95 protein-coding genes (2 of these 95 only partly in view) are annotated in these 114,634 nt (G+C 65.8%); 41 read left to right on the top strand and 54 right to left on the bottom strand.

What is annotated here, in order from left to right:
* From IB255_RS19675 to tssB, 10 genes are all read right to left on the bottom strand, one after another.
* Nucleotides 1–2,197, bottom strand: partial view of an SH3 domain-containing protein gene (locus IB255_RS19675; RefSeq protein ID WP_192210721.1) — the 5' portion only. It extends 1,112 nt beyond the left edge of the window; 2,197 of the gene's 3,309 nt are visible here — the first part of the coding sequence; the start codon lies at nt 2,195–2,197; its stop codon lies beyond the left edge, outside the window.
* Between the two features lie 39 nt (nt 2,198–2,236).
* The gene (locus tag IB255_RS19680) at nt 2,237–2,710 is read right to left on the bottom strand and encodes a hypothetical protein (protein WP_139791570.1); all 474 of its coding nucleotides are present in this window, start codon (nt 2,708–2,710) and stop codon (nt 2,237–2,239) included.
* Nucleotides 2,711–2,728: 18 nt separating this feature from the next.
* Nucleotides 2,729–5,089 carry a type VI secretion system Vgr family protein gene (locus tag IB255_RS19685; RefSeq protein WP_192210722.1) on the bottom strand — a complete coding sequence of 787 codons (2,361 nt, stop codon included), beginning with the start codon at nt 5,087–5,089 and terminating at the stop codon, nt 2,729–2,731.
* Complete coding sequence (tssH, locus tag IB255_RS19690; protein WP_192210723.1) at nt 5,079–7,733, bottom strand: type VI secretion system ATPase TssH; 2,655 nt, start codon at nt 7,731–7,733, stop codon at nt 5,079–5,081. The genes IB255_RS19685 and tssH overlap by 11 nt, the downstream gene beginning before the upstream one ends.
* 149 nt (nt 7,734–7,882) lie before the next feature.
* A complete protein-coding gene (locus tag IB255_RS19695) occupies nt 7,883–8,374 on the bottom strand; it encodes an Hcp family type VI secretion system effector (RefSeq protein WP_017519252.1) in 492 nt (163 codons plus the stop codon).
* A gap of 12 nt (nt 8,375–8,386) precedes the next feature.
* The gene (locus tag IB255_RS19700) at nt 8,387–10,147 is read right to left on the bottom strand and encodes an OmpA family protein (RefSeq protein ID WP_318652766.1); all 1,761 of its coding nucleotides are present in this window, start codon (nt 10,145–10,147) and stop codon (nt 8,387–8,389) included.
* A 2-nt stretch (nt 10,148–10,149) separates the two neighbouring features.
* The gene (gene tssL, locus IB255_RS19705) at nt 10,150–10,821 is read right to left on the bottom strand and encodes a type VI secretion system protein TssL, short form (RefSeq protein WP_192210724.1); all 672 of its coding nucleotides are present in this window, start codon (nt 10,819–10,821) and stop codon (nt 10,150–10,152) included.
* Nucleotides 10,818–12,170 carry a type VI secretion system baseplate subunit TssK gene (tssK, locus tag IB255_RS19710; protein WP_192210725.1) on the bottom strand — a complete coding sequence of 451 codons (1,353 nt, stop codon included), beginning with the start codon at nt 12,168–12,170 and terminating at the stop codon, nt 10,818–10,820. Before tssK ends, tssL begins: the two co-directional genes overlap by 4 nt.
* A 21-nt stretch (nt 12,171–12,191) precedes the next feature.
* Nucleotides 12,192–13,730: a type VI secretion system contractile sheath large subunit gene (gene tssC, locus IB255_RS19715; protein ID WP_081518211.1), complete on the bottom strand. Its 1,539-nt coding sequence runs from the start codon at nt 13,728–13,730 to the stop codon at nt 12,192–12,194.
* A 10-nt stretch (nt 13,731–13,740) separates the two neighbouring features.
* Nucleotides 13,741–14,250 (bottom strand): type VI secretion system contractile sheath small subunit, encoded by a 510-nt coding sequence (tssB, locus tag IB255_RS19720; protein WP_081518212.1) that lies wholly within the window; start codon nt 14,248–14,250, stop codon nt 13,741–13,743.
* A gap of 527 nt (nt 14,251–14,777) precedes the next feature.
* On the opposite strand from tssB, the gene IB255_RS19725 reads away from it, so the two are divergent.
* The 7 genes from IB255_RS19725 (at nt 14,778) to IB255_RS19755 (ending at nt 22,930) form a co-directional block, all read left to right on the top strand.
* On the top strand, nt 14,778–15,284 hold the full coding sequence (locus IB255_RS19725) for a sigma-70 family RNA polymerase sigma factor (protein ID WP_192210726.1): 507 nt from the start codon (nt 14,778–14,780) through the stop codon (nt 15,282–15,284).
* On the top strand, nt 15,281–16,219 hold the full coding sequence (locus IB255_RS19730) for a FecR domain-containing protein (RefSeq protein ID WP_192210727.1): 939 nt from the start codon (nt 15,281–15,283) through the stop codon (nt 16,217–16,219). The genes IB255_RS19725 and IB255_RS19730 overlap by 4 nt, the downstream gene beginning before the upstream one ends.
* Nucleotides 16,220–16,343: 124 nt before the next feature.
* Nucleotides 16,344–18,752, top strand: a complete 2,409-nt coding sequence (locus IB255_RS19735; protein WP_225594930.1) for a TonB-dependent receptor — start codon at nt 16,344–16,346, stop codon at nt 18,750–18,752.
* 18 nt (nt 18,753–18,770) lie between these two features.
* Nucleotides 18,771–19,922, top strand: a complete 1,152-nt coding sequence (locus IB255_RS19740; RefSeq protein ID WP_081518215.1) for a PepSY-associated TM helix domain-containing protein — start codon at nt 18,771–18,773, stop codon at nt 19,920–19,922.
* Nucleotides 19,919–20,110, top strand: a complete 192-nt coding sequence (locus tag IB255_RS19745; protein WP_138216809.1) for a hypothetical protein — start codon at nt 19,919–19,921, stop codon at nt 20,108–20,110. The genes IB255_RS19740 and IB255_RS19745 overlap by 4 nt, the downstream gene beginning before the upstream one ends.
* A gap of 1 nt (nt 20,111) precedes the next feature.
* On the top strand, nt 20,112–21,308 hold the full coding sequence (locus IB255_RS19750; RefSeq protein ID WP_081518217.1) for an MFS transporter: 1,197 nt from the start codon (nt 20,112–20,114) through the stop codon (nt 21,306–21,308).
* Nucleotides 21,305–22,930, top strand: coding sequence for an alpha/beta hydrolase family protein (locus tag IB255_RS19755; protein WP_192210728.1), 1,626 nt, complete (start codon nt 21,305–21,307; stop codon nt 22,928–22,930). The genes IB255_RS19750 and IB255_RS19755 overlap by 4 nt, the downstream gene beginning before the upstream one ends.
* Nucleotides 22,931–22,976: 46 nt before the next feature.
* Here IB255_RS19755 and IB255_RS19760 read toward each other — a convergent pair whose 3' ends face one another.
* A complete protein-coding gene (locus IB255_RS19760; RefSeq protein WP_138216812.1) occupies nt 22,977–23,891 on the bottom strand; it encodes a LysR family transcriptional regulator in 915 nt (304 codons plus the stop codon).
* Between the two features lie 180 nt (nt 23,892–24,071).
* On the opposite strand from IB255_RS19760, the gene IB255_RS19765 reads away from it, so the two are divergent.
* From IB255_RS19765 to IB255_RS19775, 3 genes are read left to right on the top strand one after another with little or no spacing between them, the layout of a single operon-like run.
* The gene (locus IB255_RS19765; protein WP_192210729.1) at nt 24,072–25,409 is read left to right on the top strand and encodes a nucleobase:cation symporter-2 family protein; all 1,338 of its coding nucleotides are present in this window, start codon (nt 24,072–24,074) and stop codon (nt 25,407–25,409) included.
* 56 nt (nt 25,410–25,465) lie between these two features.
* Nucleotides 25,466–25,975: a nucleoside deaminase gene (locus IB255_RS19770; protein WP_192210730.1), complete on the top strand. Its 510-nt coding sequence runs from the start codon at nt 25,466–25,468 to the stop codon at nt 25,973–25,975.
* Nucleotides 25,972–26,322: a hydroxyisourate hydrolase gene (locus IB255_RS19775; RefSeq protein WP_081518222.1), complete on the top strand. Its 351-nt coding sequence runs from the start codon at nt 25,972–25,974 to the stop codon at nt 26,320–26,322. Before IB255_RS19770 ends, IB255_RS19775 begins: the two co-directional genes overlap by 4 nt.
* 53 nt (nt 26,323–26,375) lie before the next feature.
* Here the strand turns inward: IB255_RS19775 and IB255_RS19780 are convergent, their stop codons facing one another.
* Nucleotides 26,376–27,149, bottom strand: coding sequence for an ABC transporter ATP-binding protein (locus tag IB255_RS19780; protein WP_081518223.1), 774 nt, complete (start codon nt 27,147–27,149; stop codon nt 26,376–26,378).
* Between the two features lie 140 nt (nt 27,150–27,289).
* On the opposite strand from IB255_RS19780, the gene IB255_RS19785 reads away from it, so the two are divergent.
* Nucleotides 27,290–27,631: a hypothetical protein gene (locus IB255_RS19785; RefSeq protein WP_081518224.1), complete on the top strand. Its 342-nt coding sequence runs from the start codon at nt 27,290–27,292 to the stop codon at nt 27,629–27,631.
* Nucleotides 27,632–27,646: 15 nt separating this feature from the next.
* Here IB255_RS19785 and IB255_RS19790 read toward each other — a convergent pair whose 3' ends face one another.
* From IB255_RS19790 to IB255_RS19800, 3 genes are all read right to left on the bottom strand, one after another.
* Nucleotides 27,647–28,078, bottom strand: a complete 432-nt coding sequence (locus tag IB255_RS19790) for an acyl-CoA thioesterase (protein WP_192210731.1) — start codon at nt 28,076–28,078, stop codon at nt 27,647–27,649.
* Between the two features lie 79 nt (nt 28,079–28,157).
* The gene (gene hisD, locus IB255_RS19795; protein ID WP_192210732.1) at nt 28,158–29,444 is read right to left on the bottom strand and encodes a histidinol dehydrogenase; all 1,287 of its coding nucleotides are present in this window, start codon (nt 29,442–29,444) and stop codon (nt 28,158–28,160) included.
* 95 nt (nt 29,445–29,539) lie between these two features.
* On the bottom strand, nt 29,540–31,099 hold the full coding sequence (locus IB255_RS19800; RefSeq protein ID WP_218189943.1) for an arylsulfatase: 1,560 nt from the start codon (nt 31,097–31,099) through the stop codon (nt 29,540–29,542).
* 218 nt (nt 31,100–31,317) lie between these two features.
* Here IB255_RS19800 and IB255_RS19805 point away from each other — a divergent pair, with 218 nt between their 5' ends.
* Genes IB255_RS19805 through IB255_RS19815 form a run of 3 tightly spaced genes read left to right on the top strand, consistent with a single transcriptional unit; the run spans nt 31,318 to nt 36,481 of the window.
* Nucleotides 31,318–33,102, top strand: coding sequence for an acyl-CoA dehydrogenase (locus IB255_RS19805; protein ID WP_192210733.1), 1,785 nt, complete (start codon nt 31,318–31,320; stop codon nt 33,100–33,102).
* A gap of 36 nt (nt 33,103–33,138) precedes the next feature.
* On the top strand, nt 33,139–35,250 hold the full coding sequence (locus IB255_RS19810; protein WP_192210734.1) for a 3-hydroxyacyl-CoA dehydrogenase NAD-binding domain-containing protein: 2,112 nt from the start codon (nt 33,139–33,141) through the stop codon (nt 35,248–35,250).
* A 46-nt stretch (nt 35,251–35,296) separates the two neighbouring features.
* On the top strand, nt 35,297–36,481 hold the full coding sequence (locus tag IB255_RS19815; protein WP_192210735.1) for an acetyl-CoA C-acyltransferase: 1,185 nt from the start codon (nt 35,297–35,299) through the stop codon (nt 36,479–36,481).
* 39 nt (nt 36,482–36,520) lie between these two features.
* On the opposite strand, the gene IB255_RS19820 is transcribed toward IB255_RS19815, so the two are convergent.
* Nucleotides 36,521–39,163 carry a LuxR C-terminal-related transcriptional regulator gene (locus tag IB255_RS19820; protein ID WP_192210736.1) on the bottom strand — a complete coding sequence of 881 codons (2,643 nt, stop codon included), beginning with the start codon at nt 39,161–39,163 and terminating at the stop codon, nt 36,521–36,523.
* A 338-nt stretch (nt 39,164–39,501) separates the two neighbouring features.
* Here IB255_RS19820 and IB255_RS19825 point away from each other — a divergent pair, with 338 nt between their 5' ends.
* Genes IB255_RS19825 through IB255_RS19840 form a run of 4 tightly spaced genes read left to right on the top strand, consistent with a single transcriptional unit; the run spans nt 39,502 to nt 42,859 of the window.
* Entirely contained in the window at nt 39,502–40,764 is a 1,263-nt protein-coding gene (locus tag IB255_RS19825) for an alpha/beta hydrolase (RefSeq protein WP_168190509.1), read from the top strand.
* Between the two features lie 17 nt (nt 40,765–40,781).
* On the top strand, nt 40,782–41,195 hold the full coding sequence (locus IB255_RS19830) for a hypothetical protein (RefSeq protein WP_192210737.1): 414 nt from the start codon (nt 40,782–40,784) through the stop codon (nt 41,193–41,195).
* Nucleotides 41,196–41,198: 3 nt separating this feature from the next.
* The gene (locus tag IB255_RS19835; protein WP_225594931.1) at nt 41,199–42,266 is read left to right on the top strand and encodes an alpha/beta fold hydrolase; all 1,068 of its coding nucleotides are present in this window, start codon (nt 41,199–41,201) and stop codon (nt 42,264–42,266) included.
* Nucleotides 42,263–42,859 carry a GNAT family N-acetyltransferase gene (locus IB255_RS19840; RefSeq protein ID WP_192210738.1) on the top strand — a complete coding sequence of 199 codons (597 nt, stop codon included), beginning with the start codon at nt 42,263–42,265 and terminating at the stop codon, nt 42,857–42,859. Before IB255_RS19835 ends, IB255_RS19840 begins: the two co-directional genes overlap by 4 nt.
* A 58-nt stretch (nt 42,860–42,917) precedes the next feature.
* On the opposite strand, the gene IB255_RS19845 is transcribed toward IB255_RS19840, so the two are convergent.
* From IB255_RS19845 to IB255_RS19875, 7 genes are all read right to left on the bottom strand, one after another.
* A complete protein-coding gene (locus IB255_RS19845; protein ID WP_263866026.1) occupies nt 42,918–44,528 on the bottom strand; it encodes an acyl-CoA synthetase in 1,611 nt (536 codons plus the stop codon).
* A 161-nt stretch (nt 44,529–44,689) separates the two neighbouring features.
* Nucleotides 44,690–45,841 (bottom strand): acyl-CoA dehydrogenase family protein, encoded by a 1,152-nt coding sequence (locus IB255_RS19850; protein ID WP_192210740.1) that lies wholly within the window; start codon nt 45,839–45,841, stop codon nt 44,690–44,692.
* A gap of 14 nt (nt 45,842–45,855) precedes the next feature.
* On the bottom strand, nt 45,856–46,686 hold the full coding sequence (locus IB255_RS19855; RefSeq protein WP_192210741.1) for an SDR family NAD(P)-dependent oxidoreductase: 831 nt from the start codon (nt 46,684–46,686) through the stop codon (nt 45,856–45,858).
* A 39-nt stretch (nt 46,687–46,725) separates the two neighbouring features.
* On the bottom strand, nt 46,726–47,145 hold the full coding sequence (locus IB255_RS19860; RefSeq protein WP_081518237.1) for a MaoC family dehydratase: 420 nt from the start codon (nt 47,143–47,145) through the stop codon (nt 46,726–46,728).
* 11 nt (nt 47,146–47,156) lie between these two features.
* Nucleotides 47,157–47,597, bottom strand: a complete 441-nt coding sequence (locus tag IB255_RS19865; RefSeq protein ID WP_192210742.1) for a MaoC family dehydratase N-terminal domain-containing protein — start codon at nt 47,595–47,597, stop codon at nt 47,157–47,159.
* 10 nt (nt 47,598–47,607) lie between these two features.
* Nucleotides 47,608–48,795, bottom strand: coding sequence for a lipid-transfer protein (locus IB255_RS19870; protein ID WP_081518239.1), 1,188 nt, complete (start codon nt 48,793–48,795; stop codon nt 47,608–47,610).
* Between the two features lie 127 nt (nt 48,796–48,922).
* Nucleotides 48,923–50,050 (bottom strand): CaiB/BaiF CoA transferase family protein, encoded by a 1,128-nt coding sequence (locus tag IB255_RS19875; protein WP_192210743.1) that lies wholly within the window; start codon nt 50,048–50,050, stop codon nt 48,923–48,925.
* 200 nt (nt 50,051–50,250) lie between these two features.
* On the opposite strand from IB255_RS19875, the gene IB255_RS19880 reads away from it, so the two are divergent.
* Nucleotides 50,251–52,959, top strand: a complete 2,709-nt coding sequence (locus tag IB255_RS19880; RefSeq protein WP_192210744.1) for a LuxR C-terminal-related transcriptional regulator — start codon at nt 50,251–50,253, stop codon at nt 52,957–52,959.
* On the opposite strand, the gene IB255_RS19885 is transcribed toward IB255_RS19880, so the two are convergent.
* Nucleotides 52,956–55,361: a helix-turn-helix transcriptional regulator gene (locus IB255_RS19885; protein ID WP_192210745.1), complete on the bottom strand. Its 2,406-nt coding sequence runs from the start codon at nt 55,359–55,361 to the stop codon at nt 52,956–52,958. The genes IB255_RS19880 and IB255_RS19885 overlap by 4 nt on opposite strands.
* Nucleotides 55,362–55,630: 269 nt before the next feature.
* Here IB255_RS19885 and IB255_RS19890 point away from each other — a divergent pair, with 269 nt between their 5' ends.
* From IB255_RS19890 to IB255_RS19920, 7 genes are all read left to right on the top strand, one after another.
* Nucleotides 55,631–57,490 (top strand): DUF1302 domain-containing protein, encoded by a 1,860-nt coding sequence (locus tag IB255_RS19890; protein WP_192210746.1) that lies wholly within the window; start codon nt 55,631–55,633, stop codon nt 57,488–57,490.
* A gap of 24 nt (nt 57,491–57,514) precedes the next feature.
* The gene (locus tag IB255_RS19895; RefSeq protein WP_192210747.1) at nt 57,515–58,882 is read left to right on the top strand and encodes a DUF1329 domain-containing protein; all 1,368 of its coding nucleotides are present in this window, start codon (nt 57,515–57,517) and stop codon (nt 58,880–58,882) included.
* A 229-nt stretch (nt 58,883–59,111) separates the two neighbouring features.
* Nucleotides 59,112–60,905, top strand: a complete 1,794-nt coding sequence (locus tag IB255_RS19900; protein WP_192210748.1) for an acyl-CoA dehydrogenase — start codon at nt 59,112–59,114, stop codon at nt 60,903–60,905.
* Between the two features lie 265 nt (nt 60,906–61,170).
* On the top strand, nt 61,171–62,526 hold the full coding sequence (locus IB255_RS19905) for an OmpA family protein (RefSeq protein ID WP_192210749.1): 1,356 nt from the start codon (nt 61,171–61,173) through the stop codon (nt 62,524–62,526).
* 358 nt (nt 62,527–62,884) lie between these two features.
* The gene (locus IB255_RS19910) at nt 62,885–63,331 is read left to right on the top strand and encodes a hypothetical protein (RefSeq protein ID WP_081518247.1); all 447 of its coding nucleotides are present in this window, start codon (nt 62,885–62,887) and stop codon (nt 63,329–63,331) included.
* A 165-nt stretch (nt 63,332–63,496) separates the two neighbouring features.
* The gene (locus tag IB255_RS19915; RefSeq protein WP_024762799.1) at nt 63,497–63,676 is read left to right on the top strand and encodes a hypothetical protein; all 180 of its coding nucleotides are present in this window, start codon (nt 63,497–63,499) and stop codon (nt 63,674–63,676) included.
* A gap of 96 nt (nt 63,677–63,772) precedes the next feature.
* Nucleotides 63,773–64,288 (top strand): GNAT family N-acetyltransferase, encoded by a 516-nt coding sequence (locus IB255_RS19920; protein ID WP_081518249.1) that lies wholly within the window; start codon nt 63,773–63,775, stop codon nt 64,286–64,288.
* Here the strand turns inward: IB255_RS19920 and IB255_RS19925 are convergent.
* From IB255_RS19925 to IB255_RS19950, 6 genes are all read right to left on the bottom strand, one after another.
* Nucleotides 64,258–65,367 (bottom strand): M14 family metallopeptidase, encoded by a 1,110-nt coding sequence (locus IB255_RS19925; protein WP_081518250.1) that lies wholly within the window; start codon nt 65,365–65,367, stop codon nt 64,258–64,260. The two genes, IB255_RS19920 and IB255_RS19925, sit on opposite strands and share 31 nt — an antisense overlap.
* Nucleotides 65,368–65,424: 57 nt before the next feature.
* Entirely contained in the window at nt 65,425–66,699 is a 1,275-nt protein-coding gene (locus tag IB255_RS19930) for an MFS transporter (RefSeq protein WP_081518251.1), read from the bottom strand.
* A complete protein-coding gene (locus IB255_RS19935) occupies nt 66,696–67,904 on the bottom strand; it encodes a M20 aminoacylase family protein (protein WP_192210750.1) in 1,209 nt (402 codons plus the stop codon). The genes IB255_RS19930 and IB255_RS19935 overlap by 4 nt, the downstream gene beginning before the upstream one ends.
* A 122-nt stretch (nt 67,905–68,026) precedes the next feature.
* Nucleotides 68,027–68,932 carry a LysR family transcriptional regulator gene (locus IB255_RS19940; RefSeq protein WP_081518253.1) on the bottom strand — a complete coding sequence of 302 codons (906 nt, stop codon included), beginning with the start codon at nt 68,930–68,932 and terminating at the stop codon, nt 68,027–68,029.
* Between the two features lie 359 nt (nt 68,933–69,291).
* Nucleotides 69,292–70,650: a DUF1329 domain-containing protein gene (locus tag IB255_RS19945; RefSeq protein WP_192210751.1), complete on the bottom strand. Its 1,359-nt coding sequence runs from the start codon at nt 70,648–70,650 to the stop codon at nt 69,292–69,294.
* Between the two features lie 27 nt (nt 70,651–70,677).
* Nucleotides 70,678–72,531: a DUF1302 domain-containing protein gene (locus tag IB255_RS19950; RefSeq protein WP_192210752.1), complete on the bottom strand. Its 1,854-nt coding sequence runs from the start codon at nt 72,529–72,531 to the stop codon at nt 70,678–70,680.
* Nucleotides 72,532–72,827: 296 nt separating this feature from the next.
* Between IB255_RS19950 and IB255_RS19955 the strand changes: the two genes are divergently transcribed.
* The 4 genes from IB255_RS19955 (at nt 72,828) to IB255_RS19970 (ending at nt 76,366) form a co-directional block, all read left to right on the top strand.
* Complete coding sequence (locus IB255_RS19955) at nt 72,828–74,150, top strand: CapA family protein (protein WP_151187409.1); 1,323 nt, start codon at nt 72,828–72,830, stop codon at nt 74,148–74,150.
* 54 nt (nt 74,151–74,204) lie between these two features.
* Nucleotides 74,205–74,885, top strand: coding sequence for a response regulator transcription factor (locus tag IB255_RS19960; RefSeq protein ID WP_192210753.1), 681 nt, complete (start codon nt 74,205–74,207; stop codon nt 74,883–74,885).
* 98 nt (nt 74,886–74,983) lie between these two features.
* Nucleotides 74,984–75,658, top strand: coding sequence for a polysaccharide lyase family 7 protein (locus IB255_RS19965; protein ID WP_081518257.1), 675 nt, complete (start codon nt 74,984–74,986; stop codon nt 75,656–75,658).
* A gap of 111 nt (nt 75,659–75,769) precedes the next feature.
* Nucleotides 75,770–76,366 (top strand): GNAT family N-acetyltransferase, encoded by a 597-nt coding sequence (locus IB255_RS19970; protein WP_192210754.1) that lies wholly within the window; start codon nt 75,770–75,772, stop codon nt 76,364–76,366.
* A gap of 7 nt (nt 76,367–76,373) precedes the next feature.
* On the opposite strand, the gene IB255_RS19975 is transcribed toward IB255_RS19970, so the two are convergent.
* The 9 genes from IB255_RS19975 to IB255_RS20015 all read right to left on the bottom strand — a co-directional run bounded on the left by IB255_RS19975 (nt 76,374) and on the right by IB255_RS20015 (nt 85,077).
* Nucleotides 76,374–77,876 carry an aldehyde dehydrogenase family protein gene (locus IB255_RS19975; RefSeq protein ID WP_192210755.1) on the bottom strand — a complete coding sequence of 501 codons (1,503 nt, stop codon included), beginning with the start codon at nt 77,874–77,876 and terminating at the stop codon, nt 76,374–76,376.
* Entirely contained in the window at nt 77,873–78,925 is a 1,053-nt protein-coding gene (locus tag IB255_RS19980; RefSeq protein WP_192210756.1) for an aminoglycoside phosphotransferase family protein, read from the bottom strand. Before IB255_RS19980 ends, IB255_RS19975 begins: the two co-directional genes overlap by 4 nt.
* Nucleotides 78,926–78,929: 4 nt before the next feature.
* Nucleotides 78,930–79,274, bottom strand: a complete 345-nt coding sequence (locus tag IB255_RS19985) for a cupin domain-containing protein (RefSeq protein WP_081518261.1) — start codon at nt 79,272–79,274, stop codon at nt 78,930–78,932.
* 118 nt (nt 79,275–79,392) lie between these two features.
* Nucleotides 79,393–79,773 carry a cupin domain-containing protein gene (locus IB255_RS19990; protein WP_151187413.1) on the bottom strand — a complete coding sequence of 127 codons (381 nt, stop codon included), beginning with the start codon at nt 79,771–79,773 and terminating at the stop codon, nt 79,393–79,395.
* Complete coding sequence (locus tag IB255_RS19995) at nt 79,766–81,070, bottom strand: nucleotide disphospho-sugar-binding domain-containing protein (RefSeq protein ID WP_192210757.1); 1,305 nt, start codon at nt 81,068–81,070, stop codon at nt 79,766–79,768. Before IB255_RS19995 ends, IB255_RS19990 begins: the two co-directional genes overlap by 8 nt.
* Before the next feature lie 32 nt (nt 81,071–81,102).
* Nucleotides 81,103–82,182 (bottom strand): ABC transporter ATP-binding protein, encoded by a 1,080-nt coding sequence (locus IB255_RS20000; RefSeq protein WP_192210758.1) that lies wholly within the window; start codon nt 82,180–82,182, stop codon nt 81,103–81,105.
* Nucleotides 82,175–82,990 (bottom strand): ABC transporter permease, encoded by an 816-nt coding sequence (locus IB255_RS20005; protein ID WP_081518265.1) that lies wholly within the window; start codon nt 82,988–82,990, stop codon nt 82,175–82,177. The genes IB255_RS20000 and IB255_RS20005 overlap by 8 nt, the downstream gene beginning before the upstream one ends.
* Entirely contained in the window at nt 82,983–83,855 is an 873-nt protein-coding gene (locus IB255_RS20010; RefSeq protein WP_081518266.1) for an ABC transporter permease, read from the bottom strand. The genes IB255_RS20005 and IB255_RS20010 overlap by 8 nt, the downstream gene beginning before the upstream one ends.
* A 172-nt stretch (nt 83,856–84,027) precedes the next feature.
* Complete coding sequence (locus IB255_RS20015; protein WP_017519222.1) at nt 84,028–85,077, bottom strand: spermidine/putrescine ABC transporter substrate-binding protein; 1,050 nt, start codon at nt 85,075–85,077, stop codon at nt 84,028–84,030.
* A 199-nt stretch (nt 85,078–85,276) separates the two neighbouring features.
* Here IB255_RS20015 and IB255_RS20020 point away from each other — a divergent pair, with 199 nt between their 5' ends.
* From IB255_RS20020 to IB255_RS20030, 3 genes are all read left to right on the top strand, one after another.
* On the top strand, nt 85,277–86,209 hold the full coding sequence (locus tag IB255_RS20020) for a GntR family transcriptional regulator (protein ID WP_081518267.1): 933 nt from the start codon (nt 85,277–85,279) through the stop codon (nt 86,207–86,209).
* Nucleotides 86,210–86,296: 87 nt separating this feature from the next.
* Nucleotides 86,297–87,583, top strand: a complete 1,287-nt coding sequence (locus tag IB255_RS20025; RefSeq protein ID WP_081518268.1) for a glycosyltransferase — start codon at nt 86,297–86,299, stop codon at nt 87,581–87,583.
* Nucleotides 87,584–87,676: 93 nt separating this feature from the next.
* Nucleotides 87,677–88,210, top strand: a complete 534-nt coding sequence (locus tag IB255_RS20030) for a GNAT family N-acetyltransferase (RefSeq protein ID WP_192210759.1) — start codon at nt 87,677–87,679, stop codon at nt 88,208–88,210.
* Here the strand turns inward: IB255_RS20030 and IB255_RS20035 are convergent.
* The 4 genes from IB255_RS20035 to IB255_RS20050 all read right to left on the bottom strand — a co-directional run bounded on the left by IB255_RS20035 (nt 88,207) and on the right by IB255_RS20050 (nt 93,990).
* A complete protein-coding gene (locus IB255_RS20035) occupies nt 88,207–89,196 on the bottom strand; it encodes an AraC family transcriptional regulator (protein ID WP_177429488.1) in 990 nt (329 codons plus the stop codon). The genes IB255_RS20030 and IB255_RS20035 overlap by 4 nt on opposite strands.
* 180 nt (nt 89,197–89,376) lie before the next feature.
* Entirely contained in the window at nt 89,377–90,759 is a 1,383-nt protein-coding gene (locus tag IB255_RS20040) for a DUF1254 domain-containing protein (RefSeq protein WP_192210760.1), read from the bottom strand.
* A 61-nt stretch (nt 90,760–90,820) separates the two neighbouring features.
* A complete protein-coding gene (locus tag IB255_RS20045; RefSeq protein WP_081518272.1) occupies nt 90,821–92,167 on the bottom strand; it encodes a DUF1329 domain-containing protein in 1,347 nt (448 codons plus the stop codon).
* A gap of 2 nt (nt 92,168–92,169) precedes the next feature.
* Nucleotides 92,170–93,990, bottom strand: coding sequence for a DUF1302 domain-containing protein (locus IB255_RS20050; RefSeq protein WP_192210761.1), 1,821 nt, complete (start codon nt 93,988–93,990; stop codon nt 92,170–92,172).
* A gap of 135 nt (nt 93,991–94,125) precedes the next feature.
* On the opposite strand from IB255_RS20050, the gene IB255_RS20055 reads away from it, so the two are divergent.
* On the top strand, nt 94,126–95,169 hold the full coding sequence (locus tag IB255_RS20055; protein ID WP_192210762.1) for a helix-turn-helix transcriptional regulator: 1,044 nt from the start codon (nt 94,126–94,128) through the stop codon (nt 95,167–95,169).
* Between the two features lie 45 nt (nt 95,170–95,214).
* On the opposite strand, the gene IB255_RS20060 is transcribed toward IB255_RS20055, so the two are convergent.
* Nucleotides 95,215–96,141, bottom strand: coding sequence for a cation diffusion facilitator family transporter (locus tag IB255_RS20060; RefSeq protein ID WP_081518274.1), 927 nt, complete (start codon nt 96,139–96,141; stop codon nt 95,215–95,217).
* A gap of 377 nt (nt 96,142–96,518) precedes the next feature.
* On the opposite strand from IB255_RS20060, the gene IB255_RS20065 reads away from it, so the two are divergent.
* Both IB255_RS20065 and IB255_RS20070 read left to right on the top strand, forming a co-directional pair.
* Nucleotides 96,519–96,950, top strand: coding sequence for a hypothetical protein (locus IB255_RS20065; RefSeq protein WP_081518275.1), 432 nt, complete (start codon nt 96,519–96,521; stop codon nt 96,948–96,950).
* 345 nt (nt 96,951–97,295) lie between these two features.
* The gene (locus tag IB255_RS20070) at nt 97,296–97,814 is read left to right on the top strand and encodes a ProQ/FinO family protein (protein WP_081518277.1); all 519 of its coding nucleotides are present in this window, start codon (nt 97,296–97,298) and stop codon (nt 97,812–97,814) included.
* Between the two features lie 219 nt (nt 97,815–98,033).
* On the opposite strand, the gene IB255_RS20075 is transcribed toward IB255_RS20070, so the two are convergent.
* The 5 genes from IB255_RS20075 to IB255_RS20095 all read right to left on the bottom strand — a co-directional run bounded on the left by IB255_RS20075 (nt 98,034) and on the right by IB255_RS20095 (nt 102,714).
* Nucleotides 98,034–98,807: an alpha/beta fold hydrolase gene (locus IB255_RS20075; protein WP_192210763.1), complete on the bottom strand. Its 774-nt coding sequence runs from the start codon at nt 98,805–98,807 to the stop codon at nt 98,034–98,036.
* Between the two features lie 82 nt (nt 98,808–98,889).
* A complete protein-coding gene (locus IB255_RS20080; protein ID WP_192210764.1) occupies nt 98,890–99,726 on the bottom strand; it encodes an oxidoreductase in 837 nt (278 codons plus the stop codon).
* Nucleotides 99,727–99,784: 58 nt separating this feature from the next.
* Nucleotides 99,785–100,285 (bottom strand): cytochrome P460 family protein, encoded by a 501-nt coding sequence (locus tag IB255_RS20085; protein WP_081518280.1) that lies wholly within the window; start codon nt 100,283–100,285, stop codon nt 99,785–99,787.
* 14 nt (nt 100,286–100,299) lie between these two features.
* Complete coding sequence (locus IB255_RS20090) at nt 100,300–101,307, bottom strand: alpha/beta fold hydrolase (protein WP_081518699.1); 1,008 nt, start codon at nt 101,305–101,307, stop codon at nt 100,300–100,302.
* 57 nt (nt 101,308–101,364) lie between these two features.
* Nucleotides 101,365–102,714 (bottom strand): epoxide hydrolase family protein, encoded by a 1,350-nt coding sequence (locus IB255_RS20095; protein ID WP_225594933.1) that lies wholly within the window; start codon nt 102,712–102,714, stop codon nt 101,365–101,367.
* A gap of 221 nt (nt 102,715–102,935) precedes the next feature.
* On the opposite strand from IB255_RS20095, the gene IB255_RS20100 reads away from it, so the two are divergent.
* The 3 genes from IB255_RS20100 to IB255_RS20110 all read left to right on the top strand — a co-directional run bounded on the left by IB255_RS20100 (nt 102,936) and on the right by IB255_RS20110 (nt 106,836).
* Entirely contained in the window at nt 102,936–105,746 is a 2,811-nt protein-coding gene (locus IB255_RS20100; RefSeq protein ID WP_081518281.1) for a PAS domain-containing protein, read from the top strand.
* Nucleotides 105,746–106,117, top strand: coding sequence for a response regulator transcription factor (locus IB255_RS20105; RefSeq protein WP_081518282.1), 372 nt, complete (start codon nt 105,746–105,748; stop codon nt 106,115–106,117). Before IB255_RS20100 ends, IB255_RS20105 begins: the two co-directional genes overlap by 1 nt.
* 89 nt (nt 106,118–106,206) lie before the next feature.
* Complete coding sequence (locus IB255_RS20110) at nt 106,207–106,836, top strand: response regulator transcription factor (RefSeq protein ID WP_168190511.1); 630 nt, start codon at nt 106,207–106,209, stop codon at nt 106,834–106,836.
* Nucleotides 106,837–106,842: 6 nt separating this feature from the next.
* Here IB255_RS20110 and IB255_RS20115 read toward each other — a convergent pair whose 3' ends face one another.
* The 5 genes from IB255_RS20115 to IB255_RS20135 all read right to left on the bottom strand — a co-directional run bounded on the left by IB255_RS20115 (nt 106,843) and on the right by IB255_RS20135 (nt 112,788).
* Entirely contained in the window at nt 106,843–109,716 is a 2,874-nt protein-coding gene (locus tag IB255_RS20115; protein WP_081518284.1) for an ATP-binding protein, read from the bottom strand.
* A gap of 141 nt (nt 109,717–109,857) precedes the next feature.
* Entirely contained in the window at nt 109,858–110,274 is a 417-nt protein-coding gene (locus IB255_RS20120) for an organic hydroperoxide resistance protein (RefSeq protein WP_081518285.1), read from the bottom strand.
* A gap of 23 nt (nt 110,275–110,297) precedes the next feature.
* A complete protein-coding gene (locus IB255_RS20125) occupies nt 110,298–110,687 on the bottom strand; it encodes a hypothetical protein (protein ID WP_192210765.1) in 390 nt (129 codons plus the stop codon).
* Between the two features lie 174 nt (nt 110,688–110,861).
* Nucleotides 110,862–111,611, bottom strand: a complete 750-nt coding sequence (locus tag IB255_RS20130; protein WP_081518287.1) for a creatininase family protein — start codon at nt 111,609–111,611, stop codon at nt 110,862–110,864.
* 292 nt (nt 111,612–111,903) lie between these two features.
* Entirely contained in the window at nt 111,904–112,788 is an 885-nt protein-coding gene (locus tag IB255_RS20135) for a DMT family transporter (protein WP_081518288.1), read from the bottom strand.
* A 190-nt stretch (nt 112,789–112,978) separates the two neighbouring features.
* Here IB255_RS20135 and IB255_RS20140 point away from each other — a divergent pair, with 190 nt between their 5' ends.
* Together IB255_RS20140 and IB255_RS20145 are read left to right on the top strand one after the other, a co-directional pair.
* Entirely contained in the window at nt 112,979–113,890 is a 912-nt protein-coding gene (locus IB255_RS20140) for a LysR family transcriptional regulator (RefSeq protein ID WP_081518289.1), read from the top strand.
* Nucleotides 113,887–114,634, top strand: the 5' portion of a protein-coding gene (locus IB255_RS20145) for a LysR family transcriptional regulator (RefSeq protein ID WP_192210766.1). 155 nt of this gene lie beyond the right edge of the window; 748 of the gene's 903 nt are visible here — the first part of the coding sequence; the start codon lies at nt 113,887–113,889; its stop codon lies beyond the right edge, outside the window. Before IB255_RS20140 ends, IB255_RS20145 begins: the two co-directional genes overlap by 4 nt.

Below are 114,634 nucleotides of genomic sequence, written 5' to 3' on the forward strand. Positions count from 1 at the left end.
CGAGCAGGGTGCGATTGGCATCGTGTAGCAGGCCGTCCAGGCGATACCAGTTGCAGGCCTTTTCGGTGGCTGTGGCGGGCAGGCTGATCCGGTTTTCCGGGCGCAGACCATCGAGCAGGCTTTTCGGCACCAGCAGATCGGCGGCGCTTTCAGCGCCTTGGGCGGCCGGCGTCGGTGGGTTCTGTTTGTTGAAACCTTCCTGATGGGGGATGACGCGTGTGCCTTTGGCCAACATCAGCCAGGTTTTACCGCTGGCCGGCAAGCGCTTCGCCCAGTCCCGACTTTGCTGGATGAACTCCCGCACCTTGTCGGCACTGAAGACTTCCAGGTGCAGTTTCTTCTGCGGCAAGGCTTCGCCGAAGTCCTGGTATTGGCCGAGGTGGCCGATGAGTTCGCCGGCCTTGATGGGCACAGGCTGTTCGAGGAATACGACCCCATCCTGTGCCTCAGGCTCGGTGGCAGCGAATTTCTCAAGCTGGGCTTCCGCGATGTAGCCCGGCAGTTGCCCGTCCTCTCCCGGCTCCAGTGGCGGTTCCGCCAGGCCGGAGACCAGAGCCTGGAGCTTACGGTACTTTCCGGCGCCGCTGATCCTGACTTCCGAGCCTTTGGCCAGGACGGACAGCACCGCGCTGCTGCCCTTGCCTTCGGAAAGCACATTTGCGCCGGTTCGCATCGGATCATTCGCCGTGGCTTTAACCCGGTAGCGCCCGGGGGGCGCACTCGCCTCCAGATCGCCAATCCAGACATAGCCTGGTAGTTCGCCACCTTCTGCCGCGATCAGGGCAGGCTCCGGTGAGCCTTCATGGATTGCCTTGAGCTTGCAGTAGCCTTGCGTTCCCGCAATTTCGATTTCGGCGCCACGGGGCAGTACTGCCAGAACCTCGCTCTTCTTGTTGGCGGCCTTGCGGATATTGAGGCCCAGGTCCAACGGGTCTGCCACGCTCGACTTGACGACATAGACGTCAGGAGCTGGCGTGCTATCGAGCGATTTGAACCACACATAGCCAGGGCCACCATGGTTGCCCATGGGCAGAGTTCCCTGCTGCGGCCCGGAGAGAATGGCTCTGAGCTGGCGGAAATTGCCGCTGTTGGCGATACGGACCTCGCTGCCTGGCTCCAGCACCGCCACGATGGAAGATTTCGCATTGGGAGAACTGCGTACATTCAACCCTTTGCGGATCGGATCGAGGGCATCTGCCTTGACCCGATAGCGCTGCCGCCAGAAGGCGGGGCGCGGCTGTTGCGGGTCAGTCTGGTACGTGGTCCAGTCCTGCAGGTGCATGTAGAGGCTGTAGAACGTCAGGCTGGGCGGCGCGTCCTGCAGACCCTCTACGGAAGGCGCCTGCAACCGGTGACGAACCAGCACGAATCCTGTCGCATAAGGCGCCTCATGGGTTTGCAGGGGTACCAGTCGGTGGGTGCTGGTGGGATATTTCGAATCGATGCGGTACGCCACCACCTCGCCATCGGCGAGGCAATGCACGCTCGACTGGTCCAGCACGCCAGCCGTGCCCGAGTCGAAGTGAACGCCACCGTGCCACAGCCCATTGCGGCCCAGAGGGTAAAAACCGGCGACCGCCCTGGAGAGCTTGGTCAATTGGAGGATCGGGTTTTCCTTGTCCCGGAAGGGATGACTCCAATTCAACGGGTGGACCTTGGCTGGAGCCGGCGCAGAAGCGCTTCCGTCAGGGGTCAATGTCCCATCGGTAAGGTCGGCGATATAGCGTTCGAACTGAGCCTGTTCCAGTTCTGCGTGCACGTGAATGGCGTAGGTCCGGGTTCCGCTGGCACCCGTGCCATCCTGGAGCCCGATGTGCTGCCCGTACGCGACGGTATCGCCGGTGGATACCAGAAAAGGCGGTTTCAGGTGCAGCACCTGTCCCAGCAGCTTGCCGCCCTGCCCTTCAAAGATCCTGACCGTGCCGTAAGATGAACTGGTTTTAACGTAGCCCGCGACAGGAGCCGGAACGCGAATGCTCTGGTTGCTTCCGTTAACCAACAGCACAAAGTCTTTCTTTATCAATGTGCGGCCATCAGGAGTATTTCGGATCTCCTCCAACTGGCCGTCGATCTCCTGATAGGACCTGTTCGGCTCCTGGCCTGAAGAAGGGTGGTGCTTTGCCAGATCGCTGTATTTATCAACGTTCTCGATAGCATTACCAACACTTTCGACTACGGTGTAGCGTTGCTCCGTCATTTCAGAAACTCCTTCTCCATCGCCAGGTCAAGTTGCCCGTCATATTCCGCAAGCAGCGCCGAAGGTCTTGAGTGAGAACTTCTTCCCACCATGGACCACTGTCAGCCGCATCAATCGGTCAGAAGACTCCCCATACTCACTCGGATTTATTGTTTTCTTTATGAAGACATCCACTTTGGTGGTACCGCTTGAAAAGCTTGAATATTTCTTTCCAGAGCCATTCCGCGCCACACCCAACAGTTTCCCATTAATCCTCAGATAGATTTTTTCATCAAATTCAACAGCGACTGGCTTTGCGCCCTTGAGCGCCATATTGTTTTTTCCGGCAGGAACATGAACACATTGAAAGGCTTCTATATCGCCAGACTCGTGATAAGCTGAAAGCGCTTCGGCAAGTGTCAGAGTTTGGATCCCTACGGGCGCCGTCACCGTCGCCTCGGGTGCTGCCACGCCAGGTACTGACGAAACAATCAGCGAAATCCATAACGTCATTCGGAGCAAAACCGAGTTCATAGCCTTTCTCCCGTCAGCTCAGCCAGAGTGGGCCTTGAAGCCCTGACCAAGGGTTTTGGAATCGGTCAATACGGACATATCAGGCATTTCCAGGGGCATGGTTTCGCCTGGCATGCGATTAATTCTCGCCTTGACTTCCAAGTCTGAAGTCCCCAGCCGAATAGCACCGGCCTCCAGCACCAGATAACTGCCACCCGCATTCAGGGTTATTTTCTTTTGCGCGGTAATTTTTATTTCATCTTCAGTACTGGCGATTTCCAGACCTTGTCGAGCCAGTATCTGCAACTTGTCGTTTTGCGCCTGTATCGTGATTGCCCCTTGATTGGCTACCAACTTCATCCCTAACTTCCTGGCGAATAGGCCAATAGTCTGGCCAGCGGCGAGGCTGAAGCGTTTTAAAACACTGAAGTCGGCACTCTCACCCGCTGTCGCAATCAGGTTCTCACCGGCGGTCAATTGCAGATTTTTCGGCGTGGTACAGGCCATTCCTGCCGGAGCCGATACAAGAAGCCCAGCGCCTTTCAGGTTATCCACGACCTTCATGAGTTGGTCCGGAGCGGAGCAGTCGCCAGGGACGGCCTGCGCAACTTCAGCGTCCTGCGCCAGCGATCTGGCCAATGCCAAGGCACTTTCCAGCTGCGCAATTGCCGCGTTCATGTCGAGCACCTGCCCTTGAGCACCAGGCTGCACATCAGTCGAAACAAAGAGCCCGCGCCCGGCGCGTATCGCGCCCCAGCCATCGGTGCGCAGTTCGAAACCTTCGCCGCGCTGCTGTCGCTGCGCATTCACCAGGTGCCCGAGGTTGAGCTGGCTCTTGCCGCTGTACTCGGTACTGAGCTTGATGTGCTCCTTGCCCCGCGAGTCATCCATGCGCAGCTTGTTGTTGGCCGGTGTGCGCAGGACGTTGCGCTTGTAGTTCTTCAGCGTGACGTGGTCGGGGTGCTGTGAGTCATGGATGGCGTGGGCGATGTAGGGCCGGTCCGGGTCACCGTTTTCGAAGGCAACGCGTACTTCGGTGCCTTGTATCAAAGGCAGGTGCAGGCCGTAGGTGTCGCCGGCATAGGGCCGCGCCAGGCGCAACCACATTGACTCACGCCCCGCGGGCCAGGTGTCGCGGTCGAACAGGAAGTGGCACTTGTAGCGGCCTTCCATGTCGATGTGGCCGTACAGGTCGTTCGGCTCCGGGCTGGTGACGCGGGCCGGGATGGTGCCGGCGATCACCGGTTTGGCCGGTACGTCCGGGCGGAAGCAGATGTGTTCGGCGTAGGGTATGGCTTCGAACTGCACTTCATAGCTGCGGTCGCGGGCGGCGCTGCTGTGCAGGCGTACGATCACCGCGCCGGAGGCGAAGGCTTGTGGCGCGCCGTCGAGTTTCAGTACCTGGCCGGGGGCGATGGCCGGGCTGCTGGTGGCGCCGGTCAGGCGGATGCGCTGGTTGAGATAGCGCTCGTGCGCGAGGCGTGCGTAGAAGTAGCCGCTCTCGCTTTCCAGGTCTTCGTCCTGGGCATAGGCGTCGCCCAGCTTCTGGTGTGGTTCGCCGTAGTGGTAGGCCTCGCCGTAGGTGGTTTTCGGCGATTTTAGCTGGTCGATGCTGGCGTCCAGTTGCGCGCCGGCGTCGCGGTAGTAGTAGGCGCGGTTGCTGACCTGCTGCTGCACGACTGCATGGCTGATCTGGAGGTTCCACACGGCATCCTGCCCGGTGGCCTCCAGCGACGACAGCGGACGCAAGGGCAACGGTGGCGCGGGGAGGTAGTGCCGCTGGTCGTCCGAGAATTTGCACACATCGATTTTCAGCCGCGCGTCCATGCTGAAGCGGTACCAGATGCCGACCTCGGCGGTGAGGCGCTGGATGAAAGCCAGATCGTCCTCACCGTACTGCATCGCCTGTTCGCGCTGCGGGTATTCGCGGGTCAGGTCGAAGAGGAAGTCCTGTCCTTCGAACTCGTTGCGGCGCAGCACCTGCTCGACGATTTCCGGCACGCTCTGGTTCTGGTAGAGACGGTACTGGCGGGCGCGGTCCAGCAGTTTCAGGCGCGGTTCGAGCGTCACTTCGTAGTGGGCTTCGTCACGCGAGCCGGAGAGTCGTTTGAACGAGGTGATGCTGCCGTGCAAGGTGCGCAGCGGTGCGGCAATCGGCGGCGTGTAACCGGGAATGCCCAATTGTTCGGGCGGCGCGCGCAGGCTGAAGCTGGCGTCCTTGAGCAGGAAGGTGTCGGCGTCGAGGTCGCGATCGGTGCTGGTGAATTCGATGCGGTAGGCGAAGGTCTGGCTCAATCCTTCGCTGCCGCTGAACGCCAGCACGTCGAGTGGCGCGACAACGCCCTGGACCCCGAGGCTGTGACGGGAATGATCGAAGAACGTACGCAGCTCATTGAGCATGGTTCAACTCCTTCTGGTGAGCCCCATTGCTGTCGCTGAATGTCAGAACGACGCCCTCCTCTTCGCTGTAGCCAAGGCTCACCCAGCGGCTCGACTGGTGGGTGGCCTGACGCTGCAGCAACTGCTGGCTGAGGACGGGAAGGATCTGCTGGTTGAGCAGGCTGTCGATGTTGCGGGCGCCGCTGTCGGGCAGCAGGCAGGCAGCCACCAATGCGTCCTCCAGCCCCTCACCGACACGGCACTCCAGGCCGTAGTGACGCTGCAGCCGGCGCGCGACCTGGGCGAGCTTGATGGCGACGATGCGCTTTAGCGCGGTTGCATCCAGCGGGCGGTAGATCAACGTCTGGAAGCGCGCCAGCAGCGCGGGCTGGAAGTGGTCGCGCAGGGCCGGGCGCAGCAGTTCCTGCAGGGCGCTATCGGGTGCGTCGGGCTGTTCGTCGACCAGTGTTTGCAGCCAATCGCTGCCGAGGTTGGAGGTCATCAGGATGACCGTGTTGCGGAAGTCGATCTCGCGCCCTTCCCCATCACGCATGAAGCCGCGGTCGAAGACTTGGTAGAACAGGTTGAGTACGTCGCGGTGGGCCTTCTCCACTTCGTCGAGCAGCACCACGCTGTACGGACGTTGGCGCACGGCTTCGGTGAGCACGCCGCCCTGGCCGTAGCCGACGTACCCCGGCGGCGAGCCCTTGAGCTGGCTGACGGTGTGGGCTTCCTGGTACTCGGAGAGGTTGAGGGTGATCAGCGATTTCTCGCCGGCGAACAGGCAGTCGGCGAGTGCCAGTGCGGTTTCGGTCTTGCCCACGCCACTGGTGCCCACCAGCAGGAACACGCCCAGCGGGGCGTTCTCGCTGGTCAGGCCGGTCTTGGCGGCACGCAGGCGCTGGGCCAGCGCCGCTAGCGGGCCGTCCTGGCCGATGACCCGCTCGCCGAGGCGACGCTCCAGGTCGAGCAGCCCGGCCTGTTCGTCCTTGAGCAAGCTGCCCAGGGGGACACCGGTCCAGTCGGCGATGACCTCGGCGACGCTGCGGGCTTCAACGTCCAATGTCAGTAATGGATGTTCCTGTTGGGCGTCGGCCAGTTGAGCCTTGAGCGATTCGATATGGGCATGGTTGGGCGACTCGGCCTGGCGCGCCTGCAGCAGTTGCCGGGTCAGCTCGCACTCGCGCCGGTACTGCCGTTCGAGACGATCCTGGCGCTGCGAGAGATCGGCTTCGCTGATCGCTATCGCTTCCAGGCGCTCGCCGGCGCAGGTGCCGGCCAATTGCGCATCCTGCTGCAGCGCCTGGCGCTCCAGCTCCAGGGCCGCACGCTCGGCCTTGACCTGCACCAGGACCTGGGGCTCGCAGTCCAGCCCCATGCGCACGCGGGCGCTGGCGGTATCGAGCAGGTCGACGGCCTTGTCGGGTAGTTGTCGCCCGGTGAGGAATCGCCGCGACAGGGTGACGGCGGCCTGCACCGCCTCATCCTGGATATGCACGCCGTGGTAGCTGGCGTAGCGGGACTTCAGGCCGCGCAGCATCAGGCAGGCGCCGGCATCGTCGGGCTCGTCCACCTTGACCATCTGGAAGCGGCGCTCCAAGGCAGCGTCGCGCTCGAAGTACTGCTTGTACTCGGACCAGGTGGTGGCGGCGATGGTACGCAGTTCGCCACGGGCCAGGGCCGGCTTGAGCAGGTTGGCGGCATCGGCGCCGCCGGCCTGGTTGCCGGCGCCGATCAGGGTGTGGGCCTCGTCGATGAACAGCAGGATCGGCGTGGGCGATTGCTGGACAGCGTCGATGACATTCTTCAGGCGCTGCTCGAACTCGCCTTTCACGCCAGCGCCGGCCTGCAGCAGACCGAGATCGAGGGTGCGTACGCTCACCGGCTTGAGGCTGTCCGGCACGTTGCCTTCAGCGATGCGCAAGGCCAGGCCCTCGACCAGCGCAGTCTTGCCCACGCCGGGCTCACCCACCAGTATCGGGTTGTTCTTGCGCCGGCGACCGAGGATATCGATCACCTGGCGAATTTCATTGTCCCGACCGTAGACGGGGTCGATACGTCCTTCCCGCGCCTTGGCGGTGACGTCCTGGGTGAACTTGTCGAGGATGGCGAGCAGTGCGTCCTGCTTGTCTTTCGGCGCCGCCAGTTCTGTACGCGGGATTTCGGCCAGGGCTGCCTCGCGCTGCTGCTGCGGCCGCTCTTCCGACTGCTCGTCCAGCCAGGGCACCAGGCGCTCCAGCTGCACTTCGCTGAGGCTCAACAGCGGCCACGCTGCTTCGCATTCCAGCAATGCCGGCGTTTCGAGCAACGCTGCGAGCAGGTGGATCGAACGCAGGCTCTGGTTGTCCTCATTCAGTGAGGCGCGCAGCCACGCGTTCTTGATCAACTGCTGCAGCTTGTCAGCCAGCTGCGGCTTGCCGCGCACCTGCCGCGGCAGGCTGTCGAGATGGTTCAGCAAACCTTGCCAGATGCCGTCCAGGTCCCACTCATAGCGCCGCGCGATCAGCGTCAGATCGCCCTCGCCCTGCTCCAGCAGCTTGAGCAGCCAGTGTTCGATGCTGATGACCGGGTGGGCACGGGTCTGGCAGAGGGAGGCGGCTGCGCTCAGTGCCTGGGCGCAGTAAGGGTTGAGGCGGCGAAGCAGGTGGGCGGGCTGCTGTCCCATGATGCGTTCCTTGCTCGTGACGGTGCCGCTGCCAAAAGTCGGCAGTGACGAATCACTGGTGATGTCTCGGGAAGGTGGCTGGCCGCCGGAGCCCCGGCGGCCAGCCTGATCACGGCCATCGGGCTAGCCCGATGGCCGAGCGAACGACGTCAGGCGGTCTGGCGTTCGTTCCAGGCATCGGCGTGGATGATGTTGCCGTCCTTGTAGGTCCAGGTGATCTTCTCGTAGCGCAGTTCCACCTCTTCGAGGTGGTTGTGCTTCTCCTTGGACGGGTCCTTGATGTCGTGCATTTTCGGCGCGACTTTCACGACCTTGACGTTCTCCAGGAGAGTGTTGAAGTACTCGACCTCCTGGCCGGCGTCATCGATGCGGTACCACTTGAACTCGGCGCTCTTGAGGGTCTGGCCGGAGCTCACCGCCTTGTAGAAGTACGGGCTGGAGGCATCGATTTCCTTGGTGAACTTGAAGGGCGTGTGGATGCGGGTGCCAGTCAGCTTGCCGGTGTTGTTGTCGGTGGGGATGTACAGGCTGTGATCCTGGGCCACGACTTCGACACTGCCTTCGCGGCTCTGGACGTTGACCGAACCTTTGATGTCCGCGCCGCCGTCGTCTTTCAGCCACAGGTAAACGGGAATTGCCATGGGAAGTTCCTTCTACTGGTTGGAAAGCGTCGCCTGGTAACGAGGCGACTGGGGTTGTCCTTCCGGTGCCTGTGCCGGGAGCGCACAGGCTCCCGTTTCCGGCACCAGACGGATATCGACCCGGCGGTTGGCCGCTCGGCCCGCCGGTGTGTCATTGCTGGCGATGGGTTGCGAGGCGCCATGGCCTTGCACCGCGAAACAGCTGTCGGGCAGATCGCCCATCTTCTGCATCCAGTCGCGGACCGCAGCCGCGCGATTCCGTGACAGCGCCAGGTTGCGCGCGTCGTCACCGGTGGAGTCGGTGTGCCCGGCGATTACGATCAGCCAGCCCGGCTGCGCCTTGATGTCCACCAACGCGTTGACCAGCACCTTGGTCGAGCCCGGCTTGAGCTCGGCACTACCGCTGCCGAACAGCGAGAGGCTGTCGAGCCGGACGGGGTCGGGAATCTTCATCGCGGGCTGGACGATGGCGATCGGCACGCGGTAGGCGGCGATGGCGGCCAGCAACGGGGGGCGAATCCGCTCCGCCGTGTACAGGCCAAGTCCGAGAGACAGGGGTTCGCCTTCGCGGTAATAGCGATCCAGCCGGGCAGCATCCTTGCGCAGGACGGCCATCGCCCGTTCCCGGAGGCCGTGCTCGGGCTGATCCAACGTAGAAGGCTCGGGGATTGTCTGGTAGCGGCGCAGGTCGTCGATAACCTGGCGAAGCAGGAGAACGTTCTGCCAAGCCGAACTGCACAACGCGACGACGCCCGCGAGAACGAACACCCACACTGCACGCAGCAGGGTCCGCCGGGTTGGAGTGAGGCCGGGTTGTCGAGGCAACGAGGCCAGGAAGGGATCAGGGAATGGCTGGGTTACCCGGCTACCGGTTTCGGAGGCCGACAACGGCTCCAGTGCAGTCCGCTCATGTACCCAGCTCGACCACAAATTGCCGGGGGGCGCAGCCGACGAGCCGGGAACCAGTGCCATGGCGCAGGCGACCGGGAGACACGGAGAAACCTTGGCCACTCGGGACGACAGGTGCGGCAGTACCGCATTCGCCAGCCAGCTCGCCAGGCTTTCGGCCTCGACGCACAGGCGCATACGCTGCGCGCGCGAAGGGATATCTGTACAGCTCTGTTGCCAGTGATCCAACGGCACGCTGGCCGAACCATCGAGAACCGCCAGCCCTTCGTGGTCCACCTCGCAGGTGAACCACGAGCTCTCGCTGCGCGCCGCCTGCAGATAGCTTCCCAGCAGAATCGGCAGCGCCACGCCACTGCGGCGAACGCGAGAGACCTGAAGACGAAACGACTGAATGCTCCCCGCCAGCAGGGCCTGGTCCGGTCGCTCAGCGGGATTGACGATGTAGAAGGCACTGATCTGCCCCGCCCAGTGCGGTCGGTTCGCCAGCAGATACTCGACGATGGATGACAGGCGCTCGAGGGCCGGCACCCGCACGTAACAGCCTTGCTCCGCCACCCGCACGACCAGTTGCTCAGCCGGCGCATCGCCGAACAAGGCATGCAACCCATCGCCACAGACAACGACGACTGGCTGACGAAATTCTGCCGAGGGCAACGCGCACCCTTTGGCCATTACCATGGTCTGACGCTGGCGTGAGGCCACACGACCGGCATACAACCAGCCGAGTACTACCAGCAGAAGGACAAGCGATGCCGAGATGACGCGCTGCCAGGGCGACCAGGGAAATATCGCCAGCGTCAGGACCAGCCCCAGTACCCCGGCCCAAAGCCACAGCGCGCGCATCCATTTGAGCTGCATGGGCATTTCTACACCTGGCCCGGCAGCAGGGTAGCGACGGTATCGAGCAGCAGGCGCTGTAATACCAGCCACAAGCCCACCAGCAGCACAGCAGCCACCGTCAGGTGGAGCCAGGACTCGCCCAGCCAGCGACGCCAGCTACCACCGCTCGCGCGGACCAGTAGCGGGACTTTGCCAGCCGCACCAAAGGGTTTCACTTGCTCATTCAGCGCGTTCAGCAGGCGCTCGCGCTCCGGGTCGTCCTGCTGCTCGTAGCGCCCCAGGAAGCCCAGCATCAGCACACGCTGATAGCAGGTCAGAACACGCAGGTCCGGCGCCGGCTCGGCGAGGGCTTCGCGCATGTCTTCGTAGAGTTGTTCGCCGGCCTGATGACGGTTGAAGAAGTGCGCCTGCAGGGGCTTCGCGCTCCAGACCGAACGCGTCTCGGCGCTGGCCTTGCGCAACACCATCTCATCGAGCAGCGCACATTGCGCATAGCTGATCTGGTTGATCGCGCGCTGGCTCATGCCGGCTTCGATGAGGCTGTTGCGGCAGGTTTCGATCCGCGCTGCGCAGTGCTTCCACAAGGCCTCGCCATCTTTCGCCACGGCGCCCTGCTGCAGTTCGACGACCAGCAGATAGCTGTCCTGCAGAAGCGCATCGATATCAACGCTGCTGGATTTCCCGAGCACCTTCGTCATGAGCGCAGCACCGCGAACAGATCAAGCTGGACGTCCCCGAGCGTGCCGGGGACATAGAGTGCACAGGTGCCCGAGGACAACATGGCGCGCCCCATGGGATGGTTCAGATCGAGGGCGAAGTACTGGTTGCCCAGGCGAACCGGTATGGCGGCGGGGACGTGGCTCAGCGGCAGCAGCGGAACGCCGTCGAGCGCCACGTTGACGAGGTGATCGACTTCATCGGGGCTCCCCACTTTGCACAGCCTGGGGAACTGGCTCTGGATTTGCGCCGCCGGCACACTGGAACGCACCGACAGGTAGAAGTCAGCGCCGTCGGCTTCACGCAGGCGTCCGTCGTGCAAGGCCACTTGCCAGCGGTTCGCGGTGGGCCTCTCGAGGTCGAGAGCGATGACGCGCGACGGCAGGCTGGCTTCCAACAGCGTGGAGATCAGCCTGAAAAGCGGCGGGAACACCGCTTCCAGCTGTTCATGCCGGTAGGCGGGAATGGCGCTGATGTCATGCTCAAGCGAGAAGGTGAGCAAGCTCCCCGCAAGCTTGATCAGTTCCAGGTAGACCAGCTCCGGATGCCGCCCCGGATGCGCAAGGAGGTCCGCCAGAACCGGCTGGTAGCTGTTCAATGCGTTTAGCAGCCAGAACAGCGAGACATCCGCCACGGCGAAGTCGGCCATGCGCTGATTGCTCTCGCGACGCATGCCCATCAGGCGACTGCGCTTGGCGGCCAGCTGGGTCATAAGGTTGTCCAGCTGTTCCAGCAACGGCAGATGCCCATCGAAGCTGAGCAGAGGCGGAACGAACGAAGGGTCCAGCGTCCAGGTCCCCTGCCCGTCTCGCTGCACCCGGGCCACCGGACAGGTCAGGTACTCGGCGTTTTCGTCGCTGCCCAGGCGTAACGACAGGATGTGCTCCAGCGCGGCCATGGACTCGGACTCGTCGCCGTAGTGATCCTGCACGCGCCGCCAGTCCTGGCGATAGCGAATCAGCTGGGCTGGCTTGCCCTCCCCGATCTGGCAATTACCGCCATTGGCATGCTCCAGCGGCAACGCCAGCAGCAAGGTGGCGACCATTTCCTGCTCGGGGAGACGGGCAAGATCCAGCGCGGGCGGCAGGCGGTCGGCCATGTCGCTGTCGATCAGGGTCCCGTCCGGGAGCCGCACCCGCAGCCGGGCAGCCTTGAGCCTGCCCAGCCGCAGCGCGTCATAGTCGAACACTACAGCCTGCACCCCCCAGGGGTGGACCCACGACATGCGGGCCACACATTCGTTGGTCCAGGCCTCCCAGCGTGCCTGTTGCTGGAATTGCTGCGGGGACAGCAAGGCCCCCGCAGCCCATAAGGGGCGGTCGATCTTCATGAATGTCTTCCGTGACGACGCTTAGGCTTTTGCCTTGGGCATCTGCGAGACCAGCGACAGGTTGACGTCCATGCCTTCCACCTGGAAATGCGGGATGGCATAGAGCTTCACACGGAAGAAACCGGGGTTGTCCTCGATGTCTTCCACTGTCACCTTGGCATCGCGCAGCGGGTGCGATGCCTGCAGGTCGTCGCTGGGGTCGGTCATCTCGGTGACAAGCCCACGGATCCAGTTGTTCAGCTCCAACTCCAGGACGCGACGATCCTTGGTGGTGCCGATGTTTTCGCGCTGGATCAGCTTCAGGTAGTGAGCGATGCGCGAGAGCAGGAAGATGTACGGCAGGCGTGCGTTGATGCGGCTGTTCGCGGTGGCATCGGCGGTCTCGTACAACGCCGGTTTCTGTGCGCTGTTGGCGGAGAAGAAACAGGCGTAGTCACGGTTCTTGTAGTACGAAAGCGGAATGAAACCGAGGTTGGCGAACTCGAATTCACGGGTCTCCGGAATCATCACTTCCGAGGGAATCTTCACCTGGTTGCCGGTGCCCAGGTCATAGAGGTGGATCGGCAGGTCGGTGACTGCCCCGCCCGCCTGTGGACCGCGAATCTGCACGCACCAGCCGTTGTTGATGAAGCTCTTCACCATATTGGCGGCGAAGGCGAAGGACGCATTGGTCCAGAGGTATTTGTCGTGGTCCGGGCCCTTTACGCTTTCGATGTAGTTGAAGCTGCGCACCGGCACGGTATCCGGCCCATAGGGCAGACGCCCAAGTACTCGCGGCATGGTCAGGCCGATGTAACGGGCATCATCGGAATCGCGGAACGACTTCCATTTCAGGTACTCGGCGCGATCGAAGTAGTTGCCGATGTCCTTGATTGCTGCCACTTCCTCCATGGTGTCCTTGCCGAAGAAGGCCGGCCCGACAGCGCCAATGAACGGCATGTGCGCCGCCGCCGCCACCTTGGAAATGCTGCGCAGCAGCGCGATATCCTGCGGACCCCGATCGAACTCGTAGTTGGAGATTGCCGCCGCGATCGGTTCGCCGCCGGGGGTGTCGTACTCCTGGGTATAAGCGTGGACGTACAGACCGCTCTGAGCGATCTCGGGGGCGTCCTCGAAATCCTGCACCAGATGGTCCTTGCTGATATCCAGCAACTCGATGCGCACGTTGCGACGGAAATCGGTCTGGTCGATCAGCGACTTCACACCGCGCCAGGTGGACTCGACACGCTGGAAGTCCGGGTGATGCATGATCGCATCCAACTGGCGGCTGATCTGCCCGTCCAATTGGGCAATGTGCTCATCCAGCAGGGTCTTGTCGAGGCGTTCGACCTTCTGCGAAGAGCGCTTGAGCAGGTCGAGGAAGACACTGACCGCTGCGGTGACGCGCTCGTCGGCGGATACATCGGAAAGCGCATCGGTATTCTGGAAGACCTCGATATCGGTCAGGGAAGACACCGGGCTGAGGTTGATCTTGTCGAACAGCGTGGCATAGACACCCTGCCCATCACGGGTCAGGACGGTGCTGCCAGCGGCGGATGCGGTGCTGGTTTCTACGGACATGTCACTCTCCTTATTGTTTTGCGTCGTCGTGCGGAGCCAGCGCGGCCAGTTCGGCGCGCAGTTCGTTGCTCAGGGCGTCATCCTTGAGGATTCGCTCGAGCTCGCGACGGAAAGTGACGTTGTCCAGGAGGTTCGACTTGAGGTCGCGCAGCAGGTTGCGCATCGCCAGCAGAGCACGCAGTTCGGGCAACTGGCGGGCCACCTGCTCCGGCTCGAAGTCCTTCATGTGGCGGAAAGTGAGTTCGACGCTGGTATCGGAACCATCGCCGGCCAGTGTATTGGGAACCGCCAGTTTCACATTGGGATGGAACTCGCCCAGCACACTGTTGAAGTTGTTCTTGTTGATATCGACCTTGCTGCGCTCCGACAGCGGACGGTGCTCCCGACCGTTACTGTAGTCACCCAGCATCAGCAACTTCAGCGGCAATTCGACTTTCTTTTGTGCGCCGCCTGTATGCAGATCGAGCTTTATATTGACGCGAGCCTTTGGAACTTCATTCTGAAAACTATCGGATGCCATGATTACCTGCCTTAAAATCCTTTTGCCAATGCAAGCACGCACCGCGACCGGCATCTGAAATGCGGTCGATATACGCGACGAAACGGACACTCAAACGAATCAGGGAAACAGACTTATTTATCGACCCCAACATTCAACTAAATCATCATGGAATCAGACTTCCCCGAGAACGTTTAGGGGGTTATTTCAATCTGGAAACTCTGCAAGGCTGCCACAATGATTCTCTAATTCAACCCCACTTACAGAGCGCAATCAAATTTAGGAAAGGCCCTACAAAGTCAATTCAGAAATCCCTTCATATAAGTAGATTTTCAAATCCCCAGGACGACAAGTTGTCGCAAGAAAAATCGTACTGCTCATTTTTCAGAGGGCAGTTCGGAGATTTCTTTGCTCTCGAAACCCCGCTTGAGTTCTGCCTCGCTTCGACAACTGGACGCCAATTCCGGTATTCAACCTGAGCGGGGCTTGTGAGCCGCCCTCGGCAGCCACTATCATGAGAAGCATTCTCAAATGATAAAAGTTCTGCCATGTCCTCGGTCGACACTCCTCTCCACGCCGCCGTCAGTGAGCTCTATCAGCACCATCACGGCTGGCTGCAAGGCTGGCTGCGTCGTCGCCTGGGCTGCCATGAACAGGCCGCCGACCTGGCCCAGGACACCTTCACGCGCCTGCTCGGCTCACGCCGGGTGCTGGATGCCCGCGAGCCGCGCGCGTACCTCACCACGGTGGCCAAGGGGCTGATGATCAATTGGTTCCAGCGCCAGTCGCTGGAACGCGCCTACCTCGAAGCGCTCGCCAATCTGCCCGAAGAGCTGGCGCCCTCGCCGGAGCAGCGTTACCTCGTGCTGGAAACCCTGCACGAGGTGGATGCCCTCCTCGCCCGCCTACCCGAGCCTGTTCGCCAGGCCTTCCTGCTGGCGCAGGTCGAGGGGCTGAAGTACGAGGCCATCGCCGAGCGCCTTGGCGTATCCCTGGGGTCGGTGAAGCGCTATATGCAGCAGGCCTTTCGCCATTGCCTGGAGCTGATGGAATGAGCACCGCCGAGCCTATCGCCGCGCGTATCCTCGACGAGGCGGCGGACTGGCTGGTACGCCTGCAGCAGGATGCCAGCGAGGAAAACCGCCGCGCCTGCGTCGACTGGCAACGCCAGAGCCCGCAACACGCGCGAGCCTGGGATCGTGCCGAACGTCTGCTTGGCCACCTTGGCAGCCTGCCTCCGGCGCTGGCGATGCCGACACTGGGCCGCGAACGCACGCTGGATCGCCGGCGCGCCCTCAAGCAACTGGCGGTGCTGTTGGCCGTCGCTCCGGTCGGCCTGGCCGCCTGGCGGACCCAGCCCTGGCAGGACTGGAGCGCCGACCAGCACACCGGGATCGGCGAGCAGCGCAAGTTGCCGCTACCCGATGGCAGCCTGCTGACGCTCAACACCGACAGCGCGGTGGACATCGCCTTCACCCCGGCACAGCGCCTGGTGCGTCTGCTGCGCGGGGAGATATTCCTCGATGCGCGTGCGGACAGCCGGCCATTTCTGGTCACAACCCGCGAAGGCCGGGTGCATACCCGCGAGGCGCGCTTCAACGTGCGTCAGGGCGACACCTCAACCAGCGTCTCCGTCGTTCACGGTCGCGTCGAAGTGGCGCCGCTGCAGGGCCTCAGCCAATGGCTGGGCGCCGGGGAGTCAGTACTGCTGTCGGCAGGAAGTATCAACGCCGCCGTACCATCCCCCAGCCCGGATGCCTGGACCCACGGCATGCTGATGGCCGACCGCATGCCCCTGCAGACATTGCTGGGCGAGCTGAGTCGCTACCGCCATGGCCTGCTGCGTTGCGCCCCCGCCGTGGCAGATCTGGCGGTATCCGGGGCTTTTCCCCTGCTGGACAGCAACCTTGCGCTGGCGATGCTCCAGTCCACCTACCCCTTGCGGATCCGCCGGATGACGGACTTCTGGATCACCCTTTCAGCCGCCTGAAGACAAGCGCCGGGCGTTGATGCAAAATATTTTCAAAAAGAAGTGAGACTTTTTCTCACTTCAGCTGGCAACAGGGGAACATCTCCCGACACGAAGCCCGCAGAGGCCCGAAGGTACCCCGTCCATGTCCAGCAATCGACACGCGCAACCCTCTTCGCTTTCCCTGGCGGTACGCACCGCCCTCTTCTCCCTGGCGGTTGCCGTGGCGACGCCAGTGACGGCCGCGCCGGCTGCCAGCGAAGTGCGCAGCTACAGCATCGCCCCCGGCCCCTTGGGTCGCGCCCTGGCATCGTTTGCCGCCGAGACCGGCGTGCACCTGTCCTTCGACCCGACGCTGACCGATGGCCTGCAGAGCCCTGGCCTGAGCGGCGACTACTCGACCCGAAGCGCCCTGGAGCGGCTGCTGCAAGGCAGCGGCCTGGAGCTGGAGCAGCGCGGCGACGGCACTTTCACTCTGATCCGTTCGCCCAGCCCCGATGCCCTGCAGATGCAGCCTTCGCTGATCACCGGCCAGGCGGCCGGCCCTGAAGACCTGCCCGCCGAGTACGCCGGCGGCCAGGTGGCGCGCGGTGGACGCCTCGGTCTGCTGGGCAACACTGATCTGATGGATGCGCCCTTCAGCATCACCAGCTACACCGAGAAGACTATCCAGGACCAGCAAGCGCGCAGCGTCGCCGATGTACTGAGCAACGAGCCATCGGCGCAGATCGGTAGTGCGCGCACCAACCTCAACGAGGACTTCTCCCTGCGCGGCTTCCCGGTGGTCAGCGCGGACGTCGCGCTCAACGGCATGTACGGCCTGGCGCCATTCTTCCGCGTCCCGGTGGAAATGGCCGAACGCGTGGAGGTGGTCAAGGGCCCGAGCACCATGCTCAACGGCATGCCTCCCAGCGGCAACGTCGGTGGCGCGGTGAATCTGGTGACCAAGCGCGCCGGCGACGAACCGCTGACTCGTGTGACCATGGACTACCTGTCGGATTCGGTGTTCGGAACCCATATCGACGTCGGCCGTCGCTTCGGTGAGAGCAAGGAATTCGGCGTGCGCTTCAACGGCGTGTACCGCAATGGCGACACCACCATCGACAAACAGGAACTGGAAGACGGCCTGGGCTCCCTTGGCCTGGACTACGCCGGCGAGCGCCTGCGCCTGTCCGCCGATTACATCTGGCAGCGCGAGGACATCACCAACGTGGTCCGCCAGTTCTCCGTCGGCCCCGGTGTGACGAAGATTCCCCACGCCCCGGACAACGATCTGAACTACCCCGGCTACGGCGATTCCGAAATGATCGACCGGACCCTGGTGGTGCGCGGCGAATACGACCTCACTGACTGGCTGACCGGCTACGCCGGCTATGGCGACCGGCGCAGCGAGATGGATGCGCTGGCCGGCAACCCGGTGCTCATGGGCAACGACGGCGACTTCGTTTCCAGCCCGGCCTGGCAGGTCTACGACGTTGGCTCGCACTCTGCCGAGGCGGGCCTGCGCAGCACCTTCAACACCGGACCGGTGGAGCACCGGCTGAACTTCGGCGCGACCCGCGTGGTGCAGAACTCGGACATCTTCTTCCTCTACACCGCCTTCCCGTCGCGTGCGTCGAATATCTACAACCCGGTCTACGAAGGCACGCCGAGCACGGACGGCTATCCGAAGAATGTGCAGAAGTACACGGCCCAGACCCTCACCAGCTACGCGCTGGCCGACACCTTGTCGATCCTCGACGGCCGCGTCGAACTGACCCTCGGAGCGCGCAAGCAGCGCGTGGAATCGCAGAACTTCGAGATGAACGTTGGCACCCCGGTGGGCAACGGCTACGACGAGGAAGAGACCACACCGATGGGCGGCATCGTGGTCAAGCCGTGGGAAAACATTTCGCTCTATGCCAACTACATCGAGGGCCTGAGCCCGGGCGAAACCGCCCCCATCGGCAGCATCAACGCCGGCGAAATGCTCTCGCCCTATGTCTCCAAACAGAAGGAAGTCGGCATCAAGGGCGAGTGGGACGGCTTCGGCGCGACCCTGGCCGCGTTCGAGATCAAGCGCCCGAACAGCGTCAACGACAACGGCCGCTTCACCAGAGGTGGAGAACAGCGCAACCGTGGCCTTGAACTGAGCCTGTTCGGCGAGGTAACCGAAGGCGTGCGCCTGCTCGGCGGCGCGTCCTATACCCAGGCCAAGCTGACCAAGACCCAGGACGGCCAGTACGACGGCAACGATGGCATCGGCGTGCCGCGCAAGCAGCTGAACCTCGGCGGCGAGTACGACATCACCCAGGTGCCCGGCCTGACCGTCACCGCCCGCACGATCTACACCGACGAGCAGTACGTGGACCAGGCCAACAGCCTGAGCATCCCCGACTGGTGGCGCCTGGACCTGGGCGCGCGTTACCGCTTCGACACTCTCGGCAAGCCGGTGGTGTTGCGCGCCAACCTGGATAACGTGTTCGACAAGGACTACTGGGGCACTTCCACCGCCGGGTACCTGTACCTGGGCGAGGGACGCACCCTGCAGTTGTCCGCGAGCGTGGACTTCTAACGAAGAAAGAGCCTGACGATGACCGCCAAAGCCCTCCGCACCTGGTACCTGGTGCACAAGTGGACCAGCCTGATCTCCACGGTGTTCCTGCTGATGCTCTGCCTCACGGGCCTGCCGCTGATCTTCCACGAAGAGATCGAGCACTACTTCGAGCCGCACCCGGAGCTCAAGCCGCTCACCGAGCAGTCGCCGAAGATCGACTACGACGACGTGGTGGCTCGCGCCCTGGCCAAGCGGCCCGGCGAAGTGGTGCGCTTCGTGTTCTGGGAGCAGGACGATCCGCTGGGCGCGGTCCTCACCGCTCCGACCCTGGTGCCGCCGCCGGAGAATGGCCACATCCAGCCGTTCGACGCGCGCACCGGGGAGTTCTTCGATCCGCTGCCACCACCGGGCGGCTTCATGTACATCATGCTCAAGCTGCACACCGACCTGTTCATGGGCCTGCCCGGCTACCTGTTCCTGGGTTTCATGGGTCTGCTGCTGGTAGCCTCGCTGGTGTCCGGCGTGGTGGTCTACACGCCCTTCATGCGCAAGCTGGACTTCGCCACCGTGCGCTCGCAGCGCAGCTCTCGACTGAAGTGGCTGGACCTGCACAACGTGCTGGGTATCGTCACTCTCGCCTGGGTGCTGGTGGTGGGCGTCACTGGAGTGATCAACACCCTGGCGCTGCCGATCCTCATGCTCTGGCAAGGCGGCCAGTTGGCCGAGATGACCGCGCCCTACAAGGACTTGCCGCCGCTGGAACAGCTCGGCTCGCTGCACAAGGCCATCGAAACCGCCCGCCAGGCGGCGCCGGACATGAAGCCCAGCTTCGTCGGCTTCCCCGGCACGCAGTTCAGCAGCCAGCACCATTACGCGGTATTCATGCGTGGCAACACCCCGCTGACCGAACGCCTGCTCAAGCCCGCGCTGGTGGATGCCGAAACCGGCGAATTGACCGACATGCGCGAAATGCCGCTGTACGTGAAGACCCTGCTGCTATCCCAACCACTGCACTTCGGCGATTACGGCGGCATGCCGCTGAAGATCGTCTGGGCACTGCTGGATATCGTCAGCATCGTCATACTCGCCAGCGGCCTGTACCTGTGGCTCGGCCGGCGTCGCACGCCCATCGAGAAGCGCCTGGCGGAACTGGATTCCGGCGGCCTGGCGACGGAGGTAAAGGCATGAGACGCGGACTCTGGATGATCTTCCGCTGGCCCGTCGCGCTGGCCGTGCTGAGCACCTTCGGGCTGCTCTCGGCGCTGCTGGGCGATGGGGTTTTCGACCTGCTGTCGTGGATTTCCCTTGGTGTTCCGCTGCTGCTGATCGTCTTTGTATGGATGAGAATGCCCCGTCGTCCCAAGGAGCCACGCTGAAATGACCGCCATGCCGCCCCAGGCGCCCACCCTCAACCTGCGTCCGCTGATGTTCGAGACCTTCGTCTGCACGGTGGCGGTGATGTCCTTCGTCGCGCTGATCGGCCCGGTGGCGCGCACCCTGGGCCTGGCGCCCTGGCAGGCGGGGATGACGGTCACCGTCGGCGGCATTGCGTGGATGCTCATGGCGCGCGTATGGGGTATCGCCAGCGACCGCCTCGGCCGTCGCCGCGTGCTGCTCAGCGGCCTGGCCGGCTTCGCGGTGACCTACGCGCTGCTCTGCGCTTTCATGGCGCTGGCACTGAATACCTCGATGTCACCGCTGCCCGCCTTCATCGGCATCGTCGCGCTGCGCGGGTTGGCGGGCGGTTTCTATGCGGCCGTGCCGGCCTGCTCGGCGGCGCTGGTCGCGGACCATGTGAGCGCGGACAAGCGCGCTTCGGCCATGGCCGGGCTGGGTGCCGCAAGTGCCGTAGGCATGGTGGTCGGCCCGAGCTTCGCCGGTCTGCTGGCCATGCTCGGTCTGGCTCTGCCGCTGCTGCTCACCTGCCTGCTGCCGCTGCTGGCGTTCGCCGTTCTGTGGCGCTGGCTGCCCGATAGCCAGCGCGTCAGCGAACGCAAGGGCCCGACGCTGGCGATCAGCGACAAGCGCCTGCGCCGCTCGCTGACCCTCGGCTTCATCGCCATGGTCTGCGTGACCGTGGCGCAGATGACCGTCGGCTTCTTCGCCCTCGACCGCCTGCAACTGCCGCCGGCGGACGCCGCCCGCGTTGCCGGTATCGCGCTCACGTCGGTGGGCGTGGCACTGATCTGCGCGCAAATGCTGGTACGCAAGCTGAACTGGGCGCCGCTGCGCCTGATCGGCGTTGGCGGCACTGTCTCCGCGCTGGGCTTCGCCACGGTGTGCTTCGCCATGGCGCCGTGGATGCTCTATGCCTCCTGCTTCGTCGCTGCCGCCGGTATGGGCTGGGTCTTCCCTGCCGTCTCGGCGCTCAACGCCAATGCCGTGGAAGCAGACGAGCAAGGCGCCGCTGCAGGCAGCCTGGTGGCCGTGCATGGGCTGGGCATGATCAGCGGCCCGTTGCTGGGCACCCTGCTGCACCAGTTGGATAGCCGCGCGCCGTATGTACTGGTCGCCGCGCTGCTGCTGTTTGGCGTCGCCTGGACCGTGCTGCCGCGCAAGGGCGCCACTGCATGACTCTCCCTGACGTTGCACTGCTGGCCCTTCTCGCTGTTGCGTTGCTGGGCTGGTGGCTGCGACGGCGGGCCCTGGCAATGGTCGCAGCCCTGCTCGCTCTGGTCGCGGCGCTGTACGACGTATGGGACGACCGCTGGCAGGCGGGAGTCGACGCAGTGGTCGCCCTGCTGCTGGTGCTGGCCCTGCTACTGCGGCGCAAGCGCCCGGCGCGGCTCCCGCTCTGGTCGGGGCTGTTCTTCAGCCTGCTGACGGGCCTGGCGGTCGCCGCGCTGTACTGCTTCCCGGTTTCGCCACTGCCCAGGCCGGGCGGGCCCTATCAGGTCGGCGTACGCGACTTCGAGCTGGTCGACGCCAGCCGTACCGGCGTGCTCGGCACGCCTGCCGGCAAGGCCCGGCGCCTGCTGGTGCGGGTCTGGTATCCGGCCCGGCCAGTGGCGGACAGCAAACCACGCAATTACTTCAGCGCCGCTGAATCACGCAGCACCGCGCGCGGCTTCGGCGAGCTGTTCCATTTCCCGCCCCTGCTCACGTACTTGCGTCATCTGCGGACCAACTCTTTTGAGAACGCGCCGCTGCGCGCCGACCTGGGTCGCCTGCCGGTGGTGTTCTACAGCCATGGCTATGGCTCGTTCGCCGGCATGAACGGGCGGATCATGGAGGAGCTGGCGAGCAACGGTTACGCGGTCTATTCCGTGCAGCACACCGGTGACGCGTCTCCCACACAGTTCCCCAACGGCGAGGTAGCACCGACTGACCCGGCACTCTACGAACACCTGCGCTACGCCTTCGAACACGGCTTCTCGCCGCTTCTGCTGCAAGGCTACGGCGAGGACGACCTGGCCCGCCGCCTCGACGGCCAACTGCGTTTCGCCACCGAAACCACGCCGCCAGCCGACCGCGCCATCCACCTCAGCGCACCGGTCTGGCTGGCCGACCGGCTGTTCGTCCACGACCGCCTACAGGCCGGCGAAGTGCCGCCGAATGTGGCCGCCCTGGTGGCCGCCAGCGACTTCGCGCATACCGGCGAGATGGGCATGTCCTTCGGCGGCTCCACCAGCGGCGCCGTCTGCCTGGTGGACAAGCGCTGCGCGGCGGCGGTGAATCTGGACGGTGGCGACTTTGACTTCCTGCCCTTCGACAAGGACCTGCCAGTGCCGCTGCTGATGCTGCATTCGGACCTGTCGCTGTTCTACCGCATGCTCGGCCTCACGCCGCCATCCCGGCCGCGCAGCTTCAACGACTTCTCCTACGAGAGCCTGCAACACGCCGGGCAGAACCCGCGCATCCATCGCCTGGTACTGCGCGACGCCCTGCATGCGGGCCTCACCGACAATGCGCTGTACATGCGCCGCCCACTGCGCGACAAGCTCATTGGCAGCGCACCCACCGACGTTCTGATCGAGGCACCAGCGGCGCTGGTACTGGGCTTCTTCGACCACTACCTGCGCGGCCGCGACAACGGTTTCCCGCAGGCGCAGGTCGCACCTTGGTCCGATTGGCTGGAGCCCTACAGCAACCGCGCGGTGAGCCAGTGGTGGAACGCTCTGCCGGAGCTCGAACGTACCCAGTGGGAAGAACGCATCCGCGCGATGCACGCCCAGCGTCAGGCGCGGGGCCGCTGAAAGTCTGACGGGCGCAACCGATCGGCTGCCTTAGCCACAGACGCCTTCACAAGGTCGTGGACACGCCGCGCCGATCCAGCTCGAACACCTTGCTGCGCTGCAGGCACTCGCGCAGCCAACGCTCGGCCTTGCCCGGTTGGCGCCGGCGTTGCCAGAGCAGGTCGACGCCCACCAACCAGTCCGTGTGCGGATAAGCCTCCAGCTGCAATTCCACCAGTTCGCCCGCTGCCAGCTCGCGCTGGATCAATTGCCGAGGCAGGGTTGCCCAGCCGAGACCAGCGCGGACCATTTCCACCAGTGCCAGGTAGCTCTCCGCCTGCCAGACCTGGGCGGCGCGAAGGTATTCGCTGCTGGGCAGCTTGTGGGCATGGGCGACGAAGGCCAGGCGACGGTGCGCGTGCAGGTCCGCGAAGCCAACCCGCTCGCGCTGTGCCAGCGCGAACTGCGCATGGCAGACGTGGGCCATGATCAGTTTGCCCAGTTGCTGGAAGGCCAGCTCCTGTGGGTACTCCGGCTGGGAGAACGCCACGCCGAGGTCCGCCTCCCCCTTGAGCACCAGCTCGCTGACATCACCGTGCACGGGGTGGCGGATCAGCAGGTCGACGAAGGGGAATGCAACGTCGAATTCGCGCAGCACCGGAATCAGTGAACCGTAGGGCACCTCGATGGCCAGGGTGAGCGAGGGCTCGACCTGTTCCGCCAGGCTGTCGGCGCTGCCTTCCAGCGCATAGCAGCGCTCCAGTACCGCCTCTGCCTGCAGCAACAGCTTGCGGCCGGCAGCGGTGAGGGCCGGGATGCGGCTGGAGCGGTCGAACAGTTCCACGCCCAGGTCCGTCTCCAGGTTGGCGATCGCCGCGCTGACCGTGGACTGCGTCCGCCCCAGACGCCGCGCCGCGGCGGAAAAGGACCCGGCCTGGACCGCCGTGACGAACACCTGCAACTGCTCCAGCGAAAAGCGCATGGCCGATTCCTTCCTCCTTCGATCCATCGATGCTAGCGATGGTTATTCATTTGTTCCATCGCTTATTTCGCAGGACTATCTCCCCCGACATCGGCAGCAGCTGCCCCCGACCACTGTGCTGCGTGTCACTCCGGGCGCCCGTAATAACAACAAGAGCCGCACCTTCAGGAGATTCATGACATGAGCCTTACCCGCGTTCACCCGGTCGACGAGATCCTGCCCCTGCGGCAGCTCTTCACCTTCGGCCTGCAGCACGTCCTGGTGATGTACGCCGGCGCCGTCGCCGTGCCGCTCATCCTCGGCAGCGCCCTGGGCCTGACCCAGGCGCAGATCGTCACGCTGATCAACGCCAACCTGCTCACCTCCGGCATCGCCACCCTGATCCAGACCCTCGGTTTCTGGCGCTTCGGCGCCCGCCTGCCGTTGATCCAGGGCTGCTCCTTCATCGCCCTGGCACCGATGATCATGATCGGCAAGCAGTTCGGCCTGCAGGAAGTGTTCGGTGCGGTGATCGCCGCCGGCGCCATCACCATCGCCATCGCGCCGGTGTTCAGCCGCATGCTGCGGTTCTTTCCGCCGGTGGTCATCGGCAGCCTGATCACCATCATCGGCATCTCGCTGATGCCTGCCGCCGCCATCTGGCTGGGCGGCGGCAATCCGGGATCGGAGGACTTCGGCAAACCGGCCAACCTGCTGCTGGGGATGGCCACGGTGGCGATCACCCTGGTGATCTATGCACGTTTCTCAGGGTTCATCGGCAATCTGAGCGTGCTGATCGGGCTGGTCGCCGGCAGCCTGCTCGCCGCCGCCTTCGGCATGACCCATTTCGACCAGGTGGGCGAAGCGGCCTGGTTCGAGCTGAGCCCGCCAATGGCCTTCGGTGTCCCGCAGTTCTCCCTCACACCGATCCTGATCATGGTCCTGGCGATGCTGGTGATCATGGCCGAGACCACCGGCAACTGCCTGGCCATCGGCAAGCTGGTGGGCAAGCCGACCGACCAGCGCACCCTGGGCAACGCCTTCCGCGCCGACGGCCTGTCGACCCTGCTCGGCGGCATTTTCAACAGTTTCCCCTACAACGCGTTCACCCAGAACACCGGGCTGATCGCCCTTTCCAACGTGAAGAGCCGCTTCGTGGTCGCCGCCGCCGGCGCAATCATGGTGCTGATGGGGCTGTTCCCCAAGCTCGGCGCACTGATCGCAGCAGTCCCCACGCCAGTGCTCGGCGGCTGCGCCATCGTGATGTTCGGCATGACCACCGTGGCCGGCATCCAGGAGCTCTCCCGCGTACGCTTCGAAGGCACCCGCAACGGCATCATCGTCGCGGTCTCGGTCAGCGTGGGTGTGCTGCCGATGTCCTTCCCCGCCCTCTTCGAACATGCCAGCGGCCCGCTCAAGCTGGTGTTGGAGAGCGGCATCTTCCTCGGCGCGATCACCGCCATCCTGCTCAACCTGCTGCTCAACAACGACAAGAGCGCTACCGCCGAACCCGCCGGACAGGCCAGCGCCACCGAGTGATCCATCCGGCGTGCGCCTCCGGGCGCACGCACCACTTCACTGCCCAAGGAACTTCCATGACTCACTTCAGCAAGCTCACTCCTGCCGGCCTGTCGGATCTCGACCTCGACCTGCTGCGCCAGTCGATCCGCCTTTCCGAGGAGTCCCGTGAACGCGGGCGCCATCCCTTTGCCGCACTGGTGGCCGACGCCCAGGGCCGGGTGATCGCCAGCGCCGGCAACAACTCGATGCCGCCCGAAGGCGACCCGACCCAGCACGCCGAACTGGTGGCCGCCGCCCTTGCCGCGCGTCAGCTGAGCCCGGAGGAACTGGCCAACTGCACGCTCTACACCAGCGCCGAACCCTGCTGCATGTGCTCCGGGGCGATCTACTGGACCGGCATCGGTCGGGTGGTCTACGCGCTCTCCGAGCACTCGCTGCTCGGCCTGACCGGCGCGCATCCGGAGAACCCGACCTTCTCCCTGCCCTGCCGGGAAGTCTTTGCCCGTGGCCAGCGTGTGATCGACGTGCACGGTCCAATGCTGGAGGACGAAGCCGCGGCGGCTCATGCGGGGTTCTGGGAATGAATGGCGGCCTGTCCATCCATGTCGTCGACATCGCCAGCGGGCGGGTCGCGCAGGGGTTGGAACTGAGCGTCAGGCGGTACGATGGCAACGTCATCCTGCACGGCCGCATCGATGAGCGCGGGCTGTTGCCGGGACTGGAGGCGCTCGCCGAGCAGTTTGGCAGCGGGGTCTACGAGGTGCGCCTGCAAGTCGCCGATTTCTACCGGGCAGCCGGAGCTGCGCTGCCCGACACGCCCTTTCTCGACGAGCTGATCTACCGCTTCGGCATCGGCGATGCGCACCAGCACTATCACCTGCCGTTCAAACTCACCGCGTGGGGCCTTTCCTGCTTCCGTGGCGGAGCCTGAGCCACGCAACGATGCAGCGGGGCTTCGCCATCGGGCGAAGCCCCTGCGCTCGGTCAGGCATGCCAGCAGCGATACCAACCGTCCTGTTCAGTCACCTTCAGCGGTGCCTGATACAGGGCCGACAGGTGCTCGCTGGTGAGAATCTCTGCCTTTGGCCCGTCGGCCACTACCTTGCCATTGGCGATCAGCACCACGCGCTCGATCTCCGGGATGATCTCGTCCAGATGGTGGGTGGTGATGATCATCGCGTGCTCAGGCCCGCAGAAGCGCCGCAGCAGCGTGAGCATCTGCAGGCTGGCGCCCATGTCCAGGCCGTTGGCCGGCTCGTCGAGGATCAGTGCGCGGGGCTCGTGGATCAGTGCGCGGGCCAGCAGCAGGCGGCGCTTCTGGCCGGTGGAGAGGCGCTGGAACATGCGTTCGGCATAGTCGCCCATCTCCACGGCGGCGAGCATCTCGCGGGACTTTTCGACCTGTTCTGGCGTGGGTTGCAGGTGGCCATGGCTGCCGATGGCACCGAAGAAACCGGAGATCACCACATCCAGCGCCTGGGTGAACGGCGTGTAGTCCTCCTGCAGGTCCTGGGAGACGAAGCCGATGCGGCTGCGCAGGTCCCACAGGGTGACGTTCTGCAGGCCGAACAGGTTCAGCGAGCTGTCCGGGCGATCCACCGGGTAAAGCTCGCGGCTGATCAGCTTGAGCAGTGTGCTCTTGCCGGCGCCGTTGGGGCCGAGGATGGCGACCTTCTCGCCTTCGCCGATGTGCAGGGAGAAGCCGTCCAGCACGCGGGTCTGCTGCTGGAAGGCGGTGACGTTGTTGAAGTCGATCATGGCGAGGTCAGCTGGTGGAGAAAAAGAGAACCTCTTCTACCATGCCCCGTCCGTCAGGGCAGCCCTTTCACGCTTAAGCAGGCGATAACCTGATCTGGCCAGCGTGTCCGAAGTGCCACCTCACAAGGGATGCAGACTCAATGTACAAACCCACTTCCCCGACGCTGGACGACGACGTCTGCGTACACATCTTCTCCGTTTCCGCCACCATGGTCGGGGTGTGCCTGACGGTGATCGGCATCATCCGCGTGGTCATCACCCTGCGTCAGGAGAACCTGATCTTCGACGACCTGGTGGCGGTGAACCTGCTGTTCTATCTCGTCGCAGCCTTCAGCTCCTACTGGAGCCTGCGCACCCACCGGATGCGCCGCGGACGCCGGATGCTGCACGTGGCGGACACGGCGTTCCTCATCGCACTGGTCTTCACCGCAATCAACGCCGCCGGTATCACCTGGATGATGTCCGCTTATCCCGGCCATTGAGCCACACCTGATGGTTCAGGAAACCAGCTGGTGCAATACCCGCCGCAAACCGTCCGGCAAGTTCACCGGCCGACGTGACTCGCGGCCGACATAAACGTGGACGAAATGCCCCTGCGCCGCCGCCTCGCGCTCGCCCTCGCGGAACAGCCCGATCTCGTAGCGCACGCTGGAAGTGCCCAGCCGGGTCACCCGCAGGCCGGCCTCCACCACATCCGGGAAGGCAATGGACTGGAAGTAGTTGCACTGGGTTTCCACCACCAGGCCAATGACCTCGCCCGCGATGAAATCCAGTACGCCCTTGCGTATCAGATACTCGTTCACCACGGTGTCGAAGTAGCTGTAGTAATTGACGTTGTTGACATGGCCATAGACGTCGTTGTCCATCCAGCGGGTGGGGATGGAAAGGAAGTGCGGGTAGCTTTCACGAAGGCTGACGACGGGTTTCATCGCTCTGACTCCAGCGGTGAGGGGTTGGGATTCAGCGGGTTGGCCGGATGCTCTCACTGAAAGCATCCGGCGCTCGGGCTCAGGCCGGCGTCTTGCCGTAGCGGCGCACGCGGATATCGGCCTGTTCCTTGTGTCCGGCGAAGCCTTCCAGGGCGCACAGGCGCGAGCAGTACTCGCCCACCAGGGCCGAAGCCTCGTCGGTAAGCACGCGCTGGTAGGTGCAGGTCTTGATGAACTTGCCGACCCACAGGCCGCCGGTGTAACGGGCAGCCCGGCTGGTAGGCAGGGTATGGTTGGTGCCGATGACCTTGTCGCCGTAGGACACGTTGGTGCGAGCCCCGAGGAACAGCGCGCCGTAGTTGGTCATGTGCTGGAGGAAGTAGTCCGGGTCGCGGGTCATCACCTGGACGTGCTCGGAGGCAATGCGGTCGGCCTCGCGCACCATTTCTTCATAGGAGTCGCAGAGGATGATCTCGCCATACTCCTCCCAGGCTACCCGGGCGATAGGCGCGGTCTCCAGCTTGGCCAGCTGGCGTTCGACCTCCGCCGGCACCGCGCGGGCCAGCGCCTCGCAGTTGGTCAGCAGGATGGCCGGCGAGTTGGGGCCATGCTCGGCCTGACCGAGCAGGTCGGCGACCGCCAGTTCGGCGTCGCAGGTATCGTCAGCGATGATCAGGGTTTCGGTCGGACCGGCCAGCAGGTCGATGCCCACGCGGCCGAACAACTGACGCTTGGCCTCGGCAACGAAGGCGTTGCCCGGTCCGACGATCATGTCCACCGGAGCGATGCTTTCAGTACCCAGCGCCATCGCGGCGATGGCCTGCACGCCGCCCAGGCAGTAGATCTCGTCAGCCCCCGCGAGGTGCATGGCGGCGACGATGGCTGGCGAGGGCTTGCCATTGAACGGCGGCGCGGCGGCGATGACGCGCTTCACGCCAGCGACCTTGGCGGTCAGCACACTCATGTGCGCGGAAGCCACCAGCGGATACTTGCCGCCGGGTATATAGCAGCCGACGCTGTTGACCGGCAGGTTCTTGTGGCCCAGCACCACGCCCGGCAGGGTTTCCACTTCGACATCACGCAGGGCATCGCGCTGCACCTGAGCGAAGCGGCGGACCTGGGCCTGGGCGAAGCGAATGTCGTCCAGGGTCTCTTCCGACAGTTCCGCCACGCAGGCGTCGATCTGCGCCTGGGTCAGGCGGAAGTTCTGCGGCGCCCATTTGTCGAACTTCTCGGAGTATTCCCGTACCGCCTGGTCCCCGCGCTCGGTGATGTCGGCGAGGATGCCGGAAACGGTGTCGCGCACCTGCGCATTGATTTCCAGCTTCACCTGCTGGGGCTTGGAGTTCTTCAGATGCCTGATCATGGTCATTACCTGCTGGGACGGATGAGTGCTTTCGCCAGGACGAGCGCCGCCGTCGCGCAGCCGTGGCTACACGCGGAGCGCTGTGTCAGGCGGTATTAGTTGGCAGTGGGTGGCGGGGTGAGCTTCTGCAACTGCATCAGGGCGCGCTTGATCTGCAGGCTCTGGTAGTTGATGTTCGCCGGGTTCAGGCTGGCGCCCTCCTGGAAGGGGTACTGCGGGATGGTCGCCATGAACTTCTGGATTTCCGCCTGCACCGGCACGAACAGCCACATCTGGTCGGCGGCCCAACGCACCGACAGCGGCGATTCTTCGCGGGCAGTCTCGAAGGGGTCGGCCTTGAGGTTGGTGGTGACCGGCCAGTTGGTGACCTTGCGCGAGCCAGAGCCGATGGAGCCATCGACGCTGGCGAAGGCGACTTTCCAGTCCTTCCAGCGCAGGGCGTTGAGTTCACCGTTCTGGGAGAAGTAGAAGTACTCCTGGCGCGGGCTTTCCTTGGCCTCGCCCTTGAAGAACGGCAGGAAGTTGTAGCCATCCAGGTGAACGCGGAACTGTTTGCCGTTGAGCTCACGGCCCTTGGCCAGTTCGTCGACCAGGTCGGGATCGCCCGCGGCGGCGGCCAGTGTCGGCATCCAGTCATTATGGGCGATGAGGTTGTTGAAATGGCTGCCAGGCTTGATCACGCCCGGCCATTTCACCAGCAGCGGCACACGATGCCCGCCTTCGTTGGAGGTGCCCTTCTCGCCACGGAAGGGTGACGAACCGCCATCCGGCCAGCTGACCTTCTGCGCACCGTTGTCGGTGGTGTAGACGATGATGGTGTTGTCGGCGATGCCCAGTTCGTCGAGCTTCTTCAGCAACTCGCCGACCTGCCCGTCGTGCTCGACCATGCCATCGGGGTAGATGCCGATTCCGGTCTTGCCCTGGGACTCCGGCTTCAAATGCGTCCAGATGTGCATGCGGGTGGTGTTGAACCAGACGAAGAAGGGCTTGTCGGCCTTGTGCGACTTCTCGATGAAGTTCTCGGTGGCCTGGAGGAATTCCTGGTCGATGGTCTCCATGCGCTTGCGCGTCAGCGGGCCGGTGTCCTCGATCTTGCCGTCGGCATAGGAATGGATGACGCCGCGCGGGCCGTACTTCTTCCGGAACTCCGGGTCCTTCGGGTAGTAGTAGGTCTCCGGCTCCTCTTCGGCGTTCATGTGGTAGAGGTTGCCGAAGAACTCGTCGAAGCCATGCTTGGTCGGCAGGTGCTGGTCACGGTCACCCAGGTGGTTCTTGCCGAACTGCCCGGTGGCGTAGCCCTGCTGCTTCATGGCGTCGCCGATGGTCGGCGCCCAGTCGGGAATGCCGTGCTCGGAGCCAGGCATGCCGATGGTCAGCAGGCCGGTGCGAAAGGGATGCTCGCCGAGGATGAAGGCCGAGCGCCCGGCGGTGCACGACTGCTCGCCATAGGCATGGGTGAACAGTGCCCCTTCGCGGGCAATGCGGTCGATGTTGGGCGTCTCGTAGCCCATCATGCCCTGGTTGTACGCGCTCAGGTTGTAGTAGCCGATGTCGTCGCCGAAGATCACCAGGATGTTCGGCTTGTCCGCCGCTCCCGCCAGCAGTGGCGACATCAGCATCACCAGGCCGCCCAGCCATCGTCTTGCAAGGTTCATCAACGCTCTCCTTGGTTTTATTGTTCGCTGCGGCAACCTAACGCAATGCCAGCGCATACCGGCAAACCTAGCCAATTCCAGACGGCCTGCCTTCCACTCCTGAGGAGTGGGTCACCCCACCCACTATTCCGGGGTGGGTGCCTGCGCAGGCGCTTTCGGCTTCACTGCGTCCAGACCAGCCTGCCGGCTGGTCACCGTCAGTTGCCGACGAGGACGATATGGCCGTACCCCTGCTCAACGAGCGCGATCTCGACTTCCTGCTCTATGAACTGCTCGACACCCAAGCCCTGACCCAGCGCCCGCGCTACGCCGAGCATGATCGCCAGGTGTTCGCCGGCGCCCTCGCCACTGCCCGTGCCATCGCCACCGAACGTTTCGCCCCGCACTACCAGAAAGCCGATGCACACGAGCCCACCTTCGACGGCGAGCACGTCCGGCTGATCGAGGAAACCCGCGACGCCTGGAACGCCTTCGCTGACGCCGGCTTCCTCGCCGCCCATCACGATGCCGAGGATGGCGGCCTGCAGTTGCCGGAAGTGGTACTGCGCGCCTGCATGGCGTATTTCAACGCGGCGAACGTGGCCACCACCGCCTACTCCTTCCTCACCATCGGCGCCGCCAACCTGGTGAAGAGCTTCGCCTGCCGGGAACTGCGCGAGCGCTTCCTGCCCGCCATGCTGGACGGCCGCTGCAGCGGCACCATGGCGCTCACCGAGCCCGGCCAGGGCTCGGCCCTCGGCGACCTGCGCACCAGCGCGCGCCCGGCCGCGGACGGCAGCTACCGGCTGTTCGGGCAGAAAATGTTCATCTCCGGCGGCGACCACGACCTGACCGGCAACATCGTGCACATGGTCCTGGCGCGCATCGAGGGCGCGCCGGCCGGTGTCCGCGGCATTTCCCTGTTCCTGGTGCCCAAGTGGCTGGACGGTCAGCGCAACGACGTCGCCCTGGCCGGCCTGCTGCACAAGATGGGACATCGCAACACCACCTCTACCGTGCTCAGCTTCGGCGAAGGCGATGGCGCGGTCGGCTACCTGGTGGGTGAAACCAACCAGGGCCTGAACTACATGTTCCAGATGATGAACGAGGCGCGCATCGGCGTGGCGCTGGCCGCTGCCAGCCTCGGCTACCAGAGTTTCAACCATGCGCTGGCCTATGCCCGCGAGCGGCCGCAGGGCCGCCTGCCCGGGAACAAGGACCCACTGCAACCGCAAGTGCGCATCATCGAGCACGCGGACGTACGGCGCATGCTGCTGCAGCAGAAGGTCTACGCCGAGGGCAGCCTGGCGCTGTGCCTGTTCGCCAGCAGCCTGGTGGAGGACTCGCACACCGCCCCCTCTCCAGAACAGCGGCGCGACGCAGCCGAGCTGCTCGACCTGCTCACGCCCATGGTCAAGTCCTGGCCCTCGCGCTATGCCACCCTGGCCTCGGACCTGGGCATCCAGGTGCTTGGTGGCGCCGGCTACACCCGCGAATACCCGCTGGAGCAGCTCTATCGCGACAACCGCCTGAACCCGATCCACGAGGGGACCGAAGGCATCCAGGCCATCGACCTGCTCGGCCGCAAGCTCGGCCCACGCGGCGGCGATGGCTATCGGCTTTTCCTCGAGCGAGTGCGCAGCGACCTGCGGCAAGCCTCCTCCGAAAACCCTTGCCGACCACTCACGACGCAACTTGAGGTTGCCCTGGGTCTGCTCGAGGAAGTCACCCATTCGCTGCAACGGCAGGTGGAAAAAGACGCCGAGGCCGGATTGAGCAACGCCAGTGCTTACCTCGACTTTTTCGGCCGCGTGCTGGTGGGCTGGCTGTGGTTGCGCATGGCGCTGATCGCCAACCGTGCGCTGCGTAATGGCGCCCAGGGCGATGACGCGCATTTCTACCAGGGCAAGCTGCAGGGCGCGCGCTACTTCATGGACTGGGAGCTGGCTCCTCTCGCCGGCACGGCACGCCTGCTGCTCGAAGGCAACAGCGCGAGCCTGGACATGCAAGACGCCTGGTTCTGACCGGCGCGTCTCTCGATCACCTCAAGCGGAGTCATCATGAACCCACTCGTCAGCTACCAAGTAGAAGCCGGCATCGCCCTTCTCTCGCTGTCCCGCCCTCCGGTCAATGCTCTCGGCCAACCGCTGCGCGCCGCGCTGCTTGCAGCACTGCAGCAGGCAGGCAGCGACGCTGCCGTGCACGCCATCATCCTGCAGGGTGCTGCCGGCCTGTTCAGTGCCGGCGCAGATATCAACGAGTTCGGCAGCGAGGCCTCCTTCGCGCCCCCTTCCCTGCCCGACGTGCTGCAGTGCGTGACCCAGCTGAAAAAGCCGATTATCGCAGCCATCTCCGGTACCGCCCTGGGCGGTGGCCTGGAACTGGCGCTGGCCTGCGGCTACCGCATCGCCAGCCGCGATGCCCGCCTTGGCCTGCCTGAAATCAACCTCGGCCTGCTCCCCGGCGCCGGCGGCACCCAGCGCCTGCCGCGCCTTATCGGTGTGGAAGCGGCACTGGACCTGATGATCTCCGGCCAGCCCATCGGCACCGCACGCTCGCTGCAGCTGGGACTGGTGGACCGCGTCGTCGCCGAGCCCGCGACACTGCTTGCGGCCTGTCGAAGCTTCGCCGCAGACCTGCTGGCGGAGCACTCGCCTGCGCAGCCAGCGCCGCGCTTCGCCAGACCGGGTGCCGACCTGACCACCGACTTCTTCCCGGCCTACCTGGCAAGCCATGAGGCCCGCTGGAAGGACCGCCTGGCGCCACGCCTGGTTCTGGCCGCCGTGGAAGCGGCATGCCTCCTGCCGCTTGATGACGGTCTCAAGCGCGAAGAGACCCTGTTCAAGCAGGCCGAAGCCTCCGCACAGTCCACCGCGCTGCGCCACGTGTTCTTCGCCGAACGCGAGGCCGCAAGGATTCCCGGCATCGAAGCGTCCATCCCGCTGCGCCCGGTAAGCACGGTCGCCGTCATCGGCGCCGGCACCATGGGCGGCGGCATCGCCATGAACTTCGTCAACGCCGGCATCCCGGTCATTCTCCTGGAACAGAAGGCCGAAGCGCTGGAACGCGGCCTGGCGAACATCCGCAAGAACTACGAGATCAGTGTGCAACGCGGCAAGCTGGACGCGACGCAACTGGAGCAGCGCATGCAGCTGCTGCGGGGCACGCTGGAATACGCCGACATCGCCGACGCCGACCTGGTGATCGAAGCGGTGTTCGAGAAGATGGAGATCAAGCAGCAGGTATTCCGCACCCTCGACGAGGTCTGCAAACCCGGCGCCATCCTTGCCAGCAACACCTCCAGCCTGGACGTCGACCAGATTGCCGGCGTGACCCGCCGTCCGCAGGACGTGGTCGGCACGCACTTCTTCAGCCCGGCCAACGTCATGCGCCTTCTGGAGGTGGTGCGTGGCAGCGCCACCGCGCCGGACGTACTCGCCACCGTGCTCAAGCTGGCTCGGCGTATCGGCAAGGTCGCCGTGGTCTCGCGCATCTGCTTCGGCTTCATTGGCAATCGCATGCTCGAACCCTACAACCGCGAGGCCCATCGCCTGGTGCTCGAAGGCGCGACGCCGGCCCGGGTCGACGGTGTGCTGACCGGCCTTGGCCTGAACATGGGCGTGCTGTCGATGACCGACCTCGCCGGCGTCGACGTGAACTTCCTGGTGCGCGACGCCAACCGCGCAGTGTTCGCCCATGACCCGAGCTACTACAAGCTGGGCGACGCGCTTTACGCGCTGGGTCGCTTCGGTCAGAAGACCGCGCGTGGGTTCTATCTCTATGAAGGACGCCAGCGCCAGGATGACCCGGAGGTCATTGCCATCGCCGAAAAACTCGCGGGCGAGCTGCACGTCCCGCGTCGCGCCATCGGCGAGCAGGAAATCCACGACCGTTGCCTGTTCATGCTGATCAACGAAGGCATCCAGTTGCTCGACGAAGGCATCGCCCTGCGCGCCGGCGACATCGACCTGGTATGGATCAACGGCTACGGCTTCCCGGCCTGGCTCGGCGGCCCGATGCACTACGCCGAACAGTTGGGCCTGAAACCTGTTCTCGAAGGCATCCGCCACTACCGCGACACCCTCGGCGATTACGGCCGGATGTGGTTCCAGCCCGCCCCACTGCTGGAGCGACTGGTCGCCGCCGGCAAGACCCGCATCGAAAAGCTCTGACCTTCGCGGCCGCCCATGGGGCGGCCTCAACCGACAAGGAACCGCAATGAACGACGCCGTCATTCTCTCCACCGCCCGCACGCCCATCGGCAAGGCGTTTCGTGGCGCCTTCAACGACACCACCTCGCCGAGCATGGCCTCCTTCGCCATCCGCGCCGCCGTGCAGCGCGCCGGGATCGAGGCGGCGGAACTCGAGGATCTGGTGATGGGCACCGGCATGCCCGCCGGCACCGCCGGCTGGAACCTCGGCCGCATGAGCGTGCTGGCCTCCGGCCTGCCGGTGTCGGTCAGCGGCCAGACCCTGGACCGGCAGTGCGCCTCCGGGCTGATGGCCATCGCCACTGCCGCCAAGCAGATCGTGGTGGATGGCATGCAGGTCACCCTTGGTGCCGGGCAGGAGCACATCAGCCTGGTGCAGAACCGCCATATGGACTGGGTCGGCGAGTTCCACGACGCCCAGGTGCTGGCCAACGTCCCCCACGCCTACATGCCGATGCTGCAGACCGCCGAACTGGTCGCCAAGCGCTACGGCATCAGCCGCGAGGCGCAGGATGCCTACGCCCTGCAATCGCAGCAGCGCACCGCGCGGGCGCAGCAGGCTGGTTTGTTCAACGCGGAGATAGTCCCGGTGTCAGTGCGCAAATCGGTCACCGACAAGCACACCGGACTGATAACCCACGAACAGGTCAGCCTCAGCCTGGACGAAGGCAACCGCCCACAGACCACCCTGGACGACCTGGCCCGCCTGAAGCCGGTGCTCGAAGACGGGTGCATCACCGCCGGCAATGCCAGCCAGCTGTCCGACGGCGCCAGCGCCTGCGTGCTGATGGATGCGCGCCTCGCCGAGCAGCGCAACCTGCAGCCACTGGGGCTTTACCGTGGCATCGCCGTTGCCGGCCTGGAGCCCGAGGAGATGGGAGTCGGCCCCGTGCTGGCGATCCCCAGGTTACTCAAGCGGCACGGCCTGACGGTGGACGACATCGGCCTCTGGGAAATCAACGAGGCCTTCGCCTGCCAGGTGCTCTACTGCCGCGACAAGCTGGGCATCGACAACGAGAAACTGAACGTCAATGGTGGCGCCATCGCCATCGGCCACCCTTACGGCATGAGCGGGGCGCGAATGGTCGGCCACGCGCTGCTGGAAGGTAAACGCCGGGGCGTACGCTATGTCGTGGTGAGCATGTGCGTCGGCGGCGGCATGGGTGCCGCCGGGCTGTTCGAAGTGCTCTGATGGAGTTGCCCGCAGCGGCGGCAGTGCCGCTGCGGGCAGTCAACCGCGATCCTGCTTGCGCGCCGCCAGGATCGCGTCATACCGGCTCGACACCTCGAGCTTCGAGAAAATGTTGCGCAGGTTCCACTTCACCGTCTGCAGGCTGAGATTGAGGGTCAGCGCGATGCGCTTGTTCGACATGGACTGCTCCAGCAATCCGAGGATCTCCCGCTCGCGCTTGGTCAGCAGCGAATCGACCCGGCTGACCGCCGCACTCTCCGTCGCCAGCTGCACCTGCGCCTCGGCAGACTCTCCCGACAGGCCGGCGAGATAACCGTCCAGCTCGGTATCACCGCTCGCCCCCAACCTCGCCAGCAGCCCGCGCAACGGCTCTCCTTCATCGATGAAGGTGCGCTGCAACCCCAGACGATATCCCATGGCCAATGCCGCGCGCAGGCACTCCCGTGACTCCTCCTCGCGCAGCGACTGGGCCAGCGCCAGGGCGCGCAGCAGTTCGGTCTGCACGCGCCACAGCCCTCGGCTGTAGTCGGCGGCCAGGTGGTCGGCCTCGTCCAGGACGCGCAAGGCCATCTCCGGCTGGCGGCGAGCCATGGCGACCCGCGCCGTGGACCATACGCCAAGCACGGCGACTTCCGCCTGGTGCGGCCCCGGCTGGCGCTGGTCGCGACGCAGGTCATCAAGATTGACCTGCAGCGTTTCGGCGAAACGCCAGTCACCACCTGCCAGCGCGATGCGAATCTGCTCCGCCAGCATGTGCGCGACACCGCGCTCGTAGCCAAGGGTGCGGAAGTCCTCTTCCTTCTGCTTGAAGTAGGCCAGCGCCTGCCGCGGCCCCTCCTGCAGCCATTGCAGACGACCGTGGCAGCGGGCCAGGTTGATCATGTACTGCGGCGCGGAAAGCCGCAGCACATCCAGGCGGTTGGCCAGCGCCTCGCGGGCGTCATCGAGACGACCCAACTCGTAGAACACCGGGGCGACCTGGGCCGCCAGACTGCAGGCGCTCACCGATCGGCGCCCGTGCACCATCTCCGCCTCGAGCAGCAGTCGGGCTCCAGTACGCTCGGCCTCCAGCATGTTGCCTTCGTAGAGCGACACCATGATCGAGGACGTCATGGCGATGAAGGCCATTTCGTCCTGGCTCTGGCGCACAGCCCGCGCCAGCGTCGAATGGCCAAAGCGCCGCGCCTCGGTATAGCGCCCCGCAGAGGCCAACCCGTTGACGTAGACGCTGTAGCGAACCTGCTCGAGGAACGCATTCTCCAGCGCGGTGCTGGCCAGCGGGGTGAGCAGGCTCAGGCTTTCTTCCGGGTCGTCTCGCTGCAGGGCCAGCGCCGCACGGATCAGGTCCAGTTGCACCGACCACCGCTGTCCGTATTCGGTCCGCCCAAGAGCGGTGACCCAGACTTGGGCCTTTTCGATACGCAGGGTCAGCACGCAGGCCCAGATGCCGAGCAGGAACAGGTCCGGGTGATTGAGCAGGGAATCCTGCGGCACGCGCTCCAGCCAGTGCATGAACTGGTTGAGCTGGGTGATGTTGTTCAGCGGAGGCGGCACGCGGCCCAGCAGTTCCACCACATAGTCGAAATCGCACGTCAACAGGGCATGACTCATCGCCTCGCTGACCAGTCCGGCAGCTTCGAACCACTCGGCGGCGCGACGGTGCAGCACGCGCTGGTCGATAGCGGTGCGGTCCAGGCGCAGGGTGAGGAACTCGACGAACATCGGGTGCAGACGGAACCAGTGATGCTCACCAGGAACATCCACCGGCAACAGGAACAGGTTGCGCGCCTCGATACCGCGCAGCATGTCCTCGGCATCGGCGGCTCCGGTCACGAACTCGGCAACTTCGACGTTGATGCGCCGCAGGATGGACAGCTTCTGCAGGAACTCCAGCATTCCCACTGGCAGGTCCGCCAGCACGTCCTCTACCAGATAGGCACCCAGTTCGGCGCTGCCCGATGTAGTGGGCAAACGTCGACGCGGATTGGCCTTCAGGGAAATCGACAGCAACTGCAGACCGATCGGCCAGCCGTTGGTCTGCTCGTGCAGCGCATGAGCGGCATCGACGTTGATGGTGGGGTCCAGGTTGGCGCGCAAAAAGGCATGTGACTCGCGGAAATCGAAGGTCAGCTCCGCGCAGTCGAGCTCGCACAGATCGCCCCGTGCGCGGCACCGGCCCAGTTGCAGTTCCGCCGCCTGGCGGGTGGACAGCACCAAGTGCAGGTTGTGCGGCGCGCTGTCCAGCAACGCCTGGATAAGTCGGGCGATGCGCGCGTCAGTGGCCAGATGAAAGTCATCGACAATCAGGTACAGCTCGTCGCCGATGCGCGCCAGCTGGTTGATCAGCAGGGCCGGAATCAGCTGCGCGCCTTCGTCCAGCACGCTGGCCGGAGAGACCTCGGTATCATCGAGCACCCCGGCCTGACGCAGCGATCCGACCAGGTTGGCGTGGAAAGCCTCGAGGCTGTTGTCGTCGGCTGACAGGGTCAGCCACACCACGGCGGCGCCCTCCTTCAGCAGAGCCTGGCGCCACTGCGCGAGCAGAGTGGTCTTGCCGAATCCCGCACCGCCGGTGACCAGGAACAGCCGGCTGTGACCGGCTTCCTGCAAGCGTTCAAGCAGATGCTCGCGAGGAATGCAGTGACTGCTGATGCGCGGTGGCGCGAACTTGGTGCTGAGCATGGTGGGAGGGTCGCCGTCATCTGCTGGATGGGAAGTCCGGGGCCTGCGGCCGTGCCAGGCATCGTGAGCAATGGCGGGCAGGCTGTCCATACGACGGCGCGCACACCCCGACCAACCGCTGGCGGATCGGGCCACCCGTCGATTCAACCATCCCGACCGATCGCCCACCCCACTCCATTCGAGCGGGGTGGGCTGAAGCGACATGCCGCGCATCATCGACGCTTGCCAGCCGGGAAGGGAGTGGGCCGCGCGTCCGTCCCGTTCCACAGGAGGGGGGCGCACCAGCCGGTCGGTTACCTAGCATGGCGGCTGTTCTCGACACCACAAGGAGTCCTGTCGTGCCCCACCGTACCCCCCTGCCCCGCCCGACTGGCGACGGCCTGCCAATCATCTGGCGCGCGGACCAGCCGGACCGTGACGCCAGCGCCTTCCTGCGCATGCTGAATCTGGCCACCCGGATCAAACCCTTCGATGCCTATTCCCTGGAAGACATCCGCGAGCTCTGGCGCCTGACCGCCCTGGCCCTGAGCCATCGGCCGGAGCTGCCCAGCGTTCACCAGCACCATTTCGAAGGCCCCGGCGGCCAGCTCCTGGTGCGGGTCTACAAACCCCGCGAAGACGATATTCCGCGCCCGGCCTTCCTCTGGGTGCACGGCGGCGGCTTCATGGTCGGCGGCCTCGACACGGCGGACTCGATCTGCCGCAACATCGCCCTGGAGGCGGATTGCATCACTGTCGCGCTCAGCTACCGGCTGGCCCCGGAACATGGTCTGGACGCCAGCCGCGAGGATTGCCTGGCCGGCCTGGACTGGGTCATCGAACATGCCGAGGAACTGGGCATCGATGCGTCCCGCCTGGCCATTGGCGGCGAATCGGCCGGCGGCAACCTCGCGGCTGTGATGGCCCAGGAAGCCCGGCGACGGGAGCTTGAGCTGGCACTGCAGGTGCTGGTCTATCCCGCTACCGAACTGGAAGAATCCTTCCCGTCCCTGCGCGAGAACGTCGACGGCTACATGATCACCGCCGACATGCTCGGCCACATCCAGCGCACCGTCGCCGGCGCCGTCAGCCATCTGGATCTGGGTTCTCCCTGGCTATCGCCTCGGCGCGAAAGGAACCTGAGTGGCTTGACGCCCGCCGTCGTGGTCAGCGCCGGCTTCGATCCGATCCGTGACGACGGCCTGGACTACACCTCGCGGCTGCGCAAGGCCAAGGTGCCGGTGCAACTGCTGCACTACCCCGGACAGTTCCATGGCTTCCTCAACTTCGATGCCATCAACGGTGGCGCCGCCGACGCCCTGCGGCGCATCGCTTCGGCCCTGGTCCAGGCCTTCGCTGGCGAGCACCCCGACATCACCCTGGAGATGGCCGACCCGACGTCCGATCGCAGCCTGTTCGGCGAAGGCCGCTCCACGACCCTGAGCCTGTGGAACGCCACCGACGGCTGGCGCGATGCGCTGCTGACCCGCGCCAACCCACGCCTGGCCCGCGTCACCCGCTGGGCCTTGCGTCCCTACACGATCGCCAGCCGCCCGTTGCGCCACGTTCTGCAGGACGAGGCGGCGCACCTGGCCGTACAAACCTACCCCGCCGAGAGCTGAACACAGGAGCACCCTGTATGACCGCTTCACGCTTACCCGACCCATTGCAGTTATGCCGAGAGGCGTTGAACAAGCTCGAATCCGGCATCAACGGTCTCGCCGCCCGCAAGATGGAAACGCCGGAGTTCGCCCAGCGGGTGTCCTCCTGCACCCGCGTCTCGTCTGGTGCGCGCTACCTGGCGGAGCGTTCCGTCGCCCGCCTGCTGGAACGCCTGGATCTGCCCAGCCGCCAGGAGGTACAGAACCTGGCCGACGCCGTGCGTCGGATCGAGGACAAGCTCGACCAGTTGCTCCCGGACCTCGCGCCCCAGGCGCTGGCTCCACGCCCGCCGCGCAGCCGCAGGCCGCTGCAGATGGAGCCCGGCGAAGCCCTGGCAAAAGCTCGGCAACGGGCCAAGCGCCCCACCGCCAAACCACGGAAGGAGCCCTGAGCCATGCCCTTCCAGCAGACCGTCAAGGAACGCCTGATCACCGAAGCCCGGCGGATGCTGCAACGCCGCCGCAACGCCCTGGACTACCTGAGCTCCCCCGGCCCGGCCGTGGGGGAAACGCCCAAGCGTCTGCTGCACCGTCGCGGCACCCTCAGCCTGTACCACTACCAGCCCACCGCGGACGAGGTGTACCGCGTGCCGATCCTGCTGGTGATGGCCACGACCAACCGCGCCTACCTGTTCGACCTGACCAAGGGCCAGAGCCTCATCGAGTTTCTCCTGCACCGCGGTTACGACGTCTACGTCATCGACTGGAACCCGCCGACCCTGGCCGAGCAGCACCTGAAGATCGAGAACTACGTACTCGACTTCCTGCCGGACTGCATGCGCCGCGTGCAGCAGGATGCCGGGGTGCAGGACGTCACCCTGATCGGCTACTGCATGGCGGGCATCCTCGCGTGCATCTACGCGGCGCTGCATCCGAGCGGGCCACTGAAGAACCTGGTGTGCTTCACCACGCCCATCGACTGGTCCCGCATCGGCTGGGCCAAGGCCCTGGCCGACCCGGACAGCTTCGACATCGACGAACTGGTCGAACGTCTGCCAATCATCCCGGCCAAGATGATCCAGGACGCCTTCGACCTCCTCCGCCCGGCCGGACGCATGGCTGGCCGGCTGCGCCTGTGGGACAACCTCTGGAACGAAGACTACGTCAAGGGCTATCGCATGATGACCGGCTGGGGAGCCGACGCGCTGCCCCTGGCAGGTCACTACTACCGACAGATCACCCAGGAACTGGTGTGGAAGAACGGCCTGGTGGAGGGCACCCTGCGTATTGGCGGACGACCGGTACGGTTGGGGGCGATCAGGGTTCCGCTGCTGCACGTCCTGGCCGAGCACGACACCCTGGTACCACCGGCCAGCGCAGAGCCACTGATGCGCATGGTCAGCTCCACGGACAAGGAGGAAATGATCATTCCCGGCGGGCACGTCAGCCTGGTCGCCGGGCCGTCGGCCATCAAGCGCATGTGGCCATCACTGGACCTCTGGTTGGGAAAACGCTCCATATGAAAAAGTCCGCTTCGCGTCACTATCCCCGTCGCCTCGAGCTCAACGGCACAGCGGTCGAGTTCCGCCTGATGACCGCCGAAGACGGCCCCGCGCTCAACCAGTTCATGGCGGAACTTCCGGTCCATGACCTGCTGTTCGTGCGCCGCAACATCAGCCATCCCAAGGTCATCAAGGCCTGGCTGGAGGCGCTGGGCAAGTCCGTCAGCAGCCTGGTGGCCTACGCCAATGGCCAACTGGTTGGCTGCACCGCCGTGGTCGTCGACAGCTGCTCCTGGTCGCCCCATGTCGGCGATCTACGCATCCTTGTAGCCCCAGCGTGGCGGGGGCGCGGTCTTGGCCGGGTGCTGATCAAGGAATGCGTCAACCTGGCGCTCAGCCAGGGGCTGGAGAAGCTGACGGTGCAGATGACCGTCGACCAGAGCGCCGCCATTACCACCTTCGAAGGGCTGGGCTTCCAGCCCGAGTCGGTGCTGCGCAACCACGTCAAGGATCACGATGGCCGTACCTACGACCTCGCCCTGCTGAGCCTGGAGGTGAAAGAGCTCGCCGCCCGCGCCAGTGGCAAGGGCATGGCCACCGCCATCAGCGACTGACGCAAAAGTGAAGGGGCAGCCTGGCTGCCCCTTTTCTTCTGTGTTTCACCCAGCCGGGTCAGGCGATATTGCGCGAATGCTTTTCCCAGAAGGGTTTGCGCAATTCGTTCTTCAACACCTTGCCGACGCTGGACAACGGCAGGCCACTGCGGAACTCAACGCTGCGCGGGCACTTGTAACCCGCGATCCGCTTCCGGCAGTGCTCGATGACGTGCTCGGTCAACACCTCTGCACCGGGCTTGAGGATGACGATGGCGTGCACGCTTTCGCCCCACTTGTCCGAGGGAATGCCGATGACGGCGCACTGGGCAACGCCGGGGTGGCTGGCGATGGCATTCTCGACCTCCGCGGAATAAACGTTCTCGCCACCGCTGACGATCATGTCCTTGAGGCGGTCGACGATGTAGACGAAGCCTTCGCCATCCATGTAACCGCCATCGCCGGTGTGCATCCAGCCGTTGCGCAGCGCTTCGGCAGTCGCCTCCGGCTTCTTCCAGTAACCCAGCATCACCTGCGGGCCGCGGACGATGATCTCGCCGACCCTTCCTTTGGGCACCTCATTACCCTCGTCATCGATGATGCGTACCTCAGCACACGCCACCGGCCGCCCGGCGGAATACATCTTGCCGCTGGCCTGATGCTCGGTGCAGTGGTACTCGGCATCGAGCATGGTGCCGCCGGTGGTCAGCTCGGTCATGCCGTAGCCCTGGTAGAACCCCGCCTTCGGGAACGCCGGGCAGGCACGGTCGAGCAACGCCGGGGAGATTGGCGAAGCCCCGTAGATCACATGGCGAATCTGCTCCAGCGGGACCTGTGCCAGCTCGGGGTTGGCATCACGGGCATCGAGCATCATCTGGATCATGGTCGGCGCGAGCATCACATCGGTGACGCCCTCCTCGAGGATCGTGCGCACCGCCGCCTCACCACTGAAGGCCGGCAAAGGGGCGTGGACGCCGCCGGTGACCATCAGCCCGTACATCGCGGAGAAGTCGGCCAGGTGGAACATCGGCATGGCATGCAGGAACACCGTATCCTGGCGGTAGAAGTCCTTTGACATGGCGGCGTAGCTGGCGAAAGCCAGGTTGTTGTGGCTGATCATCACGCCCTTGGGGAAACCGGTGGTACCGCCGGTGTAGAAGATCCCGAGCAATGCATCACCACCTCGGCGAACGTCTTCCACCGGGGCCGCGCTTGCCAGCAGCCCCTCGTAGGACAACATGCCGGGCGGGGTTTCGCCGTCGCCGGCATAGATCACCGCACGGACGCTGCCGGCGCGCTCGGCGACCGTCCGGCCGACCTCTACGAAGGCGTCGTCGACGATCAGCAGGGTCGATTCGGAGTCGTCCAGCGAGTAGAGGATTTCCGCGGGACTCCAGCGGGTATTCACCGGGTTCAGGACACCGCCGCCCCACGGCACGCCGAACACGTACTCGATGTAACGCTGCGAGTTGCGAGACAGCATCGCGACGCAATCGCCGCTGCCCATGCCGAGTTTGCGCAGCGCCCCGGCCAGGCGAGCAATGCGCTCGTGCAATTCGAGGAAGGTGACGCTGCGGCCCTGGTAGCGGACGGCAGTCGCGTCTGGGCGCTGCTGCAGGTGACGATGCAAGCCCTGGGTGATGTACATGTCGTTCTCCTGTCTTGTTCTTGTAGGGAGCGCGTGTCGCAGGATGGCACTGGCTGCCCTTCCTTGCGCGCCAGTGGCGTGCGCTCCGTCGGATAGGCAAGGAAGCGAGACCGGGTACTGGCTTTCACCCTTCCCGCCCTTGAAATGCACTGAACGGTGGCGTCATGCAGACGCCACCGTTCTTTCGTCGCCAGGCCCGCGCCTTACAGCGAACGGCCGACCAGCTCGCGCTGAATTTCGTTGGCACCTCCGTAGATGCGCGCCACCCGCGAATCCGAGAACATCCGCGCAATCGGGTATTCGTTCATGTAGCCGAAACCGCCGAAGAACTGCAGGCAGCGGTCCACCACCTCGCACTGGCGATCGGTCAGCCAGAACTTGCCCATCGAGGCCATGGTGGTATCCAGGGTGCCGTCCACCCAGCGCTGTACGATCAGGTCGCAGAAGGTCCGTGAGGCCATGACGATGGCCTTGATCTCGGCCAGCTGGAAGCGGGTGTTCTGGAACTCCAGGATCGACTTGCCGAAGGCCTTGCGCTCGCGGGTGTAGTCGACGGTCAGGGTAAAGGCGCGCTCCATGGCCGCCGCCGCCGCGATAGCGATCTCTGCACGCTCATAGGGCAGTTGCTGCATCAGCTGATAGAAACCCTTGCCCTCGACGCCACCCAGCAGGCAGCTGGCCGGCACTTCGCATTCGTCGAAGAACATCTCCGAGGTGTCCTGTCCCGGCAGGCCGACCTTGTCCAGGCACTGGCCACGGATGAAGCCCGGCGTCCGGGTGTCGACGATGAACAGCGAAATGCCCTTGGAGCCCTTGGCCTCGGTGTCGGTCTTGGCGATCACCACCACCATATCGCTGTTCTGGCCGTTGCTGATGAAGGTCTTCGAGCCGCTGATGACGTACTTGTCGCCCTTCTTCACCGCGCGGGTACGTACGCCCTGCAGGTCGGAACCGGTGCCCGGCTCGGTCATGGCGATGGAGGTGATGATCTCCCCGGAAGCGATGCCCGGCAGCCACTGGCGCTTCTGCTCCTCGGTGCCGCTGGCGAGGATGTAGTGCCCGACGATGTGGTTGATGCCCAGGGCGATGCTCACCGAACCGGCGTAGTTCAGCTCCTCCATGACCACCGCGTAGTAGGCCGGCGAGCCGTCGACGCCGCCATACTCGGACGGCATGTCCGGCAGGATCATGCCCATCTCGCCACAGGCCCTCCAGGCTTCGCGGTCGGAGCGATGCTGTTCGCGCCACTTGTCTTCGTGGGGCAGCAGTTGCTCGCGGATGAAACGACGGACGCTGTCGCGGAAGGCATCCAGGTCGGCGTCCATCCAGGGGGAACGGTAGTTTTCCAGTCTCATCTCGATACCCTCCGTCAGACCGTGCCGAGGCCGCCGCCGCAGACCAGCACCTGGCCCGAGACGTAGTTGGCTTCGGGCAGGCAGAACAGGTACACCGCGCCTGCCGCTTCATCCGGAGTACCCGGCCGACCCAGCGGACACATCTGCTTGCCCGCTTCGATCGCCGCGGCCTGGATGCCGACCTTGATCTCGCGGCCCTCGATGGTGACCGTCTTGCTGTTCTCGCCGGCCAGCGCCTGGGTCATGCGGGTTTCGATGTGGCCGAAGGCAACCGCATTGACGTTGACGTTGTAGCGCCCCCACTCCCGGGACAGGGTCTTGGTCATGCCCAGGATGCCGGCCTTGGCCGTGGAATAGTTGGCCTGGCCGGCGCTGCCGGCGGCGGCAACGGAGGAGATGTTGACCACCTTGCGGTAGACAGCCTTGCCTTCGGCGATTTCCTTCTTGGCCATGGCGCTGATGTGCGGCTGGGCCGCGCGCAGGATGCGGAACGGCGCGGTCAGGTGGCAGTCGATGATGGCGTACCACTGCTCGTCGGTCATTTTCTGGATCACGTTGTCCCAGGTGTAACCGGCGTTGTTGACGATGATATCGATGCCGCCGAAGCTCTCCAGGGCGGTCTTGACGAAGCGATCGGCGAAGTCCACCGCGGTGACGCTGCCGATGCAGGCCACGGCGTCGCCACCGGCGGCGCGGATTTCCGCCACCACCTCTTCGGCCGGCCCTGCATCCAGATCGTTGATCACCACCCGCGCGCCTTCGGAGGCCAGTTTCAGCGCCACGCTGCGGCCGATGCCACGACCGGAGCCGGTCACCAGCGCCACTTTTCCTTCAAGCTTGTGCATGTCGTTCTATTCCTGCAGTGAAATGGGTCGGATGGGAACTCAGGCCAGCGCCACGACGGCTTCGCCGATGACCTTGGGCTCGCCGTACTGGTTGGCGCACTGGATCTCCAGGCGCACGCGCTTCTCGCCGTGCTGCTCGAACTTTTCCGCCACCCGCCCGCTGAGGTGCGGGATGTGGCCCAGCTGGGTGATGCCGACAAAGCGCACCGCCAGCCGGCGCAGTTGCGGCTGCGGCACCCAGTGGGTGAGCAGGCGGCCGAGGTAGGCGACCGACAGCATGCCGTGGGCGAACACGTCGGGCTGGCGAGCCTTGCGGGCGAAGTCGATGTCGATGTGGATCTGGTTGTGATCGCCCGAGGCGCCGGCGTAGAGCGCCAGCATGGTGCGGTTGATCGGGCGCAGCTTGAGCAACGGTAGCGTGTCGCCGACCTGCACGTCGCTGTAGAGAGGAATGTTCATGGGCGGCTACCTCATCGCTGCACGAGGGAGGAACGGATGTCGGCCACGTGATCGCCATCCTGGTTGGTGACACGGGTTTCCTGGACCACGAACTGCAGCGCCCCGCCCTTCTTCTCGTAGACATCGACGATGCGCGTATCGAAGGTCAGCACATCGCCGGCGAAGGCCATGCGGTGGTAGTCGAACTCCTGCTCGGCATGCAGGATGCGGCCGAGGTCGAAGCCCAGGATGTCTTCGACGATGGACTGGGCGTTGCGGCCTTCGCTTTCCAGGCACATGAGGAACGATGGCGGCACCGGGATAGTCGGGTAGCCGGCGGCTCGTGCGGCCTCGTCATCGAAATAGACCGGATCGGTCTCACCGATCGCCTTGGCAAAGAAGCGCAGGCGGCCTTTCTCCACCTCGCTGGAGGTCACCCCGGTGGAGCGACCGATCAGGGATTTGTCTGCCATGTCCGCCTCCTCAGCCACGCCCGTACAGGGTGACGACGCCAGCGCCGCCCAGGCCGAGGTTGTGCTGCAACGCATGCTGCAGGCCCTGCACCTGGCGCTTGTCGGCGGTGCCGCGCAGCTGATGGGTCAGCTCGTAGCACTGTGCGAGGCCGGTGGCGCCCAGCGGATGGCCCTTGGACAGGAGACCGCCGGACGGGTTGATCACCACCTGGCCGCCGTAGGTGTTATCGCCGTCCATGACGAACTTCTCGCCCTCACCCACCTTGCAGAATCCGAGGCCCTCGTAGGTCAGCAGCTCGTTGTGGGCGAAGCAGTCGTGGAGTTCGCAGACACGGATGTCTTCCGGCCCCACACCGGCCTTCTCGTAAACCTCGTAGGCGGCGTCATGGGTCATGCCGACACCGACGATGTTGATCATCGACGGCGGATCGAAGGCTTCGGGTTTGTCGGTGGCCATCGCCTGGGCCAGGATGGTCACGTCGGTGCGCAACCCGTGCTTGCGCGCGAAACGCTCGGAGACCAGGATCGCCGCGGCGCCGCCACAGGTCGGCGGGCAGGCCATCAGGCGCGTCATCACGCCTTCCCAGACCACCTGGTCGGCCATCACGTCTTCGGTGGTGACCACCTTGCGGAACACCGACATCGGATTGTTCGCGGCATGCCGGCTGGCCTTGGCACGGATAGCCGCGAAGGTTTCCATGCGGGTGCCGTACTTCTCCATGTGCTCCTTCCCGGCGCCACCGAAGAACATCAGCGCGCCCGGCATGCCGACCCCCTCGGGGAATACCCTGGCGGCGGCCTCGAAGCCCTTGCCGGTGGTGATCGGGCGATCGGTCCAGTGGTTCTTCAGCGCGCCGGGTTGCATCTGTTCGAAACCGAATGCCAGGGCGCAATCGACCATGCCACTCTCCACCGCCTGGCGAGCCAGGTAGAGCGCGGTGGAGCCACTGGAGCAGTTGTTGTTGACGTTGATGACGGGGATACCTGTCATGCCGACCTCGTACAGAGCCGACTGGCCGCAGGTGGAATCGCCGTAGACGTAACCGGCGTAGGCCTGTTGCACCTGGTCCAGGCTCAAGCCGGCATCCTTCAGCGCGAGACGCACGGCTTCGGCGCCCATCTCGATGTAGGAGCCGCTGGCGCCGGGTTTGGCGAAGGGGATCATGCCCACCCCGGCTACATAGGTTTTCTGCGACATCGCGCTCTCCAGTGATCTATGTGTGAAGGGCACGCCACAAGCGGCGCACCTTGCAGCCATGGTCTTGCAAGCCGGCCGGGCTGTATCCCGCCCAGGAAGAGTGGGAAACCCACCCCTTCCCCGCCCCTCAGGCGATAGCGCCGGCCGCGCGCAACGTGGCGATGGCCGTGTCATCCAGGCCCAGTTCGCGAAGCACCTCGAGCGTCTGTCCACCGTTGCGGCCACGGGCGCCCGCCGTGGCGGGCGTACGGCTGAAACGCGGCGCTGGGCCCGGATAGACACCCTGCTCGTCGTGTATGAAAGTGCCACGGGCCCGCAGATGGGGATGGTTCGGCGCCTCGGCAAAATCCAGCACCGGGGCGAAGCACACATCCGTGCCTTCGAGCAGTTGGCTCCACTGCTCGCGGGTGCGGGTGCGGAAGATCGTTTCCAGCTTGCTGCGCAGGCTTGGCCAGCGCGAGCGATCCCATTGCTGCTCGAACTCCGGATCGTCGATCTCGCAGAGCTCCAGCAACTGTCGGTAGAACTGCGACTCGATGGAGGCGATGGAGATCAGGCGACCGTCGGCACAGGTGTAGCAACCATAGAAAGGCGCACCGCCATCGAAGATATTGCTGCCACGCTCGCGCCATTCGCCCTGGCGGCGGAACTCGTAGTACATGGTCGACATCAGCGCCACGCCATCCGTGATTGCCGCATCGACTACCTGCCCCTTGCCGGAGCGCTGCGCTTCGAAGAGCGCGGCCAGTACCCCAGCCACAAGGAACAATGCGCCGCCCCCCATGTCACCCACCAGGTGCAGCGGCGGCGTCGGCTCGCGGTCCGCGTGCCCCATGGCGTGCAGGGCGCCGGTCAGGGCGATGTAGTTGAGGTCATGGCCGGCCACCGGGGCGAGGCTGCCGCTCTGCCCCCAGCCAGTCATGCGCCCGTAGACCAGGCGCGGATTGCGCTGCAGGCAGACTTCCGGGCCCAGCCCCAGGCGCTCCATCACGCCGGGGCGGAACCCCTCGACCAGCACATCGGCGCCATCGATCAGCGCCAGCAGCACTTCGGTTGCCCCGGGCTTGCGCGGGTCAATGGCGAGGCTGCGACGGCCCCTGCCGATCACGCTGTCGTCGCCATTGAGAAAGCCCGAAGTCAGGCGATCCACCCGGATGACCTGTGCCCCCATGTCCGCCAGCATCATCGTGGCGAACGGCGCCGGGCCGATCGCATTCATCTCCACTACCCTGACGCCCGCCAAAGGCCCGGCCATGCCATGTCCTCTTTTGTTGTTCTGATATCGCCGCAAAGGCGAACAACGGCGCATGCCGCTGCGAAGAGGAACACTAAATGGCGGCAGGGCAGGAGCAATCGCTCGAATGGCTGAGGCAGGATGATTCGCCCCGTGGCAAGGTTCGAGCGGCGTGGCACACTGCGCGCAGCCCACGTTCTGGATTGTCGGAGCCCTACCCCATGGCCGAGCAGCAGCCCCTACTGACGCTACTGGTGCGCAAGCCCATAGACCCGCCCGGATCGGGCGGCGGGTTCACCTCGGCGAATGGCGGCGAGGCGCTCTCTGGCCGGCTTCAAATGCCGACGCTGGCCAAGGCACAGCTGCAGCGCACCTACCTTTTGTCACGCATCGAAGAAGGGCGAGCGGCGCGTCTGGTACTGATCCGCGCACCGGCCGGCTTCGGCAAATCCACGCTGATGGCGCAACTGTTCGCCTCCCGCGAGGATTGCGCCTGGCTGAGCCTCGACTCCAGCGACAATGATGCGCGGCAACTGGCGCAAGTCCTGTCCCTGGGCCTGCGGGAACTGCTCGGCGACAGTACGCCGACCGTCGAAGCGGATACGTCCTTCCGGACCGAGCTGGAACAGCTCATGGCGCGCCTGGCAGCCACCGGCAAGCCCCACACCCTGTTCCTCGACGAGTTCGAAGTGCTGCAATCCGCCGAGGCCCTGGAGCTGCTGCGCGACCTGTGGGAGGCCTTTCCCACCGGCAGCCAGTTGGTCATCGCCAGCCGGAGTACGCCGAACCTGCCACTGGGCAACCTTCGGGCTCGCGGCGAGTTGCTCGAACTGACCGCCGAGACCCTGCGCTTCGGGCTCGCCGAAACCCGTCAGTACCTCAATGACCGGCTGGGTTCGAGCCTCTCCGAACACGCCATCCAGACGCTGCACGCACGCACGGAAGGCTGGATCACGGCCCTGCATCTGGCCGCGCTGTCCCTGCAGGATCGTCGCGACCCCGGCGCCTTCGTCGCCACCTTCAGCGGATCGCAGCACGAACTGGCCGAGTACCTCACCGAAGACATCCTCGACCGGTTGCCGCCCGCCATGAGCGGGTTCCTCCTGCGAACCAGCCTGCTCGATCGCTTCAGCGCTCCACTCTGTGACGTGGTCTGCGGGGGCGAGAACAGCGCCAAAATGCTGGAACAGGTGCAGCGCCAGGGCCTGTTCCTCATCGCCCTGGACGGACATGGCGAGTGGTTCCGCTTCCACCGGCTGTTCGCCGGTTTTCTCCGCGATGTGCTATCCCGCCGCCACCCGGAACTGCTCGGACCACTGCACCGCGCAGCCGCCGACTGGCAGCTGCGCCACGGCTCGCCGCTGGCAGCCATCGAACACCTGCTGCAGGTGGACGACGCCAGCGCCGCCATCGACCAGCTGGAAGCCCACCTCGATGCCCTCCTCGACAGCGGGCGCTATCGCGCCCTGCTGCGGTGCCTTGACCAGTTGCCGCCGGCGCAGATCGACCAGCGCCCGCGCCTGGCGCTGGTGCATGCCTGGACGCTGCTCATGGCGCGCCGCTACCAGCAGGCGCTGCAAGTGGTCGAGCGAAATCCGCGCACCAGCGAGAGCGAGATCATCCGCTGCCTGCTGCTGGCCTTCAGCGATCAACTCGACGCCGCTTGCGCTGCTGCCCGCCCCTTGTTCGCCGGCCTGCCCCAGGTGCAGTCGCACCATCGCGGCCTGCTCGGCGGCTGCCTGGCCTATTGCCTGGTCGCCATGGACCAGCCCGATGCAGCCCGCGAGGTGCTGGCCCAGCTGGCGCAATGCGCGGGAAAAACGGCAATGGTGGTGGTCCAGTCAGTGTCCGACGTGATCGAAAGCGTGATCGATCTGCTGCAAGGACATCTCCTCGCCGCTCGTACACGCGTTGATGCGGCGGCCCACCACCATCTGCAGAACTCCAACGAGCAATGGCTGGCGGGACGCATCTCGGTAGATACCATGCGCGCGTTGACGCTCTACGAGTCCGGCGAACTCGATCCGGCTCGACACATCCTCACCCAGACGCCGCTATCCGCAGCCCTCAGCGCCGGGCCGGATGTACTGATCACCAGCCACATTACGCTCGCGCGTATCGCCGGCATGAAAGGCGAGCGCGCCGCATGGATGCATCATCTGGCTGGCCTTGAACAACTGGGCCGCCAGGGCGGCCCGAGCCGTCTGCTCTGCGCCACCTGGCTGGAGCGCGCGCGCGTTGCCACGCTGGAGGGCCATCTGGACCAGGCCGCCCAGGCGCTGCGCTCGGCGGAGTTCAACAATGGCTGGGACCAGCCTGGCATCGCGCTCTACAGCTGCGACGTCGATACCCTGTTCATCGGTCGACAACGCTGGCGCATTGCCCGTGGCGAGTATGCCCCTGCCATCACCGACCTGCGTATGGCCCTGGAAGAGGCACAACAGCGAGGTCGTCAGCGCCGGGCGCTGAAACTGCGCCTGCTGCTCGCGATGGCGCTGGACGGCCTGGGCAGGCAGGACGACGCCTTCGACACCTTGCTGCCGGCGTTGCGATGGGCCAGCCGTGAAGGCTTCGTCCAGACCTTCCACGAGGAAGGTGACCGCCTCGCCCAACTGCTGCGACAGTGGATGGTCAAGCTGGGGCCCGCCTGCAGCAGCCTGGAGGTTTCCGCCGACTTCCTCCACCGCCTGCTACAGGAAGCCGGCCAGGCCGGGGGCGGCGACAGTGAAGACACGCCGGCACTGAGCCCCCGCGAGCTGGACGTACTGCGCCTTTTGGCCGGTGGCGGACGCAACCAGAGCATCGCCGACCAACTGTGCCTGTCACTGCATACGGTGAAGACTCACCTGCGCAATATCAGCGGCAAGCTCGGCGCCGAAGGGCGTACTGAAGTCATCGCTATCGCCCGCGCTCGCCGCCTGATCGACTAGGCCAGCAGGCCCAGTTCGCGCGCTCGCCGGACAGCCTGGGTACGACGCTTCACACCGAGCTTGTGGTTGATATGAATGGTGTGGGCTTTCACCGTGTTCAGCGAGATGAACAGCCGCCCGCTGATTTCCTGGTTGGTCAGCCCCTCGGCCATCAACCGCAGCACACCCATTTCCCGCGGCGTGAGCACTCTCGCCAGGGTCGCGTCCGGGAGCTCATCGGTGCTGTTGCAACTCGATTCCTGGCACCCCATCGGCGACGCAGTCATGGCCTCAGGGCGCGCCCGGATCAGCCCGGCGAATCCCTGCCGCTCGCAGGTTTCCCGCCACTTTCGCGAAGCTTCCAGCGCCGCGGCTCTATCGCCCAGGCCTTCGAGCGTGAGCGCGAGCAACTGCTGGGCGCGATAGCGCAAGGAAGGTGCATTCAGCGGCGGCAGGATGTCCGGGGCGGATAGACTTTCGACCGCGCGCCGGACGCGCCCCAGGATCTCCGGCCAGCGCTGCTGACGGGCCATCAGCCGCAAGGTCTGCACGCCGAGCACCGGTTCATAGCAGAGCGCGTCTGCCCGCAGGCACTCCAGATGCCGGCGCACCTCGCGCAGATGGGCCTCGGCCTGGGTCAGGTCGCCTCGATAGGTCGACGCCTCCGAAAGTCCGAGACCGGCATGCAGGATGAAAGGATCACTGCAGCGCCGTGCATAGACGAATCCACGCCGATAGAGCGACTCCCCTTGCTCGGCGTCGCCATTGAGAATCGCCAGCTCCGCCTGCAGCAGCAGGAGCCTGCCGAGCAATAGCGGGTACTCGGCGCCATGGTCGCGGAGCAACTCGAAATCATGGTCCAGCACTTCCTCGGCCAATGACCACTCGCCGGTCAGGATCAACAGGCGTATGCGGTCGGTGTCAACCAGCACTTCACTGGCCAGACAGCCCTGCCGGCGCGCCAGGCCAACCACCTTGTCGAGCAAGGCTTCGGCCTGCTCGGCCTGCCCCTCCGACATCGCGATGCGCGCCAGCGTCGAGTAACACAGGTGGATCGAATGCCAATCCCGTGAATCGAGATCCTCCAGGGCAGACCGACAGTGCCTGCGCGCTCGCTCACCATGTCCCCGCAGCCCGAACAGCGTGCCCTGCAGTGCCTCCCAGTTGGCCAGCATACGCCGCTGATGCTGCGCGCAAGGCTGCGGCAGCTGCCAGCCGAGTCGATCGATGCAGGCCTGCGCTTCATCCAACCGCCACCCGATCAGCAGCGCCTGGGCATTGAGGTAGATAAGAAAAGGCGTGCTTTCCAGCAGGTTCGACGAGAGTCGCTCGCGCCATCCCAACCAGCTGTGCAGGTGCTGACCGGCGAACAGCCAGGCCAACGGAACGCGCTCCATGTAGCTGGCCGCGGTATCCACCTGCCCTTCCTGCAGCGCCAGCTCCACCGCATCGCCGACAAAGCCGGCTTCGCGCAGCAAGCGACAGGCGTGCAGGCGCAGGTGGCTGGCCTCGCGGGGCGGTAATTCATCGACCAGCGCCCGCGCGACCACGGGATGCAACTGCCACCAGCGCGCCTCGGGGTCCAGTGGCGACAGCATTCCCAGGACAAGCAATTGCGCAGCAAACTGCCGGCTGGCATCCAGCTCCGGCCAGAGCTCTGCGCACATGGCGGCAGACACCTTGGGCAGGTGCGCAATGCCGCGGAGCATGGAGCGCTGTGCCTCGCCCATGCGTGCCAGCAGATCGTCGCGAACATACTCGCGGCGCCTCAACGCCGCCGGCCGGGCCGAGTCGCCCCGTCCCTGCAGCCCCAGGTGCACCATGGCACACCAGCCCAGCGTGGCCTCCCACAATTCATCGGCAAAGTCATCTGGGTGACTGCCCGCGATCAGCGGCAACAGGCGGCCGAACTCCTCGCGCGTGAGCGCAAGGCTGTCGGCCCCCAGTGCAACGACATCGCCTTCCAGCGACAGCCGCGCCAACGGCCAGCACGGACGCTGGCGAGCGCTGACCCAGAAGTGCACGGGGGCGTCCTCTTCCAGCAGGCCGATCAGCCAGGCATCCAGTTCTGATGCCTGGGCCGGATAGTCGTCGAGGATGAGATACAGCGGCGCGGAGGCGTGGCGCAGGCAATCGAGCAGGACCTCCGGCGCGGCCTCCCGGCCGAGGCCCAGCTGGCGCGCCAGCAACCCGGAAAGCTGCGCCGGCGACACCGGCCGGCCATGCAGGGCAAGCCAGGCATAGCGGGTGTCCGCCGGCAGCTGCGCCAGGCTCTCGCGCAGCAAGGCGGTCTTGCCGAAGCCGCCCGGTGCTTCGAGCAGGCAGAGCCGGTGCGCTGCCAGCACCTGCCCACTCAGACGCTCGCGGGGCAGATGAATGGCCAGGCTGGAAACCTTCGAAGGCAGGGGGCTGGAAAGCGTCATGGGCGGGTACCGAACTGACTGTCAGTCGATCCTTGCCAGCCTTGCGACCTTTCACCATCAACCATTCGAGGTATTCGATCCGAACGGTGACAGCTCCGGTTACCTTTCTTCCCCCAGGCGCCGCCGCCGCCACCACTCCAGCGACTCCTGCAGGTCCCCAGCGCGCCGGGTAACCCGCGAAATTACCTGAACAGGCAATTCAGGGCCGTTGTTCGACTTCATAGCATGGCTACTCCATTGACTCACCGAGCGCTTCATTGGGGTACCGCATGACTACAAGAACAACAAAGAGCAGCCCATTCCAGCCACGTCTCCTGGCCATCGCCGTCACCATGACCTGCGGCTCGCAGGCCGGAGCTGTCGACTTCAACATGGGGGAAATCGAGGGCAAGTTCGACTCGTCGATCACCTTCGGCAGCAGCTGGTCCACTACTGCACCGGACAAGCAGTTCATCTCGAACAACAACTCGATGGGCGTGCGGGGTGGCAAGTCCTCCTCACGCACCACCGACGACAACCGTCTGAACTTCAAGAGCGGCGAGAACATCTCGACCATCGTCAAGGGCTTGCACGACCTCGAACTGAAATACGGGGAAAGCGGCGCCTTCCTGCGTGGCAAGTACTGGTACGACTTCGAACTCAAGGACGGTCACCAGCACTTCTACGACATCGACGACCACGGCCGTGACCAGGCCGCAAAGAGCTCCGGGGCGATGTTCCTCGACGCCTTCGTCTACCACAACTACAACCTCGGTGACTTGCCCGGCAACGTCCGCCTGGGCAAGCAGGTGGTGAACTGGGGCGAGAGCACCTTCATCCAGAATGGCATCAGCTCGATCAACCCGCTGGATGTCGCCGCCCTGCGCCGCCCCGGATCGGAAGTGAAAGAGGGCCTGGTGCCGGTGCAGATGTTCTACGTCTCCCAGGGACTGACCGAGAACATCACCGCCGAAGCCTTCTACCAGTTCAAATGGGACAAGACCGTCACCGACAACTGCGGCACCTTCTTCGGCGCCGACGGCGTGGCCAAGGGTTGCGACGACCGTCTCGTTACCGGCGGCTATGACTTGGCGCCTGGCATTGCCCATAACACCAGCACCAACCCCCAAGATATAGCCAAGATGCGCGACGACGCCTATATTCCGCGCGGCAAGGACAACGACCCGCGCAACAGCGGCCAGTATGGCCTGGCCCTGCGCTGGTTCGTGCCGGAGCTGAACGAGACCGAGTTCGGCGCCTACGCCATGAAGTACCACAGCCGCAGTCCGTTCCTCAGCACCGTGCGCACAGACCCCAAAGCGGCCAACTCCCTGGCGCCGATTCGCGACGCCAAGTACTTCATCGACTACCCCGAAGACATCCGCCTCTACGGCCTGAGTTTCGCCACCAACCTGGCAGGCGTCTCCTGGGGCGGCGAAATGAGCTATCGGCCGAACATGCCGCTGCAGCTCAACACCGCCGACCTGGTGAGCGCCACGCTGACGCCCGTCGGCAAGACCTCCGCCTCCCCGCTGTTCACCACCGGCTTCTCCAGCAACACACCGGCTGGCGGCACGATCAACGGTTACGACCGCAAGCCGGTGCTGCAGGTGCAGACCACCGTGACCAAGCTGTTCAACCAGGTGATGGGCGCGGACCGCCTCACCGTGGTCGGTGAGGTCGGCTACAACCGCATCAACGGCCTGGGCGATACCGACGGCACCGACCTGCGCTTCGGTCGCAGCCCGGCATTCGGCTCCGGCATCCTGCCAGACGTCTACGGAGGCGATGGCGCAGCAACCTGCCACGGCAGCAACGCAGGCAAGCCCAACGCCAGCAACCCCGCCCAGCAGTGCAACAGCCACGGCTTCTACACCGCCGACTCCTGGGGCTACCGCATCCGCAGCCAGCTGGACTACCCCAACGCGGTGGCCGGCATCAACCTCTCGCCCAACCTCGCCTGGTCCCACGACGTGGAAGGCACAGGGCCGAACTTCGAGGAAGGCGCCAAGGCCGTCAGCCTCGGCCTGAACGCCGACTACCAGAACACCTACACCGCCGCGCTCAACTACACGACCTACTTCGACGGTAAATACAACACCATGACCGACCGCGACTTCGTCTCGCTGAGCCTGGGCGTGAACTTCTAACCGATGACCACGGAGACGCACACCATGAAGAAACACTTCACCCTGGGCGGCAGCGCACTGGCGCTTTCCCTTTTGGCCTGCAGCGCACTGGCCGCCATTTCCCCGCAGGAAGCCGAGCAACTGGGCGGTGCCAAGCTGACCCCGACCGGCGCGGAGAAGGCAGGCAACGCCGATGGCAGCATTCCCGCCTGGACCGGTGGCCTGAAGCCCGGCGCCGCGCCGGTCAACAACGGTTTCCTCGGCGATCCCTTCGCCGGCGACAAGCTCCTGTTCACCATCACCGCGGCGAACGCCGAGCAGTACAAGGACAAGCTGACCCCCGGCCAGCTCGCACTGTTCAAGCGCTACCCGGACAGCTACAAGATCCCGGTCTACCCCACTCACCGCAGCGCCTCGGCACCGCAGGCGGTCTACGACGCCATCAAGAAGGGCGCGACACAGGTGGAGTTGGCGAACGACGGCAACGCCCTGGCCCACTTCGAGACCCGCTACACGCCTTTCCCCATCCCCAAGAGCGGCGTGGAAGTGGTCTGGAACCACGAGGGTCGCTACCGCGGCACCAGCCTCGAACGCTACAGCGCTCAGGTCGTGCCACAGGTGAATGGCGACTTCACCGCCGTGGGCTTCAAGGAAAACACCGGCTTCCCGCAGTTCATGAGCGATGTCGACCCGGCCAAGAGCGCGAACATCCTCTACTACTACAAGCAGGAGATCATCGCCCCGTCGCGTCTCACCGGCACCGTGAACCTCGCCTACGAGACCATCGACCAGATCAAGGAACCCCGCCAGGCCTGGACCTACAACGCCGGCCAGCGCCGCGTGCGCCGCGCTCCGGAAGTGGCTTACGACGGTCCGGGCAGCGCCGCCGACGGTATGCGCACCGCTGACAACTCCGACCTCTACAACGGCTCGCCGGACCGCTACACCTGGAAGCTGATCGGCAAGAAGGAAATCTACATTCCGTACAACAGCTACCAGCTGATGTCGCCGAAACTCAAGCTGGCCGACATCGTCCGCCCCGGTCACATCAACCCCGAGCACACCCGTTACGAGCTGCACCGCGTCTGGGAAGTGGAAGGCACCCTGAAGCCCGGCGCCCGCCACGTCTATGCCAAGCGCCACATGTACTTCGACGAGGACACCTGGATGCTCGCCGAAGTCGATCACTACGACAGCCGCGGCCAGCTCTGGCGCGTTGCCGAAGGCCACCAGGCCAACGACTACCAGCAGGGTGTCGCCCTGTACGCCGCGCAGACGCTCTATGACCTGATCGCCGGCCGCTACCTGGCGATGAACCTGATCAACGAAGCCAAGCAAGGTACCCGCTACGACATGAAGTACCTCTCTTCGGACTTCACTCCCGCCGCCTTGCGCAACTCCGGCATTCGCTGAGCACCATCGGGCGCCCCTCAACGGGCGCCCTTTTCCCGTTTTCGCTTCAACCCTCCCCGCTCTTCCGCACATCGATACGAAAACTTCCAGCGCCCAGGACAGGTCCACTGCATGACCCTGTTTGAAGTGGCGCCCACTCAAAGAGAGGGGCGCGGCACTGCGCCCGCCTCGCTTCAATGGCGCACTTCGCACAATCAGGCCGCGCCGTTGGCTGCACAGGAGTTCCAACATGAGTGACTACATCGCCCCGCTGCGCGACATGCAGTTCGTCCTGCGTGACCTGCAATTGCTCGACAGGCTGAACCAACTGCCCGGCCAGGAAGAGATGAACGCCGAGCTGGTGGACGCCATCCTCAACGAGGCCGCGCGCTTCGCCCAGGGCGAACTGGCGCCGCTGAATGTCGTTGGCGACCGCCAGGGAGCACACTGGAAGGACGGCGATGTGCGCACGGCCGAGGGCTGGCGCGAGGCCTACGGACGATTCGCCGACAACGGCTGGAACGCCCTCTCCTGCCCGCCCGACTTCGGTGGCCAGGGCGCGCCACGACTGGTTTCGGCGCTGGTTGAGGAAATGTGGAACGCCGCCAACGTCGCCTTCGGCCTGTGCCCGATGCTCACCCGAGGGGCCATCGAGGCCATCGAGCTGCGTGGCTCGGAGGAACTGAAGCGGACCTGGCTGCCCAAACTGGTGAGCGGCGAATGGACCGGCACCATGAACCTGACCGAACCCCAGGCCGGCTCCGACCTCGCCGCCGTGCGCACGCGCGCCGAGCCGCAGGCCGACGGCAGCTACCGGGTGTTCGGGCAAAAGATCTTCATCACCTACGGCGAGCACGACCTCACCGACAACATCGTCCACCTGGTGCTGGCCCGCGTGCCGGGTGCGCCGGATGGCGTGAAAGGCATTTCGCTGTTCGTGGTGCCCAAGGTGCGACTGAACACCGACGGCAGCCTGGGCGAGCGCAACGACCTGCGTTGCGTATCCATCGAGCACAAGCTCGGTATCCACGGCAGCCCGACCGCCGTGCTGGCCTTCGGCGACCAGGGCGGCGCCACCGGCTGGCTGGTGGGCGAAGAGAACCGCGGCCTGGAGTACATGTTCATCATGATGAACGCGGCGCGCTTCTCCGTCGGCATCGAAGGCATCGGCCTGGCCGAACGCGCCTACCAGCGCGCGGTGGCCTATGCCCGGCTGCGCATCCAGGGCACGGAGATTGGTGTTCCGGGGCGGGAAAAGGCGGCGATCATTCGCCATCCGGACGTTCGCCGCCAGCTCATGTCCATGCGCTCTCGGGTGGAAGCCATGCGCGCGCTGGCCTGCGAAGTGGCGCTGGCAACGGACCTGGCCCACAGCCACCCGAGCGAGGCGGTGCGCCGCGAACGACAAGCCTTCGTCGAGCTGATGATCCCGGTGATCAAGGGCTGGTGCACCGAAAACGCGGTGGACATCGCCTCCCTTGGCGTGCAGGTCCATGGCGGTATGGGCTTCATCGAGGAAACCGGTGCCGCCCAGCATCTGCGCGACGCTCGGATCACGCCGATCTACGAGGGCACCACGGGTATCCAGGCGCTCGACCTGATCGGTCGCAAGATTGCCCGCGACAAGGGCGCGGCCGCCTTCGCCCTGATCGCCCGCTTGCGTGAAGCGCAACTGGCGCTGCCGGACGACGACCCGCAACTGGCCGCGATTCGTCATCGTCTGTTCTCGGCGATCAACGCCCTGGATGACGCGGTCAACTACGTGGTGAAGCACTACGACGACCAGGTGCGCCAGGTGGCGCTGGGTTCGGTGCCGCTGCTGGAACTGTTCGGTATCGTCACCGGCGGCTGGCAGTTGGCGCGCTCCGCCCAGGTGGCCCGCGAGCGCCTGGCCGGCAACAGCGGCGACGCCGCGTTCTACCGGGCCAAGCTGCGTACCGCGCAGTTCTATGCCGGGCATTTCCTCACCCGCGCACCGGGTCTGGCGCAGGCCATTGTTGACGGCGGCGACGCTGCCCTGGCGATGGAGGACTTCGCCTTTTGAGCGCAGGGGTGCTGCCGCCACGCCCTGATGGCGGCTTGAGCACTCCTGACACCGTGCTTCCGGCGGCTCCGCCTAGCCAACTACGGAATAGCCACTACACACCTACGGCAAACAGCGGTTCCATTTAGGAATCCGCTGACTGCCCTACCCCATCACGCCTCAGAGAATTGCAGCCCTTCTGGTGCCACCGCGCGCCAGAGCTTTACCGGTCGTCCCTGTTGGCGCACTCGTGCCACGGACCGGCAATTCTTCACTGGAGACCGTGATGCTAGAAAAAATCATCCACCAGGCAGCCATGAGGGGGATGGGTACTCAGGCCGGCCGCTTCGTGGGCCTGCTTGCCGATCTGCTCGTCAATCGCTCCACCGGTGGCTTTGAGGGCTTCCGCAAGCGCTTCGCGGAAGCCGGGCTCGGCGACTTGCTGAACAGCTGGATCGGTGGCGCCCCGGCCGACAACGCCCTGCAACCCGATCAGTTCAGCGCGGGGCTAGGCGTGGAGGACACTCATCGCCTCGCCAAGACGCTCGGGGTGCCGCCAGGCGCGGTCAACGGAGCGGGCGCGGAAGCACTGCCCAAGTTGGTCGCCCTGCTGAGCGCCAACGGCCAGATGCCATCCGTGTTGCCGCCCAAGCTCACCGCTCTGCTGCATGTCCAGTCGGCCCCCCGTGAGGAGCGCCGGGGATTGGGCTGGCTGTTCTGGCTGATCGCCGCAATGCTGTTCGGCCTGCTGTTCCTGGCCGTCAGCCACAGCCGTCCGGAGGCCCCCTCCGCAGTGCAGGCTCCCACCAGCCAGCCGGCTCCGGCCCCCGTAGCCGTGCCCGAGGTGCAAGAGCAAGCCGTGCAGGAACCCGTACCGGAGCCCGCGGTGGAGCAACAACCGGCTCAGTTCCAGCTCGACAACCAGAACGGCCAGGTCACGGTCAACGGCAAGCTGCCGAGCAAAGCAGACAAGCAACGTCTGTGGGACGCTCTAGTGGCGCAGTTCGGTGCCGACAAGGTCTCCGGCGACATCGTCATCGACACCCAGACCCTGCCCGCCCAGTGGCTGGACGAGCTGATCGCCGCCCTGCCCCAGCTCGGCGCCAGCGGCCTGAAGATCGGCTTCGATGGCGACAAGCTCTCCGTCGATACTTCCGCCCTGCCCGAAGACCAGCGCTTCGACATCAGCCAGAAACTGCGCTCGCTGTTCAGCGGCCTGTCCATGAACGGTCTGTGGGAACGCGCCACGGCGGCGCTTGCCGGCCTGCAGAGCGGCTTCAGCGCCCAGGACCTGGTGCAGGCGCTGAACCTGATGAACGTCTATTTCGACAGCAACTCCGACAAGATCACCCCGGACAGCCTGGATATCCTTCAGCGCGCCGCCGAGGCGATCAAGTCCGCGCCGGCCGGCACCCGCATCGAAGTGGGCGGCCACAGCGACAGCATCGGCACCGAACAGGCCAACCTGGCCATGAGCCAGAAGCGTGCCGCGGCCGTTGTCAGCCAGCTCGTGGGTCTGGGCGTAGCCCCGGCGACCCTCACTGCCAAAGGCTATGGTCAGAGCAAACCCATTGCCGATAACGCCACTGACGAGGGCCGCGCCAAGAACCGGCGTATCGAGTTCACCGTACTGGAGCAGTGATCGACGCCGATCAACCCTGCTCTTCTCCCGCCAGCCCACAACCGCCCATCCGAAACGAGGATGGGCGGTTGTGGCATGTAACGCCGTCGTTACACCCGCTGAAGCCAACAGTCTGCACGCCCATGCCTTTGCCCGCCAGTTAACAGCTCGCTTGGTTATTGTGCTGGACCCGCGTTATGTCCGAATGCTCATTGACAGTCGTCCGCCGCTTAAGTGTGATGGCCTTTCGTTCAGGCAAATGGCATTGCTGGCCGACTGTGTGTGCGTTGTGTCCTGCAATGCCGCGATGACGAAACTTTGGCGATCCCGACTCGCTTACGAAAGTTTTCTCGTTTCATCGACACAGGAGATGCCGGCGATGTTGAACCAGGCAGCCCGGAACACCCAGGACGTCGAATTCGACGAGCAATTCCTCCTCGCTTTCGAGATCCAGGTCCTGCAGAAGGCCCTGCCGGCCTTCGAAGAGGCCTCGCGCTTCGCCCGCGACCGAGGCCTGCGCTGTAGCGTGGAACTGATCACCAACGCTGACGGCCACCCCGAACTCAGCCTTAGCGCTACCCAGCGCGATGACCTTCCGGACAGTTGCTACCGACTGATCGCCGACCCGGCCGCCCAGGGCATAGTCCATGAGGAGTTCACCGCAGTGAACCGCCGCACGCGCCGCCAGGGCGCGCGCCTGGCGACGCTGACCTCGCGCTCGCTGGAGCTGCAGCTGGAAGCCTTCTTCATGCACGCCTTTGGCATGCGGCTGGACTACAACGTGCTGCGCCTGGACTACTCTTACGAGCATGCTTCTGGGCTATAGGCCTTTTCCGACGCCGCCGGTCGTCGGTTCGGCCGGTGGCGGAACGAGCGTTCCGTCGGACAGTTCCTGCAAAGGATGATTTATGGCAACGATGAACGCGTCGAAGTCGCTATTATTCGCGCCCTGTGCGCCACCTCGTGCGTGTTTCCTCGTTGTCGCTTCGCCATGAATGAATTCCTCGTGCATTTTCAGGACGGTCACTGCCTGGGCAAGACCGTGCTGCGCTCGTTTTCCCGTCAGATGACCCTCTCCGAAGCGCGCGTGCGCCTGCAGGCCTGCTACCCGCTGCGCGTTCCGCACCTGCTGAACATCCTGCACCTGACGCCGATGCTGCCCGGCCGCTGATCCGGCCCTACCCGTACAGTTTTCCTGCGCCACTGTGCCTGCAACCGGGCATCGACCGTGGCTAGAGTCGTTCGTCCCGACTTCAAGGAAAGCACCATGGCCGACCTGCAGATTCGCCCCGCCACCGCTGATGACGTTCCGGCCATGCTGGACCTGATCTTCGAGCACGGCCCCAACGACTGGAACTTTCTGCCCGACGGTCCGGTTCGCGAGCACTTCCAGGGCATCGCCGAGGGGACGGTCTGGGCGCTGGTCGCAGTGGATGGCGATGAGCTGCGCGGCCTGGTGACCTTCCATGAGAGCGCTGCGTTCGGCCGCTTCCAGCACGAAGGGCGCCCGCGTCACGCCTATATCGCCGAGGCCACGGTGCATAGCGGCGAAGCCGGGCGCGGCCTGGGTACGCGCCTGCTGCGCGCGGCCATTGCCGATCTGCTCGCCCGTGGCCTGCCCGACGTCTACATCGAGCGCCACGAGGAGAACCCCGGCTCCGCCGGGATGATGCGCAAGGCCGGCTTCGACGAGCTGGAAACCTTCGCCGACCCGCAGCGCCGCCCCAATGGGTCGCGGCGCACGACGATCTGTTACCTGGACGCGCGAACCGGCGCCGCCTGAGCTTCGCCCAGACCGGCGAGGGCTTGCCGTGCCGCTTCGCCGGCCTGCTCCAGCACCTGGCGCTTCCAGCCGTCCTCGTCCACGTAGAAGGCATCACGCAGCTGGCGATGGATGCGCAGGGCTTTCTCCGGCGGTACGCCGGGGTTGTTGGCCAGCCACTGGTCCGCGCGCAGCGCCTTGAGCACCTTGAGCCCCGGCAGCGTGCCGAACTCCAGGGCGATGGCGGTCAGCTCGGCCTGCGGACACTCGCTCGCAGCGCTGAGGATCATCTGCCCCTGCAGCTGCACCGACACCGATCCCCCTTCGTGCGCCGAAGTCACCTCATCGCTCCACCAGCGGCGCGTGCGCGCCAGCGTCTGCGGATCGTTCCCGCCCACGTAGATGCGCTCGCCATGGCCCTTTGGTCCCAGGCCGGTGTGCACGTCGATCCAGCCCAGTCGTGCGCAGTCGCGGGCGTGCTGGCGCAGCACCTGGCGCACGGCCAGGTTGCTCCAGGTCGGTTTGGCGCCGATGTAGAACAGGCCGTTGGGATGGCTGTCCTGGCCGCTGGATATGGCCGCCTGCAGTTGCTTGCGGCCGTGGCACATGGCGTAGCGCAGCAGGCGCAGGTGGCTGGCGAAGGACGGCCAGCGGCGCGGGATCAGGATCGGGTCGAGGGCCGCGTAGGCCTGGTTGCGCTGTCGCGGCTGGGAGAAGTCGATGAAGTTGCGGTTGAGGTCGACGTTCTCGTGGGTCCAGCGTCGCCACCAGGAAAAACCGTAGGGGTTGGCCGCATGCAGGTAGAGCACTGCGCAATCGGACTTGGCGCATTGCTCCAGCCAGTCGGGATCATTGAGTAGCGCGACCTGCACCGCCGAGCCGCAGAAACCTTCCACTCCATGACAGCCGCTGCTGATGATCAGCAGGTTCTGCGCATCGCGCGGACCACTGCGTGCCACGTCCAGCGCGAGCGGTTCGCCATCGCGGCCGGCCAGCGGGTGGCGGTGGGATTCGACGACCAGACCGGCGGACAGGCACGCGGCGAGAAACTTGCCACGCGCTTCGGCGTAGCTCTGGGAAAAACAGGCAGACGGGTTCATCACCGCTCCGGATGATTGGATGTTGCGGGGCCCGCTGGGCGGGCCCTTCGGGGAATATCAGGCGTGGCCGACCGCACCGGGCAGCGGCGTTTCGCTGTGCTCGCCCTGCAGGGACTGGCGGGTGCGCTCGGGGGCGATGATCCGGCAGCCGAGGATGGCGCCGACCACGGTGAGCACGCCGAACAGGCCAAGCGCCGTCTCGAAGCCATGGGCGATGTCACCGCCGCGCAGCTCGACCAGCTGGCCGACGATCCAGGGCGCGAGCATGCCGGCACTGGTCATGCCGCCAATGTGAATGGCCAGCATAGAGCCACGCTGGGCACTCGGGGCGATGTAGGCGACCAGGGTGTTGCAGAAGGTCGGCAGGACGTTCACCAGGATCGCGCCCAGGGCGTAGAGCACCAAGATCGCCAGGCGATCGCCGTGCAGCAGGGTCAGCGCGCAGAAGGCAACACCGGCGACCGCTGCGAAGGCCATCGGCGGCAGCACCATGGCGCGCTGCACCGAGGCGCCGCGCTTCATCGCCCGCTGGGAGAGCGTGGAGAGCAGCAGGTTGGCAAGGATCACCCCGACCGTCACCACCATCACCGTGTAGCCCGACTGCATGGGCGTCATGCCCTGGCCCTTCTGCAGGTACACCGGCACCCAGCTGTACACCAGCGCAGTGGGCAGGTAGCTGAGGAAGCCCATCAGGGTGATCCAGATGAAACTGCGGTTGAGCAGCAGGCGGCTGTACGGCAGGCGCAGTGACGAACCCGGCCCCTCTTCCTCGGTCTGCTGGCCTTCACGGCCGAGGACCAGCCAGACCACCAGCCAGACCAGCCCGAGCAGCGCCAGCAGGAAATACGCGGTGCGCCAGCCGAAGTGCTGGATCGCCAGCGGCAGGCTCAACGCACCGAGCACCGCGCCGAGCATGATCGACACCTGGATCAGCGCCGAGGGCAGCACACGCTCCTTCGGGCCGAACCACTTGAAGCAGGCGTGCTGGGTGACCGCCGTGCCCGGCCCGGTGCCGGCTCCCAGCAGCAGGCGCCCGGCGACCAGCGCGGCGAAGCCGCTGGACAGCGCCACCAGCAGTTGCGAGGCCATCCAGACCACCGACATGCCGGCGAGAATCCAGCGTGTCGGGAAGCGGTTGGCGAGGAAGCCCACCAGCACGCCGGAGATCGAATAAAGGAAGAAGAACGCGCTACCGATGAAGCCGAACTCGGTTGGCGAGAGCTTCAGCTCGTCGATGATCTGCGCGCCGGCGAAGGCGAAGATGGTCTTGTCCAGTACGCTGATGACCATCACCAGCATCAGCAGGATGAGGACTACGGTGCGCTGTTTCATGCCTGCCCCCCTCTCGACAGCGAAGTCTCCACCAGCCGCACCCAGAGCGCCGCGCCGAAGGGAATGGCGCCGTCGTTGAAGTCGTAGCCGGGGTTGTGGACCATGCAGCCGCTGGGGCCGCTGTTGCCGTTGCCCAGGGCGATGTAGCAACCGGGACGGCGCTCCAGCATCCAGGCGAAATCCTCGCTGCCGAGGAAGCCCGAAGGGATATCGGAGAGCAGGCGCTGCGGGCCGACCAATTCGGTCAGCACCTGGCGTGCGAGGCGGGTTTCCTCCGGCGTATTGACCAGCACCGGCACCAGCTCCTCGTACTCGTAGTGCAGTTCCATGCCGTGCACGGCGGCGACGCCACGGGTGATCTCGCCGATGCGCTGCTTGAGCAACTCACGCACTTCCGGCTTGGTGGCGCGCACGCTCAGGCGCAGGTCGGCGTGGTCGGGAATCACGTTCGCCGCCTCCCCTGCCTTGAGCATCCCCACGGTCACTACGGCCACTTCGGTGGACGGCACGTTGCGCGCCACAATGCTTTGCAGCGCCAGCACCAGCTCGGCGGCGGCGACAATCGGGTCTTTGGTCAGGTGCGGCATGGCGCCATGGCCGCCGACGCCGGTCAGGCGGATCGACACGCGATCCGAGGATGCCGTCAGCGCGCCCTCGCGGGTGAGGAAGCAGCCCACCGGCAGGCCCGGCGCGTTGTGCAGCGCGTACACCGCGTCGCAGGGGAAACGCTCGAACAGGCCGTCGTCCATCATTGCCACGGCGCCACCCAGGGCTTCCTCGGCGGGCTGGAAGATCAGGTTGAGGGTGCCGTCGAAGTGGCGCTGCTCGGCCAGGTCGCGGGCGGCGCAGAGCAGGATGGCGGTGTGCCCGTCGTGCCCACAGGCGTGCATGCGGCCGGCGTGCTGGCTGGCGTAGGGTACGCCGCTGGCTTCGTCGATGGGCAGCGCGTCCATGTCGGCGCGGATGCCAATGCTGCGCGTGCTGTTGCCCTGGCGCAGCACACCGACAACGCCGGTGCCACCCACGCCCTCATGGACTTCATAGCCCCATTCGCGCAGGTAGCCGGCGACGATGGAGGCGGTGCGCGCTTCCTCGAAGCCCAGCTCGGGGTGCTGGTGAAGGTCCCGACGAATCCGGGCGAAGGCTTCCTGGGAAGCGAATAGTCTTTCGACTGTCTCGTGCTGGGTAAGGGGGTGCTGACTCATGCCGCATCCTGCTCATTGTTCTGATGTGGCCGGCAGGATGCCCCACGCGCGAGGCGCTGAATAATGACCTTCGCGCATGCTTATCAAGGCTGGTTATCGAAGCGGGCTTCATCCAGCCAGGATCAGTCGGCCTTGCGCAGGTGCGGACCCTTGAAGGCATAGACCAGCTCATCCACCAGGGTCTGCGCCTCGCGGGTCATCAGCTCCGGCGGACGGCAGACCAGGGAAATGTCGGTGCCCGGCACCGTCTCGGCGATGTCCAGCGCGTCCAGGGTACCGGAGACGATAGGCAGGTCGAACACACGCCGCGACCAGAAGCTCACCGCATCGGTATTGGCGGCCAGTTCCGCGTAGAGCACCACCGAGGCGCACTCGATGACGCGCTCGGGGTGGCGCACCTGGTACTGCTCGAACATCTGCCCGGCGAGAGACACATCCAGCGAATCGGGCACCAGCCACTCCTCGTCGAGCAGCTCGTGCAGCGAGCGCGCGTTGCGCAGCGGATGGCCCTTGCGTACCGCCAGCGTAGTGGGCTGGGCGTAGAGCTCCTGCCAATGGAAGCCGTCGACGTTGCGTGACGAGGGCTGCGAGGTCAGCACCAGGTCCAGCTGGCCTTCGCGCAGGCCTTCGAGCAGCTTGGCCGGGCGCAGTTCGCTGATCTGCAGCTGCACCTTGGGGTAGCGCTTGCGGTAACGCAGCAGGCAGCTGGCGAACTGCTGGCTGGGCGTCACCGGTGACACCCCGATGGCCACGCGCCCGTCCATGGCGCCCTTCAGCGTCTCGATCTCGTCCCGCGCGCGTCGCACTTCCTCGACCACCAGGCGGGCACGGCGCACCAGCCGCTCGCCGTATTCGGTGGCGGTGATGCCACGGTTGGAACGCACCAGCAGCGGCACGCCCAGCTCGGCCTCCAGCTCCTTGATGCTCTTGGACAGGGCGGGCTGGGAGATGTGCAGCAGGCGCGAAGCTTCCTGGATGCTGCCGCTTTCGCAGATGGCGACGATGGCGCGGAGTTGATGCAACTTCATGGAGTGGTCGTCGGCTCGGGGATCGGTAACAGGTCGGAACATAAAGCAAAATCGAGGCCGGCGTGAGTAACGGTTGGTAAACGCGGGTGGACTGGTGGGTCGCGGGGGTGTTTTTGCCGGCTGATTCAGGCGGTGGGAATCTCTGGGAGTTTCGTGCATCGCCAGCATGGGTATCGCTGCGCTCGCGGAACGCCGCCCGACCCATCCTACGACGAGGTTTTCCTGTTGCCACTGTGCGGGTGGGTGGATTCGCGGACATGGCCCGCTCCTACAGGTGAGTGCGCGAGCCACAAAAAAAGCGGCCCGAAGGCCGCTGATAAACACATCGGAGCGCCGGTGAGCGCCAGTCAAGCCCGCCGTCAGCGGATGCCGGTGGCGCGCAAGGCGTTGGGGGTGAAGTCGTTGCTGCTGGCCTTCACCGCAAAGTCATAGCTGCTCTTTTCTTCGTTGCGCAGGCCGGACACCGTGTAGCGGCCGGACAGCACGTCATAGTGGGTCTCCGCCGTCAGCCAGGTGAACTGCTGGTCGTAGAACGGCCGCGCATGGCCCTCGGACACCCGCCAGAGACTGCCACGGCCGTCGTAGGCGTCAGCCTCGGCGATCTGCCAGCTGTCCTCGTCGATGTACAGGTCACGCTTGCTGTAGATGTGCCGCTGGCCCGGCTTCAGGGTCGCCACCACGTGCCACACGCGGTGCAGTTCGTAGCGGGTGTGGTCCGGGTTCAGGTGGCCGGGCTTGACGATGTCGTCGTACTTCAGCGCAGGCGAGTCGAGCGCGAAGCTGTTGTAGGGGATGTACAGCTCCTTCTTGCCCACCAGCTTCCAGTCGTAGCGATCCGGTGCGCCGTTGAACATGTCGAAGTCGTCGTAGGTCCGCATGCCTTCCGCGCCGGGGCTGTCGTAGCCCACCTGCGGGGCGCGGCGCACGCGGCGCTGGCCGGCGTTGTACATCCACGCCATGCGCGGTTCCTTGACCTGGTCGATGGTCTCCAGCACCAGCATCACGCTGCCCGCGCGGCGCGGCGGCGAGAGGATTTCCTGGCGGAAGTAGTAGAGGATGTTGTCCATCTTCGCCGGGTCGTAGTCCTTGAGCCCGAACGGGAAGGCGAACTGCTCCTTCATGTAGCTGATGGTGTAGGCGCCGTTGGTTTGCGGGTTCATCTGCGCGGTGGTGCGCAGCATCGCGTTGCCCCGGTAACGGGTGACGTGATTCCAGATGACTTCCAGGCCGTTCTGCGGGATCGGGAACGGGATGGTCATGCTGAAGTTGGTCAGGCCGTTGCCGCCTTCGGCCAGGGAGGTCGCCGTGGCATTCTTCTTCGCCGCGTCGATCACCGCCTGCGGGTAGCTCGCACTACGGTGGCTGGGGTAGACCGGAATGCGGTAGGTCTCGGGGAAGCGCTGGAACATCGCCAGCTGCCCCGGCGTGAGCTTGTCCTGGTACTGGCTGGCGTTCTGCGCAGTGATGGTGAACAGCGGCTTGTCCGCGGCATAGGGGTCGGCGAGGAAGCCGCCAGCGTCGACCGTGCCGGCGTTCAGCGCCAGGCCACCGGTCCAGGCCGGGATGCTGCCGTCGGCGTTGCCCGCCTTCTCGGCGCCAATCGGGGTGAGTTCATTGCCCAGGCGCGCGGCCTGGTCGGCACCGACTGCGGCCATGACCTGCCCGGCGAGCAGGCCCAGCGTCAGGCAGCCGGCCTGCAACCATTGCTTGTTGTTCATGCTTTTACCTCTGGGGGCTGGCGGGCGTCAGAAGCTGACGCCCATGCTGACGGCGAGGAAATCGCGGTCGGTGTTGACGTTGTAATCACCGCCGAAGTAGTCGGTGTAACTGATGCTGGCGGTGTAGCGGCTCAGGTACTCGGCATCGACGCCGACGCTGACCGACTTGTCGCCCTCGTTGAAGGTCGGGCCGTAGCCCTGCACGTCGTGGGAGAACGCCAGGTTCGGGCGCAGCGAAACGCCGCCGAGCAGGTCGTTGTATTCCAGGCCCGCGCGCACGCGGTAACCCCAGGAGTTCTGGGTGTAGAAGCCCTTGTCATCGCACTGGCCGGGGTTGGCGGTGTTCACCACCTTCTGGCAGATCGCGTTGCCCGACAGCCCCAGCAGCGCCGAGGTGCCGGCACTGGCCAGCTCACCGTTACCATATACGCTGCTGCGGCCGAAGCGCAGGTCGGAGCCGTCGGTGGAGCCCAGGTCGGCGATGTGGCTGAAGCCGATCTCGCCCACCAGGGTCAGGCGCTCGGCGCCGATCAGTTCGATCTGGTCGAAGGTGTTGGTGAAGGTCATCTGCGCCTGGGTAAACGGCTTGCGCTCGTAACCCTGGATCAGCGAACCGTAGGCCGAGTCGGCCCAGCCGCTGGAGAAGATCGGCAGGCCACCGTTGACCAGCGGGCTGGTCGCCGCCGAGCCGAGGGTGGCGGCGCCGGAGACGTCGCTGGAGTTGATGCCCAGCGGCATGTTCGGCCGGTAGCTGATCTCGCCCTGCACCGCGGTGCTGCCCCAGGTGGTGTTGAAGCCCAGGCCGTAAAGGCGGATGTCCTCGGGGTAGTCCAGGTACCAGCGCGCGGTGCTCACGCCGCCCTGCCCGATCAGCCCGCCGACCGGGTCGGCCAGCGCGCCCTTGCCCACCACCCAGTTACTGGTCGGCGTGCGGCTGTGGTAGTTCATCGCATAGGCGGAGAACTCGGTGTCGTTATACATCCAGCGCAGCGCCACGCCGAACTGGCCGCCGTCGCGGGCGTCGTGGTCCTTGCCGCGCGGCACATAGCCGTAGCCGCCACGGATGCCGGTGCCATCGATGTCACGGTCGAAGTCGCTGCCGTTCACCGCCATGTTGATGTCGCAGCCCTTGGCGGCCACGTCGCAGCCGAAGAAGGTGCCGCAGTTGTCCGGCACAGTCTTCTCCCACTCCAGCTGGTAGAAGGCCTCCATGGACAGGGTGTCGGTGAGCCCCTGGTTGAAATACAGCATGCTCACCGGGATCAGCGCTTCCTTCACCTCGGAACCGGGTCGACGCAGCGCGGCGACGTCCGCCGGGTTGATCGAGTTGATGCCGTTCTGGATGAAGGTGCTCTCGCCCCAGCTCACCACCTGGCGGCCCACGCGCACGGTACCCGGCCGATCCTGCAGTTCGTAGTTGTGGTAGAGGAAGGCGTCGAGCAGCTCGGCGCCGGAGGACTGGGCGGCGGTATCGCGGCCGCTGTCGTCGATGTCATAGAGCGGACGGTGTTCGTCCTTCAGTTCGAAGTCGTACCAGTACTTGCCACGCAGGAACAGGCCACTGTCGCCGTACTTCAGCTCCAGGTCGTGCAGGCCCTTGAAGATCTTGGAGAAGGTCTCGCCGCGCTTGAAGTTCAGCCGGCCGTCATCGGAGGTCTGGCTGGACGCCGTGCCGCCGTTGCGGGTGCCGATGAATTTCTTGTCCGGGCTGTCCATCGCCCAGCTTGCGCCAATGGACAGGGTCGAGTCGAAGCGACCCTCGATTTCCCCCACGTTGAAGCTCACTGCCTGAGCCGAAGATGCCCCGCCAAGGGCCATGCTGGTAGCCAGCGCCAGCGCGTGCGGCTTGAAGCCTGCGGCGCCGGTTATTGTTTTTTTCATGCTGCTCTCCGCCTGGATCGTGCTGGTCACGGCAAGCCGTGCCACCCCTGCTCCGCGGCTCTTGGGCCGGGAGGCGAGCGCAGGTTAGAGCGCTGTCACAACGCTGACTTCTGAAAAAAAGTGATGCCCATAGCCAGAATGAAAACGCCGCCGTCTCGCAGCGCGCGAGGCTTGGCGGGTGCGGCTCTGCGGGTGATAACCGACGGCTATCGCGATACCCAGGATTCAGCCGACCCGGGCCGCACATTGCCCTAAAGTCCGCCGCCATCAGCGACTCCCCGACCCTGAGGTGGACCATGAAGATTGCGTTGACCGGCGACAGCATCCTGCAGCGCCGCCTGAACAGCCGCGAAGACCAAACCCTGCTCCCGCTGTTCGACCTGCTGCGCGGCGCCGACGTCAGCTTCACCAACCTGGAAGTGCTGCCCAACGACTTCCAGGGCGACGCCGTGCTGGAAAGCGGCGGCTCGCACTTCGGTGCGCCGTCGTGGGTGCTCGACGAGCTGGTGGAGGGCGGCTTCGACCTGTTCTCCACCGCCAACAACCACAGCCTGGACTACGGCATCGCCGGTCTGCAGGCCGCCCACGCACAGCTGGACAAGCGCGAGCTGCTGTTCGCCGGCACCGGCCGCAACCTCGAGGAAGCCCGCCGCCCGGTGTACTGCACCAAGCCTGCCGGCACCGTCTCGCTGCTGGCCTGCACCTCCACCTTCGGCAAAGGCCAGGAAGCCAGCGAGCAGACCCGCGACATGCCCGGCCGCCCCGGTCTCAACCCGCTGCGCTACGACACCGTGCACCAGCTCGACGGCGCACAGATGGAAGCCATGCGCGGCATCATCGCCAGCCTCGGCCTGGACCGTCTGTACCAGGGCGCGGTGGACCTGGGCTTCGCCCACCCGATCCCCGATCCGTCGCTGGCGGTGTTCGGCCCCTTCACCCCGCTGCTGTTCCGCCAGGGCGAGAGCGCGCGCCTGCGTACCCTGCCGCGCAAGAAGGACATGGACGACATCCTGCGCTGGGTCGAGGAAGCACGGACACTGTCCGACGTAGTGGTGCTGAGCATCCACGCCCACGAACTGGGCCACGACGCCAAGGGTGAGTGGGACCTGGAAGTGGCTGCCGAATTCATCCAGCCGGTAGCCCGGCGCATGATCGACGCCGGCGTCGATATCGTGGTCGGCCACGGCCCGCACCTGCTGCGCGGCATGGAGATCTACAACGGCAAGCCGATCTTCTACAGCCTGGGCAACTTCATCGGCCAGAACGAGCTGGTGGAGCGCCTGCCGGCGGACAGCTACGAGCAATTCCGCGTGGACCGCAACCAGACGCCTTCGAAGGTATTCCTGCAGCGCACCCAGAACGACACCCGCAGCTTCCCCTCCGATGCGCGCTTCTGGGAGAGCCTGGTGCCGGTCTGCCAGTTCGACGGCCGCCGCCTCACCGGCATCGAACTGCACCCGGTGAGCCTGGGCCTGGGCGAGGCGGTACACCGCCGCGGCCGCCCGCGCCTGGCCGAAGGCGAACACGCACAAGCGATCCTGCAGCGCTTCGCCGCGCTGTCGGAACCCTACGGTACTCGGCTGTCGGTGGACGGCTCGATTGCGCGCGTCACACTCTGATGCCGCAGCGCCGGGCGGCCACAAGCTGCCCGGCGCCCTCTTCTTCCCATCCCCATGACCACAGCCCGCATTCTCATCGTCGAGGACGACCTGCGCCTCGCCGCCCTCACCCGCGACTTCCTCGAACACCATGGCCTGACCGCCGGCATCGAGTCCGATGGCGCACGCGCCGCCGACCGGGTGCTGGACGAGTGCCCGGACCTGGTGATCCTCGACCGCATGCTGCCGGGCGAGGATGGCGTGTCCATTTGCCGTCGCCTCCGTCCGCGCTACCAGGGCGCGATCCTCATGCTCAGCGCGCGCTCCGAAGACACCGAGCAGATCGACGGCCTGGAGAACGGCGCGGACGACTACGTCTGCAAACCGGTGCGCCCGAGCCTGCTGCTGGCCCGCGTGCGGACCCTGTTGCGACGACCACGAAACGTACCCGAGCCGACTGACCGCCTGGAGCGCTCCGGACTGGTGCTCGATGCCCGCCAGCGCGAAGTGCGGCGCAACGGCTCGCGCATCGACCTGACCGGCGCCGAGTTCGACCTGCTCTGGCAACTCGTCGCCCACGCCGGCCAGACCCTCAGCCGCGACGACCTGCTCCTGGCGCTGCGCGGCATCACCTGGGACGGCCTGGACCGCTCGGTGGACGTACGCGTCGCCCATCTGCGCGCCAAGCTGGACCAGGACCCGCCAAGTCCGCTGATCGTCACGGTGCGCGGCAAGGGCTATCGCTTCGTCGGCTGACATCGCTTAGTCCGCATGACCGCCCGGCCGAAAATTCGTCGCGCGGGGAACTCCGTCCAGTCAAACCAGGCACCCTCACCGCCGCAGGAGTGCCCGGCATGACCGTCAGCATCGACAACCTCAATATCGCCCTGCCCGTGGGCAAGACCCCGACCGACACCGTCTCCATCGAGATTCCCGGCCCGCAGGCGCTGGCGCAGTATCCGAACCTGGTCACCCGCCTGCCCGACGGCAGCCTGCAACTCACCGCGCCGACCAAGGGCGTGGCGAGCAAGAGCGTCCACCGCACCCGCTGCGAATGGAAGGAACCGATCTACTGGGCCCTGAGCGGCGCAACCGAGCATGTGAACCACCAATTGATGAAGGTCACCCAGGTGAACTCGGCACAGAAGGTAGTGGTGGCGCAGATGCACGTGAAGGACGACGACAGCCCGCTGCTCAAAGTGTTCTGGCAGAAGGGCAAGCTGACCATGGGCTTCCGCCAGAACTTCAACCAGACCACGCCGGTGAACAGCACCGTGCTGGACAACGTGCCGCTGGGTGCGGAGTTCGACATCCTGATCCTCGCCACGTCCAGCCTGATGCTGACGGTGCAGGCCAGCTGCAACGGGCGTAATTCGGCGGTGCCTTCGATGCCGCTGGATGTCAGCTGGGCAGCACGGGTTTTCGATTTCCACGGCGGGGTCTACAACCAGATCGATTTTACCGACACGACCCTGGCTAGCGATGCTTCGGTGTGCGTGATCAAGGACCTGCAGATCAGGCATGCGTGAGTGCGGGGAAAGCGGCGCCTTACAGGCGCTGTTCGCGGGCATGGCCCGCTCCTACAGAAAAGCGCTGGCATCCGGTAGGCTGTGGGATCGTCGCACCCAGAGCCCATCCGTATGCCCGCCCTCACCTGCCCCCACCTGACAGGCCAGCACGTCGAACTCCTGCCGCTGCGTGCAGAACATGCGCCGGCATTGCTGGAGGCCGCCGCCGATGGCGAACTGTGGAACCTCAAGGTCACGGTGGTGCCCGGCCCGGATACCGTCGCGGGCTATATCGCCAAGGCCGAAAAGGGCCTGGAGGAAGGCAGTGTCCTGCCCTTCGCCATCCTCGAGCGGCGCACCGGCAGGGTCGTCGGCAGCACCCGTTTCTGGAAGGTAGATCGCGCCAACCGCAAGCTGGAGATCGGCCACACCTGGCTCGCGCTGTCGGCGCAGCGCACGCCGATCAACAGCGAGGCCAAGCTCCTGCTGCTCACCTACGCCTTCGAGGAACTCGACTGCGTGCGCGTGCAGTTCACCACCGACGAGCTGAACGAGAAGTCTCGCGCCGCCATCCTGCGCCTGGGCGCGGTGCAGGAAGGCATCGTCCGCCACGAGCGCATCATGCCCGACGGCCGCAAGCGCAACTCGGTGCGCTTCAGCATCATCGACAGCGAGTGGCCGGAGGTGAAGGCACGGCTGCTGGAAAGGCTCGGCCGCGCCCCGACCTGATGGCCGCTCAGCCCTGGTAGAACACCTCGTCGCTGTACGGGTACCACCAGGAGTGAATCTGCGGCTGGTGGTCGATGATCACCATCTTCGAGCGGCGGAACGCATCCAGCCCCTGGCGGCCCAGCTCGCGACCCATGCCGGACATCTTCCAGCCGCCGAACGGCAACGCATCGTTGTCGATCAGCGGGTTGTTCACCCAGACCATCCCCGCCTCCAGGCGATCCGCCGCTTCCATGGCTTCGGCCAGGTCGGTGGAGAACAGCGAGGCGCCCAGACCGAAGGGCGAGTCGTTGGCCAGCCGGACCGCCTCGTCGAAGTCCTTCACCTTGCAGATCGCCGCCACCGGGCCGAAGCACTCCTCATGGAAGATCGCCATGGCCGGGGTGACGTCGGTGAGGATGGTCGGCTCGTAATACCAGCCCACCGGGAACTGTTCGGGAATGCGCCCGCCGCAGACCAGCGTGGCGCCCTTGGCGATGGCGTCGTCCACCAGGCGGATGACCTTGGCGCGGGCCGCCTCGCTGACCATCGGACCGATCTCGGAACGCTCCAGGCCGTGGCCGATGCGCAACGCGCGGGTGCGCTCGGCGAAGCGCGCGACGAACTCGTCATGGACTTCATCGACCACATAGAAGCGCTCCGCCGAGGTGCAGATCTGCCCGCTCAGGTGGAAGGCTGCGGTCACCGCGCCGGCCGCCGCGACTTCCAGCGGCGCGTGGCGGGAGATGATCATCGGGTCGCTGCCGCCGGCCTCGATCACCGCCGGTTTCATCCGCTCGGCGCAGGCCACCGCCACCGCCTTGCCGGCGGCGACGCTGCCGGTGAAGGCCACGGCGTGGGTACGCTCAGACTGCACCAGGCGCTGCGCAGTGCTGGCGTCGCCCGGCACGCAGCTGACCATGCCCGCCGGCAGCACCTTGAAGTGCTGCATGAATTTCAGCGTGCACAGCGTGGTGCTTTCCGCCGGCTTGACGATGCAGGCGTTGCCCGCCGCCAGCGAGGCGGCCAGGGTCCAGCACATCAGCAGGATGGGGAAGTTGAACGGCATGATGTGCACGCTGACGCCGTAGGGTTCGTAGCGCACATGCTGGAACGAGCCGAGCTGCGTGGTGCCGGCGACCTTGCCGGCCTCGTCGCGGGCCATCTCGGCGTAATAGCGGAAAATCGGCGCGCAGTTGGCCAGCTCGCCCATGGCTTCGGGGAACGGCTTGCCCATTTCCAGGGTCATCAGCCGCGCCACTTCGCGCTGGGTGGCCTGGTCGGTTTCGATAGCGTTGGCCAGCTGGTGAAGGATAGCCGCGCGGGACTTCGCGTCCACGCGCTTCCACTCGCGCTGGGCGGCGTTGGCCGCGTCGATGGTGGCGTCCACGTCTTCCGCGTCGCACAGGGCGATGCGTCCGACCGGGGTGAGGTCGGCGGGGTTGATGATGTCGCGCCGGCGCTGCGTCGCCACGCCCTGGTATTGCGGGCCGATGAAACGCAGGGGCAGATCAACGTGAAAGTCGGTCATGGAATGCTCCGCAGGGATTCGGATGAGGCCAGGCGCTGGGCGATCACGTCGCTCTCAAGCCCCTGGCGCCAGTTCGGCAGATGGGTGTCGAGCAGCGCTGCCAGCGGGCGCAACTGTTCGCTGTCGAGCGCGCGCTGGAACAGCCGCAGCACGCGCGGCAGATGCTTGAGGTAGCCGTGCTTGCCGTCGCGTTTGGCCAGGCGCACGAAGATGCCCAGCACCTTGGCGTGGCGCTGTGCGGCGAGCACCTGGAAGTCGGCCATGAAGCGCCGGCCGTCCACTTCCGGGCGCTGGCTGAGGTAATGGGTGAGCAGGGTCACGCGCAGGGTTTCGGGAATATCGCGGCGCGCGTCTTCGAGCAGGGACATGAGGTCATAGGCCGGCGCGCCGAACAGCGCGTCCTGGAAGTCCAGCAGCCCGCACGCCGCCACGCCCGCCCTGCCCTCCAGCAGCATCAGGTTGTCGACGTGGTAGTCGCGCAGCACCAGCACTTCACGGCGCAGCGAGACATCGCGCCAGAGCGCGGCGAACTCCGCCAGATAGCGCTCGCGCAGCTTCGCGGCAGCCTGCTCGCCCACCAGCAGTGGCGCATACCAGTCAATGAACAGCGCCGCTTCATCGCCCAGTTTCTGCCCGTCGTAGGCCGCCACGCCTTCGGCGGCCTGGGGGCCCGCGCGGTGCAGGCGCATCAGGGCATCCACGGCAAGGCGGTACAGCGCCACCTCGTCATGGCCGTCGGCAAGCAACCGGGTATAGGTGGCCTGTCCGAAGTCCTCCACCAGCGCCAGACCCAGCTCGCGGTCGGCGGCCAGCACGCTGGGCGCCGACAGCCCGCAGTCGCGCAGCAGCTGCGCCACCCGCAGGTAAGGAGCCAGCGGCTCGGCGCCGGGAGGCGAATCCATCAGCAGCAGTCCCTTGCCGTCGAGGCGGAAATAGCGCCGCATCGAGGCGTCCGCCGGCAGCGCGGTGATGGCCGCGCCGGACAGGCCGCTGCCGGCGAGGAAGGTCTCGCGGGCAGCGGCACGGGTGGTTTCGCAGGGCAGGTTCATGGCATCACCGGATCATGTAGACCTTCTTGATGGTCTCGTGCACGGTGCACACGCCCTTCCAGTCCTTGGGGAAGAAGGCCGCGGTGTCCGGCTCGATCTCGATCACCTCGCCGGACTCGTGCACGTAGGTGCAACGGCCCTCGAGGAAGTGGCAGAACTCGTCGCTGGTCACGTGGCAGAACCACTTGCCCGGCGTGCAGTGCCAGATGCCGCATTCGGACTGGCCTTCGGGCCCCTTGTGCAGGACCACGCCGCTGACATGGGACTCGCCCTCGAGCATGGTCGGGATCACGCCCCAGTCCTTGAGTTCGGTGACCTGCAGCGGGCGGTAGATAACGGGGGTCTTCATCGTTCACTCCTGATGAGTCGAAGCATGTAGGGCGCATAACCGCTTGCGGTTATCCGCCGATGGGTTCGGGTGGAAATCGACGGCGGATAACGCCTGGGGCGTTATCCGCCCTACGGGTTCAGGCCAGCATGTAGAGATTGCGCAGCGTGCTGTGCACGGTGCACTCGCCGGTCCAGCCGGCCGGGAACAGCACCAGGGTGTCGGGCTCGACCTCGATCACCTCGCCCTCGTCGGAGCGGTAGGTGGCGCGTCCGGAGACGAAGTGGCAGAGCTCGTCACGCGGGATCGACAGCCGCCAGCGGCCGGGGGTGCAGACCCACAGGCCGGTTTCCGGGCTGTTGTTCGGGCCCTTGAACAGCAGCCGGCCGCTGGAGTGCGAGACACCCTCCAGCGCGTCGGACTGCACGCCCCAGTCCACCAGGTCGTCGTAGTCCCGGGCGCCGCGGATGTGCGGCGCGGTGCTCTCTCCATTGAAGGAAGCGGCCTTGAACTCAGGCATGGTTCACCGCCTTGCCCTGCACCAACTGGTCGAGGATGCGCGCAGCGTCTTCCGGGCCCTTGCGCGAGCGCATGTAGTCGCTGGTGCGCGCCAGGCGCCCCTGCATCAGTTGGTCACCCAGCAGCTGGGCGATGTTGCGCGCCAGGTCTTCCTCGCTCCAGTCGTAGCGGTCCATGCGCAGGCCGTGGCCGCTTTCCTGGGCGCGCATGGCGTTGTCGTGGCCGTCCCAGACGTAGGGCATGACGATGGCCGGCTTACCGAAGAACAGGCACTCGGTGAAGCTGTTGTTGCCGCCGTGGTGGATCACCCCATCGACCTGGGCGATCACCGAGGGCTGTGGGTACCAGTTGGAGACGATCACGTTGTCCGGCAGGTCGGTGTACTTCTCCACGTGCTCGCCGACGTTGAACAGCGCGCGGTACGGCAGCTTGCCGATGGTGGTGACCAGGCGCTTGAGCAGCTCGACGTCGCCCGAGCCCAGGCTGCCGAAGCTGACATACAGCAGCGGCTTGTCGTTGTGCGCCTTGAACTGCGGAATCTCGTAGGGCTTGTCGGTGCGCACGCAGCCTTGCAGGTAATGGAACTGCCGCGCCGGCAGCGGGTGGCGACGTTCGAACTTCACCGGGTCCGGGTAGAGCAGCAGGTTCATGTAGGGCGACTCTTCGAAGAAGGTACCCAGCGGATACGGCCGCTCGCCACACTGCGCGAGGAAGTCGTTGAAGTCGGCGTGGATCGGCGCGATCACTTCCTCGAAGCGTTTCTGGAAGCGTGCGTGGCCGTCCTTGTCATCAACGCTCATGCCCGACAGGTACGGCGGGATGTCCGGGTCGTGCACTTCGTTTTCCGAGCAGGAGATGATCCGCACCCAGGGCTTGCCGTAGTGCTTGATGGCCGGAAAGAGGATCACGTTGTCGACGCAGATCAGGTCCGGCTTGATCCGGTCGAGGATCGCCGGCAGCTCCTTCTGCGCCCACTTGGAGGTGGAGACGATGGCCTCCCAGCACTCCTTCACGTAGTTGTCGAGCTGGTCGATCGGCGCCTTGCGGAAGTTGGGGATGTGACCGTTGATGAAGTCGGTCCAGTAGCGCGCCATCTCCTCGGCCGGCATCGGCTCGGACATGTTCACGTAGTGCTCCTCGAAGCCGTAGGCCGAGTACACCCCGGTCATCCCCGGATCGGTGAGGAACACCGCCTTGTGCCCCATCGCCTCGCAGGCCTGGGCGATGCCTACGGAATTGAGGGCCGGGCCGTAGGCGGCCTCGGGGAAGAATGCGATGACCTTGCGTTCACTACTCATGGTGCTCTCCAGTCAGTCTTGTTCTAAGGCGATCAGTGAGTCAGCACGCGGCCGTGCCGCGCATCCCAGCCCAGGCGCACCGGCATGCCGGCGGCAAGGCGCAAGAAGTCGTAGTCCGAGGACGGCACGCGGACGATCAGCGGCTTGCTGGAGAGCGCCGTGTTCACGTGCAGGTTGGTGTCCAGGCCGTGGTAGGCCACTTCGGCCACCTCGCCGTGAATCTGGTTGTCGGTGGCCGGCGTGGCGTCGGTGAGAACCCGTAAACGCTCCGGGCGCAGCGCCAGGGTCACGCTCTCCGGGCTGGACTCGGCGGTGGTCTCGATGTTCAGCACCTGGTCGCCGGCCTGCAGGCGATTGGTGCCCACCCGGCGGCCTTCGATCAGGTTGCTGACGCCGATGAAGTCGGCAACGAAGCGGCTGCCCGGGTTCTCGTAGAGTTCACTGGGGCTGCCGCACTGGCAGACCTTGCCGTCACGCAGCACGGCCATGCGGTCGGACATGACCAGGGCTTCTTCCTGGTCGTGGGTGACCATGATGAAAGTGATGCCGCTCTCGTGCTGCAGGCGCTTGAGCTCCAGCTGCATCTTCTCGCGCAGCTTCTTGTCCAGCGCGCCGAGGGGTTCGTCCAGCAGTAGCACGCGCGGGCGCTTGACCAGCGCACGGGCCAGGGCGACGCGCTGGCGCTGACCGCCGGAGAGCTGGTCCGGCCGGCGGTTGGCCAGCGAGCCGAGCTGCGCGGTCTCCAGCACCGCATCGACACGCTGGCGGATTTCAGCGGCCGGCAGCTTCTCCATCTCCAGACCGTAGGCGATGTTGCCGCGCACGGTCATGTTGGGAAACAGCGCATAGGACTGGAACATCAGGTTCAGCGGGCGCTTGTTCGGCGGCAGCGGCGAGATGTCCTGGCCGTTGAGATAGATCGCGCCGGAGCTGGGCGTCTCGAAGCCGGCGATCATGCGCATCAGGGTGGTCTTGCCACAGCCGGAGGGACCGAGCAGCGCGAAGAACTCGTTCTCGCGGATGCTCAGCGACACCTGGTCCACCGCCGTCAGGCCCTCGCCGTAGGATTTGCTCACCTGCTCCAGCACGAGCAGGTCGGATGACTTAGTCATGGGCTTTGGGCACCTTGTTCAGACGTTGGGAGGCGAACAGCGCGGTGAAGCTGACCAGCATCACCAGGGTGGCGAGGGCGTTGATTTCCGGGGTCACGCCGAAGCGGATCATCGAGTAGATCTGCATCGGCAGCGTGGTGGACGCGCTGCCGGAACCGGAGTTGAAGAAGGCGATGATGAATTCGTCCACCGACAGGGTGAATGCCAGCAGGCCGCCGGCCATCACGCCGGGGAAGATCGCCGGCAGCAGCACGCGGCGCGCGGTGGTGAACCAGCCGGCACCGAGGTCGATGGAGGCTTCGAGGATCGAGTAGTCGAAGTGCTTGAGCCGCGTGCGCACCACCGCGCAGACGAAGGCGATGTTGAACACCACGTGGCTGAGGATGATCGAGTGCAGCCCCAGGCTCATCTTCAGCAGGTTGAAGAAGCTCAGCAGCGCGATGGCCAGGACGATATCGGGGATGATCATCGGCGCCATCAGCAGCGTGTCGGCGAGGTTCGCGCCCTTCTTGCCGGGGTTGTTGCGGGCGCGCATCTCCACGCCGAGGGCGAGTAGCGTACCCAGCACGCAGGCGATGAAGGTGGAGGTCAGCGCGACGATCAGGGTGTTCAGCGCCGCGTGCTGGATCGAGGCGTTGGCCAGCAGCTTGGCGTACCACTTCAGCGACGCGCCGCCCCAGGCGGTGGGCAGGCCGCTGGCGTTGAACGACAGCAGGATCAGCACCAGGATCGGTACATAGAGGAAGGCGTACACCAGCCACAGGTGCGCGCCGAGGGCGATGCCGGAGACGTTGCTGGAGTTACGCATGGCGTTCGCCCTCCGCACCCTGGGCCCGGCGCGAGACCATGGCCTGGATGAACAGCAACAGCATCATGATGCCGATCAGGAAGAAGCTCAGCGCCGCGCCGAACGGCCAGTCGCGTGCAGTGAGGAACTGCGCGTAGATCAGGTTGCCGACCATCTGCACCTGCTTGCCGCCCAAGAGGTCGGCGGTAATGAAGTTGCCGATGGAGAGCACGAAGACGAACACCGCGCCGGCGGCCACGCCCGGCACCGACAGCGGCAGGATCACCCGGCGAAAGGTGGTCCAGCCGGAGGCGCCGAGGTCCCGCGAGGCTTCCCAGAGTTCGTTGTCGATGCGCGACAGCGAGCTGTAGATGGCGAGGATGACGAAGGGGATGTAGTTGTAGACCAGCCCGAGCACCACGGTGGCGTCGGTGTACAGCAGGCTGATCGGCTCGCCGCTGTAGCCGAGCAGATTGAACAGCCGGTTGAGCAGGCCTTCGCGGTTGAGCAGCACGATCCAGGCGTAGGTGCGGATCAGGTAGTTGCTCCAGAACGGCAGCATCACCAGGAACAGGAACACCGCCTGCCGGCGCGGAGTGCTGCGGGTGATCGCGTAGGCCGCCGGGTAGCCGATGAGCACCGCGAACAGCGTGGCGAGGCCGGCGATCTTCGCCGAGCGCAGGAGGATGTCGAGGTACAGCGGGTCCACCGCGCGGCGGTAGTTTTCCCAGGTGAACACGTAGTCGATGCCGCCATAGGCACCACGTTCGAGGAAGCTGTAGACCAGCACCAGCAGGCACGGCAGCAGCAGGAACAGGGCCAGCCAGCCAAGGCCGGGCGCGAGCAGCCAGGCCGAGAGTTTCCGGTCGGCGGACAAAGCGGTCATGCGTAGTTCCCCCAACCCCACGCCAGGCGGGGTGCTTCAGGGTTATTGAATACAGTGAACTTGTGGGGCGAGCGAGCTAGAGCGAGGCAAGGCGAGAACAAGCGTGGGCGCGGATGTAAATAAGCAAGCCCGCGCTTGTTCTCAACGCAGCATCGCCGACGCGCAGCCGGCCCTACTGTGCAGCCATGATCTCGGTCACGGCGCGGGTATAGGCCTTCTGCGTGGAGCCGCCGACGTCACGCAACTGCTGCTGCTTGACCAGTTCGGCCGGCGTGGTGGTGAGGTTCGGGTACTTGGCCAGCAGGTCGGGCTTCAAGGTCGCCATCGCCGCCTGGTTGGGCACCTTGTAAAGGATGTTCTCGGCGACCCAGGCGTGGTTCGCCGGCTCCAGCATGTAGTTGATGAAGCGGTAGGCGGCGTCGGGGTTCTTCGAGCTTTTCAGCACGACCATGGTGTCCACCCAGAGGTCGGAACCTTCCTTGGGCACGACGAACTTGATCGACTCGTTGGCCTGGGTGCCGTAGTTGCACCAGCCGTCCCAGGCGTGGGCCATCAGCGCTTCGCCGGAGGCCAGCTTGGAGTAGAAGGTGGTGTCGTCGAAGGACAGCAGGCGCTTCTTGGTGGCGATCAGCTGGTCGCGCACCGCGTTGATCTGGTCCGGGTTGCCGTCGTTCACCGACCAGCCGTTGGCGAGGAAGCCCGCGCCCAACAGCCAGCGGTCGGTGGCGAGCATGGTGGTCTTGCCCTTGAGGGCGTCGGAGGGCTTGAGCAGGTCGCTCCAGCTCGAAGGCGCGGGGCTGACCTTGTCCGAGCGGTAACAGATGCCGGTGGTGCCCCAGGTGTAAGGCACGGAGAAGTGGTTGCCGACGTCGTACTCGAGCTTCTGCGCTTCGGGGTAGAGATTCTTCAGGTTCGGCACCTTGGCCGGATCGATCTCGGCGAGCAGGCCCTGCTTGTGCAGGATCTCGGCAAAGGGCGAGGAAACGAACACCACGTCATAGCCTTCGCCGCCGGAGGCCATGAGCTTGCCCATGATCTCTTCGTTGGTGGCGTGAAGGGATTTGTCGGCTTCGAGCCCGGTGGCCTTCTGGAACTTCTCCAGGTTGTCCGGGGCCATGTAGCCGTCCCAGATGGAGATCACCAGATCCTTGGCACTGGCCGTGGTGGCGGACAGCGTGAGCGCGAGGGTTGCCCCTGCGTAGAGCATGGTCTTCAGCTTCATCTTGCGCACCTGACGATTGGTTGTTGTTGTGTCGACGGCAGCGGAACGAAAAGCGTACTACATGTCTTTTTTTCAAAATAAAAACCGAACCACTGGCGAAGTCAACCATTTCTTGCATTCTTGTTGGACCACCGACGCTGTGGCATAAGGGGTCGCCCCGCGGCGACACGCCTGCCGGGGCCTGCTGGAGAGAAGCCGCTTGAGCAAGGACACCGAGAAAAGACCGCGCACCAACCACCTGGAACTGGCCCGGCGGATCATCGAGCACGCCCAGGACACCGGGCTGGGAGATGGCGACGGGCTGTCCGAGCAGCAACTGGCGCGCACCTTCGGCGTATCGCGCACGCTGATCCGCGCGGGGCTGGACCTGCTGCTGGAACAGCAACTGGTGGCCCACGAGCCGGGCAAGGGCTATCGCCTCGCCGCCGACCCTTCCGCCCAGGTACTCGGCCCCGCCCTGCCCCAGGCCGAGGAACAGGCGCTGGCCGCCTCGGTACTGCGCGACCGCATGGCCGGGCGGCTGGGCAACAGCCTCAGCGCCAGCGAGCTGATGCGCCGCTACGACATCGGCCGCGCTGCCGCGCAGAAGGTCCTCGCGCAGCTCAGCGAAGACCAGGTGCTGGAGCGCGGCGCCGGGCAGAGCTGGTCGTTCCGCCCGCTGCTGAACAACCTCGCGGCGCTGGAAGACAGCCTGCGCTACCGCCTGATCCTCGAGCCGGAAGCGCTGCTGGCGCCCGGCTTCGACCCTGACCTGGCGCGCCTCGCCCTGCTGCGCGGCGCCATGGAAGACTTACTCAGTGCGCCCATCGAGCGCTTCGACGTGGCGCAGTTCCGCGAGCTGGACATCGGCTTCCACGAACTGATCGCCCAGGGCTGCGGCAACCGCTTCGTCGGCGACGCCCTGCTGCAGCACCAGCGCCTGCGCCGCCTGCCCAACCTGCTGCCGATGGTCAGCGTGCACCGCCTGCAGGAAGCCCTGCGCGAGCACCTGCGGATCATCGAGCAGATCGAACGCGGCCAGCTGGAAGTCGCCGCCGACCTGATGCGCCTGCACCTGCGGCTGTCCTTCGCACAACGCCCGCAGACCGCCAACCGCGGGATTCCGCAGTCGTTCGCCATGGGCCGTCGCTGATTATTTTTCTCTCACGGTGTTTTTTTTTAACGAAAAAATGCAGTATCAGTTTCACGCAGTGCCCGTGAGCAACACCCGGATGTGCCCATGACGCAAAGAACAAGAACCATCGCCTTCTTCCCCGAGGCCAGCTTCGGCGCCGCGCTGAACTGCATCGGCATCGCCCAGGCCCTGCGCGAGCTCGGCGCCCGCCCGGTGTTCATCTGCCATGCGCACTTCCAGGGCATTTTCGCCGAGTACGGCTTCGCCGAGTACCCGCTGCAGCTGGACTCGCCCCTCTCCGCCGCCGACCACCAGCACTACTGGGAGCGCTTCATCGAGCGCAACGTGCCGTACTTCGACCAGCCGCCCCTGGCGCAGATCGACAGCTACGTGGCGCCGGCCTGGGAAGCCATCATCGACACCGCCATCGAGTCGGAAAAGCCGCTGCAGCAGTTGCTCGCCCGGCTCAAGCCCGACGCCATCGTGCTGGACAACGTGGTCAGCTTCCCGGCCATCGCCGCCGCCGGCTGCCCCTGGATACGCATGGTCTCCTGCGCGGAAACCGAGCTGCCCGACGCCGCCGTACCGCCCTACCTGTCCGGCGCCAGCAGCAGCGATGCTCAGGCCTGCTCGACTTACCGCGAGCACTACCTGCACGCGACCAGGCCGGCACACGAGCGCTTCGCCCGCTTCCTCGCCGAGTGCGGCCACCCCGCCCTGCCCGCCGGCCAGTTCCTCGAGGACTCGCCCTGGCTCAACCTGCTGCTGTCGCCAACGCCGGTGCGCTACGAGCGCGAGAAGCCGCTGCCGGCCGAGCGCTACCTGTACCTCGACGGCTGCGTGCGCAGCGAGGCGCCATACATCCCGCCGCAGTTCCCCCGGCATGACGACGCGCCGTTGATCTACGTGAGCTTCGGCAGCCTGGGCGCCGCCGACGTGGCGATGATGCGCCGGCTGATCGACGCCGTGGCGCAGCTGCCGTACCGCTTCCTGATCAACGTCGGCGCCTACCGCGAGCACTACGACACGGTGCCGGACAACGTCTACCTCGACAGCTGGTATCCGCAGCCGGCGGTGCTGCGCGAGTGCCAGCTGTTCATCCATCACGGCGGCAACAACAGCTTCTGCGAAGCGCTGTATTTCGGCCTGCCGTCGGTGATCATCCCCTATTGCTGGGACGGCCACGACAACGCCCGGCGCGCCGAGGAAGTCGGCGTGGCGCGCTACCTGCCGCGCTTCGAGGACCCGCTGGCGGCGCTTCCCGCCGCCCTTGCCGAACTGCTCGCGGACAAGGCCATGGCGCAACGCCTGAGCACCGTGCGCGAGCAGATGCAGGCCTCGCGCGGCACCGAAACGGCGGCGCGGGCGATCCTCCGCATCTGCGCCGACTGACAGCGGATTGGCTCTGTCGAAGTACTGGCGATTGGCACTCGGCGACGGACCATTCCCCCCTTAAGCTGGGCTCCAGCCACCCTGGAGCACGGCATGACCGCCTTCGATGACCAGCCGACCCTGCTCGGCCACACCCTGCAATTGCGCCCGCTGCGCGCCGATGATTTCGACTCGTTGTTCGCCGCTGCCAATGCGCCGGAAACCTGGGCCGGCCACCCGGCCACCGAGCGCTATCGCCGCGAAGTCTTCGAGCCCTACTTCCAGTTCCTGGTACAGGCCGGCGGCTGCCTGCTGATCCTCGACCGACAGACAGGCGCGGCCATCGGCTGCTCGCGCTACTACCCGGTACCGGACCAGCCGGCCGACATCGGCATCGGCTTCACCTTCATCAACCACCGCTACTGGGGCGGCGCGACCAACCGCGAGCTGAAGACGCTGATGCTCGGCCATGCCTTCCAGCATTTCGAGCGCGTGTGGTTCCACATCGCGCCGAGCAATATCCGCTCGCAGAAAGGCACGGCCAAGCTGGGCGCGAGGCTGGCCTATCAGGCGGACCTGGACCTCTCCGGCACGCCCGCATCCTGGCTCTGCTATGAGTTGCCGCGCCAGCGCTGGGGCAGCGCCTAGACCCGCCCCGACTCCTGCGACAGCCAGCGCTTGCGCCAGGCCAGCGGCGTGCAGTCCTGCCAGCGGCGGAAGGCGCGGATCAGGCTGCTGGTGCTGCTGAAGCCGATTCGCTCGGCGATCTGCTCCATCGACCACTGCGGATCGCGTAGCAGTTGCAGCGCCTGCGCCTCCCGCGTCTGGTCGAGCAGCTGGGCAAAGCTCAGGCCGTGCTGCTGCAAGGCCGTCTCGAGCTGCCCACGGGCAATATCCAGATGCCCCGCCAGTTCCTCCAGTGAACTCGGCCCGGTGAGCAATTCCGCCAGGCGCGCGCGCAGGGCGCTGAGCGGCAGCGGCATGCCGTGCTGGGCCAGGTACTGCAGAATGGGGCGTTCCACCTGGGCAAGCAGGCGCGGGTTGGCCCCCGGCAGAGGCAAATCCCAGGAAGCATTGTGGAACACAAAGGCGCTCAGCGGCTGATCGAAGCTGACCCGCACATTCAGCGCGTCCCACTCCTGCCGGTCCGCCGGGCTCGTCCGGGCCAGCTCGATGCCGCGCATGAATGTGGCAGCCGGCTTTCCCGTCAGGCGTTCGAACATGCGTACGTGGAAATGCCAGTAGAAGTCGCGGGCAATGTCCGTGGGCGTGTAACCACCATTGAGGTGGAACTCCATCCGCCAGTCACTCCGCTCGTCCTGTCTCAACAGCGGCTGGCCTACGGTGCTGGCCAGGTTGACCAGCTGCACATGGCGCTGCACAGCCTCGCCGAGCGTGGTGCAGGCGTATAGCGCCAGGTCCATCCCGTAGAGGTTGGCGGACTGGTGGTAACGTGCCGCGCGGATGCCGAAGTTCGCGTCGCCAGTGACTTCTGCGCAGAGCAACCACAGAGGGCTGAGCGAGGTGATGGGCAGGCGTGCGTCGACCTCCTGCATGATGCCCGGATCGATCCCTGCGCGCCTGAGCACCGGGATGGGATCGATCCCGTAGTGCTGGCCCAGGGTGGTCGCCATGCAGCGCACGACAGTAGCCTGTGTGCTGGGCGGCAGTGAGACAGGGGAAGTGCGCTTCATGATCGGCTGACGGACGGTGGCTCTGAAACGAGCATGGCCGCGGCGCGCAGCGCATTCAACCTCCCCTGCAAAAAAAGCCCCGGTGGGGGCCGGGGCACAAAGGAGCAGTCGCACGATGAATCAGGACTCCCGCTGCACCAGCGGCGGTTGCCAGTCACGCTGGAGGACCTCCGGCTTCGGCCAGTAGAGGCGCAGGAACAGGCTGAACTCGCTGTCCGGCGCAGGCAGCCAGTTGTTGCGCAACTCCGGGCGCTCGGGCGCTTCGTGCTGGATGTACAGGTCCAGCGAGCCGTCGGCGTTGTAGTGCAGATCGTCACGGTCGCCGACGGCGTAGCGGTTCAGCGGGTTGTCGGCGAGCAGCAGCTGGGGGTTGTACAGCGTGAGCGACCAGAAACCCTTCACCGGTGGCAGCTGTGCCTTGTCGAAGTGGATCACGTAGCGATGCCGTCCGCTGAGCAGCTGGCCATCCTTGTCGGCACGGGTATTGGGATAGATCGCGTCGTCCGCCGTGTTGGCACCCAGGCCCATTTTCGCCACCAGCGCTCGCTGGGCATAACGGTCCGCGTATGCCCCCATGTCGTAGCTGACCCTCCAGCCGTTGACCGTGGGCAGCTTGTCGCGCAGCTCCTCGGAATGCGCCATCAGGTCGGTGACCTTGCGGTAGCCGATGCGGCTGCCCAGGCGCTGCCAGGCAGATTGATGGGGCTGGCAGTCCGCGCTGACCAGGCCAGCGTTTCTGATGCGGCGCATCTGCTCGTCGTCGAGACCGCTGGGCGGGTTGTCCGCGAGCAACTGGCAGAACGCCGAGAAGAATTCATCCTGGGTCCAGCCCTGCAACTGCTGGTCCGGCGGCAGGTCGTCGCTCAGCTTCGGCAACCTGGCCATGGCCGGGTCCCGCTGTGAAGCCGTCTGTCCCTGCTCGAGCGGACGCAGGTCGAACTGGCGTTGCAGGGCGTTGATTTCGGCGTAGTCGCTCGGGCCGTGGCTCTTGAAGCGGCCGATGATCCAGGCCATCTGCGTGGGCACCCGGATGAGCTGCATGCCCTCCGGCAGAGTGCCCTGCCAGTGCGGGCCGGCGATCAGGAAGCGACCGGCCTTGCTGCCCTGGGTACGGGGGCCGGGGCTGGCCACCACGTTGGTCCAGGCATCCAGGATCGGCATCATGTAGTAGTACCCGTCCGTGTCGGGAACACTCAGCACCACCGGCCCCGATCGCAGGTCCAGGTGAGACAGCGAATAGAGCGTGTCGACGTTAGGCGCGACGACGCTGTTGAAACGGTAATCGGGGAAGCGCAGACGGTGATTGAGTTGGTTCACCGAAGTCTGGCCGCGACCAAGCTGGTATTGCTTGGTCAGCTCCATGATCACCAGCGGGTAGCCGAAGGCGTAGGCCTCGGCCGTGGCGCGGGCTTGTTGATAAAGGCTGTATCCGGCACCAGCGGCGGCCAACAGCACAGCACCGGTCAGCCCCAGGCCGATTCGGGTTCGCTTGGAGAATGGCATCTGTGATCGATCCTCAGAGGTAGGGTTCGCAGGGGCCGTGCCTCACGGCCCCTGCCCGCGCTTACTTGCCCAGTCGCTTGAGTTCGGCCGGGGTGAACTCGGCCTCCTTCACTTCCTTGCCGAACTCGGCGCGGTGATCGATCGCGTTGGTCAGGTAGTTCACCGCATAGATCCCGGAGATCAGGTCATAGGTGGCTTCGGCCGCGGTCATCGGCAGCTGCAGGTCGTGGTACATGGTCAGGAACGACTCGTAGTTGCGCCACAGCTCGCCACGGTTGTCGTAGATGTCGCTGGCCATGACCTGCCAGGTGTCTTCGTCGATGTAGAAGCGACGCTTGCCGTAGACATGCCGGGCTCCCGGCTTGAGGGTGGCCTCGATGACCCACACTCGGTGTTTCTCGTAGCGGTTGACGTCCGGGTTGATGTAGCCCGGCTTGAGCATCTGGTCGTAGCCGACCTGCTTGCTGGCGAGGCCGAAGGCGTTGTAGCCCACCAGCATTTCGCGCTTGCCGATCAGCTTCCAGTCGTAGCGATCGGGCGCACCATTGAAGCCATCGACGCTGTCGGAAACCACCTGGCCGAAGCTGTACCGCGCGCTGTTGTCGTAGGCCACAGTCGGCGCGCGACGCACGCGGCGCTGGCCGGGGTTGTACTGCCAGGCTGCACGCGGGGTGCTGACCTGGTTGATCGGCTCCTGTACCAGCGTCACTTCGCCGGCATAACGTGATGGGCTGTTGGTCTGCACACGGGTGTAGAACAGCAGGTTCGCTTCCGGTTCGAGGTCACTGATTTTCTCGCGGAAGCCCACCAGTTGCCGGTAGGTGACCAGCGTGTAGTCGCCCTTGGCCTGCACAGTGGCCGAGGAGAAGTCACGCGCGATCGAGCCACCGCGGTAGCGGGTGATGTGGTTCCACAGCACTTCCAGCGCCTCGGTGGGTTCCGGGAAGGGAACGCCGAAGTGATAGTTGGTCAGGCCGTTGCCGTTGTCTGCCAGGCCTGTCTGGGTGAGGTTCTTGCGCGATTCGTCCAGGTACGCCTGGGGAATGACCGCGCTGCGGTGACTGGGGAAGACACGCATGCGGTAGTCGGGGTAGCGGACGAACATGGCCTGCTGGCCGGGGCTGAGCAGGTCCTTGTACTGCGCCAGATTGGCCTTGCTGACCACATACAGCGGCTGCTCGCTGGCAAACGGGTCGCTGTAGTCGCCATTACCGGCAATGGCGGCGGCGCCGGCCTTCATGCCGCCAGTCCAGGCAGGAATGCTGCCGTCGGCGTTCGCGGCGCGTTCGGCGCCTACCGGAGTGAGCTTGCCGTCGAGCAATGCGGCGTCGGTCTGCTTGGCTTGCGCCAGGCCGCAAGCGGCTACGAGAGCGACCGCCAGGGAAAGTTTGCAAAGAAGTGGGCGCATGGCTAGAAGCTCGCTTTCAGGGTGACAGAGGCGAAGTCACGGTCATCGACAGTGGAGAACTCGTTGGAGCCGAAGAAGCTGTTGTAGGCCAGCTCCAGCGAGTAGTTGTTGCGGTAGTCGAAGGTCAGGGCGAGTCCTGCCGCCTGCTGGCCTTCCTGGAAGTTCGGGCCGTAGCCCTGCACGTCGTGGCGCCAGTTGATCGAGGGTGTAACCACCGTCGCCGGCAGCAGGTCCTCGTAGTTCAGCGCCAGGCGCAGGCGATAGCCCCAGGAGAAGTGACTCATCAGCCCGTCGGTGTTGCAGTTGTCGGCGTTGTAGTCAGCCAGCTGCGCGGCCGTCACACCACCGGGAATGCCGGCTGCGGAGGCAGCACTGCACTGCACGCCATTGGTGGGCGGAGTGCGGCCGAACGAGCCGGCTCGGCCCAGTCGATCATCACCGATGCCCTGGATCAGGTTGGCCCCCGCCTCTCCTGCCCAGGCCAGGCGAGTAGCGCCCAGGACATTGTTCACCGTGTCGGTGGCGCCAAGGCTGAACTGCCAGACTGGCAAGCGCACGTAGCCCTGCACTTCATCGCCCCTGGCGGCGCCGAGCTCGGCGGCGGTCATCGGCAGGATCGGCGTATTGGCCTGCCCGGAGAGCAGTGCCACCAGGTCCGCGGGGTTGTAGCCCAGCGGCATGTTCGGCCGGTAGCTGAGTTCGCCGAACAGCGCGGTGGTGCCCGCTACGCCGCTCATGCTCAAGCCGAACATATGGATGTCTTCGGGGTAGACGGTGAAGTAGTCACCGGTATTGAGGTTGGTGCGAGAGGCCGATACTGGCCCTTTGCGGGCGATCACCCCGTTAATCAGCGGCGTACGGCTGTGGTAGTTGGCGTAGTAGACACCCAGGTCCGCGTCGTTGAGCGCTTCGATCACGTAGTGCATGGCCAGGCCGTACTGGCCGGTATCGCTGGGATAGTCGGTGCTGGTGCGCTGCAGGTAACGCCCCTGGGCCAGCGCCTGGCCGGTGGTGCCGGTGCCGCCGGAGACCATGTAATCGACCTGGCAACCTTCGGCGATGTTGTCGTTGCTGCTGAAGAAGGTGCCGCAGCCATCCAGCACCGTCGGGCGGAAGTTGTACTGCCAGAAGCCCTCGAGGCTGAGCGAGTCCGCGAGGTCGTAGTTGAAGCTGACCATCTCCACCGGCAGCTGGCCTTCCTTGAGCTCGACGCCGGGGCGGTTGAAAGCCGATGCATCCAGCGGGTTGATGGCGTTGATGCCGTTCTGCAGGAACAGCGCTTCACCCCAGCTGAGTACCTGCTTGCCGACCTTCACACCCAGCTTGCGATCGGCAACCTGGAAGTCCTTCCAGACGTAGGCGTCGAGGTTCTCGAAGCCCTTGAATCTGGCCAGGTCCTGCCAGCCGGAATCGTCGAAACGCTGGAAGTCGCCATTGCCCTCCTCCATCGCCTGGTCGTACCAGTACTTGAAGCGCAGGAACACGCCCTGGTTGCCGTCCTGCACATCCAGGTCGGTCAGGCCCTTGAACAGCGTGGAGATTGTCTCGTTGCGGCGGTAGTTGAGCTTGCCGTCGTCGCCGTTGTAGTTGATGCCGCTGCCCTCGCGGCCGATGCTGCGCGCATCGGCCGCGGTCAGCAGGTGCTTGTCGGGAGCGTCCAGAGCCCAGCTGGTGCCGAGGCTGAGCGTGGTATTGGAGGTGGCGCTCCAGTCGTCGTTGAGCTGCCAGGTGACGCCGTGGGCGCCTGGGCTGATGGCGGCGCCGATGCACAGCGCCAGCAGGCTGGGGCGTGCGATTCCCCGGGCATGCAGAAGGTGATTCATGCTGAGACGTACCTGTAGTTGTTGTAGTTGGCAGGTCGAGGGACTCGGGGGAGTTGCCGGCGACAGAGGCGCCCACTAAATTCCAGTCCCGGGTGCGGAGTGACCGCAGCCCGTGGGCAAGATGGGAGCAGCGCGGTGTCGGCAGATAGTCAGGAAGGGACAAATAGTTTTCCCGAGCACCGACATAGGGGGGCCTTATGCGGCTCCATCATCCTGTCGTGGGTACAGGGGCTGGAGGACCAGGGCGTGGACCTGGCGTATTTCTTCCCGGCGTGGGGTGTCGATCCTGCGGCCTTGCGCGCGGGCAATCTGCGCCTGCCACTGTTTCTCGCGCGGCGCTTCTGGGAAGTGGCGCTGGAGCAGAGCGCGGACCCGGCCATCGGCCTGGAGCTGGCCCGGCAACTGGACCCGGTGCAGATGCAGGGTCTGGCCTATCTGATGCAGCTGATGCCGGATCGCTATTCGGCGTTGCAGCAGATGCTGCACTTCTGGCCACTGGTCGCCGCACATTTCGAGCAGCGGCTCGAACAGCATGGCGACTGCCTGCGGCTGACTCTTCGGCCCGTCAACGATTATCAGCTGGCCCTTCCTGAAGTGGACTACTGGATGGTTCGCCAACTGCGCCACCTGCGCAGCGCTCCCGGTGCATTGCCGGCATTGCGCGAAGTGCGCCTGCGGCGCCCGGAGCCGTCCGATCCGCGGCCCTGGTTGCAGGTCATCCGGGCACCGGTGGTGTTCTCCTCCTGCCGGGACGAAATGCTCCTTGACCTCGCCGCCCTGCAGGAACCACGCGATGGGGGCAGCCCGGCCATCCATGAAGCGCTGAAGCTGTCATTGCGCGAGTACGCCGCGCAGACCGAAACCGGCTCGGAGCTTGAGCGCGTGTGCGCCGAGGTCCTGCACAGGCTGGCGGACAATCCGGGGCTGGATGAAGTAGCGACTCGTCTGCACATGACGCCGCGCACTCTGCACCGCGCATTGCAGCGCGATGGCTGGTCCTACGGCCGCATTGTCGAGGAGCACCGACGCCTGCTGGCGGTGGACCTGCTGCAAGCCACCGCCAGCACCATCGCCGAGATCGCCGACCGGCTCGGCTTCGATGAACAGTCCAGCTTCATCCGCGCCTTCCGCCGCTGGTATGGCGCCACGCCCGGCGCGTACCGGATGCAGAGGCAATGAGGCGATCGCCGCGCGAGCGGCGGCAATCCCCGGCCCCAATACCCCTCAGCGGGTCCAGAGCGGGTCAGTGGTGAAGGCGATGGTCAGCCAGCGATTGGGGCCTTCGCCGCCGATGGCCTCGCCGATCTCGTCGCGCAGCCTGTCCCATTCGGCGAGCGTCTGCGCCGGCCAGTCCGGCGGAACGATGAAATACAGCTCGATCTGCTGCGCTCGCCCGACCTTGGCGACGTAGGCCTGGTACGCCAGGAAGCCATGCTGCGAGACGACAGCCGCGGCCACCTCGTCGACGTGCTCCTTGAGCTCCGGCGGGGTGACCAGGAGGATGTCCTTGAAGGCCTGGCGGATGGTCAGGAAGGGAATCGGCAGAATCACCAGGCAGATCAGCGCCAGCACCGCCGGGTCGACATAAGGGCCGATGTGCGCGTAGCCGCTCACGGTGGCCACATCACCGACCAGGAAGGCGATCAGCAAGGCCAGGGAAATGCTGCCGGACATCACCCAGGACTTCGCGTCGAGGGCGACGAAGTCCGAGCCGATGCGTTTGTTGGCGCGGAACTGCACCGCCGCCAGGGCGAAACAGACCAGCGTGGCAACTGCCGCGTAGAGGATGGCGAAACCGAACTCCAGCGCATGGCCGCCCGTCAGCAACCGGCCGATGGCGTTGATCAGCGCGTACAGCGTGACGCCTGACAGCAGCGTGCCGTTGAGCGCCAGCACCATGGGTTCCAGGTGCCAGAATCCCATGTTGAACCGCTCGGCCAGACGCCGGCTGGCGTCGCCCTCGGTGGTATGGCGGCGGATCAGGGTTGCCACCATCAGCGCCAGGCCGCTCATGCTGGCATCGGCCAGGGAGTACACGCCGTCGAAGACGATGGAGAAGGATCCCGAAAGCAGGCCGACGATGATCCCGAAACCGGCCAGCAGGACGGTAACGATGATGGAAAGCCGCAGGATGCCCTGTTCTGTTTTCATGACTGGCGTGCTCCTCGCGCCTTGAGTGGTTGCGTAGCCGGATGCAGGCCCGATGGGAGCTGGCGGCTTCGCTGGGGGGCGCGACTATATGCCAGCGCCCGCACCAAGGCTATTGGCGCCTGGGCAAAGTCGCTATGCGCGATCGCAAGGCAAGTGCTCTGCGGAAATGGGCCTCGGCGATCAGTGAGGCCCAGGCCGGCTGCCCAATGGACAGGTTGCCGGTGTCTTCGTAAGCTGCACGCAACCAGCCGCTCACCCGGTTTGCCGACAGGCCAGCGCTGGTGGGGATTGCTCAAGGAACTGCAGCGACACCCGGCACGAACGCCCGGCACGGTCCGTTCGTTTCACGCGCTTATCGCCACACACAAGGAAGCGTCATGCGGAGCGTCAATCTCGCGGTCATGTTTGCGGTTTCCGTCATCAGCGCACTGTCAGGTGCGTTCAATCTGCTGAACGGGGTCAAGCACTACCCCAACAGCCTGCCCTTGACGATGTTGCTCGTGGGCCTTTCGCTGATCTCGTTCGCCTACGCACTCCTGCTATTGAAGCCCGCCGAGAAGGGCAGCACAGGGCAATGGCTGATTCTTCTGCTTTATGCGGTCAGCGCCGTTTCCGGGACCGTCGCATGCGGCATCCTCGGTACACTCCCCTACATCATGCAAAGCATGGATTTGAGCCTCACCCCGGCGTTGAACCACCTTTCGCTCCCCTTCCTGGCTTGCGCCTTCCTTGCCGTGGTCCCCTACGTCCTGGCATTTGTCTATCTGCGCCGGCAGAGCGCAGCCCTTCGCCTGAAAGCGGGACAGTAGTCAGCAGCGCTGCCTCTTCCGAGCAAGCTCAGGCCTTGCGCAGCGGCACCTCTTGCAGCAACCACGACAGCGCGAAGGCCACCGCGCTGACCAGGCACGCCAGCAGGAACACCCAGTGCATCGACCCGCGCCCAGCAAGGCCATGTAGAGATTCATCTGCACCCGGCGACGGTTTGAGGATCAGCCACTCGGCCCTCCGGAAGGCTTTGCGCCGAGCCTCTGTCGGCTGCGAATTCACCCTTAACCGACGAAAACAGCGACGAATTGTGCTGATACAGGTGATCCCGAGAGCTGTATGGAATAACCTTGCACCACGCAATCAACCTCGAAGCTGTGAATTGAACGATGGGTTTTGAACAACTAGCTGGGCTACGTGACCGCCTGCGGGCTGAAAAAGAGCAGGCCAAGGCCGCTAACGAGAAGCGCCGCAAGCCGAAGACCACACCGCAGGAGAAACCTCGCGAGCAGGATCCTGCGCTGGAAGCGATCTGGCGCTTGCAGCGGCATTTCCCGTTGGCTTTCCCGGTGAATCCGGCGCCCAAGGTTCCGCTCAAGGAGGGGATTCTCAAGGATGCCGAGCAACACCTGGCGCAACTGGGGATTACCAGCGAGCAGCTCAAACTGGGCGTCGCGGCCTGGTGCAAGGGAACCCGATACTGGGCCAGCATGGTGGAGAACGCGCCGCGTCTGGACTTGAACGGCCAGCCCGTCGGCACCGTGACCGCCGCCCAGGCCCTGCATGCGAAGCAGCAGGCTGCCCGTCATCGCAGCCAGGAACGTCGGAATCGCGAGAAGTTGAAGAACCGCACTCCGGTCGCTGCCGATTCCGCTGCTGAGACCAACGCAGCTCAGACCCCCGACTGAGCTCGCTCGCGCACCGAATCGTATCGGCCATCACCCGGATGGGGGATTGGCCGATACGGCAGTCCGCTTCAGGTCGGAAGCTGCCTCTGCTCACACAGGGTTCAGCGTGTTGCGTTCACGGGTTGCACCCACACCTGGCAGAAGCCATTTGCCCCGCTGTCTCCGATGGTACCAGCGCAGTGAAGCGCCAGCCGTCACGCAACAACCTGCTCCCGGCGATCAGTAGCCGGTAGCTGCCTTCTCGATGGAACGTGCCACCGCCTCGGGGTGCGAGACCATGACCACATGGGAAGCCCCGCTGACCACCACGACGTCCTTCGCCTTGGCACGCTGCGCCATGAAAGCCAAGGCCTGCGGCGGAATGTTGCGGTCCTTGTCGCCGTACACGAACCACGAGGGGATCGCCGTCCAGGCAGCTGCACCGGCCTTCTCGTTCAGCGCGGCCTCGGTGACCGGCCGCTGCGCCGCCGCCATCAGCGCGGCTTCGCCGGCGGGAACATCGGCGGCGAACTGGTCGTGGAACTTGTCCTGCTGGATGTACAGGTCGTTGCCGCCATCGGCCAGCGCCACCGGGGCGGCCAGGGTCGGGCCGAGGGTGCTGCCGGGGAACTTGCCGGCCAGTTCGGCAGCGCTCTCCCCTTTCTGCGGGGCGAACGCGGCGACGTAGACCAGCGCCTTGACGTTGTCCCGGTCGCTGGCCGCCGCGCTGATCACGTTGCCGCCGTAGGAATGCCCCACCAGCACCACCGGGCCCTTGACGCTGCCGACTATGTTGCCGATGTAGGCGCCGTCGCTGGCCACGCCGCGCAGCGGATTGGCGGCGGCGATCACGCTGTAGCCGTCCTTTTCCAGGATGCGGGTCACGCCGTTCCAGCTGGACGCGTCGGCAAAGGCGCCGTGTACCAGCACCACGGTCGGTTTCACCGTGGCCGCAAAGGCGCTGCCGGCCAGCAGGCCGCTGGCGAGCGCCAGGGCGGTGAGGGTCGTCTTCATGGTGGATCTCCTTGCTGAGGATGTGAGGAATAAAAAGCCCCGCACGGCGGCTCGGGGGAATCTCGGACCGTGCGGGGAACGCTCATGCCGAGCGGGGAAAATCGCTGGACTGGCTAAGCTCGCGCCACAGGCGCAGCTCAGCCAGGCGTGCCTTGTCGGCGTTCTCGATGGCCTGCAGCGCATCGCTGCCCAGGGCCAGGCGCAACGGCGGACGATCCATCCAGGCCACCGCGAGGATCGCCTGCGCGGCGCGTTGCGGATCACCCGGTTGCTGACCGTCGTAGGCGCGCTGCCGGCGCGCCACCGCACCGACCACGGCGTCGTACTCGAGGCGCCCTTCCGAGAGCGTCGTCGAAGCACCGGCGAAGTCGGTGCGCAGGCCGCCGGGCTCGATGATCGTCACCCGCACGCCGACCAGCGCCATCTCGCGCGCCAGCACTTCGGAGAAGCCCTCCACGCCCCACTTCGCCGCCGAATAGGGCGCACGCCCTGGCGCGCCGATGCGCCCGCCCACCGACGACAGCTGGATGATGTGGCCGCTGCGCTGCCGGCGCAGAACCGGGATGGCCGCCTTGGTGACGATGATGGTGCCGAACAGGTTGGTCTCGATCTCCCGGCGGAACTCCTCCAGCGAGGTGTCTTCCACCGAGTTGACGTTGCCGAAGCCGGCGTTGTTGACCAGCACGTCGAGCCCGCCGAATTCCTCGACCATCTGCCCCACGGCGTCCTGTGCGGCGGCCGGGTCGGTGACGTCCAGCGGCGCCAGGCGCAGCGTCTGCGGGTAGATCCGGGCGAGGTCCGCCAGGACATCCGGATCGCGGGCGGTGGCCAGCAGGCGGTGCCCGGCCTGCAGCACGGCCTCGGCCAACGCGCGGCCCAGGCCGCGGGAGCAACCGGTGATCAGCCATCGTTGGTTCATGGGAACCTCCACTTCTCTCAAGGTATAGCGCTCAAGGTGCAGTGCTCAGGAGCAGCTATCAGGGTGCGTAGCGGGTGAAGACCAGGTCGTGGTCCTTCACCCGCGCCTGGTGGCAGGCCAGGCAGGTCTGGTGCTGCGCTTCATCGGCGGGCTTGCCGTCGATGAAGCGGGCGAAGCCCCAGCCGCCGGTAGCCGCGTACTTCTTCGAGTCCTTGACCATGAACTGCACGGTGGTGGCCGCGCCGGGGATCGACGCCGGCTCGAACTCCGGCGACTGCACGTGCTTCCAGGCGAGCTTGGCCAGCACGCTGCCGTCAGGGAACGGCAAGGTGCCGGCGCGGTAGGCCTTCATGGCGATGTCGTTACCCAGCACGGCGCGCAGTTCGTTCAGCGGCGCCGCCTCCTGGGCGGGCGCCACCAGCTGCCAATTGCGGTAGCCCTCGGGCATGCGCACGCCGTAGATCGGCGAGGCGTCACCGTCGGCCCTGGCGCCTGTCGCCACCAGCAGGGCGAAGCCGGTCAGGGCGATACGGCGCAGCGTGTTTCCAGTGATGTTCATGGCGGCTCTCCGGCTCACAGATGATCGGCGTCGACCACCGCCTTGACGAAGGCGTCCGGCGCCTCCTGCGGCAGGTTGTGGCCGATGCCGCCGGTGATCAGGCGGTACTCGTACTTGCCGCTGAAGCGTTTGGCGTAGGCCTCGGCCGGCGGGTGCGGCGCGCCGTTGGCGTCGCCTTCGAGGGTGATGGTCGGCACCTTGATGCTCGGGAAGGCTGCGAGTTTCTTCTCCAGCTCCGCGTAGCGCGGTTCGCCTTCGGCAAGGTTCAGGCGCCAGCGATAGTTGTGGATGGAGATCGCGCCGTGGTCGGGGTTGTCCAGGGCCTGGGCGCTGCGTTCGAAGGTGGCGTCGTCGAACTTCCACTGCGGCGAAGCCAGTTGCCAGATCAGCCTGGCGAACTCGTGGCGGTACTTGTCGTAGCCGGCCTTGCCGCGCTCGGTGGAGAAGTAGAACTGGTACCACCACTGCAGCTCGGCGGCTGGCGGCAGCGGCGCCTTGCCCGCCTCCTGGCTGCCGATCAGGTAACCGCTGACCGACACCAACGCCTTCACCCGCTCCGGCCAGAGCGCCGCGACGATGTCCGCCGAGCGCGCGCCCCAGTCGTAACCGGCCAGTACGGCGCTCTTGATCTTCAGTGCATCCATGAAGTCGATGACGTCCACCGCCAGCGCGGCCGGCTCGCCATTGCGCCGGGTCGAGGCGGAGAGGAAGCGCGTTTCGCCGTAGCCGCGGGCATAGGGAACCAGCACGTGATAGCCCTTGGCGGCCAGTTGCGGCGCCACCTCGGTGTAGCTGTGGATGTCGTACGGCCAGCCGTGCAGCAGGATCACCACCGGTCCATCGGCCGGGCCGGCTTCGGCGTAGGCGACGTTGAGCAGGCCGGCGTCGACGTGCTTGAGCGTGCCGAACGCCGGGTCGGTCGATGGCGCGGTAGCGGCCTGCGCCACCGAGCAGGAGGTGAATTGCGCCAGGGCGATGGCCAGCGCCGAGGCGCCGAGGTGCGGATGCTTGAACAGGGTCATCAGGGTTCTCCAGGGCAGGCGTTCGGCCTGCCCGATGGTTGCCGGCATTCGGCGGGTTCAGTGGCTGGTGAGGCCAGCTCGCAGCGGGCGGAACGCTTCGCGCAGTTCCTCGCTGAACAGCTGAGGTTGCTCCCAGGCGGCGAAGTGGCCGCCCTTGTCCACCGCGTGGAAGTAATCCAGCGAGGGATAGGCGCGCTGCGCCCAGCTTTTCGGCGCCCGGTAGATCTCGCCGGGGAATACGGTGATGGCCACCGGCACCTTGATCTGCGAGGTCTTCTGCGCGGCGGCGCTGAAGTTGTTGTTGTTGTTCTCCCAGTAGAAGCGCGAGGAGGAAGCGCCGGTGTTGGTCAACCAGTAGAGCGAGATGTCGTCGAGCATCTCGTCGCGGCTCAGCACGCGCTCGGGCTCGCCACCGCTGTCGGTCCAGGCGGCGAATTTCTCGTACATCCACGCGGCCATGCCGGCGGGCGAATCGGCCAGGGAATAGCCGATGGTCTGCGGGCGGGTCACCATCATCGCGCCGTAGGCGGCATTGCGGCCGAAGAAGGTACTCAGCGCGTCGAAGGCGCGGCGCTCGTCGGCGCCCAGCCCGGCTGGAGCCGGAGCGCCGCTGTTGATCGGCCCGACCAGTTCCGGCGGCACCGTCGCCGGCATGTTCAGGTGGATGCCCAGCAGGCCGGGTGGGGCCAGGCGGCCGAGGGCATCGGAGATCACCGAGCCATGGTCGCCACCCTGGGACACATAGTGGCTGTAGCCCAGGCGCTTCATCAGCACGTCCCAGGCGCGGGCCACCCGGTCCGGGCCCCAGCCGGTGGCGGTCGGCCTGCCGGAAAAGCCATGGCCGGGGATCGCCGGGATCACCACGTCGAAGGCGTCTTCCGCGCGCCCGCCATAAGCCACCGGGTCGGTCAGCGGACCGATGGTCTTGAGGAACTCCAACGGCGAGCCGGGCCAGCCGTGGGTAAGGATCAGCGGCATGGCATGCGGCTCTTTCGAACGCACGTGGATGAACTGGATGTCCACGCCATCGATACGGGTGATGAACTGCGGCAGCGCGTTGAGCCGGGCTTCGGCGCGGCGCCAGTCATAGTCCTTGCCCCAGTAGTCCACCAGCGCTCGGACTTTCTCCAGCTGGATGCCCTGCGAGGCATCGTTGACCGTCTCGCGGTCCGGCCAGCGCGTCGCGGCGATGCGCCGGCGCAGATCGTCCAGTTGTTCCTGCGGCACCTGGATGCGGAACGGCCGCACGCTGTCATCGGCGGTGGCGGCGCTGCTGGCGGTCGCGGCAAAGGTCTGTTGGAGCAGGTGATGCTGGCCGTCACCGAGCAGGAACAGGCCCACGGCGGAGGCCATGAGCGTGCGGCTGAAGCGGCGGCGAAGGTGAGGCGATAACAAGGCGGCAGGCATGGTCGATCTCCCTGAGTCACTGGCCGACGGATCGGCGACCTGCAGCGATCTCAACAAAGCCCGGGAGGTGCCGCGATTGCACCATGGTGTCGGTCGATACCTTGGTATCGGGCCCGGCGCGTGACGCACTTGCGGTGCCGCGGCCGACACCTAGGTATCATTGGCAGCCCCGCCAGCAAGGCGCATGCTCGCCCCACGGCTAGCGCCGGGAGAGGACCGGTATGCACAACGAAGTCGTCGACAAGCTGCCCGACATGGCGTGGACCGCCAGCGTCGAAGGCCGCCTGGAAAGCGTCAACCAGGCCTGGCGCCTCTATGCCGGGCGCGCCCCCGACGCCCTCGGCGAGCATGCCTGGCAGGCGCTGGTGCATCCCGACGACCTGCCGGCGCTGCAGCACGCCTGGAGCGCCATCCGCCAGTCCGGCGTCGCCCATGACCTGCAGGCCCGCCTGCGCCGGCACGACGGTGTCTATCGCCGCTTCCTGCTGCGCGCCCGCCCGCTCACCAATGACCTCGGCGAGCCCACCGGCTGGTGCGGCCAGAGCATCGACATCGAGGACCTGCTGCCGGCGCCGCCCCTGACCGTGACGCGCGAGACACAGGACCTGATCGACAGCATTCCCGCGCTGATCTCGCTGATGACGCCCACCGGCGAGCTGGAGTGCGTCAACCGGCACAACCGCGAGTACCTCGGCGCCAGCTTCGATGAGCTGCGACGCTGGACCAGCTCCGACACCATCCACCCCGAAGACCTGCCCTGCGCGCTGGCCGCCTGGAAGCACTCGGTGGCCAGCGGCGATCCGTACAACTTCCAGCAGCGGGTGCGCGGCGCGGACGGCATCTACCGCTGGTTCCACGTGCGCGGCCTGCCCCACCGCGATGCCGAGGGGCGTATTCAGCGCTGGTTCGTGCTGAAGGTGGACATCGACGAACAGCGGCGCGACCAGGCCTTGATCGCCCAGGCGCAGAAGTCGCTGGCCCAGGCACTGGAAGAGGTCAGCGTTTCCGAGGACCGCCTGCGCACCCTGATCGACGCCGTGCCCGGCTTCGTCTGGCGCACCGATCCGGGCGGCAGCGTGGAGTTCCTCAACCAGCGCTGGTTCGACTACACCGGCATGACCCCGGAAAGCGCCGCCGGCGTTGGCTGGATGACCGCCCTGCACCCCGACGACGCGCCGGCACTGGGCGTCTACTGGCAGGGCCTGCTGGAAGCGGGCAGCGCCGGCGAGTTCGAAGCGCGCCTGCGCCGCTTCGACGGCAGCTACCGCTGGTTCCTCATCCGCGCGGTGCCCCAGCTGGACGCGGCTGGCCGCGTGCTGAAATGGTACGGCGGCAACACCGACATCCATGTGCGCAAGCGCGCCGAGCTGCTGCTGGCCGGCGAAAAACGCCTGCTCGGCCTGATGGCCGGCGGCTGCGCCCTGCCGCAGGTGCTGGAAACCCTTTGCCAACTGGTGGAAGCCAACCTCGAGGGCAGCCGCTGCGCCATCACCCTGGTCGCGCCGCGCCATGGCCGCTTGCCCGAAGCGACGCTGCGCCTGCAGGCCGGCGCCGCACCGCACCTGCCGACTTCGATGTATGGCGGCACGGACGGCCAGCCGGTGGACGCGCTCAGCAGCCCGCAAGCGCAAGCCGTGCTCGGAAACGCCACCGTGCAGATCGACGACCTGGACGGCGAAACACGCTGGCCCGCCTGGCGGCAACACGCGCAGGCTTGCGGGCTGCGCGCGCTGGCGGCGATCCCGGTGGTGTCCAACCACGGCGAAGTGAGCGGCATCCTCTCGGTCTATTTCGGCCAGCCCCAGAAGGTGGCCGAAAACCAGTGCGCGCTCATTTCGCAGTTCACCCACCTCGCCAGCATCGCCATCGACCGCGCGCGCAGCGAAGCGGCCCTGCGCCAGAGCGAAGCCTTCCTGGCCAAGGCCCAGCGCATCAGCCTCACCGGCACCTTCTCCTGGCGCGTGGATAACGACGAGATCGCCTGGTCGGAGGAAATCTACCGTCTCCTCGACCTGCAGCCGGGCCTGACGCCGGGCTTCGATCTGATCTTCTCGCGCATCCACCCGGACGACCGCGCCACGGTGGAAGCCATGCTCCGGCGCCAGCGCCGCGACGGCTGCGACTTCGAGCATGAACACCGGCTGCTGCTCCCCAGCGGCGCCGTGCGCCACGTCCACCTGGTCGCGCAGGCCACCCGCGAAGCCGACGGCGCACTGCTGTACATCGCCACGGCGCAGGACGTCACCCAGCGCCGCCTCGCCGAGGAGACCCTGCACCGGACCCGCGCCGAACTGGCCCATGTCGCCCGCGTCGCCAGCCTGGGCGCGCTGACTGCGTCCATCGCCCATGAGGTCAACCAGCCGCTGTCGGGCATCATCACCAATGCCAGCACCTGCCTGCGCATGCTGGGTGCGCAAACTCCCAACCTGGAAGGTGCTCGGGAAACCGCGCGGCGCACCATCCGCGACGGCAACCGCGCGGCGGATGTGATCAAGCGCCTGCGCGCCCTGTTCGCCCGCCACGAAACGGTCAGCGAACAGGTGGACCTGAACGAGGCCACGCGGGAAGTCATCGCCATGCTGCACAACGAGCTGCAGCGCCACGGTGTCACGGTGCTGCCCACGCTGCAGGAAGGGTTGCCCGCCGTGAGCGGCGACCGCGTGCAGCTGCAACAGGTGATCCTCAACCTCATCCTCAATGCCATCGATGCGCTGGACGAAGTGCACGACCGCCCGCGCCAGCTGCGCATCAGCACCGGCCATGACCTGGACGCGAGCATCTTCCTGGCGGTCCGCGACAACGGCGCGGGCTTCGCGCCGGAGGACGCCGGGCGCCTGTTCGATGCCTTCTTCAGCACCAAGCAGTCGGGCATGGGCATCGGCCTGTGGGTCAGCCGCTCGATCATCGAGCACCACGCCGGCCGGGTCTGGGCTACCACCCACGACGGGCCGGGCTCCACCTTCATCTTCGCGCTGCCGCAGGCACTGACGCCGGCACCGACCAGCCACGACCAACCGACGGAGATCTGCTGATGGCCACGCCCCTGCTCGTGTCGGTGGTCGATGACGACGAATCGGTGCGCGAATCCCTGCCGGACCTGCTGCGCGAGTTCGGCTTCGAGGTGAACGCGTTCTCCTGCGCGGAGGACTTCCTCGCCTCGGACGCCCTGCAGCGCACCCGCTGCCTGATCCTCGACGTGTCGATGCCGGGCATGAGCGGGCCGCAGCTGCAGAAGGAGCTGGCCGCGCGCGCGATCCCCGTACCGATCATCTTCATCACCGCTTACAGCGACGCAACCACCTGCCCACGCCTGCTCGCCCTGGGCGCAGTGGCCTGCCTGCTCAAGCCGTTCAGCGAAGCGGAACTGCTCAAGGCGCTCAGCGCCGCCCTGCCGGTCGGCTGACAGCCCGGTCGACGCCACTCGGAGGACATGGCATGTTGCACCACTCTCCCCTTCAACCCGGCTCATCCCCGCGAACGGAAACCCGGTCCATGTCAGAGGCGACACCCATTGTCTACGTGGTCGACGACGACATCTCGGTGCGCGAATCACTGGAGCTGCTGATCCGCTCGGCCGGCTGGCAGCCGGTGCTGTTCGAGGCCGCCAGCGCCTTCCTCGACCAGCCGCCGAGCCTCGCGCCGTGCTGCCTGGTGCTGGACGTCAACCTGCCGGACCTCAACGGGCTCGACCTGCAGCGCAGCGTGGCCGGCGAGCGCCCGGCGATGCCGATCATCTTCATCACCGGCTACGGCGACGTACCGCTCACCGTGCGTGCGATGAAGGCGGGCGCGGTGGAGTTCCTCACCAAGCCGTTCGACAGCGATACGCTGCTGCAGGCCATCACCGACGCCCTGGAACACAGCCGCGCAGCGCTCGGCCAGCAGTCCCGCCTCGACGCCCTGCGCCAGGCTTACGCCCTGCTCACCAGCCGCGAGCGGGAAGTGCTGGAGATGGTGGTGGCCGGCCGTCTGAACAAGCAGGTTGCCGCCGACCTGGGCATCAGCGAGATCACCGTGAAGGCGCACCGTGGCCGGGTCATGCGCAAGATGCAGGCGCGCACGCTGCCGGACCTGGTGAACATGGCGGCATTGCTCGCCATCGGGCCGGCCGAGAGCCGCTGATATCGCTCAGGCGGTAGCGCCCAGCGCCCGCCGCAAAGCTTCCAGCTGGCAGACGTCGAGCGTGTCCAGGCCTTCTTCGGGCTGGCAGGTTTCCAGCAGCGCCAACGCTTGGGCCACATCCCCTTGCTTCGCGCGCAGCCGTGCCAGGTCCAGGCTCGAACGCAAGACCCAGGCGAACGCACCCTGTTCGCCAGCCATCGCCAGCGATTCCTGGAGAACACGCTCCACCGCCTGATCCCCCTCCTCGCCCAGCGCAGCGATGATCTGCGCCTCGATACGCATCAGCTCCGGCAAGGCATAGGCATCGCCGCTGCTACGGCAGTGCGCGATGCAGCGCCGCGCCACGCCCAGCGCGCGGCGGTGTTCGCCGGCAAGGATCAGGCCTTCGGCCAGGGCGATCTCGAAGGAGGTGGTCAGCAACTCGTAGCGCATGCCGTGCAGGCGCGTGAGGCTTTCTTCCAGTTGGCGCACCGCGTCGCCGGGTTGTTCGCGGCGAATGGCGATGGCCGCGCGCAGGCCCGGGGTCGCGGCCTGATAGGGGGCGAAGGCGTTGGCCTCGGCGATCCGGCTGAAGGTCGCCAGGCTGCGCTCGGCCTTGTCCAGCTCGCCGGTCCAGAGATGGATGCACAGCGTCCACACCAGGGCGATGCAATGGGTGGCCGGATGATTGAGCTCCGCCGCCTCGGCTTCCACCTGGTCCGCCCAACGCCGCGACTGGTCGGCGCAACCCAGCAGCCAGAGCGTGCGCGCCAGGGCGAGGCCCGTGCGGTTGTGGTGGTCGAAGCCATAGTGCAACGTGCGGCTGCGTTCGGAAGGCAGGCTGTTGCGCAGGGACTTTTCCAGCTCCTCGCGCGCCCGCTGCTGGTCGCCCAACAGGTGATGGGAGATACCGGCGAGCGAGGCAGCCACGGCCACCGCTTCCGGCTCGCCCAGGGTATCGCCGACCAGCACCGCGCGCTCCGCCCAGGCCAGCGAAGAGGCGAAGTCACCGATGCGTTCGTAGAAGATCTGCAGGCGCCCGAGCACCCGCAGTTCGGCCCAGTGGTCGCCCAGCGCCTCGGCGATTTCCAGCGCGCGAAGCAGGGCCTTGCCGGCCGCCTCGCTGTTGCCGCGGGTGAACATCAGCACCAGCCCGAGAGCCGCCTGCAGCTCCATTTCGGTGGGCGTGCCGAAGTAGCCCAGCTCCAGCAACTCGGTGGCCCGAGCGCACCAGGTACGGCACTCCACCTGCAGTGAATAGTGCAGGAACAGCGGCGCGCTGGCCGCTGCCAGCGGCAGGGCGAGGCCAGGGTCGCCCTGCGGGCCGAAGCTCCACTCCAGCGCGCTGCGCACGTTGCCCAGCTGGCTGGCCAGACGCGCACAGCCTGCGTAGATGACCTCGGGCACGCTACCCAGTTGCTCCAGCAACCACAGGTAATAGGCGGCGTGACGGAAGGCCAGGGCGTGCGCCTCCTCATGGCCATGGGCAGCAGCCTTTTCGCGGGCGAAGGCGCGGGTCATTTCCAGCAATCGATAGGCCGTGGCGGCCTCGCTGCGGTCCACCGCCACGAGTCCCTTGGCGGTCAGCTCATCGAGGATGGCAGCCGCTTCCAGCGCATCGATCCGTGCATCGGCGACGACCTGCGCGGCCGCCTCCTGGGAGAACGGCCCGACGAAGACCGAAAGGCGGTCGAACACCAGTTTCTCGCTGCCGGACAACAGGCCGTAGCTCCAGTCCAGCATGGCGCGCAGCGTCTGGTGGCGCGGCTGCGCGGTGCGCCGGCCGGACCAGCCCAGGGAGAAGCGTTCGCCCAGCAGCGAATGGGTGGCCTTCACTCCATGGATGGCCACCCGGACCGCCGCCAGTTCGATGGGCAAGGCCATGCCACCCAGGCGCCGGCACATGTCGGCAATCAGGTCAGCGTCGCCGTCCTGCAGTTGCAGCGAGGCGTTGGCGGCCTCGGCGCGCTCGACGAACAGCCGCACGGCGGGGAACGCCAGCAAAGCTTCTGGCGGCAAGCCTTGCGGGTCTTCGGGGAAATCCAGCGGGCCCAGCCAGTGCGCCTCTTCGTCCCGCGCGCGCAGCGGCTCGCGGCTGGTGGCCAGCAGGCCGACGCCGGGAGCGGCATCGCGAATACGCTCGGCCAGCGCGGACACCACGTCCACCACGTGCTCGCAATTGTCGACGATCAGCAGCAGGTCCTGGCCCCGGAGGTGCGCCAGCAGCACCGCCAGCGGGTCCTCGGACTGCACCGGCACACCCACCGAGGCGGCCAGCGCCGAGGCCACCAGCTGCTCATCCTCGATTTGCGCCAGGTCGATGAAGCGCACGGCCTGCCGGCGTTCGGCGGCCAGTCGGTGGCCTACTTCGTTGGCCAGGCTGGTCTTGCCGACTCCGCCGGTGCCGACGATGGTGAACAGGCGGGGCTCGCGCAGGCGCTGCAGGATCATCTGCACATCGGCCTCGCGGCCGATCAGCTTCACCCGCGGCGGCAAGCTGCCGACGCCTTCGCCCATGCTCATTACCGGCGGCGCTGCCGACACCGCTTCGCTACCAAGATTCACCGGTGCGACGAAGGCATAGCCGACACCCACCTGGGTGGCGATGTAGCGCGCGCCGTCCTCGCCGTCGCCCAGGGCGCGGCGCAGGCCGGTCATGTGGAAGCGCAGGCTGCCCTCTTCCACCACCATGTCGGGCCACACGCGCTTGAGCAGTTCACGCTTGGAGAGCACGCGACCGGGCTTTTCCAGCAGGGCGAGCAGCAGGTCGAAGGCTCGCCCGCCGATATCCATCGGCTGCGCATCACGGGTGAGCAGGCGCTTGCCGGGCACGACCCGGAACGGGCCGAATTCGACCGGCGTTTTGAGTGAGGAGGACAGATCGTCCGCTGCGGACTCCACGGGGCGTCTCTTCCGACAGAGGGAGTGGGCGCGAGACTGGCCCGCAAGTCCTAGCAGGATAGGAGTTTCGAGCACGCGATCAAGCCTTTGCGTGACCTTTTATGCGGGCTGTCACGCCCAATGGCCGGTGGCGATGCCCCATCAGCACAGGCTCAGGGTGACGGCGACATTGCCCCGCAGCGCTTTCGAGTAGGGGCAACTCTGCTGCGCGGCATCCAGCAGCCGCTGCGCCAGTTCGGCGTCCAGCCCCGGCAGGTGGACCGCCAGGTGGGCCCGCAGGAAGAAACCCTGCTCGCCGTGCATCAACTCCACCTCGGCATCCACCGTCGTGTCCGCCGGGAACTCCTGCTTGCGCGCATTCGCGGCATGCCGCAGCGCGCCGATGAAGCAGGCCGACCAGCCAGCGGCGAACAACTGCTCGGGGTTGCTGCCCTCCCCCGGTGCTCCCGGTGGCGTCAGCCGAACCTGCAACCGACCATCATCACTGCGTGCTTCACCATCACGGCCGCCGCGGGTATGCACACGGGCGGTGTAGAGAACCTTCTCGATCGACTGCATCGGGTCTTCCTGAAAACCTGGACTCAATGGGCGGCGGCGGTACGCCTGCGCCGCGCCGGTTTCTGCGCTTCACACACGACGGGCCCTGCGGCCGGCAGCGCGCAACGGTGGGCGCTCAGTTCATGCCGAGCCAGCTCCAGCAGCCAGGCGCGAAAAGGCACGGCCGGGTCGTAGCTGGCGCGCTGTCGGCCAACCTGTCGCAGGGTGGCGCGCAGCAGGTCGCCCATATCCTGCTGGCCGATGCGCCCGGCCTGCGCCTGGCCCTCGAAGAAGGCGATGAGCAGCGGCAGCACGGCCATGTACAGCTGGCGCGATGCCGCCTCGTCGTGCTCGCCGGAGCCGAGGATCAACGCGCCGAATTCGGCATTGCTGCGCCGCCCCACCAGATTCATGCAGCCATCATGCTGGGTCATGGAGGCCTCCCTGGTTAGCCAATGACACCCGGTTGCCAGAGTGGCAAGGCCGGCGCAATCGGGCGAGTTATCTGCTGTTAGCTCTTGTTAGCTGGCCGGATTTGCGCGGCGCAGAAAAGCAGAAACCCGAGCGAGGCTCGGGTTTGCGTGAGGTAACGCAGCGGCGGATGGCACTCAGAACGGCGAGGGTTCCCCGCTGAAGGCCTCGACCGCCTGCACCAGTCCGAGGGCGGCGAGCATCACCAGCTCGCGCCCCTTCTCCGGCGTGGCAAGGCCCGGATCGGAGCCCATGCGGCCGTCCGGATGGCGCGCGCGGAAGTCCGCCGCTTCGCGGATCGGGCCCCAGTTGGCGATCGGCGGCGAGTACTCGGCCGACTTGATGTGCTGCGGATAGGCCCACTGGGTCACGGCGATCTCCGAAGGCGTGGCGTGAATGCCATGGCCCTTGGGGAACTGCCGGTTGGCCAGCTCGCCGACGCCGTCCAGGTCCCACCAGTTGCACAGCTTCAGGGCGAAGCCGGCCGGGCGGCGGGCGAAGCTGGCCTGGACGTAGAGTTCGGAGAAGGCGGCCTCGATGGAGGCGACGTTACCGCCGTGGCCATTGAGGAAGAGGATTTTCTCGAAGCCGTGGGCAGCCAGGGAATTCACCCAGTCGCAGATGGCGGCGATGAAGGTCGAGGGGCGCAGCGTGATGGTGCCAGGGAAGCCCAGGTGATGCTGCGCCATGCCGATGTTGAAGGTCGGCGCGATGAGGATGTCCGCCGACTTCTGCGCTTCGTGGGCGATGATTTCCGGGCACATCCAGTCGGTCCCCAGCAGGCCGATGGGGCCGTGCTGCTCGTTGGAGCCGATGGGGATGACGATGGTCCGGCTGCGGCCAAGGAATTGCTCGATTTCGGACCAGGTGCAAAGGGGTAGGAGCATGGAGACCTCGCGATTCGACGGGTTCGCCTGGGTGGGATGAGCGTGCGGCGCACGTTCGGACTGCGGGGTTCTCGGAGCTATGGCCGGGTTTCCCCTGCCGGAAATGACACCACGAAGGCCGAGACGTCGGACATTGCACCATGGTGTCTATCGGAGGGTTGGCGCGCCTGGTTGACGGCGGACCTTGTCCGCCGTTCGCGGGCATGGCCCGCTCCTACAAGGGGGCACGGAGTACGAGGCTGGTGTAGGAGCTGGCCATGCCTGCGACAGCCCGGCGCAGAGGCATCAGGGGCTAACCTTTCGGCCGGATCGAATACAACCCCGCCAGCAGGATCAGCAGCGCGCCGGTGAGGGTCCAGAGGGTCGGCGTCTCGCCGAAGACGATGAGGCCGATCAGCGTGGCGAAGGCCAGCAACGAGTAGTTGAACGGCTGCAGCGTCGAGGCCTGGGCGTACTTCAGCGCCTGGATCAGCAGCAGCTGAGCGATCACTCCGGAGACGGCGACGATCGACATCAGCATCGCTTCGTGGGGCGTCGGCGTGACCCACGCGGGAAGCCCGGCGGAGGTGGCCGCCACGGCGCCGACCACGGCCATGTACAGGGTGGTGGTGGCGAAGGAGTCGGTCTGGCTGATACGCCGCGAGAGGATGTTGAAGAAGGCGAAGGTCAGCGCCGCCGCCAGCGGGATCAGCGCCGCGGGCTCGAACACGCCCATGCCGGGGCGCAGGATCAGCAGCGTACCGCCAAAACCCACCGCCGCCGCCAGCCATTGCCGGCCGACCATCCGCTCACCCAGAAACACCCTCGCCAGGCCCAGCGTCATCAGCGGGAACACCGCGTAGAGCGCGTGGGTCTCGGCCAACCCGAGGTAGCGCAGGGCCAGGCCGAAGATGGCGATCTCGCCTACGCCCAGCAACGCGCGGACCACCTGCTGCCAGGGACTGGCGCTGCGGCTGGCCGCGCGCACGCCGCCCTGGGAGCGACAGACGATGAGCGCGAACAGCACGAACACCCAGTAGCGCACCATCACCAGTTCGGCCACCGGCAAGTGGCGGACCAGCACCTTGGTGATGCCGTCCTGGCAGGCGAAGATGAGCATCGACAGCAGGCACAGGGCGATGCCCAGGCGGGGATTGTTCGCAGCGGCCAGCGCGGTGGCCGAGGTCTTGCTGGTCATGGGAGAAGGCTCTTGGCGGTGGCGGCCTCGCGGCGGGCGCCTCCAGCGCTTGTGCCGGAGTGGCCGGGGCGCGGTCAAGCCACAGGGCGCTGGCAAGCACGCCGATGTCGCCCGCAAGCCGCCGGCACTTCAAACCGGCGCGGCTTCCCACTACAGTCTGGCGACCCGCTCAAGGCGACAACGGTGATCCATGGACAGGTTTCAGGAAATGACAGTGCTGCTGGCCGTGGCCGAAGCCGGCAGCTTTGCCGCTGGCGCCAAGCAGCTGGGCCTGTCGCCGCCCAGCGTGACCCGCGCCATCGCCGCGCTGGAGCAGCGCCTGGGTACCCTGCTGCTGGCCCGCAGCACCCGCAGCGTGCGGCTGACCGAGGCCGGCCAGCGCTATGTCGAGGACTGCCGGCGCATCCTCCAGGAACTGGAAGAAGCCGAGGAGCTGGCCTCCGGCAGCGCCCTGCGACCGCGCGGCAACCTGGCGGTGACCGCGCCGGTGCTGTTCGGCGAGCTGTACCTGATCCCGCTGATCGCCGGCTACCTGGACGCCCATCCCGAGGTGACGGTCAATGCGCTGCTGGTCGATCGCGTGGTGAACATGCTTGACGAGGGCATCGACGTCGCCGTGCGCATCGGCCAACTGCCCGAGGGCAGCCTGACCGCGTTGAAAGTCGGCGAAATCCGCCCGGTGGTCTGTGCCTCCCCGGCCTTTCTCGAGCGCCACGGCCGCCCGCAGCACCCCAACGAACTGCTCGACGCGCCGGTGGTGATGGCCGCCACCAGCGTGCTGCTCACCGACTGGCAGTTCGTCACCGCGGACGGCCCACTGACCCTGCGCCCACCGTCGCGTTTCGTGGTCAGCTCGAACAACGCCGCTATCCACGCCGCGCGCCTGGGCGGCGGCTTTACCCGCGTCCTCTCCTACCAGGCCGCCGAGGCCGTGGCGCGTGGCGAGCTGGAGATCGTCCTCGACGAGTTCGCCACGGCGCCATTGCCGATCCACCTGCTCTACCAGGACAGCACGCGGCTGCCGGCGAAGGTTCGCAGCTTCGTCACGCATTGCGCGGAACGCCTGCGCGCCGACCCGGCCCTGCAAGCCACACAGCCGTGAGCCGCTACCGGGAAGTGCAGGCGTTCGACGCCGTGGCGCGCTCCGGCAGCCTCGCCGCGGGCGCGCGTCGGCTGGAGCTGTCCACCGCGACGGTGATGCGCCTGGTTGCCGCTTTGGAGTCCCGCCTGCAATGCGAGTTTCTGCTGCGCGGCCCGCGTGGGGTCGAGCTGAGCGCCAGTGGCGAAGCCTTCGCCGCCAGTTGCCGGCAGATTCTCCAGGGTATCGATGAGGCGGAAGGCTCGCTCGACGGCTTGCAGGCCCACCCTGCCGGGCAGTTGAACCTGACATTGCCGCTGCTGATGGCCGACCGCCTCTTCGCGCCTATCGCGCTGGACTACCTGGCGGCCTTTCCTGATGTACGCCTGGTCAGCCGTCACCGCGAGGACCTGCCGCGTCTGCTGGAAGACGGCATCGATGTGGCGCTGGTGATAGGCACCTTGCCCGACTCGTCCGGCTTCGCCTTGCCGGTGGGCACGGTGCGGCCGGTGATCTGCGCATCGCCCGACTACCTCACGCGCCATGGCGTGCCGCAGGCGCCGGAGGACCTCAAGGCGCACCGCATCATCGTCGCCGGGAGCCAGGGCGCTGTCAGCGAATGGCGCTTCCGTCACCAGGGCGCGCCGCGTTCGGTGCGTCTCTCACCGAAGCTGGCGTGCAGCACCACCCACGCGGCAATCCGCGCTGCCAGCCTGGGGCTCGGGCTGACCCGCTGCATGAGCCACGAGGCCCATGCCGAACTGAGCA

The sequence above is a fragment of the Pseudomonas sp. PDM22 genome, assembly GCF_014851965.1.
Lineage (GTDB): Bacteria > Pseudomonadota > Gammaproteobacteria > Pseudomonadales > Pseudomonadaceae > Pseudomonas.

What these genes read in the sequence shown, in the direction of transcription:
- IB255_RS19860 (WP_081518237.1), bottom strand. Translation starts at nt 47,145, where the DNA reads ATGAACATTCCTCTCTACAGCGACGTGCAGGTCGGCGACACGCTACCG.
- IB255_RS20090 (WP_081518699.1), bottom strand. Translation starts at nt 101,307, where the DNA reads ATGACCCTGTTCAAGCATCCGCACCTCGGCGCCTCGGCGCTGGCCATC.
- IB255_RS20005 (WP_081518265.1), bottom strand. Translation starts at nt 82,990, where the DNA reads ATGCGTAACTCCAGCAACGTCTCCGGCATCGCCCTCGGCGCGCACCTG.
- IB255_RS19750 (WP_081518217.1), top strand. Translation starts at nt 20,112, where the DNA reads ATGACCGCCATGCCGCCCCAGGCGCCCACCCTCAACCTGCGTCCGCTG.
- IB255_RS20060 (WP_081518274.1), bottom strand. Translation starts at nt 96,141, where the DNA reads ATGAAAACAGAACAGGGCATCCTGCGGCTTTCCATCATCGTTACCGTC.
- IB255_RS19915 (WP_024762799.1), top strand. Translation starts at nt 63,497, where the DNA reads ATGAATGAATTCCTCGTGCATTTTCAGGACGGTCACTGCCTGGGCAAG.
- IB255_RS20100 (WP_081518281.1), top strand. Translation starts at nt 102,936, where the DNA reads ATGCACAACGAAGTCGTCGACAAGCTGCCCGACATGGCGTGGACCGCC.
- IB255_RS19995 (WP_192210757.1), bottom strand. Translation starts at nt 81,070, where the DNA reads ATGAGTAGTGAACGCAAGGTCATCGCATTCTTCCCCGAGGCCGCCTAC.
- IB255_RS20105 (WP_081518282.1), top strand. Translation starts at nt 105,746, where the DNA reads ATGGCCACGCCCCTGCTCGTGTCGGTGGTCGATGACGACGAATCGGTG.
- IB255_RS20040 (WP_192210760.1), bottom strand. Translation starts at nt 90,759, where the DNA reads ATGCCATTCTCCAAGCGAACCCGAATCGGCCTGGGGCTGACCGGTGCT.
- IB255_RS19935 (WP_192210750.1), bottom strand. Translation starts at nt 67,904, where the DNA reads ATGAGTCAGCACCCCCTTACCCAGCACGAGACAGTCGAAAGACTATTC.
- IB255_RS19840 (WP_192210738.1), top strand. Translation starts at nt 42,263, where the DNA reads ATGAAAAAGTCCGCTTCGCGTCACTATCCCCGTCGCCTCGAGCTCAAC.
- IB255_RS19765 (WP_192210729.1), top strand. Translation starts at nt 24,072, where the DNA reads ATGAGCCTTACCCGCGTTCACCCGGTCGACGAGATCCTGCCCCTGCGG.
- IB255_RS20030 (WP_192210759.1), top strand. Translation starts at nt 87,677, where the DNA reads ATGACCGCCTTCGATGACCAGCCGACCCTGCTCGGCCACACCCTGCAA.
- IB255_RS20125 (WP_192210765.1), bottom strand. Translation starts at nt 110,687, where the DNA reads ATGACCCAGCATGATGGCTGCATGAATCTGGTGGGGCGGCGCAGCAAT.
- IB255_RS20050 (WP_192210761.1), bottom strand. Translation starts at nt 93,990, where the DNA reads ATGAATCACCTTCTGCATGCCCGGGGAATCGCACGCCCCAGCCTGCTG.
- IB255_RS20025 (WP_081518268.1), top strand. Translation starts at nt 86,297, where the DNA reads ATGACGCAAAGAACAAGAACCATCGCCTTCTTCCCCGAGGCCAGCTTC.
- IB255_RS19905 (WP_192210749.1), top strand. Translation starts at nt 61,171, where the DNA reads ATGCTAGAAAAAATCATCCACCAGGCAGCCATGAGGGGGATGGGTACT.
- IB255_RS19975 (WP_192210755.1), bottom strand. Translation starts at nt 77,876, where the DNA reads ATGACCGACTTTCACGTTGATCTGCCCCTGCGTTTCATCGGCCCGCAA.
- IB255_RS20110 (WP_168190511.1), top strand. Translation starts at nt 106,207, where the DNA reads ATGTCAGAGGCGACACCCATTGTCTACGTGGTCGACGACGACATCTCG.
- IB255_RS19685 (WP_192210722.1), bottom strand. Translation starts at nt 5,089, where the DNA reads ATGCTCAATGAGCTGCGTACGTTCTTCGATCATTCCCGTCACAGCCTC.
- IB255_RS19830 (WP_192210737.1), top strand. Translation starts at nt 40,782, where the DNA reads ATGACCGCTTCACGCTTACCCGACCCATTGCAGTTATGCCGAGAGGCG.
- IB255_RS19900 (WP_192210748.1), top strand. Translation starts at nt 59,112, where the DNA reads ATGAGTGACTACATCGCCCCGCTGCGCGACATGCAGTTCGTCCTGCGT.
- IB255_RS19730 (WP_192210727.1), top strand. Translation starts at nt 15,281, where the DNA reads ATGAGCACCGCCGAGCCTATCGCCGCGCGTATCCTCGACGAGGCGGCG.
- IB255_RS19925 (WP_081518250.1), bottom strand. Translation starts at nt 65,367, where the DNA reads ATGAACCCGTCTGCCTGTTTTTCCCAGAGCTACGCCGAAGCGCGTGGC.
- IB255_RS19755 (WP_192210728.1), top strand. Translation starts at nt 21,305, where the DNA reads ATGACTCTCCCTGACGTTGCACTGCTGGCCCTTCTCGCTGTTGCGTTG.
- tssK (WP_192210725.1), bottom strand. Translation starts at nt 12,170, where the DNA reads ATGAAGATCGACCGCCCCTTATGGGCTGCGGGGGCCTTGCTGTCCCCG.
- IB255_RS19810 (WP_192210734.1), top strand. Translation starts at nt 33,139, where the DNA reads ATGAACCCACTCGTCAGCTACCAAGTAGAAGCCGGCATCGCCCTTCTC.
- IB255_RS19735 (WP_225594930.1), top strand. Translation starts at nt 16,344, where the DNA reads ATGTCCAGCAATCGACACGCGCAACCCTCTTCGCTTTCCCTGGCGGTA.
- IB255_RS19770 (WP_192210730.1), top strand. Translation starts at nt 25,466, where the DNA reads ATGACTCACTTCAGCAAGCTCACTCCTGCCGGCCTGTCGGATCTCGAC.
- IB255_RS20070 (WP_081518277.1), top strand. Translation starts at nt 97,296, where the DNA reads ATGGGTTTTGAACAACTAGCTGGGCTACGTGACCGCCTGCGGGCTGAA.
- IB255_RS19785 (WP_081518224.1), top strand. Translation starts at nt 27,290, where the DNA reads ATGTACAAACCCACTTCCCCGACGCTGGACGACGACGTCTGCGTACAC.
- IB255_RS19740 (WP_081518215.1), top strand. Translation starts at nt 18,771, where the DNA reads ATGACCGCCAAAGCCCTCCGCACCTGGTACCTGGTGCACAAGTGGACC.
- IB255_RS20120 (WP_081518285.1), bottom strand. Translation starts at nt 110,274, where the DNA reads ATGCAGTCGATCGAGAAGGTTCTCTACACCGCCCGTGTGCATACCCGC.
- IB255_RS19805 (WP_192210733.1), top strand. Translation starts at nt 31,318, where the DNA reads ATGGCCGTACCCCTGCTCAACGAGCGCGATCTCGACTTCCTGCTCTAT.
- IB255_RS19890 (WP_192210746.1), top strand. Translation starts at nt 55,631, where the DNA reads ATGACTACAAGAACAACAAAGAGCAGCCCATTCCAGCCACGTCTCCTG.
- IB255_RS19820 (WP_192210736.1), bottom strand. Translation starts at nt 39,163, where the DNA reads ATGCTCAGCACCAAGTTCGCGCCACCGCGCATCAGCAGTCACTGCATT.
- IB255_RS19880 (WP_192210744.1), top strand. Translation starts at nt 50,251, where the DNA reads ATGGCCGAGCAGCAGCCCCTACTGACGCTACTGGTGCGCAAGCCCATA.
- IB255_RS20135 (WP_081518288.1), bottom strand. Translation starts at nt 112,788, where the DNA reads ATGACCAGCAAGACCTCGGCCACCGCGCTGGCCGCTGCGAACAATCCC.
- IB255_RS19695 (WP_017519252.1), bottom strand. Translation starts at nt 8,374, where the DNA reads ATGGCAATTCCCGTTTACCTGTGGCTGAAAGACGACGGCGGCGCGGAC.
- IB255_RS19960 (WP_192210753.1), top strand. Translation starts at nt 74,205, where the DNA reads ATGACCACAGCCCGCATTCTCATCGTCGAGGACGACCTGCGCCTCGCC.
- IB255_RS19885 (WP_192210745.1), bottom strand. Translation starts at nt 55,361, where the DNA reads ATGACGCTTTCCAGCCCCCTGCCTTCGAAGGTTTCCAGCCTGGCCATT.
- IB255_RS19745 (WP_138216809.1), top strand. Translation starts at nt 19,919, where the DNA reads ATGAGACGCGGACTCTGGATGATCTTCCGCTGGCCCGTCGCGCTGGCC.
- tssB (WP_081518212.1), bottom strand. Translation starts at nt 14,250, where the DNA reads ATGGCATCCGATAGTTTTCAGAATGAAGTTCCAAAGGCTCGCGTCAAT.
- IB255_RS19780 (WP_081518223.1), bottom strand. Translation starts at nt 27,149, where the DNA reads ATGATCGACTTCAACAACGTCACCGCCTTCCAGCAGCAGACCCGCGTG.
- IB255_RS20130 (WP_081518287.1), bottom strand. Translation starts at nt 111,611, where the DNA reads ATGCTCCTACCCCTTTGCACCTGGTCCGAAATCGAGCAATTCCTTGGC.
- IB255_RS19700 (WP_318652766.1), bottom strand. Translation starts at nt 10,147, where the DNA reads ATGCCCATGCAGCTCAAATGGATGCGCGCGCTGTGGCTTTGGGCCGGG.
- IB255_RS19835 (WP_225594931.1), top strand. Translation starts at nt 41,199, where the DNA reads ATGCCCTTCCAGCAGACCGTCAAGGAACGCCTGATCACCGAAGCCCGG.
- IB255_RS19965 (WP_081518257.1), top strand. Translation starts at nt 74,984, where the DNA reads ATGACCGTCAGCATCGACAACCTCAATATCGCCCTGCCCGTGGGCAAG.
- IB255_RS19800 (WP_218189943.1), bottom strand. Translation starts at nt 31,099, where the DNA reads ATGAACCTTGCAAGACGATGGCTGGGCGGCCTGGTGATGCTGATGTCG.
- tssL (WP_192210724.1), bottom strand. Translation starts at nt 10,821, where the DNA reads ATGACGAAGGTGCTCGGGAAATCCAGCAGCGTTGATATCGATGCGCTT.
- IB255_RS19945 (WP_192210751.1), bottom strand. Translation starts at nt 70,650, where the DNA reads ATGAACAACAAGCAATGGTTGCAGGCCGGCTGCCTGACGCTGGGCCTG.
- tssC (WP_081518211.1), bottom strand. Translation starts at nt 13,730, where the DNA reads ATGTCCGTAGAAACCAGCACCGCATCCGCCGCTGGCAGCACCGTCCTG.
- IB255_RS19940 (WP_081518253.1), bottom strand. Translation starts at nt 68,932, where the DNA reads ATGAAGTTGCATCAACTCCGCGCCATCGTCGCCATCTGCGAAAGCGGC.
- IB255_RS19970 (WP_192210754.1), top strand. Translation starts at nt 75,770, where the DNA reads ATGCCCGCCCTCACCTGCCCCCACCTGACAGGCCAGCACGTCGAACTC.
- IB255_RS20010 (WP_081518266.1), bottom strand. Translation starts at nt 83,855, where the DNA reads ATGACCGCTTTGTCCGCCGACCGGAAACTCTCGGCCTGGCTGCTCGCG.
- IB255_RS19910 (WP_081518247.1), top strand. Translation starts at nt 62,885, where the DNA reads ATGTTGAACCAGGCAGCCCGGAACACCCAGGACGTCGAATTCGACGAG.
- IB255_RS19895 (WP_192210747.1), top strand. Translation starts at nt 57,515, where the DNA reads ATGAAGAAACACTTCACCCTGGGCGGCAGCGCACTGGCGCTTTCCCTT.
- IB255_RS19955 (WP_151187409.1), top strand. Translation starts at nt 72,828, where the DNA reads ATGAAGATTGCGTTGACCGGCGACAGCATCCTGCAGCGCCGCCTGAAC.
- IB255_RS20085 (WP_081518280.1), bottom strand. Translation starts at nt 100,285, where the DNA reads ATGAACATCACTGGAAACACGCTGCGCCGTATCGCCCTGACCGGCTTC.
- IB255_RS20080 (WP_192210764.1), bottom strand. Translation starts at nt 99,726, where the DNA reads ATGAACCAACGATGGCTGATCACCGGTTGCTCCCGCGGCCTGGGCCGC.
- IB255_RS20045 (WP_081518272.1), bottom strand. Translation starts at nt 92,167, where the DNA reads ATGCGCCCACTTCTTTGCAAACTTTCCCTGGCGGTCGCTCTCGTAGCC.
- IB255_RS19850 (WP_192210740.1), bottom strand. Translation starts at nt 45,841, where the DNA reads ATGAGACTGGAAAACTACCGTTCCCCCTGGATGGACGCCGACCTGGAT.
- tssH (WP_192210723.1), bottom strand. Translation starts at nt 7,733, where the DNA reads ATGGGACAGCAGCCCGCCCACCTGCTTCGCCGCCTCAACCCTTACTGC.
- IB255_RS20065 (WP_081518275.1), top strand. Translation starts at nt 96,519, where the DNA reads ATGCGGAGCGTCAATCTCGCGGTCATGTTTGCGGTTTCCGTCATCAGC.
- IB255_RS19790 (WP_192210731.1), bottom strand. Translation starts at nt 28,078, where the DNA reads ATGAAACCCGTCGTCAGCCTTCGTGAAAGCTACCCGCACTTCCTTTCC.
- hisD (WP_192210732.1), bottom strand. Translation starts at nt 29,444, where the DNA reads ATGATCAGGCATCTGAAGAACTCCAAGCCCCAGCAGGTGAAGCTGGAA.
- IB255_RS20000 (WP_192210758.1), bottom strand. Translation starts at nt 82,182, where the DNA reads ATGACTAAGTCATCCGACCTGCTCGTGCTGGAGCAGGTGAGCAAATCC.
- IB255_RS19985 (WP_081518261.1), bottom strand. Translation starts at nt 79,274, where the DNA reads ATGAAGACCCCCGTTATCTACCGCCCGCTGCAGGTCACCGAACTCAAG.
- IB255_RS19980 (WP_192210756.1), bottom strand. Translation starts at nt 78,925, where the DNA reads ATGAACCTGCCCTGCGAAACCACCCGTGCCGCTGCCCGCGAGACCTTC.
- IB255_RS19950 (WP_192210752.1), bottom strand. Translation starts at nt 72,531, where the DNA reads ATGAAAAAAACAATAACCGGCGCCGCAGGCTTCAAGCCGCACGCGCTG.
- IB255_RS19680 (WP_139791570.1), bottom strand. Translation starts at nt 2,710, where the DNA reads ATGAACTCGGTTTTGCTCCGAATGACGTTATGGATTTCGCTGATTGTT.
- IB255_RS20035 (WP_177429488.1), bottom strand. Translation starts at nt 89,196, where the DNA reads ATGGCGACCACCCTGGGCCAGCACTACGGGATCGATCCCATCCCGGTG.
- IB255_RS20075 (WP_192210763.1), bottom strand. Translation starts at nt 98,807, where the DNA reads ATGAAGACGACCCTCACCGCCCTGGCGCTCGCCAGCGGCCTGCTGGCC.
- IB255_RS19920 (WP_081518249.1), top strand. Translation starts at nt 63,773, where the DNA reads ATGGCCGACCTGCAGATTCGCCCCGCCACCGCTGATGACGTTCCGGCC.
- IB255_RS19870 (WP_081518239.1), bottom strand. Translation starts at nt 48,795, where the DNA reads ATGTCGCAGAAAACCTATGTAGCCGGGGTGGGCATGATCCCCTTCGCC.
- IB255_RS19775 (WP_081518222.1), top strand. Translation starts at nt 25,972, where the DNA reads ATGAATGGCGGCCTGTCCATCCATGTCGTCGACATCGCCAGCGGGCGG.
- IB255_RS19815 (WP_192210735.1), top strand. Translation starts at nt 35,297, where the DNA reads ATGAACGACGCCGTCATTCTCTCCACCGCCCGCACGCCCATCGGCAAG.
- IB255_RS19865 (WP_192210742.1), bottom strand. Translation starts at nt 47,597, where the DNA reads ATGGCAGACAAATCCCTGATCGGTCGCTCCACCGGGGTGACCTCCAGC.
- IB255_RS20140 (WP_081518289.1), top strand. Translation starts at nt 112,979, where the DNA reads ATGGACAGGTTTCAGGAAATGACAGTGCTGCTGGCCGTGGCCGAAGCC.
- IB255_RS20015 (WP_017519222.1), bottom strand. Translation starts at nt 85,077, where the DNA reads ATGAAGCTGAAGACCATGCTCTACGCAGGGGCAACCCTCGCGCTCACG.
- IB255_RS19725 (WP_192210726.1), top strand. Translation starts at nt 14,778, where the DNA reads ATGTCCTCGGTCGACACTCCTCTCCACGCCGCCGTCAGTGAGCTCTAT.
- IB255_RS19930 (WP_081518251.1), bottom strand. Translation starts at nt 66,699, where the DNA reads ATGAAACAGCGCACCGTAGTCCTCATCCTGCTGATGCTGGTGATGGTC.
- IB255_RS19875 (WP_192210743.1), bottom strand. Translation starts at nt 50,050, where the DNA reads ATGGCCGGGCCTTTGGCGGGCGTCAGGGTAGTGGAGATGAATGCGATC.
- IB255_RS19855 (WP_192210741.1), bottom strand. Translation starts at nt 46,686, where the DNA reads ATGCACAAGCTTGAAGGAAAAGTGGCGCTGGTGACCGGCTCCGGTCGT.
- IB255_RS19990 (WP_151187413.1), bottom strand. Translation starts at nt 79,773, where the DNA reads ATGCCTGAGTTCAAGGCCGCTTCCTTCAATGGAGAGAGCACCGCGCCG.
- IB255_RS19760 (WP_138216812.1), bottom strand. Translation starts at nt 23,891, where the DNA reads ATGCGCTTTTCGCTGGAGCAGTTGCAGGTGTTCGTCACGGCGGTCCAG.
- IB255_RS20095 (WP_225594933.1), bottom strand. Translation starts at nt 102,714, where the DNA reads ATGCCTGCCGCCTTGTTATCGCCTCACCTTCGCCGCCGCTTCAGCCGC.